General features: G+C 60.8%; 104 protein-coding genes, 1 tRNA gene and 2 pseudogenes (1 of these 107 running past the window's edge). 62 read left to right on the top strand and 45 right to left on the bottom strand.

Annotated features, from left to right (window positions below):
• The coding region (locus HALKA_RS21055; protein WP_018258675.1) for an IS1/IS1595 family N-terminal zinc-binding domain-containing protein at positions 1–200 on the bottom strand (200 nt) is incomplete at its 3' end.
• A gap of 56 nt (positions 201–256) precedes the next feature.
• Positions 257–1,861, bottom strand: a pseudogene (pglX, locus tag HALKA_RS19600) (BREX-5 system adenine-specific DNA-methyltransferase PglX); the annotation flags it as partial.
• A gap of 123 nt (positions 1,862–1,984) precedes the next feature.
• On the opposite strand from pglX, the gene HALKA_RS0114505 reads away from it, so the two are divergent.
• Positions 1,985–2,464: a hypothetical protein gene (locus HALKA_RS0114505; protein ID WP_018258677.1), complete on the top strand. Its 480-nt coding sequence runs from the start codon at positions 1,985–1,987 to the stop codon at positions 2,462–2,464.
• 42 nt (positions 2,465–2,506) lie between these two features.
• Here HALKA_RS0114505 and HALKA_RS0114510 read toward each other — a convergent pair whose 3' ends face one another.
• The 3 genes from HALKA_RS0114510 to HALKA_RS21480 form a co-directional block, all read right to left on the bottom strand.
• Positions 2,507–3,139, bottom strand: a complete 633-nt coding sequence (locus HALKA_RS0114510; protein WP_018258678.1) for an SLATT domain-containing protein — start codon at positions 3,137–3,139, stop codon at positions 2,507–2,509.
• A 13-nt stretch (positions 3,140–3,152) separates the two neighbouring features.
• A complete protein-coding gene (locus tag HALKA_RS0114515; protein WP_211206025.1) occupies positions 3,153–3,647 on the bottom strand; it encodes a hypothetical protein in 495 nt (164 codons plus the stop codon).
• A 155-nt stretch (positions 3,648–3,802) separates the two neighbouring features.
• On the bottom strand, positions 3,803–4,372 hold the full coding sequence (locus tag HALKA_RS21480) for an SMODS domain-containing nucleotidyltransferase (RefSeq protein WP_211206026.1): 570 nt from the start codon (positions 4,370–4,372) through the stop codon (positions 3,803–3,805).
• Positions 4,373–4,580: 208 nt separating this feature from the next.
• On the opposite strand from HALKA_RS21480, the gene HALKA_RS0114530 reads away from it, so the two are divergent.
• Positions 4,581–4,781 (top strand): ribbon-helix-helix domain-containing protein, encoded by a 201-nt coding sequence (locus tag HALKA_RS0114530; RefSeq protein ID WP_018256768.1) that lies wholly within the window; start codon positions 4,581–4,583, stop codon positions 4,779–4,781.
• Between the two features lie 92 nt (positions 4,782–4,873).
• On the opposite strand, the gene HALKA_RS0114535 is transcribed toward HALKA_RS0114530, so the two are convergent.
• Positions 4,874–5,515, bottom strand: coding sequence for a hypothetical protein (locus HALKA_RS0114535; protein WP_018258681.1), 642 nt, complete (start codon positions 5,513–5,515; stop codon positions 4,874–4,876).
• A 276-nt stretch (positions 5,516–5,791) separates the two neighbouring features.
• Between HALKA_RS0114535 and HALKA_RS0114540 the strand changes: the two genes are divergently transcribed.
• Positions 5,792–6,676, top strand: coding sequence for an HFX_2341 family transcriptional regulator domain-containing protein (locus tag HALKA_RS0114540; protein ID WP_018258682.1), 885 nt, complete (start codon positions 5,792–5,794; stop codon positions 6,674–6,676).
• A 36-nt stretch (positions 6,677–6,712) separates the two neighbouring features.
• Here HALKA_RS0114540 and HALKA_RS19605 read toward each other — a convergent pair whose 3' ends face one another.
• From HALKA_RS19605 to HALKA_RS0114555, 3 genes are all read right to left on the bottom strand, one after another.
• Positions 6,713–7,360: a hypothetical protein gene (locus HALKA_RS19605; protein WP_245545398.1), complete on the bottom strand. Its 648-nt coding sequence runs from the start codon at positions 7,358–7,360 to the stop codon at positions 6,713–6,715.
• Positions 7,361–7,802: 442 nt separating this feature from the next.
• Complete coding sequence (locus HALKA_RS0114550) at positions 7,803–8,765, bottom strand: hypothetical protein (RefSeq protein WP_018258685.1); 963 nt, start codon at positions 8,763–8,765, stop codon at positions 7,803–7,805.
• Positions 8,766–8,859: 94 nt separating this feature from the next.
• Positions 8,860–11,835: a hypothetical protein gene (locus HALKA_RS0114555; RefSeq protein WP_245545399.1), complete on the bottom strand. Its 2,976-nt coding sequence runs from the start codon at positions 11,833–11,835 to the stop codon at positions 8,860–8,862.
• 90 nt (positions 11,836–11,925) lie between these two features.
• On the opposite strand from HALKA_RS0114555, the gene HALKA_RS21970 reads away from it, so the two are divergent.
• Positions 11,926–12,408 carry a hypothetical protein gene (locus tag HALKA_RS21970; protein WP_245545400.1) on the top strand — a complete coding sequence of 161 codons (483 nt, stop codon included), beginning with the start codon at positions 11,926–11,928 and terminating at the stop codon, positions 12,406–12,408.
• Between the two features lie 281 nt (positions 12,409–12,689).
• Here the strand turns inward: HALKA_RS21970 and HALKA_RS0114560 are convergent, their stop codons facing one another.
• The 7 genes from HALKA_RS0114560 to HALKA_RS0114595 all read right to left on the bottom strand — a co-directional run bounded on the left by HALKA_RS0114560 (position 12,690) and on the right by HALKA_RS0114595 (position 27,585).
• On the bottom strand, positions 12,690–13,310 hold the full coding sequence (locus HALKA_RS0114560) for a BREX protein BrxB domain-containing protein (protein WP_018258687.1): 621 nt from the start codon (positions 13,308–13,310) through the stop codon (positions 12,690–12,692).
• Complete coding sequence (locus HALKA_RS0114565; protein ID WP_018258688.1) at positions 13,307–17,053, bottom strand: hypothetical protein; 3,747 nt, start codon at positions 17,051–17,053, stop codon at positions 13,307–13,309. The genes HALKA_RS0114560 and HALKA_RS0114565 overlap by 4 nt, the downstream gene beginning before the upstream one ends.
• On the bottom strand, positions 17,053–17,892 hold the full coding sequence (locus tag HALKA_RS0114570; protein WP_026190332.1) for a BrxA family protein: 840 nt from the start codon (positions 17,890–17,892) through the stop codon (positions 17,053–17,055). The genes HALKA_RS0114565 and HALKA_RS0114570 overlap by 1 nt, the downstream gene beginning before the upstream one ends.
• Before the next feature lie 1,058 nt (positions 17,893–18,950).
• Complete coding sequence (locus HALKA_RS21065; protein WP_155119412.1) at positions 18,951–20,405, bottom strand: hypothetical protein; 1,455 nt, start codon at positions 20,403–20,405, stop codon at positions 18,951–18,953.
• Positions 20,402–21,691 (bottom strand): hypothetical protein, encoded by a 1,290-nt coding sequence (locus HALKA_RS21070; RefSeq protein ID WP_155119413.1) that lies wholly within the window; start codon positions 21,689–21,691, stop codon positions 20,402–20,404. Before HALKA_RS21070 ends, HALKA_RS21065 begins: the two co-directional genes overlap by 4 nt.
• Positions 21,692–22,123: 432 nt before the next feature.
• Positions 22,124–25,003, bottom strand: coding sequence for a UvrD-helicase domain-containing protein (locus tag HALKA_RS0114590; protein ID WP_018258692.1), 2,880 nt, complete (start codon positions 25,001–25,003; stop codon positions 22,124–22,126).
• Positions 25,000–27,585 carry a PD-(D/E)XK nuclease family protein gene (locus HALKA_RS0114595; RefSeq protein WP_018258693.1) on the bottom strand — a complete coding sequence of 862 codons (2,586 nt, stop codon included), beginning with the start codon at positions 27,583–27,585 and terminating at the stop codon, positions 25,000–25,002. Before HALKA_RS0114595 ends, HALKA_RS0114590 begins: the two co-directional genes overlap by 4 nt.
• A gap of 269 nt (positions 27,586–27,854) precedes the next feature.
• On the opposite strand from HALKA_RS0114595, the gene HALKA_RS0114600 reads away from it, so the two are divergent.
• From HALKA_RS0114600 to HALKA_RS21085, 12 genes are all read left to right on the top strand, one after another.
• Entirely contained in the window at positions 27,855–28,055 is a 201-nt protein-coding gene (locus HALKA_RS0114600; protein WP_018256768.1) for a ribbon-helix-helix domain-containing protein, read from the top strand.
• Between the two features lie 193 nt (positions 28,056–28,248).
• Complete coding sequence (locus tag HALKA_RS0114605) at positions 28,249–29,082, top strand: hypothetical protein (RefSeq protein WP_018258694.1); 834 nt, start codon at positions 28,249–28,251, stop codon at positions 29,080–29,082.
• A gap of 476 nt (positions 29,083–29,558) precedes the next feature.
• Complete coding sequence (locus tag HALKA_RS21075; protein ID WP_020493631.1) at positions 29,559–32,354, top strand: PD-(D/E)XK nuclease family protein; 2,796 nt, start codon at positions 29,559–29,561, stop codon at positions 32,352–32,354.
• On the top strand, positions 32,347–33,924 hold the full coding sequence (locus HALKA_RS0114615) for a DEAD/DEAH box helicase (RefSeq protein WP_020493632.1): 1,578 nt from the start codon (positions 32,347–32,349) through the stop codon (positions 33,922–33,924). Before HALKA_RS21075 ends, HALKA_RS0114615 begins: the two co-directional genes overlap by 8 nt.
• Positions 33,925–33,928: 4 nt before the next feature.
• Positions 33,929–34,612: a DNA modification methylase gene (locus tag HALKA_RS0114620; protein ID WP_018258695.1), complete on the top strand. Its 684-nt coding sequence runs from the start codon at positions 33,929–33,931 to the stop codon at positions 34,610–34,612.
• A 451-nt stretch (positions 34,613–35,063) separates the two neighbouring features.
• Positions 35,064–35,813 (top strand): 3'-5' exonuclease family protein, encoded by a 750-nt coding sequence (locus HALKA_RS19610; RefSeq protein WP_018258696.1) that lies wholly within the window; start codon positions 35,064–35,066, stop codon positions 35,811–35,813.
• Positions 35,810–38,065, top strand: coding sequence for a DEAD/DEAH box helicase (locus tag HALKA_RS0114630; protein ID WP_018258697.1), 2,256 nt, complete (start codon positions 35,810–35,812; stop codon positions 38,063–38,065). The genes HALKA_RS19610 and HALKA_RS0114630 overlap by 4 nt, the downstream gene beginning before the upstream one ends.
• Before the next feature lie 72 nt (positions 38,066–38,137).
• Positions 38,138–38,593, top strand: coding sequence for a hypothetical protein (locus HALKA_RS21080; protein WP_155119415.1), 456 nt, complete (start codon positions 38,138–38,140; stop codon positions 38,591–38,593).
• Positions 38,544–39,689 (top strand): ISH3 family transposase, encoded by a 1,146-nt coding sequence (locus tag HALKA_RS0114640; RefSeq protein ID WP_018258699.1) that lies wholly within the window; start codon positions 38,544–38,546, stop codon positions 39,687–39,689. Before HALKA_RS21080 ends, HALKA_RS0114640 begins: the two co-directional genes overlap by 50 nt.
• A 498-nt stretch (positions 39,690–40,187) precedes the next feature.
• Positions 40,188–40,871, top strand: a complete 684-nt coding sequence (locus tag HALKA_RS0114645) for a hypothetical protein (RefSeq protein WP_155119416.1) — start codon at positions 40,188–40,190, stop codon at positions 40,869–40,871.
• A gap of 836 nt (positions 40,872–41,707) precedes the next feature.
• Positions 41,708–42,591, top strand: a protein-coding gene (locus HALKA_RS20445) for an IS1595 family transposase (protein ID WP_155119417.1) whose coding sequence is annotated in 2 segments (ribosomal slippage) — positions 41,708–42,170 and positions 42,170–42,591 — 885 coding nt in all. Because the reading frame shifts where the segments join, the coding sequence is not laid out codon by codon here.
• 30 nt (positions 42,592–42,621) lie between these two features.
• Positions 42,622–43,644: a site-specific integrase gene (locus HALKA_RS21085; RefSeq protein ID WP_155119418.1), complete on the top strand. Its 1,023-nt coding sequence runs from the start codon at positions 42,622–42,624 to the stop codon at positions 43,642–43,644.
• Positions 43,645–43,811: 167 nt separating this feature from the next.
• On the opposite strand, the gene HALKA_RS0114665 is transcribed toward HALKA_RS21085, so the two are convergent.
• Positions 43,812–44,807, bottom strand: coding sequence for a tyrosine-type recombinase/integrase (locus HALKA_RS0114665; protein ID WP_018258702.1), 996 nt, complete (start codon positions 44,805–44,807; stop codon positions 43,812–43,814).
• A gap of 332 nt (positions 44,808–45,139) precedes the next feature.
• Here HALKA_RS0114665 and HALKA_RS0114670 point away from each other — a divergent pair, with 332 nt between their 5' ends.
• Complete coding sequence (locus HALKA_RS0114670; RefSeq protein WP_018258703.1) at positions 45,140–45,703, top strand: hypothetical protein; 564 nt, start codon at positions 45,140–45,142, stop codon at positions 45,701–45,703.
• Positions 45,704–45,739: 36 nt separating this feature from the next.
• Here the strand turns inward: HALKA_RS0114670 and HALKA_RS0114675 are convergent, their stop codons facing one another.
• Entirely contained in the window at positions 45,740–46,102 is a 363-nt protein-coding gene (locus tag HALKA_RS0114675; protein ID WP_015762886.1) for a hypothetical protein, read from the bottom strand.
• A gap of 111 nt (positions 46,103–46,213) precedes the next feature.
• Between HALKA_RS0114675 and HALKA_RS0114680 the strand changes: the two genes are divergently transcribed.
• From HALKA_RS0114680 to HALKA_RS0114710, 7 genes are all read left to right on the top strand, one after another.
• Positions 46,214–46,999, top strand: a complete 786-nt coding sequence (locus HALKA_RS0114680) for a sulfite exporter TauE/SafE family protein (RefSeq protein WP_018258704.1) — start codon at positions 46,214–46,216, stop codon at positions 46,997–46,999.
• A gap of 80 nt (positions 47,000–47,079) precedes the next feature.
• Positions 47,080–48,219 carry a thiamine ABC transporter substrate-binding protein gene (locus HALKA_RS0114685; protein WP_018258705.1) on the top strand — a complete coding sequence of 380 codons (1,140 nt, stop codon included), beginning with the start codon at positions 47,080–47,082 and terminating at the stop codon, positions 48,217–48,219.
• A gap of 1 nt (position 48,220) precedes the next feature.
• On the top strand, positions 48,221–49,918 hold the full coding sequence (locus tag HALKA_RS0114690) for an ABC transporter permease (protein ID WP_018258706.1): 1,698 nt from the start codon (positions 48,221–48,223) through the stop codon (positions 49,916–49,918).
• Positions 49,915–50,973 (top strand): ABC transporter ATP-binding protein, encoded by a 1,059-nt coding sequence (locus HALKA_RS0114695; protein ID WP_044956549.1) that lies wholly within the window; start codon positions 49,915–49,917, stop codon positions 50,971–50,973. The genes HALKA_RS0114690 and HALKA_RS0114695 overlap by 4 nt, the downstream gene beginning before the upstream one ends.
• A gap of 136 nt (positions 50,974–51,109) precedes the next feature.
• Complete coding sequence (locus HALKA_RS0114700; protein ID WP_018258708.1) at positions 51,110–52,117, top strand: AIR synthase family protein; 1,008 nt, start codon at positions 51,110–51,112, stop codon at positions 52,115–52,117.
• Positions 52,118–52,269: 152 nt separating this feature from the next.
• Positions 52,270–52,521 (top strand): DUF7996 family protein, encoded by a 252-nt coding sequence (locus HALKA_RS0114705; RefSeq protein WP_018258709.1) that lies wholly within the window; start codon positions 52,270–52,272, stop codon positions 52,519–52,521.
• A gap of 54 nt (positions 52,522–52,575) precedes the next feature.
• Entirely contained in the window at positions 52,576–53,886 is a 1,311-nt protein-coding gene (locus tag HALKA_RS0114710) for a glycoside hydrolase family 68 protein (RefSeq protein WP_018258710.1), read from the top strand.
• Positions 53,887–54,054: 168 nt separating this feature from the next.
• Here HALKA_RS0114710 and HALKA_RS0114715 read toward each other — a convergent pair whose 3' ends face one another.
• Positions 54,055–56,172, bottom strand: a complete 2,118-nt coding sequence (locus HALKA_RS0114715; protein WP_018258711.1) for a glycoside hydrolase family 32 protein — start codon at positions 56,170–56,172, stop codon at positions 54,055–54,057.
• Between the two features lie 97 nt (positions 56,173–56,269).
• Here HALKA_RS0114715 and HALKA_RS21665 point away from each other — a divergent pair, with 97 nt between their 5' ends.
• Positions 56,270–56,416, top strand: a complete 147-nt coding sequence (locus tag HALKA_RS21665; RefSeq protein WP_018258712.1) for a hypothetical protein — start codon at positions 56,270–56,272, stop codon at positions 56,414–56,416.
• On the opposite strand, the gene HALKA_RS0114725 is transcribed toward HALKA_RS21665, so the two are convergent.
• Together HALKA_RS0114725 and HALKA_RS0114730 are read right to left on the bottom strand one after the other, a co-directional pair.
• The gene (locus tag HALKA_RS0114725) at positions 56,413–57,522 is read right to left on the bottom strand and encodes an actin-like salactin (RefSeq protein WP_018258713.1); all 1,110 of its coding nucleotides are present in this window, start codon (positions 57,520–57,522) and stop codon (positions 56,413–56,415) included. The two genes, HALKA_RS21665 and HALKA_RS0114725, sit on opposite strands and share 4 nt — an antisense overlap.
• 190 nt (positions 57,523–57,712) lie before the next feature.
• On the bottom strand, positions 57,713–58,201 hold the full coding sequence (locus HALKA_RS0114730) for a FlaD/FlaE family flagellar protein (protein ID WP_018258714.1): 489 nt from the start codon (positions 58,199–58,201) through the stop codon (positions 57,713–57,715).
• A gap of 173 nt (positions 58,202–58,374) precedes the next feature.
• Between HALKA_RS0114730 and HALKA_RS0114735 the strand changes: the two genes are divergently transcribed.
• The 7 genes from HALKA_RS0114735 (at position 58,375) to artA (ending at position 67,462) form a co-directional block, all read left to right on the top strand.
• On the top strand, positions 58,375–59,286 hold the full coding sequence (locus tag HALKA_RS0114735; protein ID WP_018258715.1) for a ParA family protein: 912 nt from the start codon (positions 58,375–58,377) through the stop codon (positions 59,284–59,286).
• On the top strand, positions 59,283–60,563 hold the full coding sequence (locus HALKA_RS0114740) for a chemotaxis protein CheW (protein ID WP_018258716.1): 1,281 nt from the start codon (positions 59,283–59,285) through the stop codon (positions 60,561–60,563). Before HALKA_RS0114735 ends, HALKA_RS0114740 begins: the two co-directional genes overlap by 4 nt.
• Positions 60,564–60,695: 132 nt before the next feature.
• Positions 60,696–61,802 (top strand): OBG GTPase family GTP-binding protein, encoded by a 1,107-nt coding sequence (locus HALKA_RS0114745; protein WP_018258717.1) that lies wholly within the window; start codon positions 60,696–60,698, stop codon positions 61,800–61,802.
• Between the two features lie 3 nt (positions 61,803–61,805).
• Positions 61,806–62,240 (top strand): TIGR04206 family protein, encoded by a 435-nt coding sequence (locus tag HALKA_RS19615; RefSeq protein WP_018258718.1) that lies wholly within the window; start codon positions 61,806–61,808, stop codon positions 62,238–62,240.
• Positions 62,241–62,284: 44 nt separating this feature from the next.
• Complete coding sequence (locus tag HALKA_RS0114755) at positions 62,285–63,037, top strand: VOC family protein (RefSeq protein ID WP_018258719.1); 753 nt, start codon at positions 62,285–62,287, stop codon at positions 63,035–63,037.
• A gap of 405 nt (positions 63,038–63,442) precedes the next feature.
• Complete coding sequence (locus HALKA_RS0114760; RefSeq protein ID WP_080505826.1) at positions 63,443–66,361, top strand: DUF7282 domain-containing protein; 2,919 nt, start codon at positions 63,443–63,445, stop codon at positions 66,359–66,361.
• A gap of 126 nt (positions 66,362–66,487) precedes the next feature.
• A complete protein-coding gene (gene artA, locus HALKA_RS0114765) occupies positions 66,488–67,462 on the top strand; it encodes an archaeosortase A (protein WP_018258721.1) in 975 nt (324 codons plus the stop codon).
• Here the strand turns inward: artA and dph5 are convergent.
• On the bottom strand, positions 67,459–68,235 hold the full coding sequence (dph5, locus tag HALKA_RS0114770) for a diphthine synthase (protein ID WP_018258722.1): 777 nt from the start codon (positions 68,233–68,235) through the stop codon (positions 67,459–67,461). The genes artA and dph5 overlap by 4 nt on opposite strands.
• A gap of 75 nt (positions 68,236–68,310) precedes the next feature.
• Between dph5 and HALKA_RS0114775 the strand changes: the two genes are divergently transcribed.
• The 4 genes from HALKA_RS0114775 to HALKA_RS0114790 all read left to right on the top strand — a co-directional run bounded on the left by HALKA_RS0114775 (position 68,311) and on the right by HALKA_RS0114790 (position 72,366).
• A complete protein-coding gene (locus HALKA_RS0114775) occupies positions 68,311–69,312 on the top strand; it encodes a class I SAM-dependent methyltransferase (protein WP_018258723.1) in 1,002 nt (333 codons plus the stop codon).
• Between the two features lie 75 nt (positions 69,313–69,387).
• Positions 69,388–69,461, top strand: a tRNA-Thr gene (locus HALKA_RS0114780).
• 69 nt (positions 69,462–69,530) lie between these two features.
• Positions 69,531–70,109 (top strand): hypothetical protein, encoded by a 579-nt coding sequence (locus HALKA_RS0114785; RefSeq protein WP_245545402.1) that lies wholly within the window; start codon positions 69,531–69,533, stop codon positions 70,107–70,109.
• Between the two features lie 211 nt (positions 70,110–70,320).
• The gene (locus HALKA_RS0114790; RefSeq protein ID WP_018258725.1) at positions 70,321–72,366 is read left to right on the top strand and encodes a minichromosome maintenance protein MCM; all 2,046 of its coding nucleotides are present in this window, start codon (positions 70,321–70,323) and stop codon (positions 72,364–72,366) included.
• A 110-nt stretch (positions 72,367–72,476) separates the two neighbouring features.
• Here HALKA_RS0114790 and HALKA_RS21090 read toward each other — a convergent pair whose 3' ends face one another.
• Entirely contained in the window at positions 72,477–72,803 is a 327-nt protein-coding gene (locus tag HALKA_RS21090; protein WP_044956551.1) for a hypothetical protein, read from the bottom strand.
• Between the two features lie 5 nt (positions 72,804–72,808).
• A complete protein-coding gene (locus tag HALKA_RS0114800) occupies positions 72,809–73,468 on the bottom strand; it encodes a winged helix-turn-helix transcriptional regulator (protein WP_018258727.1) in 660 nt (219 codons plus the stop codon).
• 478 nt (positions 73,469–73,946) lie between these two features.
• Here HALKA_RS0114800 and HALKA_RS21095 point away from each other — a divergent pair, with 478 nt between their 5' ends.
• Positions 73,947–74,399 (top strand): hypothetical protein, encoded by a 453-nt coding sequence (locus tag HALKA_RS21095; RefSeq protein WP_155119419.1) that lies wholly within the window; start codon positions 73,947–73,949, stop codon positions 74,397–74,399.
• A gap of 174 nt (positions 74,400–74,573) precedes the next feature.
• Positions 74,574–75,173, top strand: coding sequence for a site-specific integrase (locus HALKA_RS0114810; RefSeq protein WP_018258729.1), 600 nt, complete (start codon positions 74,574–74,576; stop codon positions 75,171–75,173).
• 616 nt (positions 75,174–75,789) lie between these two features.
• Here HALKA_RS0114810 and HALKA_RS0114820 read toward each other — a convergent pair.
• Positions 75,790–76,515, bottom strand: coding sequence for a M48 family metallopeptidase (locus HALKA_RS0114820; RefSeq protein ID WP_026190334.1), 726 nt, complete (start codon positions 76,513–76,515; stop codon positions 75,790–75,792).
• On the bottom strand, positions 76,508–79,483 hold the full coding sequence (locus HALKA_RS0114825; protein ID WP_018258731.1) for a type I restriction endonuclease subunit R: 2,976 nt from the start codon (positions 79,481–79,483) through the stop codon (positions 76,508–76,510). The genes HALKA_RS0114820 and HALKA_RS0114825 overlap by 8 nt, the downstream gene beginning before the upstream one ends.
• Before the next feature lie 177 nt (positions 79,484–79,660).
• Between HALKA_RS0114825 and HALKA_RS0114830 the strand changes: the two genes are divergently transcribed.
• Complete coding sequence (locus HALKA_RS0114830) at positions 79,661–79,960, top strand: hypothetical protein (protein WP_018258732.1); 300 nt, start codon at positions 79,661–79,663, stop codon at positions 79,958–79,960.
• 203 nt (positions 79,961–80,163) lie between these two features.
• Entirely contained in the window at positions 80,164–80,913 is a 750-nt protein-coding gene (locus tag HALKA_RS0114835) for a S8/S53 family peptidase (RefSeq protein ID WP_018258733.1), read from the top strand.
• Between the two features lie 68 nt (positions 80,914–80,981).
• On the opposite strand, the gene HALKA_RS20450 is transcribed toward HALKA_RS0114835, so the two are convergent.
• From HALKA_RS20450 to HALKA_RS21670, 3 genes are all read right to left on the bottom strand, one after another.
• Complete coding sequence (locus tag HALKA_RS20450; RefSeq protein WP_080505828.1) at positions 80,982–82,310, bottom strand: restriction endonuclease subunit S; 1,329 nt, start codon at positions 82,308–82,310, stop codon at positions 80,982–80,984.
• The gene (locus HALKA_RS0114845) at positions 82,303–83,802 is read right to left on the bottom strand and encodes a type I restriction-modification system subunit M (RefSeq protein WP_018258735.1); all 1,500 of its coding nucleotides are present in this window, start codon (positions 83,800–83,802) and stop codon (positions 82,303–82,305) included. The genes HALKA_RS20450 and HALKA_RS0114845 overlap by 8 nt, the downstream gene beginning before the upstream one ends.
• A gap of 92 nt (positions 83,803–83,894) precedes the next feature.
• On the bottom strand, positions 83,895–84,263 hold the full coding sequence (locus tag HALKA_RS21670; protein WP_211206027.1) for a hypothetical protein: 369 nt from the start codon (positions 84,261–84,263) through the stop codon (positions 83,895–83,897).
• A gap of 199 nt (positions 84,264–84,462) precedes the next feature.
• Here HALKA_RS21670 and HALKA_RS0114855 point away from each other — a divergent pair, with 199 nt between their 5' ends.
• Together HALKA_RS0114855 and HALKA_RS0114865 are read left to right on the top strand one after the other, a co-directional pair.
• Positions 84,463–84,843 carry a hypothetical protein gene (locus HALKA_RS0114855; RefSeq protein ID WP_018258737.1) on the top strand — a complete coding sequence of 127 codons (381 nt, stop codon included), beginning with the start codon at positions 84,463–84,465 and terminating at the stop codon, positions 84,841–84,843.
• A gap of 606 nt (positions 84,844–85,449) precedes the next feature.
• Positions 85,450–85,638 carry a hypothetical protein gene (locus HALKA_RS0114865; protein WP_018258739.1) on the top strand — a complete coding sequence of 63 codons (189 nt, stop codon included), beginning with the start codon at positions 85,450–85,452 and terminating at the stop codon, positions 85,636–85,638.
• A gap of 12 nt (positions 85,639–85,650) precedes the next feature.
• Here HALKA_RS0114865 and HALKA_RS0114870 read toward each other — a convergent pair whose 3' ends face one another.
• Positions 85,651–86,898, bottom strand: a complete 1,248-nt coding sequence (locus HALKA_RS0114870) for a site-specific integrase (protein ID WP_018258740.1) — start codon at positions 86,896–86,898, stop codon at positions 85,651–85,653.
• 330 nt (positions 86,899–87,228) lie between these two features.
• Here HALKA_RS0114870 and HALKA_RS0114875 point away from each other — a divergent pair, with 330 nt between their 5' ends.
• A complete protein-coding gene (locus tag HALKA_RS0114875) occupies positions 87,229–88,434 on the top strand; it encodes an NAD(P)/FAD-dependent oxidoreductase (protein WP_018258741.1) in 1,206 nt (401 codons plus the stop codon).
• 19 nt (positions 88,435–88,453) lie between these two features.
• On the opposite strand, the gene HALKA_RS0114880 is transcribed toward HALKA_RS0114875, so the two are convergent.
• The 3 genes from HALKA_RS0114880 to HALKA_RS0114890 all read right to left on the bottom strand — a co-directional run bounded on the left by HALKA_RS0114880 (position 88,454) and on the right by HALKA_RS0114890 (position 90,380).
• Positions 88,454–89,092 (bottom strand): PGF-CTERM sorting domain-containing protein, encoded by a 639-nt coding sequence (locus HALKA_RS0114880; protein ID WP_018258742.1) that lies wholly within the window; start codon positions 89,090–89,092, stop codon positions 88,454–88,456.
• A gap of 131 nt (positions 89,093–89,223) precedes the next feature.
• Positions 89,224–89,466 carry a DUF7385 family protein gene (locus HALKA_RS0114885; RefSeq protein ID WP_018258743.1) on the bottom strand — a complete coding sequence of 81 codons (243 nt, stop codon included), beginning with the start codon at positions 89,464–89,466 and terminating at the stop codon, positions 89,224–89,226.
• A gap of 41 nt (positions 89,467–89,507) precedes the next feature.
• The gene (locus tag HALKA_RS0114890) at positions 89,508–90,380 is read right to left on the bottom strand and encodes a cytochrome c oxidase subunit 3 (RefSeq protein ID WP_018258744.1); all 873 of its coding nucleotides are present in this window, start codon (positions 90,378–90,380) and stop codon (positions 89,508–89,510) included.
• A 120-nt stretch (positions 90,381–90,500) separates the two neighbouring features.
• Here HALKA_RS0114890 and HALKA_RS0114895 point away from each other — a divergent pair, with 120 nt between their 5' ends.
• The 3 genes from HALKA_RS0114895 to HALKA_RS0114905 are packed head-to-tail and all read left to right on the top strand — an operon-like array spanning position 90,501 to position 92,461.
• Complete coding sequence (locus HALKA_RS0114895; protein WP_018258745.1) at positions 90,501–91,865, top strand: hypothetical protein; 1,365 nt, start codon at positions 90,501–90,503, stop codon at positions 91,863–91,865.
• Positions 91,862–92,119 (top strand): DUF7410 domain-containing protein, encoded by a 258-nt coding sequence (locus HALKA_RS0114900; protein ID WP_018258746.1) that lies wholly within the window; start codon positions 91,862–91,864, stop codon positions 92,117–92,119. The genes HALKA_RS0114895 and HALKA_RS0114900 overlap by 4 nt, the downstream gene beginning before the upstream one ends.
• Positions 92,120–92,176: 57 nt before the next feature.
• Positions 92,177–92,461 carry a DNA-directed RNA polymerase subunit L gene (locus HALKA_RS0114905; RefSeq protein WP_018258747.1) on the top strand — a complete coding sequence of 95 codons (285 nt, stop codon included), beginning with the start codon at positions 92,177–92,179 and terminating at the stop codon, positions 92,459–92,461.
• A gap of 92 nt (positions 92,462–92,553) precedes the next feature.
• Here HALKA_RS0114905 and HALKA_RS0114910 read toward each other — a convergent pair whose 3' ends face one another.
• From HALKA_RS0114910 to hisF, 3 genes are all read right to left on the bottom strand, one after another.
• A complete protein-coding gene (locus HALKA_RS0114910) occupies positions 92,554–93,375 on the bottom strand; it encodes a toprim domain-containing protein (RefSeq protein ID WP_018258748.1) in 822 nt (273 codons plus the stop codon).
• Between the two features lie 83 nt (positions 93,376–93,458).
• Complete coding sequence (locus HALKA_RS0114915; protein ID WP_018258749.1) at positions 93,459–94,295, bottom strand: hypothetical protein; 837 nt, start codon at positions 94,293–94,295, stop codon at positions 93,459–93,461.
• 82 nt (positions 94,296–94,377) lie between these two features.
• The gene (gene hisF, locus HALKA_RS0114920; protein ID WP_018258750.1) at positions 94,378–95,193 is read right to left on the bottom strand and encodes an imidazole glycerol phosphate synthase subunit HisF; all 816 of its coding nucleotides are present in this window, start codon (positions 95,191–95,193) and stop codon (positions 94,378–94,380) included.
• A 103-nt stretch (positions 95,194–95,296) separates the two neighbouring features.
• Between hisF and HALKA_RS0114925 the strand changes: the two genes are divergently transcribed.
• Positions 95,297–95,497 carry a DUF7550 family protein gene (locus tag HALKA_RS0114925; RefSeq protein WP_015762920.1) on the top strand — a complete coding sequence of 67 codons (201 nt, stop codon included), beginning with the start codon at positions 95,297–95,299 and terminating at the stop codon, positions 95,495–95,497.
• Positions 95,498–95,539: 42 nt separating this feature from the next.
• Here HALKA_RS0114925 and purL read toward each other — a convergent pair whose 3' ends face one another.
• Positions 95,540–97,726 (bottom strand): phosphoribosylformylglycinamidine synthase subunit PurL, encoded by a 2,187-nt coding sequence (gene purL, locus HALKA_RS0114930; protein ID WP_018258751.1) that lies wholly within the window; start codon positions 97,724–97,726, stop codon positions 95,540–95,542.
• A 162-nt stretch (positions 97,727–97,888) separates the two neighbouring features.
• Here purL and HALKA_RS0114935 point away from each other — a divergent pair, with 162 nt between their 5' ends.
• The gene (locus HALKA_RS0114935) at positions 97,889–99,049 is read left to right on the top strand and encodes a multicopper oxidase domain-containing protein (protein ID WP_018258752.1); all 1,161 of its coding nucleotides are present in this window, start codon (positions 97,889–97,891) and stop codon (positions 99,047–99,049) included.
• A 145-nt stretch (positions 99,050–99,194) separates the two neighbouring features.
• Positions 99,195–100,100 (top strand): DUF4097 family beta strand repeat-containing protein, encoded by a 906-nt coding sequence (locus HALKA_RS0114940; RefSeq protein ID WP_018258753.1) that lies wholly within the window; start codon positions 99,195–99,197, stop codon positions 100,098–100,100.
• A 106-nt stretch (positions 100,101–100,206) separates the two neighbouring features.
• On the opposite strand, the gene HALKA_RS19630 is transcribed toward HALKA_RS0114940, so the two are convergent.
• The gene (locus tag HALKA_RS19630; RefSeq protein ID WP_018258754.1) at positions 100,207–101,979 is read right to left on the bottom strand and encodes a cbb3-type cytochrome c oxidase subunit I; all 1,773 of its coding nucleotides are present in this window, start codon (positions 101,977–101,979) and stop codon (positions 100,207–100,209) included.
• Positions 101,980–102,073: 94 nt separating this feature from the next.
• Positions 102,074–102,646: a DUF7998 family protein gene (locus HALKA_RS0114950; protein ID WP_018258755.1), complete on the bottom strand. Its 573-nt coding sequence runs from the start codon at positions 102,644–102,646 to the stop codon at positions 102,074–102,076.
• Between the two features lie 88 nt (positions 102,647–102,734).
• Between HALKA_RS0114950 and HALKA_RS0114955 the strand changes: the two genes are divergently transcribed.
• The 3 genes from HALKA_RS0114955 (at position 102,735) to HALKA_RS0114965 (ending at position 103,705) form a co-directional block, all read left to right on the top strand.
• On the top strand, positions 102,735–103,109 hold the full coding sequence (locus HALKA_RS0114955; protein ID WP_026190335.1) for a cupin domain-containing protein: 375 nt from the start codon (positions 102,735–102,737) through the stop codon (positions 103,107–103,109).
• Between the two features lie 66 nt (positions 103,110–103,175).
• Positions 103,176–103,409, top strand: coding sequence for a DUF2249 domain-containing protein (locus HALKA_RS0114960; protein ID WP_026190336.1), 234 nt, complete (start codon positions 103,176–103,178; stop codon positions 103,407–103,409).
• Positions 103,406–103,705, top strand: coding sequence for a cupin domain-containing protein (locus HALKA_RS0114965; protein ID WP_018258758.1), 300 nt, complete (start codon positions 103,406–103,408; stop codon positions 103,703–103,705). Before HALKA_RS0114960 ends, HALKA_RS0114965 begins: the two co-directional genes overlap by 4 nt.
• A 137-nt stretch (positions 103,706–103,842) precedes the next feature.
• Here the strand turns inward: HALKA_RS0114965 and HALKA_RS0114970 are convergent, their stop codons facing one another.
• Positions 103,843–104,142, bottom strand: coding sequence for a glutamyl-tRNA reductase (locus HALKA_RS0114970; RefSeq protein ID WP_018258759.1), 300 nt, complete (start codon positions 104,140–104,142; stop codon positions 103,843–103,845).
• Entirely contained in the window at positions 104,139–104,399 is a 261-nt protein-coding gene (locus tag HALKA_RS0114975; RefSeq protein ID WP_018258760.1) for a DUF2249 domain-containing protein, read from the bottom strand. Before HALKA_RS0114975 ends, HALKA_RS0114970 begins: the two co-directional genes overlap by 4 nt.
• A gap of 88 nt (positions 104,400–104,487) precedes the next feature.
• Here HALKA_RS0114975 and HALKA_RS0114980 point away from each other — a divergent pair, with 88 nt between their 5' ends.
• Entirely contained in the window at positions 104,488–105,792 is a 1,305-nt protein-coding gene (locus HALKA_RS0114980) for a hypothetical protein (protein WP_026190337.1), read from the top strand.
• A gap of 26 nt (positions 105,793–105,818) precedes the next feature.
• Here HALKA_RS0114980 and HALKA_RS0114985 read toward each other — a convergent pair whose 3' ends face one another.
• Together HALKA_RS0114985 and HALKA_RS0114990 are read right to left on the bottom strand one after the other, a co-directional pair.
• Positions 105,819–106,151 carry a DUF7521 family protein gene (locus HALKA_RS0114985; RefSeq protein WP_018258762.1) on the bottom strand — a complete coding sequence of 111 codons (333 nt, stop codon included), beginning with the start codon at positions 106,149–106,151 and terminating at the stop codon, positions 105,819–105,821.
• On the bottom strand, positions 106,148–106,525 hold the full coding sequence (locus tag HALKA_RS0114990) for a winged helix-turn-helix domain-containing protein (RefSeq protein WP_018258763.1): 378 nt from the start codon (positions 106,523–106,525) through the stop codon (positions 106,148–106,150). The genes HALKA_RS0114985 and HALKA_RS0114990 overlap by 4 nt, the downstream gene beginning before the upstream one ends.
• Positions 106,526–106,711: 186 nt before the next feature.
• On the opposite strand from HALKA_RS0114990, the gene HALKA_RS0114995 reads away from it, so the two are divergent.
• On the top strand, positions 106,712–109,000 hold the full coding sequence (locus HALKA_RS0114995) for a nitric-oxide reductase large subunit (protein WP_018258764.1): 2,289 nt from the start codon (positions 106,712–106,714) through the stop codon (positions 108,998–109,000).
• Positions 109,001–109,125: 125 nt separating this feature from the next.
• Complete coding sequence (locus HALKA_RS0115000; protein ID WP_018258765.1) at positions 109,126–109,899, top strand: TraB/GumN family protein; 774 nt, start codon at positions 109,126–109,128, stop codon at positions 109,897–109,899.
• 79 nt (positions 109,900–109,978) lie between these two features.
• Here the strand turns inward: HALKA_RS0115000 and HALKA_RS0115005 are convergent, their stop codons facing one another.
• Entirely contained in the window at positions 109,979–110,221 is a 243-nt protein-coding gene (locus tag HALKA_RS0115005) for a DUF8593 domain-containing protein (RefSeq protein WP_026190338.1), read from the bottom strand.
• Between the two features lie 258 nt (positions 110,222–110,479).
• Between HALKA_RS0115005 and HALKA_RS0115010 the strand changes: the two genes are divergently transcribed.
• From HALKA_RS0115010 to HALKA_RS0115025, 4 genes are all read left to right on the top strand, one after another.
• Positions 110,480–110,749, top strand: coding sequence for an Htur_1727 family rSAM-partnered candidate RiPP (locus HALKA_RS0115010; protein ID WP_018258767.1), 270 nt, complete (start codon positions 110,480–110,482; stop codon positions 110,747–110,749).
• Complete coding sequence (locus HALKA_RS0115015; RefSeq protein WP_018258768.1) at positions 110,746–111,963, top strand: TIGR04347 family pseudo-SAM/SPASM protein; 1,218 nt, start codon at positions 110,746–110,748, stop codon at positions 111,961–111,963. Before HALKA_RS0115010 ends, HALKA_RS0115015 begins: the two co-directional genes overlap by 4 nt.
• Before the next feature lie 79 nt (positions 111,964–112,042).
• The gene (locus tag HALKA_RS0115020; protein WP_018258769.1) at positions 112,043–112,729 is read left to right on the top strand and encodes a PHP domain-containing protein; all 687 of its coding nucleotides are present in this window, start codon (positions 112,043–112,045) and stop codon (positions 112,727–112,729) included.
• On the top strand, positions 112,729–113,826 hold the full coding sequence (locus HALKA_RS0115025) for an asparagine synthase C-terminal domain-containing protein (RefSeq protein WP_026190339.1): 1,098 nt from the start codon (positions 112,729–112,731) through the stop codon (positions 113,824–113,826). Before HALKA_RS0115020 ends, HALKA_RS0115025 begins: the two co-directional genes overlap by 1 nt.
• A gap of 2 nt (positions 113,827–113,828) precedes the next feature.
• On the opposite strand, the gene HALKA_RS0115030 is transcribed toward HALKA_RS0115025, so the two are convergent.
• Positions 113,829–114,167: a DUF5658 family protein gene (locus tag HALKA_RS0115030; protein ID WP_018258771.1), complete on the bottom strand. Its 339-nt coding sequence runs from the start codon at positions 114,165–114,167 to the stop codon at positions 113,829–113,831.
• A 51-nt stretch (positions 114,168–114,218) separates the two neighbouring features.
• On the opposite strand from HALKA_RS0115030, the pseudogene HALKA_RS20455 reads away from it, so the two are divergent.
• From HALKA_RS20455 to HALKA_RS0115040, 3 genes and pseudogenes are all read left to right on the top strand, one after another.
• Positions 114,219–114,617 (top strand): annotated as a pseudogene (locus tag HALKA_RS20455) (RNA-guided endonuclease InsQ/TnpB family protein); the annotation flags it as partial.
• 40 nt (positions 114,618–114,657) lie between these two features.
• Positions 114,658–114,816, top strand: a complete 159-nt coding sequence (locus tag HALKA_RS21485; RefSeq protein WP_018258772.1) for a hypothetical protein — start codon at positions 114,658–114,660, stop codon at positions 114,814–114,816.
• Between the two features lie 289 nt (positions 114,817–115,105).
• A protein-coding gene (locus HALKA_RS0115040; RefSeq protein ID WP_018258773.1) for a hypothetical protein crosses the window boundary here: on the top strand, positions 115,106–115,343 show its 5' portion. The gene runs 29 nt beyond the window's last position; 238 of the gene's 267 nt are visible here — the first part of the coding sequence; it begins with the start codon at positions 115,106–115,108; its stop codon lies off the right edge, out of view.

Below are 115,343 nucleotides of genomic sequence, written 5' to 3' on the forward strand. Positions count from 1 at the left end.
GTCTTTGTGAGGTCGTTGAAGTAGGTTTCGCAGGATTTGCACCAGTACTGCTGAGCGTCCTTACCGGTCGTTCCTCGGTCGACAACCGCGTCACTCTCGCAGTGAACACACGTCACCGTCTCGCCGAACCGGGCGAGACGGAGACGCTCGAAGCATCGCTCACGCGGTGGAAGGAACACTTGAGCTGACTGCTCGTCCATCGTTGGCTGCTACTGAGTCGCCAGCAGAATTGATGTTACGATCTATCGAGATGAGCGACATACGATTCCACGACGTCTGGCATACGACCTTGCGCACCATACGGCGGATTCATCAGCGCCACGTCGTAGTCCTGCGCCAGGATGTCCAGCAGGCGCACGAAGCTCCGGAGATCCTGCGCGAGGAACGAGTCGCCATTCCGGTGCTCCTCTACGGCCTCACGCAAACTGTGTAGCACCTGTCCGAGCGTATGGCTCTCGCGGGGGTCGTCGCCGAGGGTCAACTGCGTACCGCCGACATCGGCGTCGTCCTCGAAGATGTCGCCAAGCGTCCCACGCACGTCGAGGAGACTCCCAAGGCTGTGGACCTCCTCGAACGCGTCGAGGATACGCCGCAGCGCCTGCTCGACATCCTCGTCGTCGCCGGCGACTTCCTCGAACACCTCCTCGACACCGTCGATCTCGGCGACCGTCGCGTCGGCGCATACGATCCCGACCTCGGGCATGTCGAAGCCACTCGCACCGTCTGCCTCGGCACGAGTTCGTCCCTTCAGGTAGAGATTGAACGCTGCGAGCTGACAAGCCCGCATATCGAGGTCGACGCCGTAGAGGTTGTGCCGGAGAATTTCCCGCGGAATCTCCTCGTCAGGCAGGTCGGTCTCGGCACGCCAGATGCGCTCCAGCACGTCGAATGCGTACAGCAGAAAGTGGCCACTCCCACAGGCGGGGTCGATGACGCGAAGTTCTTCCGGGTGATCGAAGTCGGTGGGCTCACCTTCCTCTTCGGAGGGAACGAGATAGGTACAGAAGTCGGCGATGTCTGGCGATTCGTCGGGTGAGAGTGGTCGGTTTTTCCGCTCGTCCGGAGTGAATCCGTCTTGGGCCTCGACGACGTCCTGTAACTCGCCGGTGTGCTCGAGGTAGAGCTTCCCGAGCGAGTTGTCGGTGAGCATCCGGACGACCCAATGAGGCGTGTAGAACTGGTTCGCCGGCGGGACGTCCTCAGGCTCGAGTCCTTCGCGGTCGCCCTTGCGACGCAGGTCGTCGAGCAGTTTGACGTTGTAGTATTCGTAGACCCACCCGAGCACGTCGTCGGCCCGCCAGACCTCGTCGGGGACCGAGTCGAGCATCCCGCAGAGTTCCTCGAAGGTGTCGTCGTCGGGGTCGATCAGGCTGTACGCAGACGAGCGATCGAAGAGTATCTCGATCTCCTCGGCGAGGTCGTCGCAGGCATTGTGATAGGCCTCGAGAATCGCCTCGTCTTCCAGTAGGAATTCCTCGTGGACGAGCGTCTCAGCGGCGGGCGTCAGGCCATTGTCTTTGAAGACGGTGACCTCCTCGTCGATGAAGCCCCGCACTTCCATGCAGCGTAGCGCGGCCAGACGATTGACGATGGTGTAACCCACGCCGGTCACGTACTGCTCAAACGCCTCAGACCATGAATCGTCGTCGACGGCCTCGATCTCGATCGCCTCCACGAGCTGCTGGGTGTCCTCGTCCAGCGAGCCGACATCTTCGGGCTCGTCGTCGATTCCTTTCTGCGTGAGCTGGAACTCGACGTTGTCCTCGACGCGCTCGCGCATCTCGGTGACAACATCCTCCAGGTGCTCACGCTCTTCCTTGTCCAATTGAGCCTTCCGCTGAGAGAGAGAGTCGCTTGCCATAGGAGGTAATATGTATGCTATGTCTGAATCACACGAGCGTCTTTAATGTTGCCGATGATGGAAGTCGCGACGAGTGCTCACTGATGGTCTGAAGTTTATTTGAGTAGAAACAGTACCCAGCTTATGGGCTGGATTGATGTCTTGCGGACATGGGCACCGATTATCCAGGCAGGTGCTATTGTTGGTGCAGTAGGGACGGTCTGGTTGACTTACCGGCAGGTCAAGCTTCGAAAAGAGCAAGCAACAACCCAGTTCGAAGATGAGCTCTCACGGGAGTATCGCGAGCTAGCTCGAGAACTGCCAGTAAAGGCACTCTTAGGAGACGAATTAACTGAAGATGAGTTCGAGAACCAATTTTCAAACCTCTACTACTATATCGATCTCTCGAACGAGCAGGTCTTCCTGCGGTTTGAGGAGCGGGTCAGTAAAGAGACATGGGACGACTGGCAAGACGGCATAGAATCAAACCTAAATCGACCTGCGTTTCAGATGGCGTGGGACGAGATCAAGGAACGATCTGATACGTTCCAGGAGCTTCGGCGGTTAGAGCGGAATGATTTCGAGACTGATCCAGCTGAATGGGATCAAATCAACCCTGAGTGAATTGCAGGTTTTGTTCCGCTATGGAAAATTACTGCCCGATAATCACTGATCGTCTTCTAACTCGGCTTCGTCAGCCAGTCGGTCAGCAACTTCATCGTCAGAGAGACAGTGGCTCGGTCCGGGTGGATACACCTGAGCCTCACCAGTGAGGCGCTCCTTGGCCTTCTCAGTGGTGTCCACCTCGTCGTAAATCGACTCATCAAGCTTCTCGTACCATCTACTGGTTACTTCCGGCATGTCCTCGTTCAAGTTCCTCCGACGTTCGGCCAAGTCTTCGTAGCGGGATTCCATCTGATCAAGACTGATGTCCTTCTTAGCGAGTTCTAGCTTGATGAAGTCGCGTAGGTCATCGAACAGCCGCTGGTACGCATGTGCGGCCCGATAGTAGTTCTCAGCTTTGTCACCGGGATCAGCCATTCGTCTGTAACCGGAAATGATGGCAGTAGTGATAGCGAGCCCAATTAAGATGAACTGGGGCGTCGAATCCCATATGAGAGCGATTGTTAGCAGTCCTGCAACACCGAAGACGAACCAATCGAGAAGCCGATCCACCTTCGAGTACCAATCGGCACCGACATAGTACGCCTTGAAAGTCCACAGAACACTGTCTGCTTCATTAGCAACGCGTTCACGTAGGCGTTCGTGCGCCTCGTAGTCGAAATCCTCGTCAGTCATAGGGACCGAAATCTCACTTGAAATCGTCGCCGTAGACTTCCCGGTAGTTCTCTTTCGCCTCTTGCGTCTTACCTTCTTTTTTGAGGCGCTCAGCCTCCTCGATCTTCTCACTGGCACGGTACGCTTTTTTTGCCGCCTGCTTCTTCTCCTTCGAGCTCATACCCTTGTCAACGCGTTCCTGATAAACAGGTTCTCGCGTTTCGTCGTTGACGTACTGCGGGAGATTCCGGAAGAAGTTGCTCATGTGCTCATGAGTAGAGGCACTAGCGGGAGCGTCATTCTGGAAATATTTGTACGCCATCATCACCATGTGGTAGGAGTTCACCGGTTTTCCGTTCTCCTCATTCCACTTCTTCGCGGAGACAGCGACCCGCTGGAGATTGCCCCCGTTATTCTCGTTAACGGCATTATACATCGACTGGAATTTCCGGGGGTTCGTACCCACCCAAGATTGCCCGCCATAGGTGTCGGGGATCGCGTAGCCGTTATTCGGGTCGTCAGCGCTCATCGGTTGGATGGGAATTTCCATCCCCCCGACGGTTACGGGGTCAGTCGGACTCTCGGGGTTGTGAGTATCGGGCCTTGTTTAGACGCAGTACAAATCGGCTCTTGCGGCGTATGCTCCGCGAACAGATCGACACGATGAGGCACTCAGGACAGATTTTAGATCAACCGCAACGGCCCGTGACTCGCCGGTTGAGGAGCGTCTAAACACGGCCGAGTATCGTTATAACGGAACGCTGGGGTGACCTCTACGGTGAAGTCACTGAACTTCACCGCCACCACGTTCCGGTCGATGCGAACCTCCTGGTTAGGATATTTTCGCTTCAACCGTCTTTTGACAGCACGAAGCGCGTTCTGTGGACCGTTACGAGAGGTGGCCCATTGACCATGCTCGTCCGCATCAAGGACGACCAGCACATCGACATCGCAGTCCTCGTCGAGTGGTCCGGTCATCGTCCCTTGCATCACTGAACCGTAGATATGATCTTCTTCAATCGACAGACCCTCGTCCTTCAGGTTGTCAACGACGTTTTCACGTCGCTCCTGCATGTCTTTGGCCTGTTTGTCGGTTATTTGGGCATCCTCGGCGTATTCTTGGTGTGATTCCTCGATTTCACGTTCCGCATCCCTTGATGAATCACCACCGTCAGAATCATCTGAGTCGGCTGGTGACCGATTACCTCCGCCACCACCCTGCTGGTACTCTCCGACAGTTCGACTGTTACCCATGAGCCACCACCTCGCCGGGGGTTGGGGAGAATGACCCCAACGTCGTTTGCCCAACCCCAAGGACGGTCTCCTCTATGTCATGTCTCCACTGGAGGTACTGGGATTGTGCAGTATTCATAGAGGGTGTCATAGAACGGTTCTCATGGTTTCGTTGACTTCCTCAAAACGCTGTACACTTGGTGCACGCCATTTTTAGTGGGTTATAGATATGGGCAAAGAGAAATTCGGCGTTGCTGTTGACGAAGAGATCGTACAAGAAGTGGACGAATTAGTTGCTGAGTGTGACGATCTCGGAGCCAGCCGCTCCGAGATCGTCGAGGCCATCCTCACAGCGTTCGTTCAATCCGAGTCAAATCACGCTGAACGAGTGAGAGAAATCATAATTCGGAAACGAAAAGGGATACTCTAAACATTTCAACGCACCGTGCACCAAGTGCACGGCTTTCTAAGCTAGTAACGCTCTATAATAATCACAATCTCGACCATAGTGTGTGAAGACTTCTATGACACCCTCTTCATAGGTAAGTCTCGCAGTTCGGATTTTCTGATCCACCGTTGACCGGCAGCGGCAACAACTTCCGGCGGCATCTTGGCTAGGCCGTCTTTCGCTTGGAGCCCGATGAGTAGCACCCCGTCGACACCAAGTTCGTTGACGACCTCTCGGACATCCTCGTTGAGCTTGTTGATACCGTTCCCCATTTTCCCCCCGAAGTATTGGGCGCCGTAGTAGGCGCAGTACGGTACATCAAGCTCCCGAAGCGTTTCGTAACAGATTGCTCGCTCTTCAGTGGTGTATCCCTTAATAAGCGGGATAATCTGGATAGACGTGGTTCGAAGTTTGTCATGCATCCAGCGGGTCCCGTCCATCATTTTTTTGATGTTCGATTTGCGCTGGGATTTCTCCATATCCCCGTAAACTGGATAGTCCGTGGGGATGTGAAAGTCTGAACCAAAAGCCTGTACGGCGTTTCGTTCCCGACTCCACCGGAGTTCTTTGAGCTCGTCGTCGTGGATGATACCACCAGTGATGGTCGAGAATCGTTCGGGGAAGTACGCAGTCCGCACTTCGCCACGGTGGCGCAGCAGTGTCTCTACGTCGGTTATTTTCATCATGACGGTATCCTTACCGGGGAGACCGTCCATGAATTTCTCGTGGGCCCGCTGTGGTTGAACGCGACGAATAAGGCCTCTCGGCCATTCTGCGCTCCCTCGGGATCCCTGGTGGTTTTCGTTGGGGATCATTCTTGGATTTGCACCCTGAGGTGCTGATTGACAATAGTTACTACGTCACACGGGAAGATAAACGCTTCGCTACCCAAGGTGGTCTACAAACAAAATAAATTCTTAGAGATAGCGGTTGGAAACCTATTTATTTAGAAGCGACCACGACAAAGGACGTTGCAAGAGGTACTACGTAGCATGGGAAAATCCGTTCATCTCATTCCAGTTGGTTTCGACTTTCAGCGACTTGTTCAACCAATCAGCCAGGGGACACTCGAAGCAGACGAGGTTTATTTATTGAAATCCTCCCGGGAATCAAGTGATGAGGAAGCCCAGAAACTCGCTGAGAGGATGGTCGAACGGCTGGAAGAGACGTTTGGAACGATACTCGGAAAGAAAGTAGAGCGGCTTTCTGTTGGGAATATCTTCAAATTTGAAGATGCGTATCCGATGGCGTACGAGATGATTCAGGATCAAGTAGAACAAGGCAATGAGGTCTGGGTCAATATTTCTTCAATGCCGCGTACCGTTGCCTTTGCCTTCGCCAGTGCTGCGAACTCACTCATTGTTGAACAACCGGAACTACGCGAGAGCGTACACACCTATTACGTATCTCCCGAGGAGTACCTTGTCACTCAGATGATTAAGGAACTACGGACTGAACGTGAGTTCCTCCAGAACCTGGACGTCAAAGATTCCGAAGTGAAGGAACGCCAGCAGCGTATTAGTGATTTAATTGATGAGATCGACCAAAGTGGCGTCACAAAAGGCGCCAAGAAAATGAACGGGGGTCTGCACGTGGAATTCCCAACAGTTCCTTCCGCTGATTTACACGATTTTGAGAAGACTGTCCTACACTTCCTGTACGAGGTCGGCACAGTCGAATCAACAACTGAACTAGCCAGAGAACTCGCTGCTGAGCTAGACGAGAAGGTAGACGGCGACTCCTTCAAGAGCAAGGTCCAGTACAACGTCCAGAAGCTCCAAGAGAAAGGATTCGTTGATCGAACTCGGGTCGGAAATCGGACGGAAACAGCGCTTGGAACAATGGGCGAACTCTGGGTAGAAACCCATCCTAAATGAACCGTAATCTGCTAAGACAGCACGAAACGTCAGCCATCACTCCTCTAACTCAGTCGTGTAACTTGGGTTATCTCGAAGCGTCGACAACGAGACGTACCGGTGACCCTGCACGAAGGCGACCGTACGGTTCGAATCACTCGCTGTTTTGTCGTTCTGGACAGGCCGCTCCAGGTTGAGGTCCGGTTTGAGGAACAGCACCTTCTGCGTGTCACCATACCGCTCCGACTCGTTTTCGCGCATCTTCTCGACTGCCTGAAGTAGCGACTGCTCTTGAGACCGAGAGAGCTTGGGGTGATCACGAATGGTGCCTTCGTCCAGCGTGATGCTCTCGGCCGCTCCTGTAACCTTGGGGACCTCGGGTTTGATCTCGCCGTCCTTGTAGAACGCGAGATGGGAGACAGGCTTGAACGACCGGTTGGGCTGGCAGAAGTAGTGGTCGTAGGTGTGGTACTCGTCCCACGCCCGTCGTGTGCCCACGACGAGGACGCGGTCCTCCTTCCCGCTCACGAGGTTCTCGTCGTAAATGAACCGCATAAGCTCGCGCAGCAGGAATGCCTCGCGCTCCGTCGGGACGTACATACTCGCCTCGGCACTCCCAACGTCTCGCCCCAGCACAGATTCGAGTATCCCGACAAGCGTATCGAAGTTCGCCCAGACGAGGCGTTCGTCGTCGATGGTCTGCACTGCGTCGGGAACTCGCTCGTCGGGCGTGAGCACGATTAACCGCTGGAGGTCTGACGGGTCCTGGTCGAGGGCCTTGAGATGGTCCTCGAGCTGGCTTCGCCGGACGGCGTTTCGTCTCGTCTTGGTTTCGAACCAGAGGGCTATCGACCCACGAATGGCCGCATCCGGACGGACTCGACGCCGGTTACCTGGTTGTCGAAAGCGACGAGTGACAGGTCAGATTCGTCGACGAGCGCTTCAAGGATGTCTTCCCCCACGACTGTTGACGTGTTCGAGAACTGCGAGCAGAGTTGACGTGACGCGATTTTCTCCCCGCATATACGTGGAGAATAGTGGGTTCGTCATGCTGGCCAATTATTCGTAAGCATTACAAAGTCGTTTCCTCGACAAGTTTGGAATATCCCCGGTGGAATCGGAACGAACTGTGTGCGACCGAAGCCGATCACTCATCGAACTTGAGACTAGGAGTCTCGAACCCGACGTTCACCGCCCTGCGCATGTTCATCTTCGAGGACTCTTCCCTGTCAAGCAGATTGGAGACGGGGGTGTCTCCATCCGCCTGGAAGGTTCGTGGGTGGAGGTAGAGTCTCCCTTTGCCGATTGTTGTGAGTAGATGGTCGAAAATCACTTCTTCCTGGTAGATTATTTCTACGTCGTCCTGCAAGTGATTCCTTATGAGGCCGTCAATACCCCTTGCCCTGGAGTTAGGAGGGAGTTCAAGGGTCCGGTTAGGGCCGTAGGTGTACACCTCGGCCGTCATGACCCCTGTCTGACCATCGGTCAGACTCGATATTTCCGACATTTCTGAATTAGAAAATTGGGCCATCGATTCAGGAGGCTCAATGTCACCCAGTTGCTCGATGTGTGTGAGGGTGTCGGGTCCAGTGGCAAAGGAAACGTTCTCTCCGGGGACCTTGATGTGGACCCGTAGCTTCAGGTCGGTAGCTGGACCTCTGCCGATATTCCTCAGCTTATAAGCCACAAAAGCATCGTATGTTTCAGCCCCGACAACCTCAAGGAGAGGCTGATGTTCCTTCTCCATCAGCTTCTGCTGTTGATCCATAATTTCCGTTTGACGGTCTTGGATGTCCCCAAGCTCGTCCTGTAGCTCACGCTCTTCTCGAAGCTCGGCAACCTGATTTTCCTGGGTTTCAGCCATATCTTTGTAGACCGTGAAGAGAGCAAATGTGAGTACAATTGAGGACCATATCCCGGTGAGCCGTAGCTGGTTGCCGGTATTCATGGGTGTGAGCCCCGGTACGTGTGACGGGAGAACCACGACCCCCATATAAAATATCCCGACAGCAACTACAATTCCAGTAAAGCGACTTACTATCCAGTAGTGAGCACTCATTTCCCCCTCGGTCCAGCTCTCAGGGAGGTGATTTTCCTCAATTCTCAGCATTATTGACGACCCAAATGTATCGCTGACAGAAATCACTCAGGTTGTGCAAATTAAACCCCGCCCCAGAAAGTAACAGGAAGAGTCGTTTTTCAGTTCATTTCTCAACTAGTACGATACTTCCTTCGTCCAAACCGTCAAGTCGCTCTTTGAAAGCCCGGCTCCGCTCCAATACTGTTTTTGACTCCGACAGTAATTCGTTCACCCGTTCTTCACTTGGTCGCTCGTCTTCATCAACGATTGCGGTCACGTCATCGGTCACCGTGGCGTTCGGAAGCTCCTGGTGTAGCTCTTCAGCGACCGTCTGAAGTTCGGCCCACACATCGTCGTCAGCATCAGGCGGTTTTGGGTCCTTGGCACGCTCGATGAGCTGGCGAACACGCCGTTTCGTGGGCGGCCGCGAAGAGGCGAGTGCCGTCTCGACGGCGTCGGTCGTCGGCGACTCCGGATGCCCCTCACGCAGCTCTCTGCCTGTGTCCTGTAACTGCGACCAGAGACTCGCACCACCAGCGTCGTCGAAGAGTTCGCGAACCTGATCGTACGTCTCGGCCTGCTGGACGACCGCCGAGTCAACGACGTCACCCTCCGAAACGTCCTCACCGTCCCAGGCTGTCTCGAACAGCGTCTCAAGGCTGTCAAAGACGATGTCGCCGAACTCGTCGGTCGTGGCCTCGAGGATCCCATGAACGTCGTCCTTGTTCGCTCGAAGCCAGGCGCTCAGGTCTTCGCACACGGCGGCTGGGTCGGACGCGGTGGTGGTTTCTCCCGTGACACGGCGATACTGTTCAGCGACCGTATCGACACGATGGTCCTCGGCGTCCTGAAGCCGGGACTCGACCGTCGCGACGCTTGGGACAGTAGCGCTCTCAGCCGTCGCCCGCATACTTTCGGTAATCGGCGCGCTCGGATCGAGCGACGTCATCGTGTCTAGTCCGTCGCTGAAGCGTTCCCAGAGCGTCGTCCCGTCTTCCTCGACCCCAAAGAGTTCCCAAGCGTCCGCGAAAGCTTCGGCCTCCTCGAGCACCGTCTCGAGGTCGTCTTCGCTTCCCAGGTCGGACGTCGAGAGTTCCGCACCGCCGAGGGCCGGCTCGAGGGTTTCCTCGAAGGAGTCGAGCCTGACGTTGAACTCACGGTTCGCTCTCTTCAACGTGCGCTTGACAGTTACACTGTTCTCGTCGACCCACTGACCCAGTTCGCTCAGCCACTCGTCCGGCCCGTCGCCTGTCGGCTCTTCTCCGAGAACGGTCGTAACAAGTTCCTTCACCGTCTTCGGGTCGATCACTTCGACCCCGAAGCGAACCTGGATCGACCTCAACCCGCCTTTCGTCCGTACTTGTCGACCGATTGCGGCAGGGTCAGTTACGTACTCAGTGTCCTGCTTAAGCGCGACCGACTCGTTCGATGTCGCGAGTGTGATGAGGAGCGCCGCGATCGACTCCTGCGGCATCCCACGGTAGTCGCCGTTCGCTGTCTGTGTCTGCTGGAGGAGTGTCTCGACGTCGACCGACTTCTGTGACTCGTACCTGTCGATGAACTCGCGACACCACCCAGTGTCGGCAAGCTCAGCGCTGGTGGTGTCGACGCCGAGCATCGCGGCGTCCGCATCCGAAAGCGGCCACTCACCGCTTCCCCGGAAGAACTGCGCCATCGCACTCGCGTCGTCGACTTCGACGAGCGGCCGCGAAAGCGTCTTTCGAGAGGAGCCGAACACGGTGTCGACCTGATCGGCGACGACCTCTTCGAGCACACTGGAACGCGAACCTCGGTGCTCGTGAACCGTGTACACTGAAGCGTCCTCCAGGATCTCGGTCACCGACGATTCGAGACGGCGTTTGTCTGCACGGTGCTCGCGCTCGAGTTCCTCGTGGGACTCAGTCTCTTCGTCCAGCACTTGGCCCATGCCGATGACGTTCCGAATCCGCTCGAGCATCGTCTCGGGCACGTCGATGGTGATAAGGACGTGTTCGCCACCATCGCGACAGTCGTTGACATCCTGCCACGTCTCGACTTGCTCGGAGACTGTGTCAGGGTTGTCAGCCAGCATGCGAACGCGAAGGGCGTCGTACTCGGGCGACGGTGCCCGGTCGACCGGTTCGAGGATGGAGTAGTCGTAGCGAAGTGGAACGAGGCGCTCGTCGCCGACATCGACCTCGTGACGGCTACCGTCGCTGCGGAAGAAGTCGTCATTCTCCCGAAGCCGCGTCTCCAGCCATGCAGACAGTTGGTGTGGGGAAATCTTCGCGGCCTTGTCCTGCGCCCGGCTGAGGATGCTCTCCTGTTCTTCAGAGACGAGCGTGTACACCTCGTCGCCCTCGTCGTTCGTCTCAGTGAGGACTTTCTGCTTATCGACGAGCGTCTCCAGGCCGGACTCGGTACGCTCGACGACGTCGTCGACGGATGTCGTGACGTCGTCGACCATCAGTCGCCCGAGGTTCTCGGGTGTCGAGGGGACAGTAGGCGTCTGGTTCAGGAGATAGATCCCCTTGGCGAGGCGCACCTCCCAGGCGTCCTCGTCGCCGTCGAACGTCGGCACCAACGTGTTGTCGATCATTTCTTGGACCCACAGCGGAAGGTAGGTCGTCTCCTCGACCAGCAGATCGAACAGAACGTCCCACGTGACGAGCGAGCCTTCCTCCTTCGACGCCCACCCGAACTTGGTGAACAGCGACCTGACCAAGACAAGCAGCGCGCGACCCTGAATGTACTCCCGATCGGTTGACCGGCCCTGCGTGATGAGTTCCTGCATCACTGTCCGCAAGAGCGATAAGTCGTACTCCCGGAACGGGTAGGACTCGATGGGGTTTGGATCCGCGCTCGTCACCGACGAGTAAGCGTCGAGCGAGAGGTCAGACAGCGACGCCACCAGCGACTTGACACGCGAGCTCCCGTCGTCTGACTTCTGGAGCCACCGCTTCCGGACGATGATCTCGGTGTCAGCGCCCTCGAGAGGGACCTGTTGATGCGTCCAGTGGTCTTCAGGTGGTTCGCCGATGAGGTTCTCGCGCGTCGCCGGGAGCGAATACTGCCCGGTCGTGACGACGACGGGGTTCGGTCCGCGCTGGAGCGCCTCCATCGTTTCTTCGAACTCTCGGTACCGATGCGTGCTGTCGCCGACGAACAGCGCCACCTCGTCGAGGCCGAGTAGCAACTCGGTTCGCTTGTTGTGTCCCTCGTTCAGGGCGTCAGTCGCCGCCTCGACGCGCGATACGAGGCCGTCAGGACCGAACGCCTCGGGCTCGATGTCATCTTCCGCGGTTTCGATGGACGCTTTCACGCCCGAACGACTATCGAGATCAGTCCCGTTCGTCTCGGACATTGCAGGGAGCGCGTCGTAGAGCCAGCTACGGAGAGACGCACGTTCGTTGAGGACATCGTCGAACGTCTTCCCGTCGTGTTCGAACTCTTGGAGCGCCTCCCAGACGCCGTCGTTCTCCATGTCGAGCGTCCATGCCCACTCGAGCAGCCAGTTCGGGTCGGTCGGATAGCCGAGTTCGCGCCCGATCGCCTCGAAGATGAGGAACGGAAGTGGGGGCTCCTTCGACGCGTCGCGATCGAGGAGGTTGAGGAAGACTGGTTCAAGCCGGTCGATGTGGGACTTGGTGATGGATCGCTGGAGTTCGTCGAACCCCGGCCACTGCTCGGCTAATCGGTCACCGAGATATGCGAACTCGGACTCGTCGTCGGCGACCAGACCGACGAGCTTTAGCAGATGGGTCTTCCCCGACCCGAACGTCGCGTGGATGTAGAGGAACCGCGCAGCCTCACGGGGATGCGTCTGGATCGTGTCGCCGAGTTCCCCCAACACCCGTTCGGCACTGTCTGTTTCGTAGAACTCCCTGACGTCGGTCTCGGCCCGTTCGCGGGCGTTGACCTTCTGTACTTCTTCGAGTTGTCGAGTTGGATCGCTGTGGAAGAGATCGCCGATAGTCATTGGAGATGCACCCCTTGAATCTGGCCGTCGATCTGGTGTGCCGGGTAGTAGTGTCGCGATTCGCCACCAAAGAAGCTCAACTTCCCGCCGACGACGTCTCCTGGGAACGGGATGCCGATGGTGGACTTCACGTTCCGGCGGTCGAGTTCATCGAGCAGTTCTGATGCACGCGTAAACGGATACAGACTGCCGAGGTTGAGCAGGAGAACGACGTGACTCTGGGTCTCTAGTTGGTCTTCGCTGAGTTCGTGTTCGATCATCTGTTGGACGAGCTCTTCGGCGAGCTGGTCCTGCATCGTCTCCTCAATACGCTCACCTGCCGAGGCATCACCCTCGAGATCGACCAACGGCTCACCGAGGTCGACGAGGAGTTTGTACACGTCAGTCTGGGGAAGGAGTTCGTCGAGCCAGATCGGCTGGACAGTAACCTCGTCGGGAATCTCTGGTTGCTCCATTCGGCCGCCGGCCCACGCTTCGAGACGGTCTGCGATTCGGTGTTCAACCGACGGGTCGACAGCCGCGATGACGAACGGGTTTCGAATCCCGTGCTGGCCTTGTGCGAACGTACGCAGCTTCTCTTTGAAGTCACGGTACGGCGACGAACTACCCTGGCTCATCGAATGATCACCCCCGCATCGGTCTCTTCGATCTCAAGCTCTTGATGTTCAACGAGTCGCTCCAGTCGACGATCCAGTTTCTGCCGATCGTCGGGCACAACCCCGATCTGGTCGACGTCGTCGGGTGTTCGATCACCGACGATCGACGACAGTTGGTCGAGACGTGCATCTAGCTTCGTCGGGTCGTATTCGACGGCTCGTGCAAGCGGTGCCAACTGCGCCACGTCCTCGGTCGCTTCGACGATCTCGTCTGCGTCTGCATCTTGAGAGAGAGTCGCGATAGCGTCCTCGATCGTTCCGTACCACTGCTGGAGATGGCGCATCGGCGTGATGTACTCCCTCTCGAAGGCAATGTGGACGCCTGCTGGAAGGTCGGTGGCCGGAAGTACCCAAGGATGCTCTTCGACTCGGTTGACCAGTTCGCGGAGACCACGCTCATTGACGAACGCTTCCCACGATTGCTCGAGGTCGGGAACGACGTCGTGATCCAGTTCGCCGAAGAACGCACTCCAGCCGTCGGTCGTCCACCACTCGCCGTCGAACGACGACACTGCGGACGATCGAGATTCGATCGAAGATTGGGCATCCTCGTCAACCCAGTCGAACTGGCTGTTTCCGATCGTCAGCACTGCGTCCAGCTGTTGGAGCGTCGAAAGACGTCGGTTCCAGACGTCGATGACCTCCTCAACCCATTCTTGTGCCTCATTCGTCTCGTCGATTACGTCTTCGATACCGTCGTCTTGGGATTTAACGATCGAGAGCCGATCGTCCACAGCGTCGATCCGGACAGACAGTTCGTCGACGAACATCTCGAGTAACGCAGTGACTTCCTCGGTTCGGATGTCGGTATCGACGACCAAGGAGACGTCCTCTCGAAGTCCAGTGAGTTTCGAGCGAATTTGCTGGTTGCCTTCCTGGAGGTTGATGAGGCCATCTGCAACTGTATCGGTCGTCTCTTTGAACCCACCCTCTTCGAGAAGCTTTCCGAGCGGCTTCCGAGGAAGGAGTTTCAGTCGTGTCGTCGAGAGGCTGTCGAGGTCAAGAACGGCCTCATCGGCCAGCGTGTTGCCGTCCTCGTCGACAGGTAGTAGCCTCCCTTCCCGACAGAAGCCCCAGATGATCGCGCAGAGTGCCGGCCGAGCCTCTTCATAGAACGGTTTCTTATCGACGATACCGTCGAGAACCGTATTCATATTGAGCCCCTCGTCGCGATCTTTCAGTTGTCGACCGGTGAGGGACATGACGTTCCGCTGGATCGTCTGTTTCCCTTGCCCTCCATTCTGGTTCGACGAGGGTACCTGAATCGTTCGCGCCCACGCTGGGAGTGGCGAATCACTGTCGAGTTCGCACAACTCGCGAAGTCGACTCTCGTCCACCTGGAGCATCATCGGATGGAAGTCGTCGGGATACGTGACGTCGACCGCGACCTGAACCGCTTTCGAGAGGCCGCCAATATCGGTCCGGTCTTTCACAGTATATGACCCGCTCATCATCGCACTGGTCAGCTTACTCCGCACGGCGCTCCCACGCTGTTCGAGATCACGCTCCACCGCTGGTGGTGCATCGCGTGACGCAATTGCGTCCCGAAGCGCCCACCACTCGATCAGACGCTTTCGTAAGTCCTGAAGCCCGTCCGTGTCGATCTCCCAGTAGAGCGTGTCCTCATCGGTTTGACCGGGCTCTGTGTCCGGACGAACGCCCTGAATAGCGACATCAACATCCAGTCCGCCTTCAGCTTCGATACTTGTCTCGAATGCCGTCCCATCGAACTGGAAGTGGTACGAAACCGGGTACTCGTCACCGGCCTCACTGTACGGGACTGATTCGGGGAGAGACAGGTCCTGAGTGAGACGCTCCCAGAGGTGTTCGTCCAGCGTCTCGACGATCTGGTCCCAGTCAGGGTCTGCCTCGTTTTCTTCGGTCTCGTTGTAGATTAGCCGCTCTTCCTGTGTCGCGAACCGATAACGAGGGCCGCTTTCATCCTGCATCGGCCGGATGAATTTCTGTAGTCGATCGAGTGATTCCTCGACGCGATTGGTCGTGCTAATCCACGATTGGCCGTTCAGATCGTCCATTACGGCGACCGCGATGTTCCCCTCGTTCAGGGGAACGATTTCGTGGACGTGCTGGAGCAGGAGGACCGCCTTTGCGACATCGAGGTCGAATTCCTGAACCTCGCTCTCCTCGTCGGCTACCTCGTCTGCGATGCCGGTCGTCTCCTCTGCACCCTCGACCACCCGCATGTCTTGTGGGAGGATCTCACGAAGTTCAGGCTCGATCAGCTCGAAGAAGTCGACTAGCGAGACGATCTGGTCTTTCTCGCTTTCCTCGACCCAATCTTTCAGTAACCCGTGCATGAGCGCAAGGATGGCCCGTGCAGTTCCCGAGAAGATAGACTTCGCGGGGTCGTTCGCCTCCCGCCGGAGGTTGAATAGAATTTCCAGAAACAGTGGCGCGTGATACGGGAGGAATGGGTAGAACTCGACAAGTTCTTTTTTATCGATCGCATCAAGTGGCGGCTTCGTATTCTGCTTAATCTCGTTGTAAACGAGCGACTCGGACGGTTTCACACTGGCATTATCGAGGATTCCACGAACTGCGTCTTCCCCGGTGTCTGATTTCTGGAAGAGTCGTCGTTTGGCGATGTCACCGACGTGCTTGCTCGGTAGCTGATAGCGATGTGGGAACCGATCTTTGACGATACTGAAATCGGCGCCATGCGCCGCGAATTTCGGTTGAACGTCTTCGATTTTCGCCTGCGCGGTTGCGACAAGCTGAATGTCACCATTACCAATGTCGTCGACGTTCTCTGCAAGCGTCTGAAGCTCAGTGAGACGTTCGAAATCGGTTCCGATAAAGAGACTCACTTCGTCCAGCAGGAGAACGAGCTTAACCGATTCTTCGAGCTCCTCTTCACGGGCTTTTCGGAGCGATTCGAGGCGGGTCACGACTTCTTCGGGGTCAATGTCCGAGGGCTGGAGGTCAGTATAGCCATCGGGCGTGCCAGTCACTTCCTCGAACAGACTTGGAAGGACTACGTCGGAGAGCCCGCTGTACCTCTGGATGTCGGTCCAGAGTTCTGCTTCCTCCCATTCGTACTGCCCCGACCTCGGGGTTACTCCCTCGATGACTGATGATGCTCGGTCCTGCCGTTCAGACCAAGCATCGGTCGTTTGGTACCAGTCTTCGAAGTAGGCGACGTCGAGTTGGGAAGATAGCCCGGTGGAGACATCGTCATCGACACCCGTGAGGATCGGGTTCTGGTGGGCGTGTCGAAGAACGATCTCACTGAAACTTCGTTGCTTCTGTCCTTGGTACTTTAGCAGGTTCACCGAGACGGGTATGACGTGATAGTCGGAATGAATGCGTTCCCAACGGTCGCGTAATTCGTTGAGGTTGGTCTCCGCCGGCGTATCCGGAACGAGATCAGTCCAGACCTCATCGTAACGACTCCGGAGCCACTGGGTATCCATCAGGCCATCGAGGACCGTCAGCAGGTGGCTCTTCCCGCTGCCGTAGTAGCCGTAAAGCCAATAGTTCGACCCTGTCCGCATATCCTCTGTCTCGTCGAGCAGGCGGTTGACGAAGTCTTCGAAGAAGCGCTGGGAATCCTCCGTAACGTGGTAAGACTCGATTGCCTGTCTCCTGTGCCGGTTACCCTCTGCTGACTGGTCTTCGCGATCGATACGTACTGATTCCTCGAAATCTTCAGGCAGGTCTTCGAACCAAGTTGGGTCAGTCATCACTCAGCACCCTCTCCTGAGATCCATGCGTATGGTTCGTCAGTAGGCCGCAACTGTAGGCTTCCGTGGAGTTCGACAAACTCCCAGGCGTCGGTTTTAGCCACCCGGTCGTAGAGTTCGTCCCATCGGTCGCTCGGCTGGAACAGATACTGAAGACCGATCGGGGACTCAAACCACTCGTCCCCACCTTCTTTGTACGAGTAATCTATCGCGACGAGGAGTGGTGTCTCTCCAAGTGATGGTGAGTTACCGACGACTACTTGCTGATCCTCAAGCACGCCAATCTCACGCATGACTGAGCGGAACCCCTCACACCAACGTTCTGTGGTGGAATCAGCATAGTCGAAATCGGATCCATCAGCGTATTTAAAACCGTTGAGGGCGGAAGTAAGCGTCTTGTTCGAGAAGTCGAAAGAGTTGGAAGTGCCTGCTAAAATTCGCTGTACGTATTCGTGGATGACATAGCGGACGAGCGCGTCGTCGGCGACGAGATACGGGTAGAGAACTTGTGCTTGGTCTCGCGGCGTTGAGCAAGCATCCAACACCGTAGGCAGGTCACGCGGGTTAGGAAGGCTGGCGGGAGCGTTTCTGAAGCGTGATGAGAGAACACGGTAGATTTTCTGCGAGCTTCCACGTGTGCTGCGGTTGGCACGGCGTTCCTCAAACCATATCTCTTTGACCTGGTTCCAGTTCCCGTGTTCTTTGTATATCTGAGCGATCTCTTCGGCTCGCTCAACGAGAAGACCACACATGGTCAAGTCCATGTTTACTTCGTCGTGGGAAAATCGATTAGAGAGCGACGGCAGTTGCGTAACTCCACCGTCAGGGATAGTGTTCATATTCTCTTAAAATCAGTCAACCTACTTTACTATTTGTCATCCGCAAATAGAGTAGCCAGTTAGTGAAAGTTGAGAGTTCTTCTTGAATTCACGGCATGTGGTGGAACTGTTCGGTGGTTTGAGAGTGGTCATAGTTCAAAATAGGTATTAAAGGCCGTGTTTAGACGCTCCTCAACCGGCGAGTCACGGGCCGTTGCGGTTGATCTAAAACCTGTCCTGAGTGCCTCATCGTGTCGATCTGTTCGCGGAGCATACGCCGCAAGAGCCGATTTGTACTGCGTCTAAACAAGGCCGTATTAAATAGAATTGATAAATAGTGTAATTCAATTGTCCGTCGTAGACAATTGAACTCAGTAACGCCTCCTCTAGCAAACACTTGGCAAAAATAATACCAATCTACCTACCGGACCTTCTCACGTGCTACCGCAAAATAAAGAAAAAGATCCAGAATGGTGTCCTAATTGTAAAGAGAAATCAGCCCGAGTTACTTGGTCTGACGACAAAGACTGGTCGCTCACGGCTACCTTTGCTGACTTGGACGATGGGGAGAGTATTTCGATGAGGCGGTACTGTCGACAGTGTGGCTGGAACGAGAAACGTTGTTTTACTGCCACTATTGTTGAAAACGGTACTGAGAAAGAAAATTAGTCAGATAGTCTCTCTATTGAGAACAAATTCGACCAGTGGACCGAATTCGTTGTTTGAAAACATAGTCCCAGCAAGACCCCTGAAAGATCGTCGAGCGGGGAATCACTCAGCGATTAAGTCCACTGGGCCTTGTTTAGACGCAGTACAAATCGGCTCTTGCGGCGTATGCTCCGCGAACAGATCGACACAATGAGGCACTCAGGACAGATTTTAGACAACCGCTACGGTCCGTGACTCGCCGATCGAGGAGCGTCTAAACACGGCCAGTCCACTGTGTTTCGATTGTCTACAGCAGACAATCGATTTTCACTATACTCGATTGTACCCCTCTAATTACCGGTTTGTTATTGTTCCTGAGACTGTAGAAGTCGTTAGCTGATGACAAGGCTAAGCAAGTGTATCGTCTGATTCTAGAAGTTAGGCATGTCGCTGAAGTACCGTTCGTACACGCTTTCTATCTCATTTGACGAGTTGAGCGCATCTGTTAGTAATCTATTCACTACCTCTTTTGTGACTATCAACAATCGAGGACGCGTCAGGTATTGATTTATATACTCCTCCTCCCCTCGACCGACATTGCGTATCTCTTTATCTAAGCCCCGCTTCTTGAATTCATCAGGGTCGAATAGAGCATAAATAATGCTTCTGAAATCACCTCGTATTAGCTCAAGTTCGTTCGAGACTGTTGCTGCCAAGTAAGCCGACATAATCATAGCGAGAGCATCGGCGGTGAGAATAACCAAGTGTGTATCTTTGTCATAGAATACATCCATTTTGTCGAAGAACTCAATCTCTGCTTGTCCTTTGAATTCTAGTATCAAGAACGTGTGGGCAACTCTGTCTACCTCTATCTTCTCACGTTCGGCACGTTCTAAATATTCATTATGTTTTCCACGTGCTTCTTCTTTCCCGAAATTTGCATAGTTTCCTGATTTCGCATCAACAACACCCAAGATCGACGCGGGACGGTCACCCGCAGCGAGTTGAGGAATCCAATACAAATTGTCCGGCAAACTCTGTCCACTACTGTCTTCACCACCTTCTCCAGGATAGGTTGAAAATAGATGTGAGAAGGCGAGCTCTGAGATCGTCTCCAAACGGTCCCCTCCAGAAAGTTTCCCGGCTTTCCTAAGTAGCCGCATATGATTCAACTCTGTGAGGATATATCGGGGGTTAATATTCACCTGATGGACGAGTTCTGCATCATCCTCGTCATATCGAGAGCTTATGAATTCCTGTTCAATATCCTGAATTGACCGGGCAGTGTTCGCCATTGTTTGAAGGTGGTCAGTCATCTCATGTAGCCCACTAATTGGAGCAGCGTACACTAAACTACCCGTAGACAGTAAAGACGCGAGGTCAAGCAAATCCTCCAAACGATCTTCTGGCGTTATCAAGAGAGTTGGTTGCTCTAACTGTAAAGCCGTCGCGTAGACCTCCATCATCTCACGGTCAAATTCACTAGGCGCGACTGGCAACACCACGCGAAGACCTGACTCGGTAAAGGCCGTAACTTGTCGTGGTAGATTCCTGTTATAATTTTTTATTTTCTCGTTCAGGTGAGAGATAATATCCTCTAAAATTGAGTCGAAATTGAGATCGTAAAAAGTGAAATCAGATGATTCTACAGTAAATTCGTGCGGATTTGGTTCGCGCCTACACTGCATTGTAACTTCGCCGTCCTCACGGCGTTTCCGCGTACAGGACTTTCGACAGCCAGGACGCTGACATCGGTTGGGGAGGCTTTCTGTACCAGTCACGTAGTCGCTTCCCTGAAGTTCCGCAGGAACTTCACCGAGTTCAAACCGCCCAGCGTCACTTTCAGAAATCGCCGTATCCAGCGCCTCTGCAAGATCCTCGTTCATATTGATGTGGGATACCCGAAGAAGTGTTTTAATGCGATTTGTGATTCGCTTCCTAGTCGGGAACCGTCAACTGGTTGTGGCCCCGTTGTCCGAGCCGTTACGTGTCGGCCATCAATGTTCATTACTAACGCAAGACTTTCTTCGTCAGCACGCTGCAAGAATCGAAGGAAGCTAGTTTCAATATCAACCCTATCGAAAACTTCGTCAAGATTTGTTCGACCAATCAGGCGAAATTCTTCTGTTTCTAGATTAGGATCGTCTTCAATCTCAGACCCCGAGAGTTCAATGTTGTCGAGTTTCGTTTTTATAGCATCTTTTCGGGACTCACTATAATCAGTATTTTCGACTGCCTTTTTCGCCTCTTCAGATCGGTCACGAATCAGTTCAGTCACTTGTTCGATCGGCTCATCATCAGTCGAGATCGACTCGGCCGCTTCCTCGTGCAGTTCCTCTGCTTCAACAACCGCTTCTCGTTCTAAAGAACTCGTGACGTTTTCAACGTTGAATATAGTGTCGAACAAAACGTCTAATACTCGATTCCAGCCCAGCGAGTAGTCTTCTGTAAAAATAATTTTCGTGCCGTCGTCACCAACCTGTAATAACAAGCGAATGTCTTTCACCTCACGGTATCGAATTTCGGTCAGTGAAGGATTAGTCGGGATTTCGTCGTTGCTCTCGTCCTGCCGGAATGAAAATGTGTTCCTCTCAGTTACTCCCGCCCCCTTTTCACTAAAAATATGGAGTGATACCGCAGATTCTCCCGCAAGTTCTGGCCTCACAAGCACTGCTTTCGATTGTTTCTCACGGTTGTTCCACGTCTTGTGAAAATCCACAATACGAGAATCTAAATTCGTCAAGTTCAGCGATTGGTTGATTGTCCACGTTCGCTTGAGTTCGTTCTGCCGAACGCGTGCAGCGACGATAATCTCAGTTAATGACTCACTCAGACCCAATTCATGAATCAAAATAGCTAATTCATACAAGGAGTCCGGATCTCGTAGATCCTCATCGGGTTCGTAATTCTCGTTCAGATAAGCTGCGGTATGTACACGGTCTATGCTTTCCCGGCTAAGCGTGTCTCTGGTCTCCAACCACTCGCGTGCTCCTTTCGGGATGTTCCCTGCGACAATGCGTCTCCAGCCATCTGAGCTGTATTCTGTCGGGTCCCGATCTTCATTCTGTTCACCAAAGTGGTTGAAAACCCGGCAGAGAATGCCTGCATCTCGCTGTTCAAGCACATGGTAAATTTCAGAATCTTCGATTTCGGAAACGGCTGGCGCTCCCATTTCGTATAGGGGTGTCTACACAAGCATATAAATTTCTGGGTGGGTAGAAAGGTAGTGTTCAGATTAGAATTGAAGGATGAGGCTGGACGATTTTCAGCTGGTCTATAGCAGAAATCGCCCGCTTCATCCGTGATAGCGACTGCTTCGAGTTAGAATTTATGGAGTGAGAGGCAGAGGTGTTCGAACAAACCTATCGGACGGTCTTCGAAACGGAGCCAGCGGGCGAGTTCCCCGGCCCACTCCGGCCCAAGGGACAGTGACTAATTATGAACGTCAATCAGTGCGGGTCCTAATCCCGGAAACAGCCCCAAGCACCTCGATAGCGGTGTCTTCAGCAAGATCAGATGGAAGGAGATTTCGGCCGATATGATGAGACCTTCGCCTTTTGATCTTAACTACTGCCTTCTACCAGATTCGACTTTTGATAGCCCGTTACCGGTCTGCATTCTGTTTGGTCGTTTGTGTTGGCGTCTCAGCTTCTGTAACGAGACGCTGTATTTCATCAATAGAGAGTTGCTCGACATCTTGACGAACCCCGGATTCCGTGTAGAAGATGCTGGCTGTAATCTTGTGATCGGGATAGACCTCGCGAGCAACGTGGTAGTAGACGCTTAACTGCTTTCGATACTCACCTTCGCCGTGGCGACCACGGTCGGTCTTGTAGTCAATAATTTCCACGTGGTCAGACGTCACGTGCACGAGATCGACGATTCCCGAAATCGTAACACGTTCGCTGTCGACCGTGAGCGGCAGATATGCGTCTTCCTCAACTAGCAACTCTCCGTCAAGATCGTCGATGAACTGCATAACATTCTCTTCGTCGTCATTCCGTGGCTCCACGTTCTCACCAAGCGCATACGCCTCGGCGAAGTCGTGCACCTGAGTCCCGAACTCAGTCCCACGACCGCCCTCAACGTCTTCGAAGACATCGTCGCGCATGAGCGTGTGCGGTGTGTGTCCTTTCGGGCCCTCTTGGACGGGCATTTCGACCTGTAGTGTGGTCTGCTCAGTTTCTTCTCGATCTATCTCGGCCAATTCGGACGTGACCGACTCGACGTCGACTGGGAGTTCCTCAATGAAGGTGTTCGGGTCCTCGCCAGCAGTGAAGACGACGTGACTCTCGGCTCGTGTGATGGCGACGTAGAGGAGGCGCCGCTCCTCGTCGTAATTATGGGGGAGACACTTCCCAAGGACGTCAGCCTGCCAGTTGTCGTAGATATGGGGTAGCCCGTGTGCTTCCTCAGAATATACTTTCCGCTGCCGTAGGCCAACAGGGTCGTCGTAGGTGATCACGCCACCGCCACCACCACCAGGCGGGAACCGACCACTGTTCATGTTCGCGAGGATAACGATGGGGTACTCGAGGCCCTTTGTGGCGTGAATCGTCTGGACCGTCACCGAGTTTGTCCCAGCACTGGCGTGGACCTCGTGGGTACTCCCCGATTCAATAGCCCGTTCGATGAACCGGATGAGGTCGCCGCGCGTCTGCGTCGTGGCGTTGTGAACTGACTGGAGCGTGTGCAGGACGACGTCAGCGGTTGGGCCGTCGTAGCCGTAGCGAGCGAACACTCGCTGTGCGACGCCGCCGAGCGTCTCCAGCTCGCGAAGCTCCTCGCGGAACGCCACCATGTTCTCGGGATACACCCTACGCTCGAGGATGGCGTCCACCTCGTCAAGCGTGTAGCCCGCTCGCTCGAGGACGACCGCCCAGCCCCGGTCGATGTCGTCTTCGAGAATGCGTAGCCAGGCGAGCAGGAGCTTCGCTTGGTCAGTCCGGAAGAGCTCGATCCCGCCCTCGTATGCCATCGGGAGGCCGTACTCTTCGGCGGTCCCGAGCAACTCACGGCCGAAATCACGAGTCCGCGTCATCACCGCGATGTCGCCGTACTTCGGCGGCCGCGGGTTGCCGTCCTCGTCTTCAACGCGGTAGTCATCGTTCCCGACAATCTCCTGGATTTTTGCCAGTACGGCTTCCTGCTCCTCGTCGCTCTGGATGGCCTCGATGGTGGTGTTCTCGTGGTCAGCGTTCGACTCGAGTGAGACAATGCGGTCGTCCACCGCAGCGATGTCGACGTCGTCGCGGTTCGCCGCCGGAACCCGCAGGCCGTGCTCTGAGAAGCCGAGTATCTCTTGGGTGGAGCGGTAGTTCTCGACAAGTTCGATGGTGGTGACTGGCGTAGTCGGGAACGAGACTCGCTCGTGATCGGTGTTCAGTTGTCCGACGAACCGGTCCAGCCGATCCTCGAACTCGACGATGTTGTCGACGTCGGCGTACTGGAAGCTGTAGATGCTCTGCTTCCAGTCGCCGACGACGCAGATGTTGTTCGTGCCCGCGAGCAGGAGTGCGAGTTTGAACTGAATTTCGCTGGAGTCCTGGAACTCGTCGATCATCACATACTCGAAGGCAACCTCGTCGCGCAACTCGTGGTTCTCACAGAGGAGGACATACGCGAACAGCTGGAGCATCCCGAAGTTCAGGTAGTTCCGCCGGAGCGCGAACTCGAGATACTCGTGATAGACGTCGTGAACGAACTGCTTCAGCTCCTCACGATCCTCCTCGAAGACACGCCGTGCGAGCTCGTCTGGGACTTGCTTGCCGCTACCCCTGATGTCCGACTTCTCTGGTGCGTCCGGAAGGTAGCACTTGCTCCGGCCGTAGCGACCGAGTTTCGACCGCAGAACTGACTGCTTACTCCCGCCGTTGCGCGGTTCGTTCAGCTCGTCGAACTGCCGTTTGAACGCCGCGAAATCCCCGTCGAGATGTCGCTCGCCGTCACGGTACCACCCCTCAGCGTCCGGGAATACGCCTTTGGCCGCCAGCTGGTTGACGAGGTCGAGTAACCCGGTCGGCTCGGAGAGTGCACGGAAGAAATCGTCGTATTCGGGATGATCATCGCTGAACCGATCGATGAATTCGCCGAACAGTGCCTCCTCAACGAGTTCGTCTTCGATGATACGCGTCGAGCCTGTGATGCGATCGTCGATGCCGAGGTGCGTTGGCGCAGCGTGGCCGTGCTCTTCGAGGACATCGTGGCACAGCGAGTGGAACGTCTGAATTGGGGCATCAGCCAGCTCGCGCATCCCGTAGTGGCAGTTCCCGACGATACGTTCCTTCATCTCGGCTGCCGCGTTGTTCGTGAACGTCACCAGTAGGACGTCGTCCGGTTCGACGTCGGGTTGGGAGACGATGTTTGCGTGGCGGCGTGTCACGGTGAACGTCTTCCCCGTCCCGGCGCCGGCGTCGACGAGGTGGAGGCCGTCGGTGCTGTCAATGAGTTCCTGCTGCTGGTCGTTCGGTTCGAGGTCAGTCATTGGTCCTCCTCTAGGAGCAGATCACGGTTGTCCACGTAGCGGTAGTTCGGTTCGCCGCCGGGTCCCTCAATCGGGAAGCGTTCCTCGCCGGCGCGCCGGCGGTTCAGTTCGTCCAGGCGGTCATCGACAAACGCCTCGAACGCGTCGAGATCGTCCTCGAAGAAGATCTGCCCCCGAACGCGTGTCAGTTGCCGCATCGCTTGCTTACAGCCCTGCTCGACGTATTTGTAGTCGCCTACGCACTCTTTCATCCGCGCAGTCAATGCCCGCCCGAATTCCGAGTCGATGAGTTCGTCGCTGTCGGTCGTGTCCGGCAGGTCAGTTTCGGCGAACACGTTGGCATAGTCCTCGTACTCGACCTGGGAGAGCGTCTTCTGGCACTTGTTCGAGCCATCCGCGACCAGTTCGTCGAAGAACGCCTCAGAACGAGCGTACTCCTCGAACGTGACTGGATAGTACGAGACAGTCGTCAGCGTGTCGTCGAGGTCAGCCTCGCCGGCGACGACGTCATCGAGCGTCTCCAAGAAGTGGAAGAACGTGAACTCGAGTTCCTGGTCGGGGTACTGGGAGCGCCAGTGTGTGAGGTACAGCAGCGCCTGGAAGTTCGGTGAATCGCTGGGCGGGTCGAGCGCCGAGTTCTCGACGATCTGGGACGCGCTCTTTCGACTCCCGCTCTTGTGGTCGACAAGTCGCGACGGCGAGTGAACCAAGTCGATCTTGCCCTTGAGACCGAGGTCGTTGTTCTCGAACCACCGTTCGGTGAGTGGCGAGTCGGCAGGTCGGTCGAAGAGTTCAGCGAAGACGTTGGTGCGCCAGTCGCTCGTGGCGGTGAGGAACTCGCCGTCGACCGGCCTGTTTTCCTCGAAGAACGCAACGATGGTCTCCAGGCCTGCGCGATACTTCGTGCGACGCGTTGCCTCGTCGACCGACCGGACGAACGGCCGCGTCTCGTCGAGAACGTACTCGACAATATCGTCGAGGACGTCCTCATCAACGAAGTCAGGATGGTTGACGTAGAACTCGGCGAAGTCATGGAAGAGGTTCCCCTCCCGGAAGTAGTCCTTGTCCGGGCTGTCGACGAGTCGGCCGAAGAAATGGTCGCGCGGCGAGTTGACGTAGGTACCCAGGCTGGACTGGCTGATCGTCGAGACCTCGGTGGTGGTGGCATCGACAGATACCTTCTCGAAACCCTCGCCGGTTCGGTCGAACTGTCGGGTATGGGTCTGCGAGGTGAGGTCGCTGAAGCGCTCGAACTCCTCGTCGAGCAGTTCCTCGAAGTAGAGACACGGTGTCACCGGCGACCCGCCTTTCGCGTCCTGGACGAGGTAGTATTGGGTGGCCCCACTCTGGAGGAGGAGCTGGAACTGCTGGATATTGCGGGTGTACTGGGCGTCACGGTCGACCCACGGCCGTCGCGGGGCTGAATGAGTCCAGTCCTCATCCAGGCCCAGGTAGAAGACGACCGAACGGTCGACGTAGGCAGCTGACTTCGCATCAGCCAATAGCACGCCCTCGTTCTCGCGATCGACAGGGACCTCGTAGCTCTGGAGATAGAACGCGAGCTGATCGACAGCAGATTCGGTCGCGAGCGTGTCAGCGATGCCGAGCGTCTCGAGCTCGTCACGGAACGCATCGAGCTGGCAGCTGGTGCGGTCCTCGAACCGGCTGAGCGCCTCGCTGAACGTACGGCTCGAAATGCGCTCGCAGAAATCGACGACCCAGTCGAGTTCGGGTTCGTCGAGTTCGTAGAGGCGCTTCTCGTCGTGTTCGACGTCGATCGAGATGTCTAGGCGTGCGAGGAGCGGCCGTATCTCGCCGACGCGAGTGTTGGTGCCCCCGTGTGCAGCTCGAAGCAGCTGGACGAACGTCCGGTGGTCTGGATCGTCGATGAATCCGGGACCACCGTAGAACGGGATGTCGGCCGCTTCTAGTGCCGACTCGATGAGCGCCGAAAACTCGCTTCCCTGGTCGAGTACCATGGCGACGTCGTCGGCGTTCTCCTGTGTGACGGCATCGACGACGGTGTCGACAATGGCTGTCGAAGAGTCAAAAATATGGAACGGCGGCCGGTCGAACTCCTGGTCGTCGAACGTGTCGTACGTATCGTACTCGTCGGGGAGGATCGAGCGTTCCAGTTGAGTCAACTGGTCGTAGCCGACGACCGCGACGTCCTGGTCGTCGTCGATGCGATACTCGGTGAGTTGACTCGACGTCGTATCGAGGTCGGCGATGTACTCGACCGCCTGACGCGTGGCGTCGTCCACGTAGGCGTCGTAGTCGAGAATTGCGTCGAGGTGTCCGTGGTGTTCCCAGCACTGGAGGATGTTCCCGATAGCATAGACGCCACGCTTCCAGTTGAGGTCGGTCTCCTCGACGAGTTTGAGAAAGGCGATTCGATCCTCGGCTTCTTCTCGCCGTCCTGCTGCGAGACGGCGGGGAGTTATCGCGAACGAACCGAGATGTGGCCGGTCGAGGCGACGGTTCAACGCGCTGGCCAGCGGCGCGTCTGGGACGACAACGAGGTCGTACCCGGCAACTTCCTCGTAGAGGTCGTCAATCGGCTTGGCCCGAGGAAATGACACGACAAAAAGAACCGGCTGTCAACTAATAAAGGTTCATAGAGGAACGAAGTCGTACTCAGTTCTCAGGTTTCTTCGGCAGACTCGTCGATTTCGTTCAATCATCGTTGTCGGCCGGAAACTATCCGACTCGGAACTCCTCTGAATACTACCATTCATCAGGTCTTACACTAACAGTAACTAGAGGGTGTCATAGAACGGTTCTCATGGTTTCGTTGACTTCCTCAAAACGCTGTACACTTGGTGCACGCCATTTTTAGTGGGTTATAGATATGGGCAAAGAGAAATTCGGCGTTGCTGTTGACGAAGAGATCGTACAAGAAGTGGACGAATTAGTTGCTGAGTGTGACGATCTCGGAGCCAGCCGCTCCGAGATCGTCGAGGCCATCCTCACAGCGTTCGTTCAATCCGAGTCAAATCACGCTGAACGAGTGAGAGAAATCATAATTCGGAAACGAAAAGGGATACTCTAAACATTTCAACGCACCGTGCACTAAGTGCACGGCTTTCTAAGCTAGTAACGCTCTATAATAATCACAATCTCGACCATAGTGTGTGAAGACTTCTATGACACCCTCGTAACTACGGAATTGTTGTACAGTACGCCAACTCGAAAGACCATAGAAAAATAGCACTTTTGTTGTGCGGTTTTCTACATATGCGGATATGGCATCGGATGACTACACGGCTGACGATGACTACACGGCTGACGACATCAAGCAGTACATGCGCAACCGACTTGCAAGCACAGGTGCAGAAGACTCACTCTTTGAGTTTACGTTCCAACAGAACTGCCGAGATGCTCTGGCCGATGAGGAGATTGACCCAGCATCTGGTCGTGGCCTACTATTGACCTTTACTGCTATCGCCGGTGGATGGCAGGTCTCTGCTGGCCGACAGCTTGTTGGGAGCAGCCTGGATTCACTAAATCTACCAGACGACTTTGACCGCATCACTGCAGCTGATCTTGACCCCGTTCAGGTCGAGGGATATGGCGGACACTCCCACCGTCACGCCAACGGAGCCCACCCGGAATACGCATTGAACTCCTTGTCAGAACTCACGGTAGCAGGGGAATCGGTTGGATCAATGCGTGAGATCTTTGAGCGATTGGAAGCCACACCTGATCCGTTCGACCGAGCAATGTCAACATTTACTAATGTCAAGACGTTCGGTGGTCTCTCAGCGTTCGACTTTCTTGATGTTGCGGTCCGGGTCAACAATCGAACCACGATTACTCCGGATGAACTCCACGTAGCACACGTTGATCGAAATGGTCCCCAAGCGACGTTGGAACGGACGCTGGCAAACGAGGTTAGTGATGAGGCTTCGGTCCAATCTGGAGCTGGACAGTCACTCCTCGACGAGTTTGTTAACTTTGCCGAGGACGAACTTGGACTGTCACACACAGATGCGATATTTGATGTTGAAAGCTGTCTGTGTACCTACCACGGAGAACTTGAGGACAAGGGGCCGGACTGGCGGGGCAATTGTACCTAAGTTAGTTGTAGCTAGACGACAGATTCTAAATCGGGATTCTCAACGTTTGCTGGGTTTGAAACGAGACTACACCCAACAAGACGCCTTAACGCCCGCAAGTCTTACTGACCTGCTCTGGCTCAATCACATTTACTGTTCTTGGGCCGTGTTTAGACGCTCCTCAACCGGCGAGTCACGGGCCGTTGCGGTTGATCTAAAACCTGTCCTGAGTGCCTCATCGTGTCGATCTGTTCGCGGAGCATACGCCGCAAGAGCCGATTTGTACTGCGTCTAAACAAGGCCCTGTTCTTGCCAAGATAGAGTGGCGAATAGAACGGAACATCTGTACTGAATGTAACCTCGAAGTCTTGCCCGAGTCATTACCAGTTGGTAGATATATCACGATCGCCTGCCCTAAGTCGTTCACCTCTAGTCGTCTATTATTATGTTCGGTTCGTAACGAGGTTTTAAGTTACAATCGTCTGAAACAACTCCCTATGGCTGAACGAGAGCCGATTAACGCTTCTAATATTGGTCTCTGGGTGGGGTTCGAGGAATGCCCGCGCTACCTCAAGCAATCGATGGGTCCAGACGACGGTGCAGAGGAGGAATTAGGCGTGTTCCTCTCAGAGGCCGGGAATCAATTCGAGGAAGACGTTCTTGATGGCTTACGAGAAGAAGCTGCAGCGTTCATCAATGCAGAAGACCGAGAGGAGTGGAATCTCCCAAACGAGTTTTCGGACGTTCTTCCAGTAGTACAGCAGAATATCGCCGATATAGCAGAGAATGCGATGGGCAGAGAGGGCCCGACGCTGGTCTATCAACCATCTCTCTGGGGCCGTATCGATGCGTGGCCAATCAAGGGCCAAGCCGACCTCATCGCATTCTGGCCTGAGGACGGCCAGCTCAACACATACATCCTGGAGATTAAGTCCTCAACCGAGGACCAGCCGTATCATCAGATCCAGGCAGCCATTTACAGCCTCTTGCTTCGGCGACACCTCCAAGTCAGTGGATTCAACCCGAATATCGATGCTGGAATCGTCCACCGCGAGTCCGATGAGTTCCATGGAGACGACCCTGAATCGTTCCCCGCTGTCCCCGACCTCAGTGTCGTTGAAGGGGACGTTCGTCGGATGCTCCGAGAGGACGGTAAAGCGGACCAAATTGCTAGTGAGGACTCCGTTAACTACCGCCTGAGCGGCAAATGCAACTATTGCCTCTATAGCGAGAACTGCTTCAGCCACGCTATCGAATCCCGGAACCTTGCTCTACTTGGACTCACCGAAGGTGAGCAACGGGTGCTCAACAACCACGACATTGAGAACATCACGCAACTTGCTCGTCTTAAAGAGGTGCCTGACAGCCCTCAGCCCGACAACTACCGGGAGCTGACGTCACGGGACGAGGAGAAGGTCCAAGACTTGTTGGACGAACCAGTGATTGGGGACAGTCTTGACGAGATCGTGCAGCGGGCACAGGCCGTCCTCGGCGGTATTATCGACGACAGCCGGGAAGACAAACACCCAGAAGCCGCTACGCAGCCCTGGATACGGCCATTACAGGGGTCAGGAAAAGGAACTCTCCCGGAGGACGACCCTACACCCGGCCAGCAACAATATATGAACTATCAAGGCGAGGAGCTGATTCGCTGCTATATCTATGTCCGTGAGGACTACATGCGCGACAATATCGCCATGCTTGCGGGGCGAGTCGCACGCACGAACTCACCCATCAACTCACTATCATTTTCAGCGGTCACTGACAGCCTCCCAGACGACACTGAAGAACAAATACAGGTGGAGGGAGAGTTGTTGGCTGATTTCTTCGAGCAACTGTTCCAGGCAGTCGACGCCATATCAAGCGGGGATCAGGAGGCTACAATTCATTTGTATTTCTTCTCTCGGATGGAGCGAGATGCATTAGTAGATGGTGTGAAACGACACATTGGGGAGTGGGATGCCGAGAGTTTCGGTGCGATCCGCGACCTACTCGGTCTACGTCAGGCTATCGACCAGCCAATGGTTTCGATCCTGCAGGACGAACTCCAAGACCGCTTCTCCCTGCAGTACACGTCCACCGGCTTGCTCCCAATTTTGGACCAAGCATATAACGATGACTGTCGCTGTGGGTGCGGCGACGAAATCCCGTACTTCGAGACGGACCAGTGGACCGTCGAGCGCGAGGACAACACCGAGGTCAACCTGTGGAGTGTCTTCAACAGGAATTTCTTCAACTACCGCGTAACGTACCGGCGGGACGAAGACGGGGAGATGGTGATCGACCCGCATGTTGACGACGAGGACGGCTGGTATCCGGCTCGCGCCCGTTTCGACGACCAACTGCCCTTAGAGTACATCTGGGCCGCGCTCGGAAAACTCGACACTAATTGGGCGAACTCGGACCGACAGGAGTGGGAAATTCACGCTTATAAATGGCATGATGCCCAAGAACGTGAGACTCGTATCACACCAGAGGATATCGGTCTATTAGGCGAGAAGGTCTGCCAAGCGCTCGAACATCTTGAGCACAGTCTCTCATACTACCACAACCCGTTCATGGGGAAGTCACCGATTTCACTCCCCGATATTCCGAACTTCGATTTGGGACAGTCGACTCTCCAGCAAGCATCCCAGGACTACGTCGACCTTGAACACTTCTCAGACCGTCAGGACTCCCTTCGGCACTACGCAAAATCACCCCGTGAGCGTGTTAGGACTGGGAAGTCAGCGATTGTGAAGGTTGAGCGGACTGAAACGCGGGGTGACGATCAAATCGTACACGGGAGTCTGGTCTACGACGGTCGAGAATTTGCTAATGAAAACCGTGTTGCGAACTCGTGCCGACTGAAAGGATCTGAGGGAACTACATCTGGGTCTCGTCGGGTGGCAAACGCTGTCGAATGGGATTACGATGACGGCATCCACCGGAATGAACTTGAGAGTCCGCGCCAGATAGAGCGCGGAGTCCCGGTTGAAGTAGCTGACATTAACATCCCCGACAGGGAGATAGAACTCCATCTAAGCGATTTCCACAACGGCTTCTTTGTTGGGAACAATCCCGACGCTGACTTTGACTACATCCGGAACCACCGCACATGGACCTCGGACCCAGCTGAAGCCCGTGACAGCAACTACGATGTCTACTTCGGGGTGGGAGATAAGTTCATTCTCGACCCTCAGACAGATGACTGGACGGCCGAACACGGCACCTCTGTTTTCGACCACTTGGAGGACAATCCAGGACCATTCTATCAGACTGTGGCCGGACTTCTGGAGGGCGAATATGAGTAGTCTCAATCTCTTCCCGCGAGAAACTGCTGAGGAGTTCCTCGCCTGGCTCGAAGAGAGTGAATTGTACACGCCGAACGACGAGCAGAAACAGTTCATTCGGCGGTATAAGGACCGCATTGCGGTATTACAGGGACCGCCCGGAACTGGAAAGACAATGACATTATCGTACGCGTTGCTTGCCCGAGCGTACGCGCTCCTTGAGTCGCAAAACCGGATGCGTGGGATGCTCGTTGCACCCTCGAACAGGGCGGTAAATGCTGCACTGCAAGAAGTCGACGAAAGCCTCCATTACTGGAATCAGCATGCCGACGACACAGATATGTCGAGTTCACTCGACAATCTGCGCCTCATCCGCGCACTCGGGCGGGATATTGACGTTGACGAAGATCTCTACCGCGAAACGGACTTCGTTAACTACCATACGGACGATCTCAACCAAATACGGCAAGATCTGACGACCCAGACTAGCCTCGGCGCATTCACCGGTGCTGCGAACGGTGTGTTAGTCTTCGCAACTACCTCTGGCGGATACAAATTCGTCGACGAAGTGTGGGACAGCGGCACTGAGAGTTGTTTCGACCTCTTGGCAATCGACGAGGCGTCGATGGTTCCGACCCCGGACATGCTCATCCCAGGGGCGTCGACTGAACCAAACGCACAAGTGTTGATATCTGGGGACCAACGCCAGATGCCACCTGTTCAAACCCACGACTGGGACCGTGAAGACCGCCGTATCGTTGAGGAAGTTGCACCTCATCTGAGTTCAATGGACTTCTTCCGCCTGTTCAGCTATCAGGACGGGTTTGGAATGGATGAATCGCCCGAAGAGGTCAAGGTTCCATCATTCCAGGACATCCCTATCGACAAGCTCGCAGTAACGTATCGATGCCATCGTGTTGTCGCTGAATTCCTCCGGCGCTTGATTTATGTCCAGGATCGCATAGATTACCGTTCGGGCCGAGAGTACACCCTGAACGTACGCTCGGCAGAACGGGGTGGCGTCAGGCGAGTGATGAACCCGAAGTACCCGCTCGTCCTCATCGTCCACGATGAGCGCGACTCCCAGCAAAGCAATCCGTACGAAGTTGGGATAGTAGACTCACTCGTTCAAACGGTTGACCCGGATGAAGACGTAGGGGTAGTGACTCCGCACAACGCGCAGCGTGGCCGTCTGCGCGGAGCCCTCCGAAACTACGATAACGCGGACGTAGACACCGTTGAACGGTTCCAAGGTGGAGAGCGCGATATGATTGTGGTGTCTGGCACGGTTTCGGACCCTGACTATGTGCGTCGTGAGGCGGATTTCATTCTGAGCCCGAATCGCCTGAACGTAGCGATGAGCCGTATGCGGAAGAAACTCGTATTGGTCGTTCCTCGTTCTCTCATCGATTTCGTGCCTTCTGATTCCGATCAGTATGAGGCGGCTCGGGTTTGGAAACGGATGTACAGTATTGCACAAGAGGAGGCCGACCAGGCTCCGTGGACGGGGACTATTAGCGAGTTCGCCGGTGAAGTGCCACAGATGGCGCCCGATAAAAAGTTAAAAGTATTCACCGTGAGCGACATCTAAATAGATGACGAACGGCGAAGTGGATGACGAGCTAACCCTATCTGCCTATAGAGCCGATAGTAGCGAGCTCTTCCCTCGTATTCTCGATTTACACGTTGAGGACGGCGCACGCATTGCGGATGTTACACACGGTACTGGCGTCTTCTGGCAGGATATCGATCTCGAAGAAAGGGATATGAGGCTTGTTACGTCCGATATCACGGCGAAGACGGACGATCTCTCTATGGTTGCCGATTGTCGTGCGCTTCCACTGCAGGGTAATAGTCTGGACTGTATGATTCTCGATCCACCGTACGCTGAAGGCTTCTACCGCCGCAACAAGGACCACATGGCGGGACACGGCTCACACAAGTCATTCAGGGATACCTATAGCGGTGCGAGAGAATACGAAGGTGCAGGAACGTATCACAGCGCTGTCTTGCACACCTACTTTGAGGGGGGAAAGGAAGCAAAGCGGGTGCTGCGTGACGATGGCGTGCTAATTATCAAGATAATGGACGAGGTGAGTTCTAACACGCAGGAACTCGCGCACATCCAGGTTACAAACTACTACGAACGGGAATTGGACTTCTACACTCGTGATTTGTTTATTCAGGTCAGAAAAGAACGGCCGACTGTTGTCGGGATGAAGAACCAGATTCATGCTCGTAAAAACCATTCCTATTTCTTAGTCTACGACATGCCCTGAGCCGGTAACAGGTGGGGCTTGTAACACTCGGCATTCACCGAGATAGAGTTGAATGAGCTGGCCCGTAATTTCATGTTGATTCTCGGGTTTCGTTCAGTTGAGCCCCAGACAGAGGCGAGGCCCATACGCAGTCCGCATATTTCCTACGGATTCGAGGCTGCTCAAACTGCTGTCTGAAACACCGAAACAGGAACTAGGAATGACGAAATCCAGGGAATATCGTCGACGGTCATGACCAGGTATTGATAGTTTCCAACAGATTCCATCTACTTAGAACACTTCGACGACGGGGTGTCTCTACTATCTCTCATAAGGTTGTAACTAGGTTCTGTCTCGCGGTTTAGGTATTCTAACTACGAGGGGATCGGTTGTACTTTTAAAAAGGTGATAGGCTGCTACCCCGGTTTCAGAGAGACATCATTTATATGGATGGTAGTGTCATTGAGTATCAATGGGTCTCTTAGCGATCGACATCGAGACTGCCAGTCCCTTTGAGGAGCCCTCCCCTGGTGATAACGACACGCGATACTACGAATGGGTCGTGACCTCTGTCGCTTATCAGGACAACAGTCAGGCAGAGCCGGAAACAGACGTACTCTTCCGGCGCGGCGGGTGGGACGCCGAATTCACCGCCGACATGATTGACCAGCTCCTAGAGTGGTGTGACGAGCGGAAGATCGACCGTGTAGCAACTTACAACGGCGTGTGGTTCGACCTCAAGCACATCGGCACTTGGGCGAAACAACTAGAAGAGAACGGGTTACGTGAAGATGTCTACTCTGCACTTTGCGGTCTCTTTGAGGGGCATGTTGACCTCGCCTTAGCAGCCGCTGACCAATACTCCGACGAGCTGTGGGAAGACCAAGAGGTACTGCCTGACTGGAAGGCCTACCAGTTAGCGGGCATAGATAACGATAGCGTCTGGTACGACGACTATGGCTTCGATGCCGCATACTTCGAGGCGCTCGGCATAGAAGACAACCACGTGAAATGTGAACACGTGGGGCAGGTCTTAGGAGAGCGATACGTCGATGGCATCATCCACGGTCTCGAAGAGACAAGCACTCACCGCGAACTCGAACAGCTACTTCGTGATTACGCCGAGAGTGACGTAACTGATCTATTCCGGCTCCACGATCATCTCGGTGGTGGTGACTTGAAAAACGGCTATCACTACCCCATGGAGTCGATCATCGAATGAGCGGCCTCGACGACCTCCAACCAGAAGACGCGAGTCTTGTGGAGTCCATTATGGACTCCCACGGGTTTGATTCGTTGAAGAAGACCCAGGAGCTGGCTTTCGAAGACGGAATTCTGGAGACAGGAAATCATCTCTTGGTGGCGGAAACGGGGAACGGGAAAACCCTATGCGCGGAAGCCGTCGCAAAAAAGCGACTTGAGCAGGGTAACCGCGTCGCGTATCTGGTTCCTTCTCGTCAGCTCGTTCGAGCGAAGAAGGAATCGATCCAAGAGTGGGCCGAGGATGAATACACGGTCTGGTCTGGTGCGCAAGCATACCAGTCAGCAGATGTAGTTGTCGCTACGTTCGACTCGTTTTATAGGGCAATTCTCCAGAACCGGGGGAATGCCCGGAATCTTGACCTGGCTATTCTTGATGATTTCCACGAAATCTACGGCGGCTTTCGTGGACCCGAGATTGAGAAGGCAATCGCGGCGTCGATGTACGAAGGCATCGAACTTTTTGCTCTCAGTGCGACTCTTGGGAATCCCGATGAGCTTGCGGAATGGATGGATGCTGACCTGACGGTTAGCCCTGAAGGAAGACAGATTCCGATTCGCGAGCACGTGGAACCGGTTCAGCGCCAAAATAAGGGCGAAGCTATTGTCGACTTACTACGGCGCGAGCAAGACAAAGGCCCCTTCCTCGTGTTCAACTACGCGAAGCCTTGGACACAGTCACGAGCGGAGTCTGTTGCTCAAACAAGACTCTTTACCGGGCTTTCAGACCGGGACTTCCACGCTGAGCTACGGGACAAAATTGACGGCGAGATGACCGACACGCTGCGTGATCTCGCGAGGATGATGTCACGAGGCGTCGCGTTCCATCACGCTGACCTTCCGAACGATGTCAAGCACTGGGTCGAGGATCTGTATGAAGACGGTGAGCTCGGCTGCCTGTTCGCCACCACCACCATCGCGTACGGGTTCGATGCGCCCGTTCAATCTGTCGTCGTTGCCGACATCACTCGTGGTCCCCACTACGTAGGCGTCTACGAGTACGTCCAATGGATCGGTAGAGCCGCTCGTCCAGGATATGGGTACGACGAAGGATTCGCTTTCACGCTCACCGACGCTCCCGAAGAGACGAAGGAACGATTCTTCGAGCCCCACCGTGTTCTTGAGGACGTCACGACCCACATTGAGATAGACATCGCATTCCAGTGGCTCCTATTGGAGTTGATTGCAACCGGTTGGGACACCCCCCACGAAATTGAGGCCTTCATCAAGGAGATGCTCTACTGGCAACAGATGGAACAAATCGGGGCGTGGGGGCGCCAGAGAACTAACCGGGATCAGCGATTGAATGACCGGCTGCGCGAAACGGCAGACTGGTTAGAGGAGCACGAATTCATCATCGAGAAGGACACCGCACGGCAGTTCGAGCCTACAGCTCTCGGTGACGGTTCAGTGGAATTTGCCTTTAACTCGTTTGTGAGCGCACCCCTGAGCAGTCTGAGAACGTTTTATGATTGGCTCGAAGAGGCCTCGCACGATGAAATCACCCCTCTCTACCTAATTGACCGGGTGGCACGCCAGTTCGACAGAACCGTTAACGCGTCAGAGTCCGCAGTCAAGTCAGAACTCAGTGGCCTCCTACAAGAGCACGATCTTCCGGTTGATGAGGCTGGAATCACCGCTGGTGTCGTCTACTGGTTCTGGATGTCGAACTTCGATAACACTCAGATAGAGAACCGTACCGGCATCGATCCAACGTACCTTCCCAGTACCGCGCGGAAACTGTCCGATGTAATTGACGCTACGAAATATCTGATGGATGCGTCTCCTAATGCAAGGAAACCAGATTGGTTCGATACTCTCGTCTTCCGGGTCGAGCGAGGGGTTCGTAGCGAAGAGGTACCCTTCGTCGAGAATATTCGTGGGTTAGGCCGATACCGAGTCAGGCGGCTACGACGCTACGTCGAAGGGAGTGACGTCGTCGGCATGGGGGAGTTAGAGGGGGAAACGCTTTGGGAGCTGCTGCAAGAACTGTACGACGGTATCGGCGACTCCACTCAGTTCGAAGACGTTCTCAAGGGGAACGTCACCGGTATTGGTCCAGCGACGGCTAAGCGGGTTCGAGAATTCCTCGAAAATGTAGAGATTAGCGATGAATTCGGTCAGAAGGATGACTGGGGAACAGTACGTCCCTCCTCTGAGCGACCAGAGGAGAGCGATGGGTTCAGCCATGCTACTCGGCTTGATGACTTCTGAGCAATAACTAACCTGTACTTAGCGAATCTCCCAACTCAAGTTTGAAGGGTCATTCGCCTAATCTGTCCGCGTATGACTGAGGATGTCCCGGATCTTAACCCCGGGGCCTTGGAATCATTCATCGAAGCATACCTGCAACTTGACAGCCGGGTCCAACAGCCGGACGGTCTGTATTCCGTCCTCTCGGGCTCGCGCGAACAGCAGTACCAGGACAGCCTTCGGTACTTTCTGGACCCCCAGAAACCCCATGGATTCCACGAGACACTGTTGGAAGCCCTTCTTCGGTGTCTCGGCATGCACCACAACAATCTCCGAGGTCAGCACGTCGAACTCGAAACCGAGGTGCAGATCGCCGACGCTGATTCAGATGGCCGTATCTATCTAGTCATCTGTGGAGGCAGCGCGCTTAGCGATCACCCACGCTGGGCAGTCTCAGTCGATCACATCGGGTTAGAGGAAGTGTCTGCTTGGATGCGGTGTGAAGCCTACCCAAGCAGACAGCGAGATAGAGGAAGAGCACCTGCTTAATTTTGTCGTTAACAGCCTCGACGAGGAGCTTGCGTTAGATCTCGGCGAAGACGTTGAGGTCACGACGGAGACGTTGTACGAGGTCCTCGCCGGCGCCAGCGCCGGCGGGACCTCGATCAACCACGTCTGCGAAACGACTGACGACTCGCCGCACGCCAATACCGTCCGTGGATATCTCACCGATCAGTTCGACCTTGACTCTGTTGAGGCGGTCGGAGACACGCTCCTGCAACGGGATGCTCTTGAAACACTGCCGGATCGATCGGTGGAGGTCGTCGCCGACCTCCACCTCGATCCCTACTACGGCGACGAAGATGAGACAGAGGCGTTGTACTCGTCTCAAGCGAAACGCGGAACAACGACGTTTCACGCCTATGCAACGCTCTATGCGCGGGTACGCAACAAACGGTACACGCTGGCGGTTCGCCAGCTGGTCGCTGGCGACACCACCAGCGATGTCCTCGCCGAGTTTCTCGAACTCCTCGACGGCCTTGACCTCGGCGTCAAGGCCGTCTACCTGGATCGCGGATTCTACAATAGCACCTGTCTCAGCCTGCTGTACGCGCACAACTACGCTTTCGCCATGCCGATTGTCAAGTGGGGTGAGACGATTCAGAACGAACTTAGCAGCGGCTGGAGCCGCGAGATCGAACACGATCTCGCCGGCACGGTGACGTTCCCTTTGTTCATCGACTGCGTATACCAGCAAGGACGATACGACGAACACGGGGTGGCGCGTCACGGCTACGCCGCTGACGCGCCGTTTATCGACACACCACGAGATGCACGAGAGCACTACAGCAAGCGCTTCGGCATCGAATCGAGCTACCGATTAGCCAAGCAAAGCCTCGCGTTCACCAGTTCTCAGGACGCTGGTCTGCGACTGGTGATGTTTGTAGTGAGCCTCCTGCTCCAGAACAGCTGGCGGTATCTCCACTGGATGTACGTGGCGGCGCCCCGCCGAGGGGGGCGCCGCCTCTGGCAGTGGTCATTCACGGAATTCTGTGAGATGGTGCTGCGAGCAGCCTGGACAGCGCTCGGTGTGNGCAGGACAGTTCCAGCAAACCAACCACTCGACGACCGGTTCTTCCGGTAGCTGTCCGCCGATCAGGACAGTGGTCGTGAGTGGCAACACCGTCGCGTCGGCGGCGATTTGCCGCCGACAGCGACTCCGAATTACCGAGACTCTCCGTCTGTGTCATTTTGAGAACTAACTACGCATCGAAAACGCAGATTCACGCTCTAATGGAGCGATTAGAGAGTTCTTGATGTGATCGACTGAGTCTTCCTCGAACTGAAGGTCGGCGCCACAGAAGGGCAGGGCCAGACACCGACCTACGCCGAGGCCGACCGGTGGAACTTCAGTTGGTTCAGCTCTAACAAGATAGCCGTTGACCGACTGGATGACACCACCTACGTCTACCTCAAGCGCGACACCGCTAATGACGCGACTGCAGATTGCTTCCAATCGGTAGCTTGGAAAGACATCGTCGAGACGTTCGACCGCCAGCTCCAGGGAGCATTATTTGACTATCCAAACCGGAGCGTCGTGCAATTCACCGATTTCATACAGTCACTCAAGGAGACCGAACACATGGACGCACCATTCAACGAGACCGAGCTCAGTGAGCGGCTCAACCTCTACTTCGAGTACAGCGACCTCATCGAGCAAGTCGAAAAGGCGAACAGCCAGTTTGAGAGCGATTTCGAGGACCTCAGTGAATACCTTCGATCCAACTGGGAGGATAGACTCCGTGAATCGTACGATTTCGAGGAGTCTCAGTGGCTCGCATCACCGTCCAGCAACGCGAAGTGGCAGGGCTTGCTCCCGGCCTATTGGGATCAGGACCCACTCAACAGTGACAGTACGATACGACTCTACTTCCGGCACTCGCCGACGACTGATTGTCTCCGGAACCGTACCCTGAGATTCAGATTGCGGCTCCCGCCACAGCGACACGTCCACACGACTCCCCAAGGCGACGGTCAGTCATTCAACGATGTGTTCACTTCCCTGGCGACTACTGAGTATGCAGACCGACTCGACGACGCGCTAGAGGGAATAGACGTCGATGAGATGCGCCTGGGAAGTGCATCTGCACTCTTCTCGAAGGAATACCCGCTCGATCCTCAGAACCTGGCCGGGTCGTATCTTGAGCAAATAGACTCTGCTTCCAGCATGAACCAATTGGTTGGCGGAACCCAGAGCGGAGTATCTTGCCTGATTACGTTGATGTCCGGCACTCGCGGTATTTCAGTGACGACGACGAGTAGGTAGGGTGTATTGAGAATGAGGCAGTGAAGGTATCAGATAACAGTTCTCACACCCTACTGGTTCCGTTGTTAATCGTGAGACTGAAACCACCAGCTGAAACTTAATATCGATGAAATTGTTAGTTTCGTAGTTCTTGATTCTCACTCGGTTACATATGTAGACACAACACGTCGATTCCGTCGTTAAACGCAAGACTAGACCGCATCGACAAGATAAAACTCCGGACAGAACTGATAATTCTGTCGTTCTATTCAACAGGCCCTGCTTGCTCGTAGCATCTTATTTTATTACTCTATCGAATATCCCTTGGAGGCCTGAAACTCGGCTGATGGAGTCGGTGAGGAGCGACTGCCCACTTTGGGCTTACCCTTAAGTCAAACCAGTGAAGAAGCATCGAATCGAAAATGGCACGAAACAAAAGGCAACCACATAGACTAAGACTAAGTCACCAGGGGCTATCGACATCTAAAACGGCCAGTTGGTCCCCACGCTGGACAGAGAATAAATAGAATGTCGTCCGAACTCGAACCGATTACTCCCGAGCGGGCGAAGGCTCTCTACCTTGACGAATATGAAGAGGACAAAAGCTACGATTCTGTACGAAAGACTCGCAGCGTTCTCAAAACGTTCATCAGATGGACCGATCAAGCAGGCATAGAGAATCTGAATGCGGTCGGTGGGCGTCAACTCCAAGAGATGAAAATATGGTGGAAAGAGGAGTCAGATGCCAACAAGGTCAGTCTCAACGGATACCTAGCGGTCGTTCGGGTATTTTTAGACTTCGCTCATCTCGATAGATCGTAACATCAATTCTGCTGGCGACTCAGTAGCAGCCAACGATGGACGAGCAGTCAGCTCAAGTGTTCCTTCCACCGCGTGAGCGATGCTTCGAGCGTCTCCGTCTCGCCCGGTTCGGCGAGACGGTGACGTGTGTTCACTGCGAGAGTGACGCGGTTGTCGACCGAGGAACGACCGGTAAGGACGCTCAGCAGTACTGGTGCAAATCCTGCGAAACCTACTTCAACGACCTCACAAAGACGATCTTCGGCCAGCATCGCTTCGATCTCGAAGAGATGTTCTATATCGTCAAGGAGATGCGATCTGAGCCGACCGCTCAGATCGCTCGTGACCTNGATCGAGACTACGAGGCTGTTCTCAACTACGTTCACAAAGTGCAGGAAGTGAGTGATAATATCGACGAATTCGACCTCTACGACGTGTGCGAAGCTGACGAGGTCTACGTCACGGCTGGTGAGAGGGGACTCGAAGATGAGGATGGGAGTCCGCGCGAGCGCGGACTCTCAAAAAGGGGCGCGGAACCTTCGAATCAGACAAACCGCCAGTGTTGACACTCGTCCGTCGGAGCGACGGACGAGTGCGATTTCTCGTCTGTAAGGATCTGCAAGAGGCCGACGAGGACATCTCTGAGTACGGCGACGGAAGCGTCATCCTCTGTACCGACGGCTACACGATCTATGAGGATATCGAGGAGACGGAGGGGGTGGACGGCCATCTGGCCGTCACCCACTCCGACACCTACGTCATCGGTGACGCCCACACAAATACCTGCGAGAACCGCCACAGCTTCCTTCGCCAGTGGCTGGCGAAGTTCAGAGGCATCTCGAAGCATCATCTCCAAAAATACCTCGGATTTCTCGCACTGAAACTCAACTCACCGGACGACTGGTTCAAGAAACTGCTGTGTTACAATGTATCGGGATGAGCGTTAGACTTTTGTGAGAGGATCGAGGCAGTGTCAGAGAATACACCGGATAGAATACCTCAAGCCTCTATCGACGACGACGAGGATGTTTGTGAACGGAAGCCCTCCGACGAACAGGTCGAAAAAATCAGTGCGTATTTCGAGACCTACGACCGAGCATCTCGCAGCCATATTGAGTTTTTGCTGATGAAAGAGTTGACTCTCCGCCTCGGAGCAATTCGGGCCATAGACGAGGAAGATTATGATTCAGAACAGCAGAAAATTGAGCTTCACCATCGACCGGAGGAAGAGTACGAAAGAAAAGGAACGCCGTTGAAGAATCAGTCTGATGGGGAACGGCACGTTAATCTTCCAGGTAATCTCTGTGAATTGATCGATGAGTATCTAGACCACCCCGAGCGAAATGGCGAGGGGACAGATAAGTTCGATCGAGAACCCCTGTTACGGAATCGAAACGGTGGTCGTCCATCAACTACGACAATTCGCCGAGACCTGTACAAGGTGACGCGACCCTGCGCGCACTCGAATGAATGCTCTCTTAATCGGGACATCAGTGAGTGTGAGGCGACAAAAGACTCGATCGCCTCAGCGTGCCCGATAAACTACAGCCCGCATCCGATCCGCCGTTGGTCGATCGAGGATCACCTCGACGATGGCGTGCCGAGGGAAGACCTCGCTGATCGTGCAGATGTTTCAGTTCCGGTTCTAGACAAACACTATGACCAGCGTAAGCCGGAACGGAAGCGTCTGCGAAGACAAGAAACGTTGGCGGCCACGCGAGAAGGATACGAATCGCCGGATTCTGAGTCACAGATGAGTCTCTCGCAGTTCGAAAATGGTCCCAACGCGGTGGCACACCCGGCAGCATTAGCACTTCAAATTGGCACCGAAATCGGCGCGTGGCTTCCAGACCGACTCAGACATGAGCTGAGCGAACTCAGTCCCAGAGAGGGCATCTCAACCCCTGACGTCCGCACGGCCGCACAGGGTATCGTCACGTACAGTCTGATGGTCTGCCTAGTCGCTCTCAATCTCGTTTTGCTGGGGAGCTGATGATAAAGACACTCCCTTGGAATGATTCAAGCGCGGTCTGAGAACGACGGAATCAAAGGGGTGTAACTATTGACAGTGGCTCTAGGTTAGTGATGAGAAACGAAAAACAAGAGTTGGGATAGAGATCGGTGTAGATTTTACGAGGTCACGACGGTGGTTTAGAGCACTTAGACGTTATCCAAGAACGATCTTCGCTGTTCGACTTTCACTTCCTCGGTTCGCTTGTCGTAGTGTTGGTCCAGAACTTTCCGACTGACGTTCATTCGGTCGCTCACGATTTCTGGGGGAACATCTTCGGTGAGGTAGTAGGTGATTGAACCCCGCCTGACTGCATGAGGACTAACTGCGTCGCCGCACTTCGCCTTGCCGTCCCTGCAATCATCGCAAGGTTCATCCCTAAAACAGGGCGCAGTCACTCGGTAAACATGTCCACGGATCGTCCCTCGAGACATACGGCCCTCCGTCGTCGTCAAGAGGGGACGGCGATCATACTCATCAGTCTGCTCGTGACGCACGTTGTTCAGGTAGTCCTCGAGTAGGCGAGCGAGCTCAGAGGTGATCGCGACCAACCGCTCTCCTGCCTCGCCGTTTTTGAGGTTCGTGTCTTGATGCGGTCGATGCTCTAGCTGAAGGTACTCTTCTTCTAGGTCGACATCGTCGACGTCGAGCGAGTGAGCACCCCCGACCCGCATGCCGGTCTCCCAGAGTAATGCCATTATGACGTGCTTCTCGCTGCCGTAGTTGTACTTCGAGAGATATTCGAGGATTATTTCCGCAGTGTCCGCATCAAGAGTCTCGTCACGCTGACGCTCTTCCGGGGAGACACGAGGAATCATGATTTTGTCGTAGAGGTCAGATGGCACGGCTTCGATCGAGGCAGCCCATTTGAGGAAGACCCGAAGTGTCGACATCTGTGCTTTGACCGTGAGCGGGCAGAGGTCTCCGTCCTCCTTCCGCCAGAGACGGTATTGCTGGAGATGCCGACCTGTGAGGTCGTTCAGATTGTCAATCCCCTCGATACCGCACCAGCGGACGAAATGGTTCGTCCGGTAACGGTGATTCTGGACGGTCGCTTCAGTACAATTGGTCTTTTTGTGATCGAGGAACAGTTCTTGCGCGTCAGCCGGGCTTATCGGTTGGAGGTCGTCTCGGTGTGTGGTCATAGTTGGCATGGAAGCCCCAGAGACGTTCCATACCTCCCGTCATCGCAGGGGAAGACTTCGTACGTAGGTCGTGAGAGTCCCGCCCCAACCCATTTTTGACGACACCACACCGCGAGCGCAGCGAGCGGTCCATGTCATCAAAACTGTTGACAAGGATTCGAACCCTATCAGTCGCGCGCAGCGAAGCGAGCACGTCTGATTCGGGTTCGAATCCGCCCCAACCCATTCTACGACGAGCGAACGCGAGGAGTGAATCGACCCGCCCGATTCACGTTTCGGCGGTCCACTTGCCCGTCCCCAACACGTAATCCGCTGGCGGTCGCGTAGCTGGTATGAGCGACGATCCACTGCACGAACGGATGGCCCGCTACGAGCAACTCGCCAGAGAGGCCAGGGAGCGTGCCAGCGAACGCGACGCCGTCGGCGACGAGGTGGGCGACCGACTCGCCGACGCGATCGCCGAGGCGGTCGACGAGGCGGGTGTCTCCGTCGGGGCCGTCGATCGCTCGCGGGACGGTCACCACTACCGGTTCACGGCGCGACTCGACCGCGCGGCGCTGGTCGCGGCCCTGACCGACGCCTTGCCGGCCGGGTTCGTCGTCTCGCACGTCAACGACGACGGATCGCTGAGCATCGAGTGGACGGGCTCGGATCGGACGCCGTCGAAGCGCGAACACGGGGCAGTGTTGAAAGCGATCGTCGCCGAGGCGACCGAGACAGACGCCGACGGACTCATCGAGTCGGTCCCGTCTCGGACGGCCGTCCTCGACCGGGCCGAACAACTGGGGATCGACCGGGAGGACGCCGCCGATCGGCTTAGTCGGCTGGCGACGCTCGACGTGGTCGATATCGCCGACGGCCGGGTCTACCCGGACACGAACTTCTCGCGGTACTGAGCGGCAGGTGATCGACGCTCCCGGCGGCTCAGCGTGTCACTCGCTGAGATCGACCGTGCCTTTCGAGTCCCAGATCTCCATCATCAGCTGGGCGAAGGTGGCCGTCCGGACGGGGTAGCCGTCGGCGTTGGTCGCGTCGACGGGCTTGCTGGCGAGCTTCTCGACGATCGTCTCGTTGTAGTCCATGTCCGCGAGCGTCTCGCGCACGTCGAAGGTGAACGTCCCGTCGTCGTCGGTCGTGAGCCACGCGGCGGCCTGTGCCTTCTCGCTGTACTCGATCGTGTACGTCTCACCGCCGACGAGGTCGTAGATGTCGTCGAGGCGTCCGATTTCGAGATCGTCGTCGCCGACCTCGACGAACAGCGTGTCGTCGTCGATGCGGGTGTCGTACCGCTCCATACCCGTACTCGGACGGTGGGACTCAAAAGACGTGGTGCTTTCCGGCGAGGTCGTGTGTCGCTCGCGAGATCTGCCCCCACTGTCTTATCCCTCTGTCGCGAACTGACGACCGTGTCGATCGCACTGACGCCCACGACGGTCGCGGTGTTCGTCGGCGTCGTCCTGATCGCCGGGGCGGTCAACGGCCTCGCCGGCTTCGGGTTCGCACTCGTCGGGACGATGGCACTGGCGACCGTGGTCGAACCGACGACGGCGGTCGTGTTCATGATCGTGCCGATTCTGGCGGCGAACGCCTCGCTCGCTCGGGAACTGTCGGTCGGGGACGTACGCAGCTGTGGTCGCCGGTTCGGTCCGCTGCTGGCCGCGGCCCTGGTCGGCACCGTCGTCGGGCTGGCCGCGGTCGACCGACTCCCCGCGGCCCCTCTCAGGCTCGGGCTCGGTGTGGTGACGCTTGGCTTCGTCGCGACGGCCCAGCGAGCGGTGCCGATTCCGGGGTTCGACCGGCTGAAAGCGGGCTGTTTCGTCGAGACGCCACTGGCGATGGTCGCTATCGGCGGCGTCTCCGGCGTCCTCTTTGGCGGGACCAACGTCGGCGTCCAGCTGATCGCCTATCTGCGGAGCCGCGATCTCTCACACGAGCTGTTCGTCGGCGTCGCCGCGATGATCTTCCTGGGTCTGAACGCGGTGCGGGTCGGCGCAGCCGGGGCGCTCGGACTGTATCCCGACCTCACGACGGTGGCCCTCTCCGTCGCGGCCGCGGTGCCGGCGGTCGCAGGCGTCGCCGTCGGCCGGCGGCTTCGAGTGAGGATTCCAGAGCGGGCCCGTCGTCGCTTCGTCCTCGGGCTGCTTGCCGTCGTCGGCGTCCGGCTCGTGGCCGGCGGGCTCGGACTCGCCTGATCGCGCAGTCCTGTCGACTCTCTCACCCCTCGCCGGCGAGAGCGTGCGGTTCAAGTATTCCTCGGTGTAACAACTGGGAAATGAGACGACGGAGCTTCCTCACGCGAACCGGAGCCGGCCTCGCAGGCCTGACCGCGCTGTCGGGCTGTACCGGTGACGGCGGCGACGGGACCGAGTCGGCGAGTACCGAGAGCGCGACCGACACCGAGAGCGTGACCGACGAGGGAACGACGACCGGAACGGTCGAAGAACTGAGCGGGACGCTGTCGGTCGCGACCTACTCGTCGTTCGTCGGCGAAGACACGGCCGGCAACTGGCTCAAATCCGAGTTCGAGTCCGAGCACCCGGACGTGACCGTCGAGTTCGAGACGCCCGAGAACGGGCTCAACCGGTACATCCAGCGCAAGTCCGAGGGCGCGCCGATCGACGCCGATCTGTTCGTCGGGCTCAACACGGGGGAACTCGTCCGGGCCGACGAGCAACTCGACGAGACGCTGTTCGCGACCGCCAGTGACCGCATCGAAGGGGCGGACACGGTCAAGCCAGAGCTCCAGTTCGATCCCGACGGACGGGTCGTTCCCTACGACACCGGGTACATCAGCCTCGTCTACGACGAGGGCGAGGTCGACGCGCCGGGCACCTTCGACGCCCTGCTCGAACCCGCCTACGAGGACGCGCTGATCGCCCAGAACGCCCAGCAGTCCGATCCCGGTCGCGCGTTCCTGCTGTGGACGATCTACAACAAAGACCCGGACGGCTATCTGGACTACTGGGAGGGGCTGGTCGACAACGGCGTCACGATCCTCTCGGACTGGGAGCCGGCGTACAACGCCTACTCGGACGAGGAGGCCCCGATGGTCGTCTCGTACTCGACCGATCAGGTGTTCTACCACGGCGAGGGCGTCGACATGTCGCGCCACCAGATCGGCTTCCTGAACGATCAGGGCTACGCCAACCCCGAGGGGATGGCCCAGTTCGCCGACAGCGACGACGCCGAACTGGCCCGGGCGTTCGCCTCGTTCGCACTGACAGCGCCGGCCCAGCGCGAGATCGCCACGCGAAACGTCCAGTTCCCGGCCGTCGAGGGCGTCGACCCCGGCGGCGACTTCGGCGAGTACGCGCTGGAGCCCCCCGAGCCGGTCACCTTCACCTACGACGAGCTGTCGGACAACGTGAGCGGCTGGATCGACGAGTGGGCCCGACAGATCGCGAGCAACTAGGATGGACGCCCGGGTCGACAGACTCGCGCTGCCGGTGGGGGTCATCGCGACGCTGGCGACGCTGCTGGTCGTGTTCTACTACCCCGTCGGGAGCGTCCTCGTCGGCGCGGTCCGTGCCGGCGGGCAGCTCTCGCTGGTACCGCTGAGGGCCGTCCTCGGCGACCCGTTCTACGCGGATCTGTTCGGCTTTACCGCGTACCAGGCGCTGCTGTCGACGGTCGCCAGCGTCCTCGTCGGACTGCCGGGCGCGTACCTGCTGGCTCGCTTCGAGTTTCCCGGCCGGCGCTTCCTGCGCTCGGTGACGATTCTCCCCTTCGTCCTGCCGTCGATCATGGTCGCGGTGGGCTTTCTGGCGATGTTCGGCCGCACCGGGCTGTTCAACGATCTGCTCGCCGTCGTCGGGCTCGGCCCGGTCGAACTCACCTTCACGCTGGAGATCATCGTGCTGGCCCACGCCTTCTACAACGCGCCGCTGGTGACGCGACTGGTGACGGCCGCCTGGGAGTCGGTCGACGCGCGACGCGTCGAGACCGCCCGGACGCTGGGCGCGTCACCGCTCGTGGCGTTTCGCGACGTGGTCGCCCCGCAGTTGCTCCCGGCGCTGCTGACCGCCGCGGTGCTCACCTTCCTCTTTACGTTCATGTCGTTCCCGATCGTGCTGGCGCTGGGCGGGCTCGAATTCGCGACCGTCGAAGTGTGGCTGTTCGCCCGCGTTCGGGACCTCGCGCTGACCGAGGCGGCGACGCTCGGGGCCATCGAAACGGCGCTGTCGCTGGGACTGATCTACGTCTACCTCCGGTTCGAGGCGATGCAACTCCGGGCGGGCGGGGGCTCTCGTTCGATCGGTCGCGAGCCGTTACTGGCCGGCTGGCGCTCGCTGCTCGATCCGCGCCGGCTCGCGCTCCTGTGTTACGGCGGCGTCGTTCTGGTCCTGTTCGTCGGGCCGCTGGCGAGCCTGGTCGTCGAGAGCGTCACGACGCCCGAGGGACAGTTCACGACCGACTACTATGCCTTCCTGCTGGCTCAGCAGGCTTCGGCTGCGACCGGGACGGTCCAGCCCGTACCGGCGATCACGAACTCGCTGCTGTTTGCGGCCGGCGCGCTCGTGCTCGCCCTCCCGATGGGCGTCGTCGTCTCGGTGGTCGCCGCCCGCGAGACGCGGGGCTCGCGGGTCGCCGAGGCGCTGCTGACGGCACCGCTCGCGGTCAGCGGGATCGTCCTCGGTCTGGGGATGCTCCGGACGCTCGTGTTCGGGACGGAGCTGTTCGGCCACCGGCTGACGGTCACCGGTCCGGTCGCGATCGTCGCCGCCCACGCCGTCGCGGGCTACCCCTTCGTCACCCGGACGGTGACGCCGGCACTGCGTGCCATCGACGACCGACTCGTCGACGCCGCCCGTTCGCTGGGCGCGAGCCGGACGACGGCTCTCCTCGACGTGGAACTGCCGCTGATCGCCGCCGCGCTCGTGGCCGGGGCGGCCTTCGCCGTCGCCATCAGCATCGGCGAGTTCGACACGACGGTGTTGCTCGCCGAGGGCGTCGACAGCGCGACGATGCCGGTGGCGCTGGAACGGTACACCGGGAACCGATCGCTGGGGCCGAACCTCGGACCGGCGACGGCGATGGGGACGGTGTTGCTCGCGGTGACGACCGTCAGCTTCGTGGTGATCGATCGCGTGGGCGGGCGGTGGGAACGATGACGACACCGGGCGTCGAAATCGAGGGGCTGACTGTCGGCTACGACGACGTGACCGCGCTGGACGACGTGTCGCTGTCGGTCACAGACGGCGAGTTCTTCACGCTCGTCGGCCCCTCGGGCTGTGGGAAGACGACGACGCTGCGCTCGATCGCCGGCCTGGAGTCGCCCGATCGCGGGACCGTCTCGATCGGCGGCCGGGGCGTGACGGGCGAGCCGCCCGAGGACCGCGAGACGGGGATCGTCTTCCAGAACTACGCGCTCTTTCCCCACATGAGCGTCCGCGAGAACGTCGCGTACGGGCTCCAGTTTCGCGACAGTCCCGCCCGCGACGACGACGAGCGGGTGACGGAACTGCTGGAACTCGTCGAGGTCGCCGACCTCGCCGACCGCGACCCCGACCAGCTGTCCGGTGGCCAGCAACAGCGGGTCGCGCTGGCGCGCGCGCTCGCGCCCGAGCCGGCGGTGCTCCTGCTGGACGAACCCCTCTCGGCGCTGGACGCACAGCTGCGCCAGCGCCTGCGCGTCCAAATAAAGCGGATCCAGTCGGAGCTGGGGATCACCACCGTCTACGTCACCCACGACCAGGCCGAGGCGCTGGCGATCAGCGACCGCGTGGCGGTGATGCGCGAGGGCCGCGTCGAGCAGGTCGCGACGCCGGAGACGGTGTATCGCGAGCCGGCGACGCGGTTCGTCGCGGAGTTCGTCGGTGACAACAACGTCTTCGACGGCGTCGTCGCGCCGGACGGGATGCGGGCGACTGTCGGCGACGCTGCCATCGCGCTCCCGGCCGACAGTGACCGCGACCGCGGCGAGTCCGTCGCCGTCGCCGTTCGGCCCGAAGCGATCACCGTCGGCCGGGACGGTTCGGACACGGCGGCCACGGAGCGGACGGTGTTCCTGCGGGCGACGGTCGAGACGGTGGAGTTCCTCGGTGACGCCTACCGAGTCCACTGCGAGTGGCAGGGCCGGACGCTCGTCGTCAAGACTGACGCCGACGAACCGCCCGCGGGCGAGGTGGCGCTCCGCGTCGACCCGGCGGACGTGCGCGCCCTCTGATACGGATTATTGTAGCGATTTACCGGTGATCGTCTACCCCGTGGCGACGATCACCGGTACGCAACTACAATAAACCGTATGAGGCCAGGGGAGACGGATGGCTGGCTCTTTACCTCCCCGCCACCAACGCCGCTTCATGACAGATCTGGGCAAGATCGACGCCTCGTTCTTCGACGAGACGATCTATCCGAACCTCGGCGCGTCGCGGGCCGACGTGACCGTCGGGCCGCGCCACGGCGTCGACTTCGGGGTCCTCGACGTGGGCGGGCAGGCGGTCGTGATCGCGACCGATCCGGTCTCTCTGCTGCCGGAGCTCGGGCTCGAACGCGCCGGCCGGTTCGCTCTGGAGATCGTCCTGACCGATGTCGCCGTCTCGGGTGTCCCGCCGACCCACCTGGCGATGAGTCTCACGCTCCCGCCGTCCTGGAGCGACGACGACCTCGCGACGGTGTGGCGGGCGATCAGCGACCACGCCGAGCGCCTGGGCGTGAGCATCGTCTCGGGTCACACCGCGCGCTACCCCGGCATCGACAGCTCGTGGGTCGGGGGTGCGACGGTGCTGGGCGTCGGCGACCACGACGACGTCGTCCGCCCCGACGGTGCGATGCCCGGCGACCGGCTCGTCGTGACGACCGGGCCGGCGGCCGAGGTGACGGGCCTGCTCTCGACGCTGTTTCCCGAGCGGCTGGGCGTCGACGCCGAAACCGTCGCGATCGCACAGGAGCGCGTCGACGACATCGCGGCCGTGGCCGACGCGCGGACGGCCTTCGCGGCCGGCGGCGTCACGGCGATGCACGACGCCACCGAGGGGGGCGTCGTCGGGGGGCTGGCCGAGATGGCGAGCGGAGCCGGTGTCCGCTTCGAGGTCGACAGCGACCGGATGCCGGTCCGGCCCGGCGTCGAGCGGGTGTGTGACGCCCTCGACGTGGATCCGTGGATGGTGACGAGCGCGGGAACGCTGTTGCTGACCGTCGAGCCGGGGGCCGCGGACGACGTGGTCGAGGCGTTGCGCGATCGCGGGACCCCGGCAGCGACCGTCGGCGAGGTCGTGGCCGGCGAGGGCGTCGTTCGCGACGGGGAGCGCGTCCACCCGCCCGACGGCGATCCCTCGTGGGACGCGTTCGACCGACTAAGCGGGGCCTGATACGGTTTACTGTAGTTGCGTACCGGTGATCGTCGCCACGGAGTAGACGATCACCGGTAAATCGCTACAATAATCCGTATGAGATACGGCCGGCAGTACGACCCCGCCGACGAGTTCGGCACGCATTTACTCGCGGGGTCCCTTGTGTGGGTATGGTAGCGGACACGAGCGGTCATCGGAACAAGATCGCCTTCGGCCTCGCGTTCGCGACGGTCGTGATCGTTCCCGGGCTGGCGAACTACGCGCTCTCCGGGATCGGACTGGACACCCTCGGTAGCGTCGTCTGGGCGATCGGCTACGGGCTCGGTGCGATCGCGATGTGGTCGATCTGGATCAGGCCACTGGAGCTGGCCGGGCCCGACGGCGTCGACCCCTCGGAGACCGGCGAGGAGCGCGTCGACTGAATCAGATACAACGGTCGTAGTAACTCTTTTCAGCCAGTCGGCCACACGTGCAGTATGAGCAAGGACAGTCCTGAGCCCGCCGTTCCGGGCCACGGCGCGCGCTCGGGGTGGTCGCGCGAACAGGCGAGTCGCATCTACCGGACCGACGACACGACGGCACCGATCGTCTACCCGCCCGAGACCGACCAGGCACCCGACGTTCACGTCTGGGACACCTGGCTGTTGCGCGAGCGCGACGGCACGGTCGCCACCGTCGACGGCTACCGTGTCGCGTTCTCGCTGACTGCGCCGGCCGACCTGTTGCCGGGCAAGCGCCACGACGTGGCGACGATCCGGTACTTCTACTCGGCCGACGGCCGGACGTGGCAGCCCGGTGGCGTCGTCTTCGAGGAGCCGCTGGGCCAGCGCACCTGGGCGGGATCAGCGTTGCACGACGACGGCGACATCTACCTCTTCTACACCGCGGCCGGGGAGCGCGGGGCCGACGAACTCACCTACACCCAGCGCATCGCCGCCGCGTCCGGGGGGACACCGCGGACCGACGGCGAGTTCGCCATCGAGGGGCCCTGGACCCACCACGAACTGCTCCGCCCGGACGGCGACCGCTACGAGCGCCAGGACCAGTCTCGCGGCATGACCTACACCTTCCGAGATCCGTGGCTCTTCGAGGACCCCGCGACCGGCGAGACGCACCTCCTGTTCGAGGCCAACACGCCGGTGCCGGCGGCGAGCGACGCCTGCGGCGGCGACCCGGATCTACAGTCGTTCAACGGCAGCGTCGGCCTCGCGCACTCGCCGACGGGTGACCCCCTCTCCTGGGAGCTGTGTGACCCGCTGCTGGACTCGGTCTGTGTCAACCAGGAACTCGAACGTCCCCACGTCGTCCCCCGGGACGGCCGCTACTACCTCTTCGTCTCCAGCCACGACCACACCTTCGCGCCGGGGCTCGACGGCTACGACGCGCTGTATGGCTTCGTCGCCGACTCCCTGCGTGGCGACTACGCCCCGCTCAACGACTCCGGACTGGTCGTGACCAACCCCGCGAACGCCCCCTTCCAGGCGTACTCGTGGATGGCGTTCCCGCACCGGGAGGAAGTGCTGGTCCAGAGCTTCTTCAACTACTACGACTTCGAGGCCGACTCGATGGATCGGGTCGCAGACCTGCCCGAGTCCGAGCAGCTGCGACGCTTCGGCGGAACGCTCGCGCCGACGCTGCGCCTCCGGGTCGAGGGGACCCACACGGAGATCCTCGGGACGCTCGATCACTGGCAGGTCCCGCTGCCCGACGAGGACCTGCCGCCGACTGACCGAGAGTACTTCGCGGGCGAGGGCGGCGACGGCGGATCGTACTATAGTAGCCATTGAAAATCAATGCACACCCGATCGCACGACGGCAGTGCGATCGGTGTGTAAATCGTTTCAATTGTTACTATACCGCTAGCGCTGCTGCGCGCGGGGTCGCCGGAGTAGACGGTACCACGCCGCGTGCAGACGACTCCCCGAGTACGTCTCGATCGACGCCGGTAACGGGTGCTACCAGATCGACGCCAGCTCCCAGGCTTCGACTGTCGGCAGTCGGGCGCGGCCGCCGACGGCCGCGAGGTCGACGCCGGTCGCGTCGTCGCCGGTCGGGTAGACGCGGCTCGTCAGGCAGTGGCGCTCGTTGGCGAACAGTTCGACGACCGACCCGTCGACGAACACGCGCAGGTCCAGGGGCTCGTCGTACGGTGTGACGGGCACGTGCTGACTGTCGCTCGTCGCGCGCGGGTCCCTGCTGGAGCGACTGCGGTCGACTTCGAGCACGTCGTCTCTCGTGTATCGCAGCGTCGTGCGCTCGTTCTCTGCCGCCGTCCCGAGCAGCGTCACCTCGACGGCGTCGGCGTCGACCAGCGAGAGGCGGGTGGCGAGTTCGAACGAGCGTCCGTCGGTGTCCAGCCGGATCGACTCGCCGTCGTCGAGCGTGACGCCCTCGCGGGACTCGCAGTCGCCACGGAGCTCGGTCAGTTCCCGGGCCGGTCGCTGCCGGAGGCGGCCGTCGTCCCCGAGGGACAGCTCCCGCGGGAGCGATATCGTCCCCGACCAGCCGGCGTCCCACTGGGCGCTCACGTCGCGCGCCTCGGGGACCCATCCCCAGGTGAGCAGGCGGCCGTCGTCGGCCCGTAGCGACTGCGGGGCGTAGTAGTCGCCGCGGTCCAGCGTCCCGCGTCGCTCCGGCTCGAAGGTCGCGCCGTCGAACTGGCCGAGGAAGTAGACCACGTCCTCGTAGTTCGAGACGTGCAACAGCTGCTTCTCCCCGAGGTCGAGTAGCTCCGGGCACTCCCAGACGGTCTCCTGTGGCGTGTCGCGGTCCCCCGAAAGGATCGGGCCACGGTACTCCCACTCACGGAGGTCCGGGGATTCGTACAACAGGACGACGCCGCCACCGTCGGCCAGTCCGGCTCCGATCAGCTGGTACCAGGTCTCGCCCTCCTGCCAGACGCAGTGGTCTCGGAACTCCCCGTTCCACTCCTCGGTCGAGAGCAGGTCCGGCTCCGTCGGGGGCGCTTCGATGATCGGATTGTCCGTCGCTTTCTCCCAGCGCCGCAGGGAGGGGTCGTCCGCCGTCGCGAGACAGGGCAGCTGGTCGCGGCCGCGCCCACCCGTGTACACGAGCGTCGCCGTGCCGTCGTCGTCGACCGCACAGCCCGACCAGCAGCCGTCGCGGTCGGGACCGTCCGGCGAGGGCGCGAGCGCGACGGGTTCGTCCTCCCAGTGGAGGAGGTCGTCGCTGACCGCGTGGCCCCAGTGGATCGTGTCGTGGTACGGGCCGCCGGGATTGTACTGGTAGAAGACGTGGTAGCGACCGTTCCACTGGACGACGCCGTTGGGGTCGTTGAGCCAGTTGGCGGGCGTCGAGAGGTGAAACTGCGGGCGGTGTGGATCGTCCTCGAAGCGATCGCGCAGAGCGGCGATCTCGTCGCCGGTCCGTGGTCGTTCGGGGATCGCGCTGTCGGCGGCGTTCGTCAGGACCGCACGGGCGAACCTGTCGCGCTGGTCGTGATCGCCGCCCTCGGCCGCGAAGACGAGGCCGTCACCGAGGCCGACGACGGAGCCATCACCCAGCGACCAGCCTGCGACGGTCACGAGGCCGGGCACGTCGTGGTCGGCGCTGACAGTGCTCGCCAGCACCTCGCCACGTTCCGGGAGGATCGAATCGTAGCGCGCGAGCGTCGCGTCGGTGCCGCCTCTGGTGAGCGGCCGGCGCGTGGCCAGTGGCTCGAACAGGGGGTGGTCGTCGTAGGCCGCCTTGATCAGCGGACCGGTCGGGCCGCCGTCTGGGTCCGGCCCGACCGCGTCGGGGGCGACGGAGTCGATGCCGAGATCGCTCACCGCGGTCAGCGCCGCCAGCGAGAGGACGAGCCCGCCGCCCGAGCGGACGAACGCTCGGAGGACGCCGCCGAGGTCGGTAGTCGATCCCAGTTCCGGGGGCTCGTCGGCGTGCCACCAGCAGGTGTCGAACGCCGCCAGCGAGCGGTCGCCGTCAACGAGATCGCTCACGGCCACGAGCGTCAGGTCCAACCCCGCCGTCTCGGCCCACTCGTCGGCCGCGGCCTGCTCTACGGACCGCCCGCCGTCGTGGAGCGACGCGATACGCACTGCCGTATCAGTCATAAGCGAACAAAGACGAGCACAATCAAAAACGTCCCGCTCTCCGAATGACGGCCGTCTGACTGAGCTTTAGGTGCAGTTCTCCCCAACAACGAGTCGAATGTTCGACCGTCGTGACACTGACTGTCAAACGGAGTCGCCGATAGTTCGCATCGATCCGACGGCCTTCGAGACGCTGTCGCTGTCGAGACCGGCGGATTCACCGTCGATCGTCCGGTGGTTCGACACGCTGGCGGGCGGCTCCTAGGCGTTCTCGCCGAGGCGCTCCGCGATCCGCTGGGCACCGATCGTCGGGGCGATGTCGGGCTGATCGGCGGCGATGGCCTCGATCTCGCGGTTCAGCTCCTCGCTGAGTCGGCGCTCGAACTCCTCGACGATCCCCGGGATGCAGGCCATGCCGCCCGTGAGGACGATCGGCCGGTCCAGCGCCAGCTGGTACACCTTCATGTAATCGTTGGCCAGCTCCGGGAGGAACGTGTTGGCGACTTCCTCGACCGCGTCGTCCAGGTACTCGTCGACGGCGTCCATCACCGAGCGTTCGATCGTGAACTCGTGAGAGCCCCCGCCGGGCTGTTGAATGATGTCCGTGAAGGGCTCGAAGTCGACGAAGTCGGCGTGTTCCTCCTTGTACTCGCGGGCCGTCTGGGTGTCGATGTTGACCCGCCCCTGGGTCTCTTCCTCGACGTAGTTCGCGATCATCCGGTCGACCTCGTTGCCGGTCACGGCTCCGGTCGTGAACGGCGCGAGCTGTTCACCGCGCCGGTAGGCCGACGCTTCGAGGTTCGTCGATCCCATGTTGACCGCCAGGAAGATCTCGTCGATGGCTTCCAGATCGTCGCCGAAGGCCGGAATCGCACCACAGAGGGACTCGGGGTAGCTCTCGACGAGACGCTTGCCGATCGAACTGCCCTCGATGACCGAGCTGAGGTTCTCCAGGCCCTGTGGGTTGTCGATCGTCGGAATCGCGTAGACCACGGCGCTGTACTCGGGGAGGTCGTTCTGGTCGATCAACGCCTGGAAGAACGTCTCGGTCAGCTCCGCCCGGTCCTCGTCTTCCGGCAGTCCCGACCGGAGCATGAACTGGACGCGGTCGGGGTACTCCGCGGCCGCCTCCTCGCCGTAGAGGACCTTCTCCTCGCCGGTCAGTGCGTCCTCGTAGGTCGCGAGACAGGTCAGGGTCCTGATGATCTCGTCCTCGGTGCCACGGGCTCCGGGGACGGAGATGACGGTTCGGGTGCTGCCGAGCTTCACGCCGATGGGCACTGCCGCCTCGGCGTCGCCGGCCGGTGATTCCTCGTCGACTGACTCCGACTGGTCGCCCGTCGAGGCGTCGTCTGCCGCGTCGTCACTCATGTGCCAGTGATTTTGCCGCGTCCGATATATATCCCCCGACCGAACTAACAGAGCTGATAATCGAACTGCCAGCAAGCGCGCCGCTCGACCATCGTCCGCGCGACCGGTTCATACGGATTATTGTGGCGATTTACCGGTGATCGTCGCCACGGAGTAGACGATCACCGGTACGCAACTACAATAAACCGTATCAGGCCATCGAGTGGAGCTTCGCGACGTAGACGAGACTCAGCATGTGATCGTCCACGTCGAGGCTGGCACCGTCGTTGGTCCCCGACTCGTCGATGCCACGGAGGTAGTCCGACAGCGACGACTGGACGCCGTCGGTGATCCAGTCGATGTCCTCGTAGTAGTCGAGTGCCTCCTCGGCTCCCTGATACCCCGAGTGCATCAGGAGGAACTCCAGCCACTCGAAGACGACGAACTCGGCCGCGTAGTTCTCGGGCAACGCCGCCAGATACGGCTTCTCCGTGCCGTCCGAGCCGAGGAAGGGCAGCAGCTCGCGGTAGAGACCGGCACGGAACGAATCGCCCGCGGGAGCGTCGCCGCCCTCGTCCATCGCCATTCCCAGCTCGGCCGGATCGAGCGTCTCCTCGTCGCCCATCCCGTTGCCCGGCCGCTGTTGCTTTGCCATCTTCCGTAACTCGTCGAGATCGTAGTCGCGCGGATTGATGGTCATGATACCACCCTGTTTCCCCTGCAACGTGTTAAATCTTGCACACAGTCAGACGACCGTCTGACACGCTGAACGACTCGTTCTCTCGCGCCCCCTCGCTAGCTCCCAGTCCAGTCGTTGATAATCGGGAGCGTATTTTTATATTCGGCTAGCGACGAGACCCTGGTACTTCGACGATGAGTCGCCAATCTGGGTCCACTGTAGCGCGCCTGTGTGTGACGAACGCCAAAGGCGGCACCGGGAAGACGACGGTCGCCGTCAACGTGGCCGGCGCGCTCAACGAACGCGGCCGTGACGTGCTGTTCGTCGACCTCGACCCTCAGGGCAACGCCACGGAGGCACTGGGGCTGGTCGAGAGCTACGACGCCCAGCCACCGACGCTGTTCGACGTGCTGACGAGCGCCGACCAGCGCTCGTCGATCGCGGATCTGATCGTGGACCACGACGAGATGGACGTGGTCCCGAGCAACATCGACATGCTCCAGGTCGAACACGAACTGACTATCGCCGACCTCGTGGCGCGGGTCCAACACGACGACTCGATCGACATCGACCCCGAGACGCTGAGTGACCTCTCGCTGAACGTCACGCCCGACTCCGTCTCGGGCGCGCACGCACTCGACGTACTCGACGAGGCACTCGCCGTGGTCGAAGACGACTACGACTACGTCGTCATCGACTCGCCGCCCTTCTACGGGAAACTCACAGACGCCGGTATCTACGCGTCTCGAAACATCCTCGTCCCGGCGCTGACCGAGGCGTCCTCGGAGCGGGCCATCGAACTCCTGATCGACCAGATGGCCGCTCTGGAGGGCCAGACCGGCATCACCGTCAACACGCTCGGCGTGGTCGCCAACCGGGTCGAGAAGACGAACGAAGACGAGACGATGCTGTCGTGGCTCGGCGAGGTGTTCGAGGAGTTCCCCATCTGGGAGGTCCGCAAGCGCGTCGCGCTCCAGCGGGCCTTCACAGCCGGCAGTTCTATCTTCCAGTACGAGGAATCCGTGGACATGGAATCGGTCTTTCTCGACGTTGCGACGGAACTGGACAGACAGTTCGGCCTGCTGGACGAGGAGGTGCCGGCATGAGCGACGACGACGAGCGCATGGACCGCGCCAAACGGATCCGCCGGATGCGCGAAGGCCAGCGGTCCGGCGACGACGCCGACGACTTCGGGGAGGCAGACGCAGACGACGCGGAGGCCGACGACGTAGCGACGGACGCAGCCGACGAGCCGGAAGCGCCGACCGACGACGAGTCGGAAACAACTGAAGCAGCCGACGAGCCGGAAGCGACTGCAGAGTCGTCTGACGCTGTGTCCGAGGCAGACGCAGACGACACAGAAGCCGACGACGCAGCGACGGACGCAGCCGACGAACCGGCAGCGCCGACCAACGACCCGGCAGCGACGGACGAGGCGTCACCGCCGGAGACGGAAGCCGACGACGCGGTGACGGAGCCGGAGGCCGACACGGCCGCCGAGACGGACGAACCGAGCGAACGAACGCACGCGACCCCACAGAACGAGGCGGCCCAGCAGCCGGCACGGGCGGACGGAGCCTCCCAGGGGACGGACGACACACAGACGAGCGACGACAGTATGAACGAGGGCACTTCGGCGAGCGACCCGGAGGAATCGAACACGACCGACGAGGGGTCACCCGACCCCGAGGCAATCGCACAGCGGGCCGCACAGGCGGCGGCCAGTGTCTCGGGCGGCGGGACTGAGACCCAGTCGCCCCAGGCTGGCGGGGGCGAACCGACGCCGGCAGAGACTGCCGCTGCGGTCCAGGAGGCCAGCGGCGTCGAACTCCCCGACCAGGAACAGATCGACGCCGCGCTGGCGGCGTCCGACGAGTCGACCGCGGACGCCGCGAGCACGGACACCGCACCGTCGGCGGTCGAGTCGGAGAACACGACGACCGAGGAGTCGACGCGCGTCCTGGAGTTTGCGCTCGGCGACGAGCACTACTGCATCGACATCTCGCTGGTCGAGGAGATCGTCAAACGCGACACGATCACGCGCGTGCCAAACACCGACGAGTACATCGAGGGCGTGGTCGACCTGCGGGGCCAGATCACGACGATCCTCGATCCGAAGGCGCTGCTCGACATCGACGCCGAGGGCCAGGAGTCCCTGATGATCGTCTTCGACCCCGAAGCGTTCGACGACCAGGGCGCGATCGGCTGGATCGTCGACGAGGTCAGGCAGGTCGCTCCCGTCGTGGAGTCCGAGATCAACGAGCCCCCGGTCAACGAAGAGTACATTCGGGGCGTCGTCGACCGCGACGACGGGTTCGTCATCTGGACGAAACCCGAAGTGGCGATCAAGCTCGCGACCGCCGAGGAGACCGACGACGGGTAGCCCCGGTCCTCTGTCTCGTCGGTACACTACTACCGGCCGGAACGCTGCGTCTCGCTTCTCGACCGTGGGTGGGGACACTGCGCGAGAGTATGAGGAAAGCCTTATTCGGAACCGAGGGCGGATATACTGTTGATGGGGCTCGAAGAGGAGATCCGCGAGATCGAAGAGGAAATCGCCAGCACGCCCTACAACAAGTCCACAGAGGCTCATATCGGCCGGCTCAAGTCCAAGCTCGCGGAGAAAAAGGAGAAGCTCGAACAGCAAGACTCCTCGGGCGGTGGCGGCGGCTACGCCGTCGAGAAACACGGCGACGCCACCGTCGCGCTCGTTGGCTTCCCGAGCGTCGGGAAGTCGACGCTGTTGAACGCCCTCACGAACGCCGAGAGCGAAACGGGTTCCTACGAGTTTACGACGCTCGACGTGAACCCCGGCATGCTCCAGTACCGCGGGGCCAACATTCAGATGCTGGACGTGCCCGGACTGATCGAGGGTGCGGCCGCCGGCAAGGGCGACGGCCAGGCCGTGCTGTCGGTCGTCCGGACCGCGGACCTGATCGTGTTCGTCCTGTCGGTGTTCGAGATCGACCAGTACCAGCGTCTCAGCGACGAACTGTACAAGAACAAGGTCCGCGTCGACCGATCGCTGCCGCGGGTCTCGATCCGGCGCAAGGCCAAGGACGGGCTCTCGATCAACGCCAGCGTCGACCTCGATCTCGACGAGGAGACGATCAAGGGCGTCCTCCGCGAGCACGGCCACGTGAACGCGAACGTCACGATCGGCGAGCAGGTCGACATCGACCGGCTCATCGACGGCGTGATGGACAACCGCGTCTACGTCCCCTCCGCCGTCGTCGTCAACAAGGCGGACCTCATCGAACCCGACTACAAGGAGACCGTCGACGCGCAACTGCGCGAGTACGACGTCGACCCCGACGACGCCGTGTTCATCAGCGCCGTCGAAGAGCGCGGCCTCGATGCGCTCCGCGAGCGGATCTGGGAGGAACTCGGACTCATCCGGATCTACATGGACAAGCCCGGTCGGGGCATCGACAGGGACGAGCCGCTGATCCTCCGGCGGGGCCAGACCGTCGAAGACGCCTGCGAGAAGCTCGGCGGCGACTTCGAGGAGCGCTTCCGCTTCGCTCGCGTGAGCGGCCCGAGCGCCATGCACGAGGAACAACAGGTCGGCCAGGACCACGAACTCGAAGACGAGGACGTGCTGCGGATTCTCACGGAGTGACGGATGGACCGACGCCTCGGCGCGATCTGTCTGCTGGCAGCCCTCCCGTGGTCCGTGGCCGTGGCCGGGACCGTCACGTTCGTGTTCCCCTTCGCGCTGGTCGACCCCAACACCGGCGCGATCACCACCATCGACGCCTACTACCTCCGCCAGACGACAGTGCTCCCGCCCTTCTTGCAGGCGTGGGGGATCGGTGTCGTGCTCTATCTCGGTGCCGTCGCCAGCGCCCTCGCCGGGCGTGTGCTGGGCCGCGAGGACCGCCGCGTGACCGACGGACTGCTCTTGCTCGCCGGACTGACCCAGCTGTCGCTCGCACACGGCTTCGCTCGCCAGCCCGGCCGCTTCGCGATCCCGCTGGGGACGGTGTTCTGTGTCGCCGTCGTCTGGTGGTTCGACTGGTCGACGGTCCGCGCCGGTGTCGGGCTGTCATCGGAGTGACTGCTGGCACTAGGCTTTTCGGCTCGCACCCTCTTCGTTCGCACATGGGACTGACCCTCGACCACACGATGATTCGCGTCGAAGATCTCGACGAATCGCTCGACTGGTACACCACACACCTCGGCTACGAGGAGAAGGGTCGCTGGGAGGCCGAGACGTTCACCAACGTCTTCCTCGGTCCCGAGGACGTACACGAGGACGGTGCCCTGCTGGAACTCACGTACAACCACGACGGGCGCACGTACGAGCTGGGCGACGCGTGGGGTCACATCGCGGTCCGCGTCGCGGACGTGACCGAGGCCTACCACGAGCTGATGGACGAGGGCGTCGAAGACTACCGCCCGCCCGAAGAAAACCCCGGCTACGCCTTCGTGAAAGACCCCGACGGCCACGAGATCGAGATCGTCGAACGCGACCACGGGGCGCGCTACAGCCTCGATCACACGATGGTCCGCGTCGAGGACGCCGACGCCGCGATCGGCTGGTACGCCCGCAAGCTGGGCTTCGAGCCCGCCGGGCGCTGGGAGGCCGACAGCTTCGCGAACTACTTCCTGGCCGACCCCGACGCCGCCCAGGAGGCGATGACCGTCGAACTCACGTACAACTACGACGGGCGCACGTACGAGCTGGGCGACGCGTGGGGCCACATCGCCGCCCGCGCCGACGACCTCGAAGACGCGTGGGCGTCGCTGATGGTTCGCGAAGCCGAGGAGTACCGCGACCCCGAGTCCTGTGACTACAACTACGCCTTCACGAAGGACGCCGACGGCCACGAAGTCGAGATCGTCACGTCGTAGCCGGCGACGCGAACGGGCCACTCTCTGCTGGTGCTTCTTCTCGATCGTCGCCGCTGGACGACTGTGCCGTCCGAGCGATAGCGATCAGGCACACGCTCGCGAGCGCACACGTGGTCCTACATCGGCGTCTCGGACACCTCCCCGCTGGCCGAGAGGGACCGACTAACTGACGCCGTCGCCAGTACAGCAATTCCGCCGATATCGGCCGCGACAGGCCGTGTGTATGTGTGTCACCCTCGCATAACTGACCACAAAGCATTTATAACACCCGACTAACGTTTTGACTGTACCCCTACCCATGGTGTCAGTAACGAGTATCCCGGTTCGGTCTGTACGCGGTTCGCGACAAGAGCCGCGTCCGACAGGGAGAAAGCTGCTGGCTCCGACTGCAACAGACAACAAACTATGACAGGAACTAACGATAAGGTTCGCAGCCTGTTCCTCTCTGCGCTGATGGTCATGTCCGTCGTCGCGATGGGCACAGCTTTCACTGCAGGAGCAGTTGCGGACACTAGCGGAAATGCCACCACTGAAAACGTGGATCTGTCCAACACAGATCTCGATATCACTGGGGCAGACGAACAGACTCAGACAATTAGCTTTGACGCATATCTCGAAGACGGTGACGACACCGAAACGGTCACCATCGATACAAGTGGTGCCGAGGACGCCGACCTCACGCTCAACGATGCGGAAGTCGTGACCGGCACCGGCATCGCGACCGTCTCCGAGGAAGACGATGACGAAGTCGTCGTTGACCTCGACAGTTCCGGATCCGTTTCCGGAACAACTGTCGAGGTCGAACTCGACTGGGATGTTACCGATGCTTCGAGCAGGGCTCGTGTGACGCACGAACTCGAGGCAACCGGTGACCAGGACGGCCCGTACACGGCTGACCTGCCATACCGAGTCCTCGGCGAGTCGTCTGTCACCATCGACACTACTAACGGTGTCGTCGGTGGGGACTCCTTCTTCCGCGGAGAGAACGTCCGGTTCGAAACTGGTGGTACGAACGTAGAAATCATCATCTACGACCGCGACACGGACGAAACCGACAATCGAGCTGGGGGAGTCGAAACTCTCAACAGTGGCGACCTGTCCTCCGACATCGTGTGGGACTCCGGCAGTTCTGAACTGAACACTGGCGAGTCCTACGTTGTTGCTATCGGCGGTTCCAACGTTCAGGATCCCCTCCGTGTCAGAAGTCTCGGCCTTGGTGCCGAGGCGGACAGTGAGTCGATCACCACCGAGGACGAAATCGCGGCCAGCGTTAACTCGTCCGCACCTGGTGACACTATCGACTACCGACTCCTCGACGATGACGGCGATGTCGTTACGGACGACGACGACACCGACATCGAGGACTCGACGACTCTCGACGGTACCGGAGACGCTGACATCGAGCTCCCGGCCGCCACGGATTCCGACTACGGCACGGGTAACTACTCGATCGAAGTCGAACACGGTCCTACCGGTATCACTACCGAGACCGACTCCATCGAGATCACGGAAGCCGGTGACGGCGACGTCTCCTTCGCTGGAAACGGCGTCTTCACCGACGAAGCCGGTGACATCGCGAACGTCACGGTCGAGATGACCAACACCGACGAAGCGACGGTCACCATCGGTACCGAAGAACAGGGTTACTACATCGTCTACCAGGTCACCGACGAGAGTGGTGACGGTCAGGTTTCCCTCGAATTCAACAGCTACACCGCAGGCCGCGCATCTCAGGAGAACGTCGTCGACGTCGCGAACGGTGACGACGAGATCGACTTCATCACCCAGGATGGCGACTTCACCGACACCGGCGAGGATGTCGGCACCGACACCCTCGACCCGACGGAATACGAGATGAATGCCACCGTCGGCCACGTCGAGATGGGCACTGACGCCTACGCCGACTCCGACGCACTCGGCACGCTCTCGCTGCAGCCGCGCTCGACCGACGGCATGCAGTCGTGGGTCACGCCGAAGGGCACTGACCTCGACGACCTCAGCGACGATGTGGGTAACATCTACGACGAGATCGGTTCGTCGATCACCGAGTCCGGTGAGGTTGCCTACGACGACGAGGACGATGACGGCGACACTATCCTCCTCCAGCTCGAGGCTGGTGGTCTCGAAGGTGCTGTGGACAACGCAGGTGGTCTCGAGACCTTCATCGGGAACAACGAGGGCAACGCTGACGACGAAGCGATCGACCTCACGATCGAGCAGACCAACGAGGATGCCAACCGCAGCCCGAAGGAGCTCGACCTCGTGAACGACGACGCGATCTCGGTCATCGAAGACCCCGAGAACAACTCGTACTTCGTCGCAGTCGAAACGTCGAACCTCGAACAGCCCGCCCGCGACCTCGCGGAGGGTGACAACTTCGAGGCGACGTTCACCATCGAACAGGATAACGTCCTCAACTCGCTCGACGATGACGAGTCCGAAGAGGTCTCCAGCGAGTTCACGCTCGTCGAACCGAGCACCGAACTCGTCACGAACACTGAAGACGACCTCATCCTGATCGAGTCTGCGTCTAGTCAGACCGTCTCCGGTCAGACTAACTACGCGCCTGGCACCGACCTGACGGTTCGGGTCCAGTCCAGCGACAACGCGAGTCCGTTCCAGACTCGACCCGAGGCAACCGTCCAGACGGACGGTACCTTCACGACGGACGGCGCTGACTTCAGCGACGTCTCGCCCGGGACCAACCTGACGCTGCAGACGCGTCGCGGTGGCTCCCCGGTCGGTGACGAGTACGACGGTCGCATCGGCGAAGTCCCGACTGCCTCCGTCAGCATCAGCAACCAGACCACCGACGGCTCCACCGTGACGGTCGACTCGGTTACGACCGAGAACGGTGGCTTCGTCGCGATCCACCTCAACAACGCCAGCGGTGAGGTCATCGGCAACTCCGAGTACCTCGACTCTGGCACCCAGCAGGACGTCGAGATCAGCCTCGACTCCGCTCTGGACGAGAACGCGACGGTCGTCGCGATGCCCCACCAGGACACCAACGACAACGAAGAGTACAACTTCGGCGATGGTGACGGTGCGGACGGTCCGTACACCGAGAACGGCTCGGCAGTGACCGACAGCGCGACGGTCACGATCCAGACCACCGAGGACACGGACACGCCGACGGACACGCCGGAAGACACGCCGACCGACACGGCGACGCCTGACGAAGGCGAAGACACGCCGGAAGACACGTCGACTGACGACGGCGGTGACGAGACCACCACCGGCGACGGTGCTGGCTTCGGCGCAGTCGTCGCACTCGTCGGCCTCCTCGCTGCTGCGCTGCTCGCAACGCGGCGCAACAACTGAGGACACTAACTAACCGGACTTCGTCCGGTCCCTGATTCGCGATTTTTCTTCGGCCGCCAGCCCGTGAGTGCCGACAGCGGGCACAACGGCAAAGCATATACCCGCGATTGCGTAACGTAGCAATATATGGTCGGTGCCGCCCCGCTTACGTCGGCCGTTGGCGATCCGCTCGCCGTTGCACGACCGCTCTCGTGGCTGCTCGTGATCAGCTTTCTCGCGACGGGCGTCCTCGCTGCCCACACGGACGCACGCGAGCGAGCACGTCAGCTCGGCGCTCTCACGTGGGGCGTCTTCGGGCTCTTCTGGCTCGTCCTGGTACCCCACTTCGTCCTCGTCCAGAAGAGCATCGTCGAGGGGATCGGCAGTATCGCTGCCGTCCCCCTGTCGCTGTACGTCGGCTATCTCCTCTGGAACGGTCGCGACTCGCTGTTCACTCTCTCGAAGGCGATCGGGTACATGGGGCTGCTCTATCTGCCCTTCACCTACCTCCCGCTGCTGGAGTCGAACCCGCTTCGCAAGTGGATGATCGAGGTCGTCGCCGCACAGACGGGGACGCTCCTCTCGCTGATCGGCGTCGAGCCCGAACTCGTGAGAGGGACCAGCGTCCTGAGCGAGGTCCCGTCCGCGGACTACGGCTATCTGAGCACGTTCTACTTCCCGGGCAACGAGCGGCCGATCACGTACACGATCATCGTCGCTTGTACGGGCGTGGGGAGCATCTCTATCCTCGCTGGTGCGATCCTCGCGGTCGAGGCCCCGCTGAGCCGGAAGGCCCGTGCGCTGGCGCTCTCAGTGCCGGTGATCTACGGTCTGAATCTGGTCCGGAACGTGTTCATCGCGACGATGTTCGGCCAGCAGCGAATGCAGTGGTTCGTCGGTCCGATCACCGGCCTGTTTGGAACGGCCGACGAGCAGATGGTGTCGTACTACATCGCCGACCGCCTGCTCGCGCAGTTCGGTTCGGTGATCGCGCTCGTGGGCATCACGTGGCTGGTGGTGAAGGTGCTGCCGGAGATCCTCTCGCTCGTCGACGACGTGGCGTATCTCGTGACCGGGACGGAGTACGACCTTCGAGAGGAACTGACGGCCGAGCGTGACTAGCCGGCAAGCGGCGCGTCGGCGAGCGTCGTGAGGGCGTCCCGTTCCATCTCGTGGAGGTCGGCGGGGACGACCAGGAGGTGCAGCGGGCCGCCGTAGTCCCCGTCGGCGAGCGCGTCGAGACTGTCTGCTTCGACGACTGGGTTCGCGCTGCCCGCCCGTGCGACGACGACGCCGAGCGCGTCGAGGTGGTCCGCGAGCAGCCCGGCGGCGTGATCCGCGGTCATGAACTCCTGTTCGCCCTCCCAGTGGGGGTCGTCGACTTTGATGTCCAGGTAGATCAGCGTGTGAAGGCCTCGCTCTCGGTTGGCCGTGATCGTCTCGACGACGCTGTCGGGGACGCCGTCACTACCGTGGGCGTCTCCGAAGGGGAGCGTCGTCGCCTTCCCGAAGCGGTAGTTCTGGAGCCCGGTCAGTGAACTCGCGGCCGTCTGTGCGGTCGTTCCGTGGATCACCCGCGTGTGGATGCCACGCTCCTCGGCCCGCAGGCGGAGGTCGACGTGTGTCGTCGAGACCATCGTATCGCCTGCCGTCACGAAGGCGACGTCACCGTCTTCGGCGGCAGCGAGGAGTTCGTCGGGGGTCTGCTCGACGGCCGCGCGATCGAGCACTTCGATGTCGATGTCGTGGTAGTACTCCAGTTTCTGGATCGTCGTGCCGATCAGTTTGCTCGTGTAGAACTCAGCGTAGATATCGGTCGCAGTCTGGAGGGCCTCCTTGCCCTCGACCGTGATCGAGCGCTCGTCGTAGAGTCCGAGACCGACGAATGTGAGCATACGCTGTGTCGACGACGCCGGCCAATAAAGGGCGCGAAGCGTCAGGCTTACCGCCCACGGGTGGCCAGTGGCGGTATGGGCGTTCCCTGCGTGCGTGTCGACCGCGAAGCCGGCGAGGAGAGCCGACAGCGCCTCGCGGACGCCGATCTGGTCGCAGAGGGCTACGACATCGTGGTCGACGAGGCGACGATCTACATCCCGGTCACGGACCCGACGGCGGTCCCGGACGATCTCGACGTGGTCGAGTACGACGCGCCGGTCCGCGAGTCCCAGACGATGCCGGCCGACCGGCTCGACTTCGAGCCCAGCTACGAGCGGATCGGCGAGGTGATCGTCGTCGACGAGGACGACCCGGAGCGTGCGCGAGTGATCGCCGACGCGATCGTCGCGTCCGATCTCCCGGTCCGGACCGTCCTCAACCGCGCCTCGAAGGTCAAAGGAGAGACTCGCGTCCGCGACTGGGACGTACTGGCCCAGCCCGACGACGAACCGGACCGGCCGGCCACCGAGGTGGTCCACCGCGAGTACGGCTGTGAGTTCCTGGTAGACCTCGACGCGGTGTATTTCTCCCCTCGTCTGGCGACCGAGCGCCACCGCGTCGTCGAGCAGGTGGACGCGGACGAGCGCGCGCTCGACATGTTCGCTGGCGTCGGTCCGTTCGTGGTGCCCCTCGCACAGCGCGGTGCGACGGCCGTCGGCGTCGACGTCAACCCGACCGCGATCGAGTACCTCCGCGAGAACGCCCGACGGAACGGCGTCGCCGACCGCGTGACGGCTATCGAAGGCGACGTACGCGCGGTGGCTCCCGACTACGAGGACTGGGCCGATCGGCTCGTCATGAACCTCCCGCACAGCGCCGACGAGTTCCTCGACGCCGCCGAGACGATCGCTGCCAACGACTGCGTGCTCCACTACTACGACATCCAGCACGAAGACGATCCGTACGGACCCGGCGAGCGGGCGATCCGGGCCGCCTTCGAACCCGACTACGACGTGACCGTCGAGACCCGCCACACGGTCCGCTCGTATGCTCCCCACGAGCACAACGTCGTGCTGGACGTTCGCGTCTCTCGGTGACTGTGACTCGGTGTCCCATAATCGCCCGACTTCGGAACCCTTATGATCGTCTTGGGCATCGTACCGTATGCCCGCGCCGGTGTAGCTCAGACTGGCAGAGCGAATCCTTCGTAAGGATTAGGCCGAGGGTTCAAATCCCTCCACCGGCTTCCCCTTCTCGGTTTACATGCCGGAATGACTATCCCCCGTAGCCGGGGGTCTCTCGCGGGGTGGTCGGCGTGAGTGATCCCGATCCCCCAGACCGTGGCGACGGAGCTGATTCTCCCGACGCGAACCCTGGGGACCAGAGCCTCGAAACCACCGTGCAGGAGCTGTCTGCACGGATGGATGCGCTCTCGAAGCAGGTCTCGGGACTCCGCGAGGAACTGCATGATGAGCGAGAGCAACGCGCGGAGCTAGAGGACGAGCTGGAAGCGCGCGACGAACGGATCCACGAACTCGAAGCGGAAGTCGCGCGCCTCGATGCGCGCACCGACATCCTGGAAGTCGTCGAGAACGCCGACAAGATGTCCGGCAAGCAGCGCGCGGTCACGCTGGTCCAGCACCTTCACCGCGCGGCGAAAGCGCGTGAGCGGCGCGACGAGCCGCCTGCAGCGACTGTCGACCGAGACGAAGCGGAGGAAGCCCTGCACTTCCCGGACATCGACCGGACGACGATCTACCGAGACATGGAACGCGCCGCCCGTCTGATCGACGGGAAGGCACTCAGGTACGAGAACGGAGAGCTTCGCCTCGATCTCGACGCCGGAGCGCTCCCCCGCAAGTACACGGCTGACGAGGAGGGAGAGAATCTGTGAAGTCCTCACAACAGCCTCGATGGGGGAAGCCCCCGCCGAGATGGTCCGGTTTCAGCGAAACCGTCTAAACCCTTAGAATTTGCAGGGTAGGACGGATCTGTAAACAACTGTCGGATAGCCGTTAGTACGCTCGCAATCCGCTCGCACCGCTCGCTCATCACACCAACCAACAGCCTGCGCGGCTGTTGTGAAGACTTCACAGAAACACACGATGCCCGAAAACCACGAACTCATCGACGACCTGATAGCATTCTTCCGGGACTACTACTCGGAGGAGATCGGACAGCTCGCTCAACACTACCCACGCGAACAGAAGTCCCTCTACGTCGACTACGACGACCTGTACCGGTTCGACTCCGACATCGCCGACGACGTTCGGGACCATCCCCAGCAGCTACAGGAGTACCTGGAGGAAGCGCTCGCACTGTACGATCTTCCGGTCGCCGTCGATCTCGACGGCGCGCACGTCCGACTGTACAACCTCCCCGAGACGGATGTCTTCGACGTGTCCGAAGTCTCTCGATACGAGAACATCGGCCAGTTGCTGGATATCCGCGGGCAGGTACAGAAGGTGTCAGACGTGAAGCCCCGACTCACCGAAGCGACGTGGGAGTGCCAACGCTGTGGCAGTCAAACGACGATCCCGCAGGCTGGCGACACGCTACAGGAACCCCACGAGTGCCAGGGGTGTGAGCGGCAAGGACCGTTCACACTCAACGCCGGGGCGAGCAGCTGGATCGACCACCAGTACGCTCGACTTCAGCAGCCACCTGAACGGACGCGGGGCGGCGATGGACAGAGCGTCGACGTTCACCTGGAAGACGACCTGATCGAAGGCTTCGACGCGGGCGACAGGGTGGTCCTGACCGGTGTACTGGACATTGAGGAACCGGACACCGAGCAGGGTCTCGATTTCGATACGAACCTCGACGCGCGGGCAGTGGTGAAAGAGGAGAGCGACTACGACGATGTCGACGTAGACGAGCACCGCGACGAGATCGAAGCTATCGCGAGCGGCGAGCGCAGTGATCCGTACCAGCTCCTGATCGACTCGATCAACCCGAAACACCGGGGGGACGAACACGTCAAGCTCGCCGTCGCACTGCAGCTCTTCGGCGGCTGGGCACACGAGTATCCCGACGGAAGCCGCGACCGCGGCGATTGGCACATGCTCCTCCTCGGAGATCCCGGCTGTGGCAAGTCCACTTTCCTCCGCTACGTCGACCAGATCGCGCCGCGATCGACCTACGCCTCGGGAAAGGGTGCGACGGCGGCAGGTATGACTGCCGCAGCGGTCGCTGACGACTTCGGAGACACCGAGTGGGGACTGGAAGCCGGTGCGCTGGTACTTGCCGATGGCGGGATCGCCTGCGTCGACGAGATAGACAAGATGCAGTCCGACGCGGTGTCCTCGATGCACGATGCCCTGGAGAGCCAGCAGGTCCACGTCAACAAAGCCGGGATCAACGCCACGCTGAACGCTCGCACGTCGCTACTGGCGGCGGGGAATCCGAAGAACGGCCGCTTCGAGCGCTACCGACCGAAGGGCGAGCAGATCGACATGGGACCGACGCTGCTCTCGCGGTTCGACCTGATGTTCATGGTGTCCGACCAGCCTGATCGGGAAGACGACGCGGAAGTCGTCGAGCACATGGTCCAGAGTCGGCAGGCAGCGGGTCGGCACACTCGCGGGGAAGAGCTTAGTGAGGAGGAACAGAAGCGGGTCGAACCAGCGATCGATCGGTCGGTGATGCGGGCCTACGTTGCACACGCCAAGCAGACCTGCCGTCCGATCATCGAGGACGACGAAGTTGCGGAGCGGCTCAAGCAGTTCTTCGTCGAGTTCCGGGCGAGTGCTGGAGAGCAAGACGACGACTCACCGATTCCGCTGACGTTCCGGAAGGTCGAGGCGATCCAGCGGCTAGCCGAGTCGAGTGCGCGGGTTCGGATTTCGGACACTGTGGAGATCGAAGACGTGGAGCGAGCGATCAAGCTGGTAACGAAGTCGATGAAGCAGGTCGGATATGATCCAGAGGAGGGTGAGTTCGATGCGGACATCATTGAGACAGGGCAGTCTAAGAACCAAGCAAAACGCCGAGAGAGGATTCTCTCTCTCATCGAAAGTTCTAGCGGAATTACTGCTGAGGAATTAGCTGAGACAGCGAATTTAGATACAGATACATTAGAACACGACATCATAAAAATGAGAGACGAGGGCAGAATATACGAGATGAATGGCATAATTAGAATCGCATAAGGAAGAGTACTATAGTATATATCTGAGTTTCAAACAACGAAAGTTAGAAGTAGAACTTGATCTGGCCGATTGTAGACACAACTAATAATACGGCATATTTGAGTGCCCTATTAGTCGTCGAGATATTTATCGGGGGCGTGATCCTCAATGTAATTATCCAGAAGATTACGCAGTCTGATGGCGCTATCCCAGTTCATCATCACTTCTGTTTCTAGTCGATATCCGACAGCGTTTGGGGCATCCTCTTCTTCAAGTTCTATTCCAGTTTCCTTGGCACTCCAAAATCCTAATTGGATCGTGTCCTCATCTTCTTCCTCCATTCTGAGGAGTGTTCCACGTGCAAAGACACGCTGAAAGTTTGGTTCATAGGTAGTGAGTGCAGGAGATTCTTCATCAGCTACGTGAATTTCCGTTCCAGATTCTTTTTCGTAGGCCATCTAGATCACCGAGTGGCTGCACCAGCTTCGACACGCTGGAATTTGCTATTTTCGAAGTCGTTCTCCACATCAGATTCCCCGGGGGAAGTGCTTTGCCAGTCTGTGTCAGACTCAACTGGAGTATTGTGCTCCCACTCGTCCACACTACTGGCTTGGATAGGTTCGACTTCGGGTATAGTGGAGCTTCGTTCCAGATTTGTATTCTGGTATTTGGATTTGGCAGGCCCCGCAACGGAAGCACCTTTCGGGGTAATACGGATGGTGTCGTCAGTGCACTGGATCCAACCTGATTCTTCGATCTCGTCTAATGTGTCGTCGTACTTTTCCAAGATATCGGCATGGAGGTCTTTGGATATCGTACTATCGTCTCCTTCCTCTATTTGTGCATGGTGGATAATATATATTACCAGTTGGAGATCCTTCTCCTGTTTTAGATTGTCCAGATTGTCCCCGATAGCGTTCACGATAACGCCATCGCTGTTTACATTGATATCTGGGGATATTCTGTTGATCTTTTCCAGTGCTTGGACATACTTTTTTGTAGTAGCCCAAGAGAGCCCGGTTTTCTCGGCGAGTTTGTTAGTCGAGATGGATTCGCCTTGGTGGTAATTGAGTGCCCAGGCTAAGCGTTCGATAGCCTCGGTGGGCTCCGTGCGAGTGCTCATTCTCATTACAATGAGAGGGGAGGGAAGACATAAGTCTTTTCGTGGAATGAGAAGCCTACTCTCCCGTATAGTTTATTAGACGGCTGTTACTAACAGTTGATGTGTCCTGGGATGAGTCTAGTGTACTGGAAGCTGGTGAAACCGTTGGATTCGGTGGCACTCTTTGGATACTCTACTTAGCAGTGAATTCTGATGTGGGGATTGGCAAGACCTCAAATTACCACACTGAAGAGGGTTCAGTCCGTTCATACGCTAAACAAGATCTTGGGCTAGATGATCCCGGAATACCAACTCTGAAGGAAGGATACGGAGGGCCTTGTTTAGACGCAGTACAAATCGGCTCTTGCGGCGTATGCTCCGCGAACAGATCGACACAATGAGGCACTCAGGACAGATTTTAGACAACCGCTACGGTCCGTGACTCGCCGATCGAGGAGCGTCTAAACACGGCCGATACGGAGCAATATCACGACGAAATGTGACGGATTCTGTGGGCCATACAGATGTTATAAATGACAAAGATAAGACCGGCAAGATCCTTCGTCTAACATCTCTCGGAAAAAATCTCATGAAAGTCCTCAACACTAACGAGGACATTCAAGCTGAGCTCAAGAGGTCAATTGATGCGGAGTTTGACACACCAACAAAGCCGTGGTGGCCTGGAGAAGGACCGGAGCCAACGTTTCCCGTGAAAATTCAAACTTTTGCAGATAAGGACGTTCGTGGGGCTTCTGAGGTATCGATTAATACGATCGCATCATTTGAATGCTTCCGTTGTGAGGCAACAGTCGAACACAAATATTGGGTCAAGCTATCAAGCGGAGATATAGCAGTCAGTGAATGGGGTCGATCAATTACCGCTGATTGCTCATGCGGTCAAACATACGAACATCAGGTAGCTGATCCACGTACAGAACCAACCCCTGATTGAATGCACTCATTCTGTGGTTAGTTATTGTGAGAGAGTGATCACGGTCTTTGTCGAGAACCAGATCATCAGAGTTCATCAAGAACTACGACACGGTACCCGCTATAGCGGCCTGATTCGGCCCAGTCCGGGCCAAACGGTGGTTTATGATGTCGCACTTGTCATTGAGAACTATCCATGCGAATCGAGCGCAACGAGAACCACCATTCGTATCGCTGCTGGCTCACGCCGGACGAGTACAAGACCCTCAAGCAGAGCGCGGGGAGCTACCGCGACTCCCTGATCATCCAGCTCGGCGGTGAAGTCGGACTCCGCTCCTTCGAGATCCCGCAGATTCATCCAGAGCACATCAAGCACGTCGACGGCCACGCTCGGCTTCGCGTTCCCAAGGGAAAAGACACCGAAGGGAGCGGTGGGAAGCCCCGCGATGCCTACCTTCCAGAGCAGGTCGAGAGTGAACTCCTCCGCTACGCCAACGTCGAGGACATCGATCGCGACGAGCCGATCATTGACCTGAGCGAGCGCTCTGTGCAGCGCCGGGTCAAGGCGACTGCCGAACGAGTTGCAGAGGAGTCTGGAGGTACCGACTGGCAGAAGGTGTCGAGTCACGATCTCCGACGCTACTACGCCCAGACGTTGCTGGTACGCGAGCGGATGAATCCGCGCGTGGTGATGGAAGTCGGTGGGTGGTCGTCGTTCTCCGCGGTGGAACCATATTTGAATGCACCCACCGCTGAAGTGGTGAATCGAGAATTCGAGGAATCGAGGCTAGCATAGCTCGGATTCCGACGGGTACAGCGAGCAGGGGCAGAAGGGTGCTTCAGGGGGCGCTTCGATCTTGTCGACCAAAAACGAGCAGTAGAGCAGTGTCAAGCAGCGCTCAAGCACCAGTATCGGGGGCAGATTTCTGCCCCTTTCACCGCTGCTCGTTCGCCCCGTCTCGACGACGAGCAAAAGCAGGGGAGCGAGCACCCTCAAGCAGCGCTCAAGCAGCAGTACGAGCAGCTGCGAAAGCACCCCCTGAACGGTGGTCGTTCCCGCTCGATCTGAACCGAAGGGGCAAGACCAACCAGAAAGGGGGTGCTCAAGCGGTGGTTTGCCCCTGTCGAGAGGGTGGTCTCGGTGGTCGGTATCGAAGAGCAGCGAGAACAGGGGAGCGAGCGCCCTCAAGCAGCGCAAACCTTTGCTTGAGCGAGCGGTGAGATGCGGGTGGTAGCAGCAATATTCCCTGCTTCCCAGTAGCACCGGGATCGAAGACCAGCACGAACAGGGGAAAGAGGGCGCTCAAGCAGCGCAGAACAGGCAGTACTACCAGCGGCGAAAAGCGTGCTTGAGCGGTGGTCGTGGCTGGTCGTTGGAGACTGGCAAAGGACGACCAACTCTGAAGGGGGGTTCAGAGATCGTCTTCGGAAAAGATCAGCTCCACGCTGTTGGCATTGAGCCAGTCGGCCCACTGCTGATAGTCGGGGAGTTCGCTCTCGACGAGACGCCAGAATTGGTCGTTGTGATTGGCCTCCTTCAGGTGGGCCAGTTCGTGAACGACGACGTAATCAAGCGCTTCGAGTGGGGCCATAATCAGCCGCCAGTTGAAGCTCAGGACGCCATTTGTCGAGCAACTCCCCCAGCGGGTGCGCTGATTGCGTAGCTCTATCCGGTCGTAGCCCAGGTCCATCGAGTCGGCGAAGGAATCCGCTCGTTCGGTGAGGAACTCTCTTGCTCGGGTTCGATAGAAGTTTTCGAGCACCTGCCGGAGTGACGACTGGTCGATTGCACTCCGTCGGAGGCGGATCTCGTCCTCACTCACCTGGTGGGCAGGGCGTGGTTCGACGACGATCTCGTGGTCCTCGCCCAGATACGGGAAGGTCTCGCCGGGCGCAAACACTCGGTCGGGTGCTCGTTCCCGGAATGAGTCGTACTTGCGCTTCTTCGAAAGCACCCAGTTCAGATTGTCGCTAAGGATCTCGTCAGGAGATTCTTCGGAGTCTTCCGGGAGAATCACCTGTACGCCCTGAATGTCGATGTCGATACGGGGTTCGGTGGCGTCCTCGCTCCGGCGAACCTCGTACTCAAGGGGTCGACCGGCGAGCACTGTCTCTCGTTGCTGTTTCGACTTAGACATAGTTCTGGACGAGATAGCGCCGGAGGGCGTCCATGAAGCGCTCGTCTTTCGCCAGCTCGGGGCGTGTGTGCTCTTTCAGCAGCACGTCCAGCAGCAGTGTGTCGATCTGCTGGACCGTGGTCTGATTCGTCTCCCAGCCTGGATAACTGCGATCGACGCGCTCGTCGAACTCGGTGACGATGTCGGCGGCTATCGTCTCGGCCTCCTCTGGCGAGTCGACAGCGTCGGGCATCTCGTCCGTGAGGTGGGTGTAGATCGCGAACTCGGCCCGTGCTTTGGCCTGCTCGCCGGCCTCTTCGTCGACGGCCAGCACCTGCTCCTCGACCGCTTTCAGTGCCTCGACGGCTTCGGGATCGCTGCGGTCGCCCTGCTCCCACTCCTCGACGATCTCGGTGACACGCTCACTGAGGCGTTTGTACTTGGGATTCTGGCCGGTCTTGGGCTGGAGGTGGTCGCGAGTCGCGTGGGCGACGTTCGTGGCGGCCGTCGCCGGGTCCATGTCCTCGATGGCTTCGAGGTGCTCCTTCCCGAGTTCGTACACCGGAAAGTCCCGCTTGATCTCGCCAACGTCGACGTGCTCTTCGATGATCTCCTTGGTCTTCTCCCGCATCGCGTCCTCGGGCCGGTCCGAGCGGTTGTGATGGCGCTGGAAGGCCGTGTAGACTCGTGCGAGCCACTGATAGTCGTCCTGAATCCCCTCTTTGATGAGTCGGGCGTCCGGTGAGATGGATTCGTAGAGGTTCTGCAGGCGGCGGAAGCCTTCTTTGAAGTCGCCTTTCTCCGGGTGGGTGCTCACCCTGGCGAGACACTGGTCGATCGTCTCTTGAGAGTCGTCCATCGGGATGTCCTCGAAGATATCGAGAACGAAGTCGAGCTGTGTCTCCAGTTCGGCGAAGAGTTCGGCCTTGTCTCGGGCGGCGTACTCCTTGGTGTCGGTATCGTAGTCGAGCGCTTCGTCGATGTTCTCGAAGACGCCCTGGAAGTCGACGATCTCGCCGTTCTCCTTGCCCTCGGCCACCCGGTTCGTCCGGGCGATCGCCTGCATGAGGGTGTGGTTCTTGAGGTTCCGGTCGAGGTACATCGTCTTCATGTTGGGAGCGTCGAAGCCGGTCAGCAGCATGTTGTGGACCACGAGGAGCTTCGGCTCGTCTTCGTCCTTGAATCGCTTGACGATCTGGTCGCGCTCCTCGTTCTCGGTGTGGAACTGCTGGACGAGGTCACTGTCGTCGCCGGTCGCGGTGTACAGCACTTCGATCGCGTCTTCGCCGAGACGCTCGATCAGGCGTTCGCCGTACATCGCGGCGGATTTGCGGCTGGGAGTGACGACTATTCCCTTCCAGCCGTTCTTGTCGACGCCCTCGAAGTGGTCGTCGATCTCCTCGACGATCCGGTCGACGCGGGGCGAGAGTTCGGCCAGGTCGCGGCTGGTGATGTTGTTTCGGATGAACTCCCGTTTGTCGTCGGTCGAGAGGCCGGCGAACTGCTGTTCGAACTCCTCGTCGAGACCGGCCTCGTCGACGTTCCACTCCATCTGATGGCGCAGCGTGAAGTAGACCGGCAGGATCAGGCCATCCTCGATGCCCTCTTTGACAGAGTAGCGATGCAGGTACTCTTCTCCCTCGGGTGAGAACTCGTCGAAGGTGTTGCGGTCGGTCTCGTCCTCCCCTTCACGGACTGGCGTCCCGGTGAATCCGAAGTGGAAGTTCTTCGGGAGCGCCGCCTTGAGACGGCTGCTCAGGTCCTTCTCCATGAAGCGGTGGGCCTCGTCGGACATCACCACCACCTCGTCGTTGCCCTGACTGTCTGGCTCCACGTCCTGGAACTTCTGGATGGTCGTCAGCACGACTTCGCTGCGGCCCTGCTCGATCAGCTCCTGCAGGTGGTCGATGCTCTCGGCGACGACGGACTGCTCGAAGCCGATATTCGAGAGGGTGTCCCGCATCTGGCTGGCGAGCTTGTCCGTGTCGACGATGATGAACACCTGCGGCGTCGCGAGCAGGTCCCGCGAGAGCAGATTCTGGGCGGCGTACAGCATCGTGAAGGACTTGCCCGACCCCTGGGTGTGCCAGATCAGCCCGCGGTCGAGCGTACCTCCCTCGGGATCGGCGGACGGTTCGCCCTCGGCGACGCGGTCGAGGATCTCGTTGACGGCGTAGTACTGCATGTACCGCGGGACGATCTTGGCGTCGCCGCCGGCCCGCCGGTCGTAGAACACGAAGCGCTTCAGCATGTCCAGCAGCGTCGCGGGGTTGCACAGCGCCTGCACCGCCTGGCGCATCTCGTTGTCGGACTGGAACTCCTCGGGTGCGTCGGCCCACTTCATGTAGAACTGCGTCGGCGCGCCGACGGCCCCGTAGCGCAGCGCGGTCGTGTCGGCGGCGACGTTGAACAGCCCCGGCACGAACAGGCGCGGCACGTCGTCCTCGTAGTTGTGCAGGTCGCTGATGGCGTCGTAGTAGTCGTTGTCCTGCGCGAGGCTCTTGAGTTCCATCGTCACGAGCGGAATCCCGTTGACGAAGAGATTCACGTCCGGGCGGATGGTGGTTCCCCGCGAGACCGAGAACTGATTGACCGCGTGGAAGCGATTACGCTCCAGATTCTCGAAGTCGATCAGATCGACGTAGACGTACTCGGTCGAGCTGTCGGCCTGCTCGACCTGAAACTGCTTGCCCCTGGTGAGGAGCCTGTAGAATTCGCGATTGCCAGCCACGAGGTCGTCCGTATCGAGATCGCGCCGGAGTGTGCTGACGAGGCGGTCGACGTTGTCCTCAGTCACGGCGTCGTTGAGGTTGATGGCCTGCTCGGCCAGCAGGCCCCAGTACACCACGTCGGCGCTGGAGCGGCTGTATCGCTCGTCGAGGACGCTCGCGCCCTGGCTGCCGTCGAGACCGTGGGTCTCCCAGCCCAGTTCATCCAGCCACGACAACAGCGACTTCTCGACGCCCTGCTCCGACGGGAGGCTACTCATTACTCGATCATGTATGTGGGGCGGGATGTTTCTAACGGTGGGATCAGTCGACCACATTCACCCCGCGGCCGGGATTCTTACCGATGCAGTTCCACAGTCGAAACGAAGACGAGTATCGTCCAGCCTCAGACGCTATCGCCTAGATTTAAGATACAGAAACCAGACATGGGAAACAGTATGCCAGAGTACATCGACGCGGGTGTCGCGGAACTGCGGGACAGCGAGAGCGACGACGAGGTCACGCTCCTGGTCGGTGTCTCGGGCGATCGCGACGAGTTCGCCACTCGCGTCGAGGAGTGCGCTGGGACGGTCACGGCTCAGATCGGTCAGGCGACGCTGCGCGTCACCGCACCCGAGTCGGCCGTCGACGCGCTCTGTGAACTCGACGGGCTGAAGTCAATCGAGATCGAGCGCGACGACGTACGGACGCTGAGCGAGGGAAACGGGCACTCCCGGCAGCGTTTGACTCGGTCATAGACCTTCGAAAGTTCGTTTTCGAGTCGTATGCACTCACGCTCGATATCCCACAGTCGTCGCACAGAGGGCAGTCCGTTCGCCTCGGAATCGTCGATTCTCTGCTGGAACCAGCTGACACGACAGGGTTCGATATCGACCGTCAGAAGAACTACGTCGAAAGCGATGAATCGGACACGACGAACCACGGCGGCGATGTCTTCGAGTTGGCGCAGTACTTCGCGCCTGATGCCGTCTACAACCTGTATCGCGTGGTCGCTGCCGATGGCACCGCGAAACGCGGGAATCTCGTGCAGGCGATCGCGGACGCGAGCCGTCACGATGTCGATATTCTGAACCTCTCCGTCGGTGTCTATCACGCCGAAGAACCGCACGGCGATTGTGGTGGACACTGTCGCGTGGCCGACGAGGCACGGCTGGCGATCGAAGACGGGACGGCGGTCGTCGCCGCGACGGGCAACAGAGAATCAGATGATTCGCTGGCGGTCCATTGCCCGTCGAGACTGGACGCAGCGATCGGCGTCGGTGGGTTCGTCGCCCGCTGTCGCCACGACGTACTCGACACGTCGGACGCGGGTCAGTACTGGATCAGGGACAACGACGTGGATGGCCCCTATTGTGGACAGCGGGGCTGTGGATCAGGAGAGCGCTGTGACGAGCACCGATACGAATACCCGTGGCGCGGCAACGTCTCCTTCCACAACGCCGTCCCGGACGTGCTCGCGCCCGTCCACCACCCCGTCGACGGTGCAGACAGCCCAATTCTCCAGAGCGGCACGAGCTTCGGGACGCCGGTCGTCTCGGGTGTGGTAGCTGCAATCAGCAGCGACTGCCCGGACGACATTGGACCGAATGAGTTGGCGACTGCCGTCAGACTCAGCGGTTCCGACATCGACGAAGGGGAAATACCGAAATTCAGCGGTGAGCGAACGCGGGCGATGCTTGGATCGGAGTAGATGGCGGACAGTGTCAGTAGTCCAGCCACGACAACAGCGACTTCTCGACGCTCTGCTCCGACGGACGGCTACCCATGCTTCGCTATTTCATTAAGCACAGATATGTTAGTGTCGGTGGTTCTGACTGTCCCGGAGAGCAGGTCTTGCATGAGGCCCTGTTTGAGGCGCTTTAGTTGGTTCTTGTACTCCCGCTCTTGTTCTATAGTATAATCGACTTCCCGTAATGCATTAGAGATATCACTCTGTTCTTCTGGACTTGGAACGGGGATGTCGAGTGTCGTTAAGTGGCTATTTGACAGGCCTGGAATAGCAGATCCTTCTGCGAGAGATTCGAGGAAGTTTTGTTTTGTCTTCACAAAGTAGAAGAGGTATAACGGTTGTAGATTATCCTTTGGTCGAAGTGCTTTAAGTTGTCTACTGATACAAGCGCGTTGATTTGCGTAGGTAGATTTCCCACACCCAGATCCTTTGACTGTGACCAGTGTATCTTGTGGTTCACAGAACTTGGTTGGTTCATTCGTGTATTTCGTCACGGTGAAACCAAACTCATCAAAATCTTCTGGTCCGGTAAGATACGGCGTCAATGAGCTATCATCTGATACTAAGTCAGATTTAACATGAGCACCAGAGATGAGGTCAACATGGCTCTTTATCTTTTTTACCTCCCAAGGCTCTGGTATTTTACCCGCTCTCGTCTCTTTTAGGTTGGTGTGATCATAATAACCGGTAGTGAACAACTCTTGCAGGAGCCCTTTTTTTACCCTATTTATTTGTATTATGATCTCTTCTGTTTTCTGGATCGCCTGATCGACGTTGTAGAGCATGCTGGCGATCTGGCGCTGTTCTTCGAGTGGCGGGATTGGGATTTCGACTGTTTGAACGACGCTTTTGCTCACTTCGTCGAAGGTGCTACCCGACCCGAGGCTGTCAAGGTATGCCGCCGTCGCCAGCATTCGATAGTGGAGATACCAAGGATTGACTCCCTGACTAGGAACCAGATTCTTGAAGCCCTGATTGGTCGCTATTTCGACCGTGTTCACAGCACACTCTCCAATCGTTGCCCGTGAGGTCATCAACACCGAATAGGGCGGGAGAAGATGTGTCGAGGCAGATTCGAGACCTTCCTCGGTGAGGGTATCCTCTGTTTCGTTGATCGTATTTCCTGAGAGTCCCGTGATGTCGGTCGGTGTCGCCCACTTGATTTTTCCGTCCCAGTAGTCCTCATTATCTGTTGTTGGCGTACTCCCTCCAACGACTTCAGCTACGTCAGCGATTTCTTCAATCTCCCATTCTGGTGGCAGACAACCAAATCGGGGATGTGTCTTATTCTCTTGGTTGCCCGACTCTGGTTCCTCTCTGTCCGTAAACTCATCTAGTGTCGCGTCCTGCTCACTCATATTGTAGCGCCTCCATGTGCTCGGTCATTCGACTTTCAATCTCCTCGCGTTCAGCCTGCAACTCCCGAAGCTCCCCGAGTTCCTCGCTCACGTCGATGTCCTCTTCTGGCTCCGTCGTGTCGACGTACAGCGCGATATTCAGATTGAAGTCGTTCTCCTCGATCTCGTCCAGCCCGACCGTCCGACTGACGCGCTCCTCTGTCGTCCAGTCGTCGAAGTTCTCGACGATGTGGTCCAGCCCGTCGTCGGTCAGTTCGTTCTGGTTCGAGAGTTCCCGATAGAAGTCCTCGTCGGCGGCGTGGATGAACTGCACTTCGCCCTCGCGCTCGGCGGGCTTGTCGGTGTTCAACACCAGAATGGCCGACGGAATGCTGTTGTTCTGGAAGAGGTTCTCGGGCAGGCCGACGATGGCCTCGACCATGTCGTTCTCCAGCATGGGCTTACGATACCGCTGCTCGTGCTTGCGGAAGAGCACGCCGTGGGGGATGACGATGGCGGCCTTGCCACCGGACTCGTCGCCGCGGTCGGGGTCCTTCAGTTGCTCGGCGATGTGCATGATGAAGGCGTAGTCGCCCCGGTCGGCGCGGGGGAGCTTGTTGTGCCAGTCGAAGCGCCCGTACTGGTCGTCTTGCAGGTCGCTCTTGGCCCAGTCGGCGGAGAAGGGGAAGTTGGCGAGGACGCGGTCGAAGCGCTCCAGTTCGTCGCCGTCGGTGAAGGCCGGACTGGCGAGGGAGTCGCCGCGCTCGATCTCGCCGTTGAGCGTGTGCAGCGAGAGGTTCATCCGACCGATGGCGGCGATGTCGGGATTGATCTCCTGGCCGGTGAAGCGGAGCTTCGACGGATCGCCGCCCTGCTCCTCGCGGTAGTACTTCGCGGCCTCGGTGAGCATCCCGCCGGAGCCGGAAGTCGGGTCGTGGAAAGTCATCCCGTCCTCGAAGTCGTCGACGAGGCGGACACAGAGCTGGACGATGTGGGGCGGCGTGAAGAACTGCCCGCCGGACTTGCCCTCCTCCTCAGCGAAGTGGCGCACGAGGTCCATGTAGGCCTCGCCGAGCATGTCCGGCGGCACGCTGTCCCGGTCGAGGTCGTGGGTGCTGAGGTGCTCGACGAGCTTGATGAGGCGATCGTCGGTGAGGCCGTCGGCCTCCATGAAGTTCGCGTTGAAGACACCCTCCAGTTCGGGGTTCTCCTGTGTCAGTTCGGTGAAGGCGTCGTCGATGGCCTGATCGACCTTCTCGCTTGTTTCGCGCAGGTCGCCCCAGCGGTGGCCCTCGGGGACGACGGGCACCTCGTAGAGGTTCTTGTTGTCGGCGAAGTCCTCGCCGTACTCCTCGACGATCTCGGCCCGTTCCTGCTCGTACTCGTCGGAGATGGCTTTGTAGAACACCAGCGGGAGGATGTACTCCTTGTAGTCCGTCGGGTCGACGGCGTCCCGGATGATGTCGGCGCATTTGAAAAGATGAGAGTCCAGCTCGTCCAGCGTAATCGACATAGAGTACGCATACGCTGTGGTGGTCTTATTTCCAGCGGTCGGTTCGAGTGGCGAGCGCTAATCAGTAGCTCACAGCAAACAGCTGACTGTGGCTATTCCTCTGTCCAGAAGTTCAACTCACTGGGTGCTTCTTCAGCCCACCAAATAGGAGTCCTCTGCTTGAGTTCCTCTTCAGTCAGTCCATGCTCGTCGTCGTCGGTGTTCATCGCGTGCTGAATCGCAGTCGAGACTTGGACGAACGGGGAACCACAGATAGGACAATAGAAAATCGGACCGACTGCCTCGTACAGTTCAGTGAGAAGGTCTTGGTTGTGTTGCTCAAGCACCTGAAGATCTTCGGGCAGTTCGTCCTTCAGTCGGCGACGAACGCGGGACGTGGCCTGATACTTTCGAGTGGCTCCTTCTTCGCCAGCGATCTGTCTGCGTTCTTTCTCGGTCAGGAGAGCCCGCTGCTTTGCCATTATCGAATAGCCTCGCTCTTCCATTGTAGAAGTACCTAAGCAGCCCTGCACCCAATAACATTAGGAAATGTCCAAACATATCGATATATCCTAACCTTCAAGTTGGATACTCACTACAGTATAGACTGAGAACACCGGTCCATCGCGCAAAAACGGGTGCTTGGAACACCCGGACCGGGTTCTCGGAGACCAAGAACCCATGACGAAAGACGACCCATCGACGCAAGAAGGCACCGACTCAGAGAGTGGCGCAGACGACCCAGCAATCCATTCTGACGTTCTCGCGGCCAAACTCTCAGCACTGGCGACGATCGAGGACACGCCGCCCGAGTCGCTCACTGAAGCGGAAGCGGCGGAGATCGTCACCGAGCACGTCGAGCCGGCCCGGCGCGCGCTCGTCAAACCCGACCACGACCGTACCGAGGCGCTTGAGGAACTACAATCGGCGCTCGTACGACTCCAGACGGCGCTGTTCGGTGAGGAATCCGAAACGGACAGCGATGGGAACGAGCCACGAGCAACCGTCGAGGTACCGGTGCCCAGAGATGTTGCCCGCGCAGCAAGCGCGGGCCAGCGGTAGATAGCGGCGTAGTCTCCCCAAGATAACATAGAGGATACGATACTTCCACAGACTACAACTGTATGATACACAAGAAAAGCACTGCTGTACCGCAGTACCTTCGTAGGTTAATTAATTATTTATTTGCTTGTCAACAGGTTTCAAGTATGATCTCCCGGAATATCTGCACTGTACACTCGGAGGCAACACGACAACGATGACTCTCAACAGTTGGAAAGTGCGAACGGCAGGCCGGTTCAAGCTCACCAGGCTTCGGCCCGCCGTTCTGAAACGATTGGACCGGGAAGCGGTCTTCCCACTCTTAGTTACTAGCGCTAGATACTTAGACCTTCGGGATAATGGCTTCCTGGTCCGGTTTCGCCAGCCTTACCGGCGTTTCATCGGATCATGGATTCACAGCACGATGGACTAGCGACTGATAGTATCGTCATCGAAGGACGCCGCCATACCGGGGGTGAGCGGGATGATTGAGCGCTTCGGCCACGACAAGCTCCGTCTGGTCGAGTGTCCCGTCTGTGGTACCGACCTGCGTAACAAGCGCGTCTCGCATCATATCGCGTCCCACCGACCGAGTGAGTTCGGACTGTCGCCGCAGGGGGTGATCCAATGACGGCGAAAAGCGCTGACGGAGACCAGTTCGTTCAGGAGAACAAGGACACCCTCGTCCGCATCCTCAAGCACGGAGACGACGAGTTCGTCCGTGCTCTCGCACTGAGTGCGCTCGTTCGGTACGGGAACGAGCCGATGCTGCACGACGTGGAAAGCGAAATTGAGCGCGCCAAGGAGGAGGTGTAGCCGGTGTCCGTTTCAGCTCTCGCCAACACTGGCGAACTCCCGCGCTTCGCGGAGGAGTTCGGGATTGTCGTCGGCGAGTTCGACGAACCGCTCGACGCGCTCGATGTCGTCGAGCAGCTCGGGATCGTCGCGAGCGATACGGAGCAGCTCGGTCCGTGTCTCCCGCTGGTCTTCTTCCAGTTCTTCGACCGCCGCGGCGTCCAGGGCTTGATGGCACCAGACACAGGTGGGTTCGTCCCGCGGTGTCTCCTTCCCACAGCGAGGGCACGCGACCGGTGCGATCGGATCGGACTCGTCTTCCTCAACGTCGACGCCGTGGGCCTTCGCGATGGCCCGGTCGTTGGCGTCCCCGAAGACAGCCACGTAACGCGAAGCAACGTCCGAGCCTCGATCCCATCCGTGGTGGTCCTCGATGTGTGCCTGGTTCACGCCGTCAGAGGCGAGATAGGAGGCAGAGGATTTGCGCATCTGGGTGAAGGTCACGTCGGTGTGAGTGATGTCGGCCTTTCGTGCGTGCTTCTTGAGGATCTTCAGCTTCATCTGGTAGCTGATATCCTCCGGCTTGTTCAGCTTCGACCAGAGCGGTGCGTCCGGCTGTTCCGGAGCGGGATGAACGTTGAGCCACTGCTTGAGATACGGGCAGGCAGTGGTCAGGGTGATCGATCGTTCTCCCTTCTTCCCGTCGACGGAGATGCGCAGGCCGTACTTGTGGTCGGAAACGTCTCCAATGGTCAAGTTTCGAATCTCCCCACTCCGAGCGCCGGAGTCCCACGCGACGGAGATGAGTGCTTTGTCTCGGGCGTGGCGGCACTCGTCGAGCATCGGTTGGATATGCTGCTCCCAATCGAGCATTTTTGCGGGGTTCGGCATTGGGTTGTAGTCCTTCGACGTGGATGCGGACACCCACTCGATGGTCTCGGGGATGTCATCCCCATCAGTGACGTGCTTCCCGAACATCCTGAGTGCGACGCGATAGTCTCGGTTCGTCTCCTGATTGTCGTAGTTATCGTGAATCCAGCGGACGATATCTTCGGTATGCTGGCGATCGCTGACTGTTTCGGCGAGATCACCGACTTCCTCAGCGATGCGAACGCAATGTCTGAGCAGCTTGATTCTTCGATGCTTTCCGTACTGGCTTCCGAGCAAGGCGAGCCGATTGTCGAAGGTTCTGAGGGCATCGCGGTCCTCGGCACTCAGTTCCTCGCTTTCGGTGATTCGGTTCTGCAGGTTCTCCAGGTCCCGGTCCACGTTGGGCGTCATCTACATGGGTGGTTGTCATGTGGGATTGTAAACCACCAGTTGACAGCCCTCCACCGGCTTTCTGCGAGGAACGAAGGTGACGAGCGGTAGCTAACGTGGGATTTGAATCAGGGAAGAGCCGTGCTCCGACCGTGGTTCAAAATTCTTCCACCGGCTTGCTATCGCGATCGATACCGAGGAGCGTTGGCCAGTCCACGTCTCGGCGTGGACATCGCCTCGACTCTGAACGGGTGATCGTCTGGCAGCGTGGCTCCCAGGCTCGGGCCTGTCGCCTCGCCGTGGCACTCGACCGCAACCTACTACCCGACTTGTGCCCCAGTGTGAGTCGAGATGGAGTCGTACGATATCGTCGTCGCAGGCGGTGGGCCGGCGGGGTTGCAGTTCGCCCGGTCGGTCGTCGGGCGCTCGGACTACTCGGTCGCGGTGCTCGAAGCAAACGACGAACTGGCGGACAACGACAAGTCCACCGGAGGGACCTTCCACCAGGTCGTCGAGGGCTTTGGCGTGCCCGACGAGGTCGTCATGTCCGAGTCGGCTACGGTCCAGTTCGAGGGGCCAAGCGCCCGGGCGACTCTCGACATCCCCAATTACGTCCTCGATTTCCCGGCCTTGCTCGAATTTCTCGGCGCGGACGCGGCCGCCGACGGGGCCGATATCCACACGGGGGTTCGCGTTCGAGAACCGATCGTCGAGGGTGGTACCGTCGTCGGCGTCCGCGGGACCCGCGACGGCGAGTCGGTGACCTACCGGGCCGATCTGGTCGTCGACGCGACGGGACCGGCGGGGACGCTGACGACCCGACTCGACATGTGGGACCGCGAGGCGGCCCAGCGCGGGATCGGCAAGGAGTACGAGGTGACCGGCCGGTACGACCTGTCGTCGATGCTGTTCCGGTTCGACCACGAGTACGCGCCGGGCGGGTACGCGTGGGTGTTTCCGGGCGGTGACGACGTGTTCAAAGTCGGCGTCTGCTGGATCGACGACTTCTACGCGCGTCATAGCCCGCCGGACGACGGGGCGATCGACGACTACGTCGAGCGGTGGGCTCGCAGCGATCCTCGGTGGGAGGTCGACGACGTGCAGGCCGTCCACGCCGGACAGGCGATCTCCGACAACTCGATCAACCGCCGCGCGACCGACGGGCTGGTCGCCGTGGGCGACAGCGTCTCAAGCATCAACCCTCTGTTCGGTGAGGGAATTCGATCGGGCATGGAGTCGGCCGAGATGGCGGCCGAGGTCGCGACGCGGGCCCTCACCGCCGGTGACGTGTCTCGGTCGTTCCTGTCGGCCTACGAGCGCCGCTGGAACCGCGAGAAGGGATCGAACTGGAAGCGCCAGCGCATCGCTGGTGAGTTGCTCTACGACTTCGACGCGGCCCAGCAGGACCGTTTCGTCGCCAACAGCGGCCGCCTCTCGGAGGCACAGCTCGATCGCCTCCAGCGGTACGAGCTGACGCTGCCGGATCTGCTCTCGCTGTATCCGTTCCGGCTCGACGACGTTCGGAAAGCACCGACGCTGCTGCGACACCTGTGGTGAGTGTCGCGGTCGTCGATCGCTACGCCCGTCGTCCGAGCAGTCCCACTGCGAGGGCGACGGCCACGAGCGCGCCGACGGCACCGAAGCCGGGGCCGGAGCCGGAGTCGGGGACCGGGCTCTGTGCGCGGATCGGCGATTCGATCGCCTCGTCGCTGTCGTAGCGCCACGTCGCCGTCGCGCCCTCGACCGTGTCGGCGTTACTGTCGGTGACGTTGGTCGGCATCGTGACCGTGTAGGTCAGCGCGTAGCCGCTCTGGGAACCCAACTGCCCGCTGTTCTGGACGAACGAGCGATCGACGAAGGAGACGTTGCCCGCTTCGACGGTCGTCTCGACGCCGCTGCTCGGGCCGGGATTCCACGACGACAGCCGAAGATCGACCGTCACGTTGCCGTCGTCGGCGAGGCTCTGGTTGTACGACACCGACTCCGCGCGGCTCTCGTTGACCCCGCGGAGCAGGTACCGCTCGACCGAGCCGTATCCCTCGTCTTCGGCCGTCGACTGGAGACGCTCGTAGGTCGAGGGGGGCATCTCGATCGTCGTCTCGTAGGACTCGACCGTGCCGTCGCCGTCGACGGTCGCGTCGACGGCAACGTCGGCACAGCCGCTCAACACCAGGAGGACACCGACTGCGAGTGTCGCGAGCGATCTTCGATTCATGCTCTGGCCTCAGTGCCGCCCGGTAAATGCTTTCTCCAATAGCGTCTCCGTTTGTCTCCGTTCTCCGGAGTCGTCGCGGTACGGCCGTGACAACGGGCCGGAACGGGAGCACGGCCGGGTAGTCGCCAGTCTCAGTGAGTCAACAGGAGGAGTCGCTCGTCGGTCCGGACGAGACAGATCGGGCTGTCGGGGTTGCCGAAGGTGTTCTCGCGACGCCGAGAGACGAACAGCTTCTCGAAGGACTCACCACAGGCCGGACAGGCAAATCCCGCACGGTTTTCGAGTGCCATCGTCTCCCGGTCCTCTTTGAGGAGCTTGAGTCCGTGGCGATAGTCGTGGACGTCGAAGCCGTCGCTCACGTCGAGTTCGTCCATACGGGTAGCTGGTGAGAATCTTGCTTGAAACTACCGGCGGCTCAGATCGACAGCTCCGCGCCCACGTACAGCACGACGACGAGGAAGATCCAGACCACGTCGACGAAGTGCCAGTACATCGACACCGTCGAGACCGACGTGTGTCGCTCTGCAGAGTACTGGCCGTAGACCGCTCGGACGAAGACGATGCCCAGCAGGACGGCACCCATCGTGACGTGGAGTCCGTGGAGCCCGGTCAGCCCGTAGAACGCGGAGGCGTAGGCCCCTCCCGCGATGGTGAACCCTTCGCCGACGATGAACTCGTAGTACTCGTAGGTCTGTCCGGCGATGAAGATCACGCCGAGCAGGAGCGTCAGCCCGAGCCACCGGACGAAGCTCTGCCGGTCACCGTCGAGGAGTTTGGCGTGTGCGTAGTGCAGCGTCAGGGAACTGATCACGAGGATGATCGTGTTGGCGATGACGAGATTACCGAACACGTTTCCGCCGTGGGGGAGCAGTTCGGCCGACCAGACGTTCGCTCCGCGGACGAAGAAGTAGTAGACGAAGCCGGCACCGAAGGTGGCGACCTCGGTGCCCAGAAACAGCAGCATCGCGAACCGAAGCGTCCCGCCGGAGTGGTGATCTGTCCCACGCTCCCAGAAGTTGGCGACGAAGGCGTGGTAGAGCCAGCCATAGAGACCGGCCAGGAAGATCCCGACGGTGGCGACGGTCGTCCCGGCAGCGATCAGCTCGGAGACGACGGGATTCTCTGCCTGTGAGAGGACGAACAGGCCGGCGGCGACGTAGATGCCGGCAGCGCCGATGGCGGTGATGAAGGGCCACCAGCTGGCCTCCCCGAACCCGCGGGGCCAGTCCTCGACGGCGGGGAGGTGGTGGTCCCCGTGCTCCTCTGACGTGTCTTCGGCTACGGTCATACGCGTTTCTTTCGAGTGGACCATCAAAAGCGCTTCCAACTCCGTGCGCTTCGCACGCGTAGCTGGCCGGTCGGGCGCGAATCGATGCCTTCTCCCTCACCGAGCCGGAACGGTCGAACAATGCTCCGGCGTCGCGTCGTCGCAGTCGTCGCGCTTGCAGTGCTCGCGGTCGGCCGCGCCGCCGCCCACGGGGGCAGTCTGGCCCAAGACATCCGCGAGCCGCTGACGATTCCGACGTGGTTGTTCCTCTCGACGGGCGGGGCGGCGGTCGGCGCTTCGTTCCTGCTCGCCAGCTTCGTCACCGATCGGGAACTGATCGACGCGATTCACGACTGGCGTCGTGCGGTCGCGGTCCCGGCGCGTCGCGCCGCCGTGGCCTCGCTGCGGGTGCTCGGGATCGCTGGCGTCGTCCTCGTCGTGGTCGTCGGTTACCTCGGACCGACGGATGCGAGTTCGAACGCCGCGATCTTGCTGGTCTGGGTCGGCTGGTGGGCGGGGCTGTCGATGAGCGCGTATCTGGTGGGCAACAGCTGGCCCGCACTCAATCCGTGGCGGACGGTCGCCGAACTGGTGCCCTCGCTCGACCTGCGGTATCCCGACCGGTTCGGCGCGTGGCCCAGCGTCGTCGGTCTGCTGGCGCTGGTCTATCTGGAGGTCGTCAGTCCGCTGGCCGAGAACGCGTCGCTGCTCGCGACCACGGTGTTGGCGTACTCCGCCGTGACGCTCGCTGGCGCGGTGGCGTTCGGGCCGTCGACGTGGTTCGGGCAGGTCGACCCGCCGGCTCGCGTGTTCCGCTACTACGGCCGCGTCGCCCCGCTCTCGTCCGACGGCGACGGGCTGACGCTGCGCCTTCCGGGGATGGCGCTGTCCGAGCGTCGGCTGGTCGACGGCCGCGACGAGGTCGCGTTCGTCCTCGCTCTGCTGTGGGTGACGACTTTCGACGGGTTCGTCTCGACGCCCGCCTGGCGCGGGCTGGCGGGGCCGTTCGTCGGGCTCGGGATTCCGCCGCTGGGCGTCTACCTGCTCGCTCTCCTGCTGGGCTTCGGGCTGTTCTGGTCTCTGTACCTGCTCGCGGCCCGCCTCTCTCGTTCGACTGCAGAGACCTTCCTGACGCCCGCTGCGCTGGCCGCGCGATTCGCGCCGCCGTTGCTCGCGATCGTCGCCGGCTACCACTTCGCTCACTACCTCGACTACTTCCTCGGACTCGCTCCCTCACTGCTCCAGACGCTTGCCGCGCCGCTGACGGCCCGGAGCACCGTTCTGGTGCTCTCGATACCGGGGTGGTTCGGCGGCGTCGCGATGGCCAGTATCATCGTCGGCCACCTGCTGGCGATCTGGGTGGCCCACGCGGCGGCCTACGACCTGTTTCCCGGTCGCTTGCAGGCGATCCGGTCGCAGTATCCGTTCATCGCCGTCATGGTCGTCTACACCATGACGAGCCTCTGGGTCATCTCCCAGCCAGATATCCCACTCCCCTACCTATGAACGAGGACTACCACGTTCCCACGTCAGCCCCGGTGTACGAGTGTGCGTACTGCGGTCGCCCGTTCGCCTGCGAGCGGTTCCGGGCGCTCCACCGCGGTCTCGAACACGCGAGCGACCTCGACGACGACGAGGTCGAACGGTTCCGCGACGCCTACCGCGAGGAAGCGGAGTCGATCGGCATGTTCCGACTGAAGGCGCTTGCGGCGCTGGTGCTCGTGTACTTCGGACTGCTGATGATCTACGCGACACTGTAGCGGCCGCGGAAACCTCGAAGCGAAGCTTTCATGCGCGCGAACGGAATACGGACGGGCATGGATCTGCGCGTCATCGAGAAAGAGGAGACGATGCTCTCGATCGAGATTGCCGGCGAGGACCACACGTTCATGAACGTCCTGAAGGGGGCGCTGCTGGAGACCGACGGCGTCACGGCGGCGACCTACGACATGAACCCCGAACAGTCCGGCGGCCAGACCGACCCCGTGCTGACGGTCAAGACCGACGTCGACGTGAACGCGCTGGACGCGCTCGAAGCCGGTGCGGACCGCGTCATGGAGAAAGCAGACGACTTCGACGCGGCCTTCGACGCCGCGGCCTGATACGGACGGTTGTAGGCGTTTACCCAGCCGACCCCACGACGGCGTGCGGTCGATCTGGTAAAGACCTACAACGTTCCGTATGACGCGCCTGGCTAGCAGACGGCGACGGTGACGAACACGCGGCCGTCCGGTCCGACGTGTACGTCGACGCCGATCGACTCCTGTGTGGCGATCAGGGCTTCGTCGTTTCCGTCCCAGCTATCGAGCAGTGCCTCGGCCAGCGACGCGTCGCTGTCGAACGCGTCGACCGCCGTTTCCGCGGCGATGTACCGGTCAGTGACGGGATCGTCACAGTAATCGCGCACGCTGTTGCGCTCTTCTTGACTGAGCTGTCGTCCGTCGCCCGCCACGCTCTGGACGGTGCGCTTGTTGACGTAGGCGGTGTACCACTCCAGATCCGTGTCGTTGGTCAGCGGGCCGACGCCGGCCGCGTCACGGCGCTCGTTCAGCTGCTCGACGTAGGCGGTTTCGACGGCCGCGATCGATCGGTCGCCGATCTGCTGGCCCTCGCCGGCCACGTCGTCGGGCACCGGTGGCCGACCCATTCCGGGGAGCGTGACGACGCCCGCGTACGCGAGGACGAGCGTGATCCCCAGAACGGCGGCGACGGCGTAGCCGACGACGTACCGCGGTTCGAGCACGTCGCGATAGGAGGTCCCGCCCAGCTCGTCGAGGTCGTCCCAGTCCGGCTGGCGCTGTTCGAGGTCGACGTTGCCACAGCGCTTGCAGGGCGGGGAGTTTTTGGTGTGCTGGCGGCCACACTCCGTACAGACCCAGACCGGATCGGTCGGTCCGTCGGTCTCGGCCGTCGGGACCTGTTCGACGGCCCGCTCGAACGTGTTGTGCCCGCAGTTGTCACACGGTGGATCGTTCTCTTCGTGTGGTTTGCCACACCAGGTACACCGCCACTCCATTGGCGGATACTCGGGGACTCGAACGCAAAAGCGTGCTGGTGGTTCGTCGTGGATGCGGCCGCCTGCTGCTGCTGGCCCGGTGCTTAGAACGCGCCCCCGTCACAGACGAAGACGGTCACGAAGATCCGCTCGTCCGGTGCGACGTGGATGTCGACACCGATCGAGTCGTATCGCTCTTCGAGCAACTCGTTTGGGTCCCCCAAAGTGAATATCTGGAGTCCCCGAGCGACAGCAGATTCGTTCTGCTCGTCGAAGTTCTCGACCGTTTCCGACGATGTCGCGTGGGGTGCGAACGTAATCTCCGAGTTGCAGTTCGGATCGTGTTGATTGACGGCGTCACGTGGTGTCGGGTCGTCGGCGTCACCGTACTCGGAGCGAACCCATTGTTTGTTGTACGCCGCTGCGGCGTCGTCCAGTGCCGCACCGCTGCTGACTGCTGATGCGTCTTCGGCTGTCCGACGGTCGTTGAGTTCCTCGACGTACGCGTCTTCGACGCTATCGAGCGAGAGGTTGCCGTAGCTTTCGGCGTGGCCTGGTGCGTCCGGCGATCCGACGAACGGAACGGTGATCAGTCCCGTCACACCCAGAGCGAGCGAGCCAACGAGGACGGCGACGAGGAGGTAGCCGGCAGCGTACTTCGGCTCCAGTACGTCCACGAAGCTCGTCCCGCCCAGGTCGTCGAGTTCGTCGTACTGCGGTTGGCGTTTCTCCAGTTGGGCGTTCCCGCAGCGACTGCACGGCGGCGAGTGCTTCTGGTGCTCGCGATCACACTCGGTACAGGCCCAGACCGGACCGTGATCCTGGCCGTCGCTCTCGTTGAGTTGTTCGATCGCGCGCTCGAACTTGTGGTGGCCACACTCGTCACACGGTGGATCGTCCGCGTCGTGAGGCTTCCCACACCAGGTACACCGCCACTCCATTATCATTACGAACCAAGTAGCCAACAAAAAATGTGTCGAACTTCGCTACGAAACGGAGTGATCGTCGAGAATCGCTGGAACGCTACAAACGCACCGGCACGCCCATCTCGTCGAGGCGCTGCTTGGTCTCTGCGATGGAGTACTCGTCGAAGTGGAAGATCGAGGCCGCGAGTCCGGCGTCGGCACCGGCCTCCTCGAAGACCTCGTACATGTCTTCGGGACCGCCACAGCCAGAGGAGGCGATCACGGGCGTGGAGACGGCGTCACAGACGGCGCTGGTCAGCGGGATGTCGTAGCCGTCCTTGGTGCCGTCGGCGTCGATCGAGTTGACGAACAGCTCGCCCGCGCCGCGCTGCTCGGCCTCGATGGCCCACTCGACCACGTCGAGGCCGGTGCCCTCGCGGCCGCCCTTGACGGTACACTCGAACCAGCAGGACTCGCCGTCGACGTCCGCGTAGTGTTCGCCTTGCTCGTCGAAGCGTCGCCGCGCGTCGACCGAGATGACGATACACTGGCTGCCAAACGCCGCCGCGCCCTCTCCGATCAGTTCCGGTCGCGCGATCGCACCGGAGTTGATCGAGACCTTGTCCGCGCCGGCCCGCAGCGTCTCTTTGATGTCCTCTCGGGTGCGGATTCCGCCGCCGACCGTCAGGGGGATGAACACCTCGTCTGCGACCTGCGAGACGGTGTCGAGCATCGTCTCGCGGCCCTCGGCGCTGGCGGTGATATCGAGAAAGACGAACTCGTCGGCTCCGGACTCGTTGTACTTTTTGGCCATCTCGACGGGGTCGCCGGTGTAGGCCAGGTCCTCGAAGTTGACGCCGGTGTAGACGGCGGCGTCGCCGTCCTCGTCTAAGTCCACGTCGATACAGGGGATGATCCGCTTCGTGAGAGTCATTTACTACCCGTCCGTTCGTCGCTCCGGGCTTTGTCGGTTTCGGCTGGCGCATCTGAGACGCGATTCCGACAGGAATAGGTACCACCGCGGGGAACGGCCTGGCATGAGCGACGACCACGGGCACGACGAGGACCGTCCCGACTACGACCCAGAGCACGTCGAACTGCCAGCGCGCGAACCGCCGCTGCGCGAGACCGCACCCCAGAGTGAGTTCACGACCGGACAGGTCGGTCGCGGGGCCGCCGTCGCCGCCGTCGGTCTGCTGCTGACGTTCGGGCTGGCGCTGGCGCTGGTGCCGATCTGATCGGTCGTTATCCGTCCGTCGAATCGCTCGAAAAACCGCGTTCTACTCCAGTTCGTTCGTGATCGTCGAGCGCAGTCCGGCGATCTCGTCGGCGTCGTAGGAGAGCGATTCGCCGGTGACCGTCAGGTCCAGCGCGCCCGAGTCGTCGGCCGCCCCGAGGTCGTAGACGGGCGCGACGCCGTCGAAGGCCTCGCGCACCGCGCGGGCGTCCGTCGTCTCGATCACCACGCGGCCCGGCTGCTCGCCGAAGAGCAGTTCGGCCACACTGCCCTTGTTCGGTGCGTCGACCTCGACGCTCGCGCCGGCATCTTCGTGGACCATCTCCGCCAGTCCGACGGCGAGGCCGCCGTGGCTCAGGTCGTGGGTCGCGAGCGTCGCGTCCTCGTCGGCCACGTCGGCGAGCGTCTCGATGAAGGCGTCGGGGGCGTCCAGCAGCGTCGGGAACCGATCCGTGCCGCCGAACTGCGTGAGGTACTCCGAGCCGCCGAGTCGCGGTTCGGCGTCGCCTTCGAGCGCGCGAGCACCGACGAGGAGGAGTTCGCCCTCGCCCGACAGCGACATCGGGGGTGCCTCGTAGCCGTCCTTGGTGCCGACCGCTGCCAGCGTCGGCGTCGGCGGGATCGGGCCGGCCACCGAGTCGTTGTACAGCGAGACGTTGCCACCGACGACGGGGATGTCGAGCGTCGAGCACATGTCGGCGAGCCCGTCGACGATCCCCTTGAACGCGCCGTAGACCTCGGGCTTCTCGGGGTTGCCGCCGTTGAGACAGTCGACCGCCGCTAGCGGCGTCGTCCCCTTGGCGGCGAGGTTGGTGGCGTTCTCCAGCGCGACGGCGCGTGCGCCCTCGTAGGGTGCCGTGTCAGTCCAGTTGGGATCTGCACCGGCCGTGTAGGCCAGCCCGACGCCGGTCTCACCGTCGTCGCTCGCCGCCGCGCCGGCTTCGCGGACGGCAAGTACCGCCGCGTCGTCGCCCGGCGGAGTCGCCGTCCGGACCTGCACTTCGTGGTCGTACTGGCGGTACACCCAGCGCTTCGAGGCGGTGTTGGGGCTGGCGACGACCGACTCGAACGCGTCGTCGAGGGCGACGCCGTCTGGGAGATCGCGCTCTGGCTGTGTCGGCTCCTCGAACGGGAGGTCGTTGAACGGCGCGCCCTCGCCGAGGAACTCGGCGTCGCAGTCGACGACCGTCTCGCCATCGAACGTGCAGACGTAGTCGCCCGTGTCGGTGACCTCACCGATGACGGAGGCACCGAGGTCGAAACGGTCCGCGATCTCTCGCACGCGGTCGACGTTCTCGGGCGCGACCTCGTAGCACATCCGCTCCTGGCTCTCGGCGAGCAGATACTCCATGGCGTTCATGTTGGGCTCGCGCTCGTGGACTTCGGTGAGCTCGATCTCCGCACCCAAGCCGCCCTTGGCGACCAGTTCGGAGCTCGCACCGCCGAGGCCGGCCGCGCCGAGGTCGCGGGCCGACTCGATCAGCCCCTCGTCGATGAGCTGTTCGTTGGCCTCGATCAGCAGCTTCTCGGTGTACGGGTCGCCGACCTGCACTGCGGGACGGTCCTCCGTCTCGGCGTCCTCTGCGAGGTCTTCGCTGGCGAAAGAGGCTCCGCCGAGACCGTCGCGACCGGTGGAGTTGCCCACCAGGACGAGCTTGTTGCCCGGCTGCTGTGCGACCGCAGTGATCATCCGCTCTTCGTCGACCAGACCGATACAGGAGACGTTGACCAGCGGGTTGCCCTCGTAGCCGTCGTGGAAGGCCGCGCTCCCGGTGACGGTCGGGACGCCGATACAGTTGCCGTAGTGGCTGATCCCCTCGACGACGCCTTCGAGCAGGTATCGCGAGTGCTCGCGGTCGAAGTCGCCGAAGTACAGCGAGTCCGCCAGCGCGATGGGGTAGGCACCCATCGACAGCGTGTCCCGCACGATCCCGCCGACGCCGGTCGCTGCACCGTCGAACGGGTCGACGTAGGATGGGTGGTTGTGGCTCTCGATCCCCATCGTGATGTACGTGCCGTCGCAGTCGGGCAGTTCCACGACGGCGGCGTCGTCGCCCGGACCGACGACGACCTGATCGCCCTCGGAGTCGAACGCGCCCAGCAGTGGTCGCGACGATCGGTACGCACAGTGCTCGCTCCAGAGGTTCTCGAAGAGGGCCGCCTCGGCCTGGGTCGGTTCTCGGCCGAGCTCCTCGACCACGAGATCGTGGTCAGCATCGGAGAGGCTCATTACCTCCCCGTGGCTTCCGGCCAGCTAAATCGCTTTCCATGCGCGCCCGCCGCGCCGCAATCCGTCGACGAATACCGCCGGCCCCTGCATACTCGGGGAGTTTCCATCTGGTGGGAATCCCCGCGGCGGGCTATAAGGGAGTCTTACCTACGACAAAGTGTAATGACTGATCGCATCGGAGCCCCCGGAACGAGTATGAGTCGCCGAGAGTTCGTCGCTGCAACGGGCCTGAGCGGTTCGCTGGCGCTCGCCGGCTGTCAGGCACCCACGTCGTCCTCGAAGGTCTCGACGACGAGCGAAACGGCGACGGAGACCTCGATGGCGAGTCAGTCCGAGTCGCTGCCGACGACGTCGCCGCCGGAGATCGTCAACGTCGACGAGCAGGGCGGCGAGGTCACGATTTCGACCGTCGCCTCGAAGCACATGGTTCACCCCGAGGAGACGATGGGCGGCCCGGTCGAACTGCCGAAGGTGTGGGCGTTCAAGGCCGACGACGGCGATCCCAGCGTCCCAGGTCCGATCCTCCGGACGACCGAGGGTGAAGACATGACGGTGACGCTCGACAACACCGACGCCAACATGCCCCACACGCTGCACTTCCACGGCGTCAAGAAGACCTGGGAGAACGACGGCGTGCCGACGACGACGGGCATCACGGTCAACCCCGGCGAGAAGCACACCTACGAGATCCCGGCCAACGTCCCCGGGACGCACCTCTATCACTGCCACTACCAGACCCAGCGTCACATCGACATGGGGATGTACGGCATCTTCCGCGTCGACCCGAAGGGGTACGAGGAGGCCGACCAGGAGCTGTTCATGACGCTGAAAGACTGGGACTCGACCCTGAACAAGCAGATGGCCGGCATGGACGCCACCTACAGCCCGCGGGACCGCGACCCCGACGTGTTCACGATCAACGGCAAGAGCGCGCCACGGACGCTCCACCCCGAAGACGGCTCGCCGGTCATCGTCTCGCAGGGCGACACGGTCCGCATCCACCTCACCAACAACGGCTACATGAGCCACCCGATGCACACGCACAACCACCGCTTCCGCGTGGTCGAGAAAGACGGGTCGGAGGTCCCCGAGGCCGCGCAGTACGAACAGGACGTGATCAACGTCGCTCCCGCGGAGCGAAAGGCCATCGAGTTCGACGCCGACGCCGACCCCGGCGTCTACCTCATGCACTGCCACAAGGTCAGCCACGCGATGAACGGCAACACCTACCCCGGCGGAATGGTCGGCGGCATCGTCTACGAGGAGGCGATGGACTCGGACATCTTCGCCGAGCTGATGGACTACGCCGGCTACGAAGGCTAACCGCCGGCAACGACGGGCAGCACGCGGATCGCAGTCTGCGTTCGGACACGCGGCGTCGCTGTCGGTCTGGCTCATCGACGGGCACACTTTCGCATTCTGAAGCTGTGGTGGGTGGATTATACTGCTAGCACCGGAACCACCAGGTATGGATTGGTCTCACTCGAACTCGGACGACGTATCGAACACGCCGACTCGACGCCACTTCCTCGCTACTGGCGCTGCCGGCGCGGCGGCGGCGCTCGCGGGCTGTACGATCTCCGGACAACCGGAGCGCGAAACGACGGACGTGGAGTACAGTGTCGGAGGCGTCGATGCAGTAGCTATCGACGGCGACGACGGCGAGACGACCGTCGAGCCCTGGGACGGGGACGAAGTCCGGATTCGGGCGACGAAGTACGCTATCGGCGGGACGGAGTTGAGCGACGTACAGGTCACCAGAAACGTCGACGACGGACGACTCTCGGTCGGCGTGAAGGACACGACAGGTGTCGCGATCGGCACCGTCGGGGGCGGACTCGAATCGCTCACGGTCGAGGTGCCGTCCGGCGTCCGAGTCGGGGAGCTCACAATCGACGACGGCGACGCGACCATCGGCGACGTGGCCGGAGACCTCGCGCTCTCGGTCGACGACGGCACCGCCGAGGTCGGCCCGCTCGACGGCGGTGTTCAGATCGACGCGGACGACGGCGACATCGAAGTCGGTGCGGTCGACAGCGTCGCGGGGAAGGTCGACGACGGCGGCATCTCGGCGACCGAGGCGACAACGATCGGCGACGTCGAGGCCGACGACGGCGACCTCGACCTCGCCGTCGCGAACGTCGACGGCCCGGCGACCGTCAGCGCCGACGACGGTGACGTGACGCTCCGACTCTCTCCGTCCCTGGATCTCTCGGTTACCGCCCGCAGCGACAACGGGACGGTCACGGTCTCGGACGGCGTGCTAGACGAGGTCGAGAGCGGCGAGGAGGGGACGCGCGGACAAATCGGTGCGGGAACCGATCAGCTGACAGTCGAGGTCGACGACGGCTCGGTCACGCTCGAAGCGCTGTAACGCGTCGGCCGCGACGAACCCGTCTCATACGGGCGGTTGTAGGAATGTACCGGTGATCGTCGCCACGGAGTAGACGATCACCGGTAAGCAACTACAATAAACCGTATTAGTCGCCGTCGTCGGACCGCAACTCCGACGAGGCTCCGCTCACTTCGCTCTCGGAGCCGCCGTCGGTCAGCGCGGGCAGTCGCTCGGACGCGAACCACTCGAACTCGCGGGCTCGCATGCCGTCGCGGTCGAGGTTCCACGGGTCGTTGCTGGTCACTCGCGGCCCTTCGAGCCACGAGGTGACGACGTTCCAGAGGAAGAGGAGCTGGCCGACGACGAGCAGGACGACGCCCAGCGTCGCGATCTGGTGGAGCAGCGTGAACAGGTCGATCGGACCGACGGCCACGTCGTAGGTCGCGTACCGCCGGGGCATCCCGGCGTAGCCCAGCAGGATCATCGGGAAGAAGGTGATGTTGGTCCCGATCATCGTGAGCCAGAAGTGGGCTTTGGCGAGCGTGCGCTGGTACCAGCGGCCGGTGTAGATAGGGAACCAGTAGTAGATCCCGGCGAACACCGCGAAGGCGATCCCGCCCATGATGACGTAGTGGAAGTGGGCGACGACCTGGTATGTGTCGTGCAACAGGAGGTCGACGGGGATCGCCGCCTCGAAGACGCCGGTCACCCCGCCGATGACGAAGTTGGCGATGAAGCCGACACAGAAGAGAAACGGTGCGGTCAGCCGCAGGCGGCCGTTCCACATCGTCGCCATCCAGTTGAACGTCTTGACCGCGCTGGGGATCGCGATCGAGATCGTGATCGCCATGAACGCGCCCCGCAGCCGCGGGTCCATCCCGGTCGCGAACATGTGGTGTGCCCAGACGCCAAAGGAGAGGACCCCCAGCGCCAGCGTCGAGTAGACGACGAACTTGAAGCCGAACAGCTTCCGACCGCAAAACTTCGGGAGGATGTAGCTGATCAGCCCCATCGGCGGGAGCACGAGGATGTACACCTCGGGGTGGCCGAAGAACCAGAACAGGTGTTGCCACAACAGCGTCCCGCCGCCGTCGCCGATCGCGAAGAAGGTCGTCCCCAGGTTGCGATCGAGCAGCAACATTACGAGGGCGCTGCCCAGCAGGGGGAACGCAAAGAGGATCTGGCCGGACTGGACCAGCACCGTCCAGCTGAAGATGTCGAGGTTGGCCCAGTCGATGTCCTCACCCTGTTCGGTGAAGATGGTCGCGATGAAGTTGATCGCACCCATCGTCGCGGAGACGCCGGTCAGGTGCAGCCCCAGGATCATCAGGTCGATCGCGGGGCTTGGCTGATCCAGCGACAGCGGCGTGTAAATCGTCCAGGCCGTCTGTGCGGGTGCGATGCCGGGGATGAAGAAGCCGGCCCAGATCAGGACCGCCCCGAAGGGCAACAGCCAGAACGCGATCGCGTTGATCCGCGGGAACGCCATGTCGTCGGCCCCGATCAACAGCGGGACGAAGTAGTTCGAGAACGCGGCCAGGATCGGCGTCCCGAACAGGAACAGCATTGTGATCCCGTGGCTGGTCAGGAGCGCGTTGTACATCGCCGGCTGGAGGACGTTCGAGGTTGGGGTGACCAGCTCGAACCGCATCAACACGACTGCCACGCCGCCCCAGGCGAAGGCCAGCACGGCGAAGGTCCCGTAGAGCAGTCCGATGTCTTTGTGGTCGACCGTCGTGAGCCAGCGAGTCAGTCCGCCGGGCTTCTCGCCGTGGTGTGCCGTCTCGTCGACCGTCCCGCCACCGCCGCCGACGGCCGGCGTGTACGAGCGCCAGTTCTCCAGCCTCGTTACGACCGCGGCCGCACCGGCCACCAGTGCGACCATCACTGTCGTCAGGACGAGCTGCGTTGCTGCCATTGGGGGCCGGTTTCGCCGCTCGCTACGTCGGCGTTACTCCGAACACGTTCGTGCGAGCCTTGACGGTCGTTCGCACACCTCACTGTCGCGCCACCTAGAACGGGGTGTCGAACCCGCCCTCGTCGACAACGTCGTCGGCCGCCGTGGCGTCGCCCGCGTCGATATCGGAGGGGATCTCGCCGGCCTCTCGGAACACCGTTTCGAGTTCCCGTAGCTTCGCGTTGATCGTCGCACTCTGGTGGTGCATCGGATCGACCCGGACCCGCACGAGGTCGTACTCGTGGGACTCGCGACAGCCGTTCCAGGCCCGGAACGCGCCGACGGTCAGCGTGTCGCTCTGTGGACAGAACTCGGTCGTCGGGGCGAACTCCGCCCGGAGGACGCGCTCGCCGTCCGTCTCGGTCTCGCGGGCGTACCGAAAGCCCGAATCGGGATGTCGCCGGTCGAGGTTCAGCCGCGCGAGGTTGTAGCCGAAGGTCATGTCGATGACGCCGCGACGCTCGAAGAGCGTCCGCGTCGCCCGGTGGAAGGCGGCGTGTTCGCGGCCGGTCAGGACCGCGCCGTCGAGGAACGGTCCCGGTTCCGGGAGGTGTTCGGGGGCGAACTCGTCGTAGTCGTCGTACTCGGGGCCCTCACCGTCGCGAGCGAATCCGGAGAGGAGACTCATACGTCAGCGTTGGGCCGCCAGCCCGCTGTGGTTGCTGGCGAACACGTTCGGGCAAACCCAGACCGCGGTCCCGGCCGATCTATCGTTCGTGACCGCAACGTCGATCGACGCCGAACGACGCTACGACGACGCACAGTTCTCCGCACAGACGATCCACGAGACCGAGCGCCAGAAGGTCGTCCTGGGATACTTCGAGCCGGGACAGTTCATCCCCGTCCACGCGCCCGACAGCGACGTGGCGATCACGGTCGTGTCGGGGTCGGGCGTGATCCGCGACGGCGAGAGCGACCACGCGGCCGAGCCCGGGAGCGTCGCCGTCGTGCCCGCAGGGACGGAACGCGGGGTGAAAGCCGACGACGGCGAGCGACTGGAGGCGACGCTCGTCACCGCGCCGCCGCCGACCGACGCCGAACACGAGCCGGTGCGTCGGGGCCTCCAGACGGGGCAGTTCGACCCGGACTGATATCGCCGCTCTGGCCGAACACGTTCGGCCAAAGTCCCTCCCGCTCGTGGCCACTACCGTCGACCGATGCCAGCCGAAACACTCGATCTGCGCGAGGTACCGCCGCCACAGCGCCACCCCATGATCCACGAGGCGTTCCAGACCCTCGACAGCGGCGAGGCCCTGGAGATCGTCAACGACCACGAACCGAAGCCGCTGTTCTACGAGTTCCAGGCGGAGGTCGAGGCCTTCGACGCGGCGGGGTACTCCTGTGAGGAGCGCGACGACGGCAACTACGTCGCCCGGCTCCCGAAAGCATGAGCGACACCGAACTGGTCTCGCTGGACGACCTCGACGACGGCCGGGCGACGCTGTTCGAGCACGAACCCCACACTGTCCGGCTCAGCCTCGCGGCCGACGAGGGCGTCCCGGTCCACCAACATCCCGACCGCCAGATCGTCTTTCACCAGCTCTCGGGGGAGCTGGATCTCCACCTCGGTGACGAGGTCGTGTCACTGACGGCCGGCGACGTGGTCCGGTTCGACGGCGACCAGGACATCGCTCCCCGGGCCCGGACCGACAGCGAGGCGCTGTTGATCCTCGCGTCTTCGGCCTGAACCTCGGTTCGACCGTCCCCGGCCTCACCCCTCCAGTTCTCGCCGCGAACGCACTCATACGGACGGTTGTAGGCGTTTACCCAGTCGACCGCACGACGGCGTGCGATCGATCTGGTAAAGACCTACAACTTTCCGTATCACCGACTGCCAGAGAACAGCTTCAGGGCGGCCGCCAGCGTCTCGTCGTCGCCGTCGCCCGCGGCCCGTTCGAGTTGCGCTTCCGGGACTGCCAGGAGCCGTTCGACGAGGCGGTCGCCGAGTCGCTCCACGGCGTCGCGCTCGCGTTCCGACAGCTCCAGCTCCGACAGCGCTCGCTCGACCTGGCGGTCGCGGACGGACTCGCCGCGCTCTCTGATCCGGTCGATCGCCGCGTTCTCCGCCGACCGGGTGGCGTCGCCCCCGGGTTCGCGGTCCGGCTCGGTCAGGTAGTCGGTCATGCCTTCCAGATCGTCGTCGCGGTCACGTCGTCGCCCTCGACGGTGTCGTAGGCGAAGCCGCGGTCGTCGAGTTTCGGGTACAGGAACTCCGGCGCGCGATCGTTGAACTGGACGACGACCTCGTCGTCGTCGATCTCTGCCAGGGTTTCGAGGGTGGTTTGCAGTGGCTTCGGCGGGCCCAGCGAACGTACGTCGAGTTCGCGGATCGGTGCGTCGTCGGGTGCGTCGGTCGTCTGCAGGGCCTCGGTCGCGTCCATGCGTGAACAGACGGCTGCTCCCGAAGCAACCGTTGTCCCGAACGTGTTCGGCCACACCGACAGCACGCTGGCGGACGAACGGACGGGTATGAGCGTCATTCCGGCCGCCATCGACGAGTCGAGCGGTCCGCCGACTGCGATCCCGCTCGCCCACTTCCTCGTGGCACTGGCGTACCTGGTCGCGGGAGTGGCGACTGCCGCGGTGACGACCGGCTGGGCGGGGCAGGTCGCTCACGTCCACCTGTTCGTCGCGGGCTGGATCTGTCTGACCATCCTCGGGGCGATGACGCAGTTCGTCCCGGTCTGGTCGGGCGTCTCCCTGCACTCCAGACGGCTGGCGGTCCTCCAGTTGCCCCTCGCGGGGCTCGGGTTCGCCGGCCTGGCCGCTGGCTTCCTCACGGGCGCGCTCGGGCTGCTCCCGATCGCTGGCGTGCTCGCGGTCGCCGGTGTCTGGCTCTTCGCCTACAATCTCGCCCGGACGCTCGCCGGGGCCCGTCCCTTCGATGCCACGGAGTCACACTTCGTCGTCGCCGTCGGCTGGTTCGTGGTCGTGCCCACGCTGGGGATGGTGCTGGCGGTCGACTTCGCCGCGAGCGCGCTCCCCGCTGTAGGCCTCACCCACGCGACCGTCCGCTCGGCCCACGCGACGGCGGCGATCTTCGGTGCCGTGCTCACGACGGTGCTCGGGGCGCTCTACCAGCTGGCGACGATGTTCACCCAGACCGAACTCGGTCCGATCGAGCGGCGCTTCCAGCGGATCGAAACGTTCGCGTACCCCGTCGGCGTGGCGGCGCTCGTCGCGGGCCGGCTGTTCGGCGTCGCACCGATCGCCCGCGCTGGCGGGGTGGTCGTCGCCCTCTCAGTGCTGGGCATCGCCGTCGTCGTCGCCAACAGGCTCCGCCAGACCCGCGTCGAGTGGACGCCGATGCTCACCCGCTACGGACTCGCGGCAGCGGGGCTGGGCGCGTGGGCGGTCGCGGCACTGGTCGGCTGGTCGCGGAACGCGCTCGGGACGGCCGTCACCTTCGGCGGCCCGGCGACGGGCCCGCTGTTACTGGCCGGCGGTCTGGCCTTCGTCGTCCTCGGAACGCTGTACCACATCGTTCCGTTTCTCGTGTGGGTCGACCGCTACAGCGATCAGGTCGGCCTCGAACCGGTGCCGATGGTCGACGACCTCTATCTCGACCGGCTGGCGGTCGTCGACGGCGTCGCCTACACCGCCGGGATCGCGCTGGTCGTCCTCGGTTCGGTCGCTCCCGACCTCCTCCCGTCGCCCGCGATCACTGCGGGCTGGGGACTGGCGGCCCTGGGCGCACTCGCCTTCGCGGCGAACCTGCTGCTGGTCGTCGTCGAACACGGCGACTACTCCGTCGGGACCCTCGTCAGCGCGTGAACGGTTCGCTCACGCCAACTGCGAGGTCAGTCGACGTACAGCGAGTAGAGGATGATGGCGAAGGCGACCGTCGTCAGGAGGCTCTGGACGAAGACACTGACCACGAGCCAGTCCTGGAAGCCGCTCTCGGGGAGCCACGCGAGACGAGCCAGGATCCTGGGGACGAAGATGTCGATCACGCCCCCGATCAACGCCCCAAATGTCATTATCCCGAACCCCCACGAGAGGGCCTGTAACTCTCTGGCGCTCGTTCGCTGGTAGGCCCGATAGGAGTAGTACGTAATCAGCCCACCGAGGATGAGCGTGAGCGTCTTCGTCGCGACGATACCGACCTGTGAACTGGGGACATGTGGGCTCATGTTTCTTTTCTGACCTCCGACCAGAGGTTTTCGAGGCGTTCGTCCGGCGTCCGAGGCCGGTGAGAGATCTCGACTTCGAACGTCCGGTCGTCGTCCAGCGAGATGACGACGTCTTCGAAGCTGATCGCGTAGCGGCTGGCGTGTTGTCCGTCGGGACGCACCTCGACGCCCTCGTGGAGCAGCGACGCCTCCGTCAGCAGTTCGAGCTTCCGGTAGGTCGTCGATAGCGGTACGCCGCTTTCCTCCGCGATCTCGCTGGCTGTCATCGGTTCTTCCAGGACGCTGACAATCGCCCGACAGTCCTCGTCGTCCAGCGCGTCGAGCACGTCCTCTAGCGCCGGCGACAACTCGTCTTCGAACGGGTCCCGGACCATCCGTGACAGAATCTCACCTGTGGAGGGGTAAAACAGCACCGACACGGACTGACGAGTTCGGCCGTCATACTGCGGCTCTTGTCGGTATCGCCGCCGCCCGCGCCGACGGTGAACATGTTCGCCCCGTCGCCCGGTGCTGAGAACCCGACGCGGATTGATGTAGGGAGTCGGCCAATCGCCACCTGTATGCAAGTACAACGTGCGACGATCGCGAAGATCATCGCGGTGGTCTTCGTGTTCAATCTGATCGTCATGGGCGGTGGTGCCTGGCTCGCGTACCAGTCGGCACCGCCGATTCCCGACGAAGTCGTCGGACCCGACGGCGACACGATCGTGACCGGACAGGAGATCAGAGACGGCAAGAAGGCGTTCCAGAAGGACGGGCTGATGAACCACGGCTCGATCCTGGGCAACGGTGCGTACTACGGGCAGGACTACACTGCGGACACGCTGGACCTGAAGGTCCAGCACATGCGGGACTACTACGCCCAGAAGCGCCACGACAGCGCGTACGAGGCCCTCGAAAGCGACGAGCAGGCCGCCGTCGCCGACGTGGTCGAGCGGGACCTCGACGGCGAGTACGGCGGGGGCCCGATCGAGTACTCCGCGGCGGAGGCCTACGCCCACGAGCAGGTCCGCCAGGAGTACGTCGAACGCTACCACGAGGGCGACCACGAGCGCGGCGTGCCCGTCGACATGATCGACAGCGAGGAGGCGGCCCGCCAGTTCGCGGACTTCGCGCTGTGGACGGCGTGGTTCTCCCACACCGACCGACCGGACGGCGACCACTCCTACACGAACGACTGGCCCTTCCAGCCCGGTGCCGGTAACGACGCGACGGCGGCGGCGATGACCTGGAGCGTCATCGCGATGGTCCTGCTGGTCGCTGGGGCCGGCTTCGGCGTCTGGCTGTACAAGTCGATCTCGCTCCCCGAACCGTCCGCGAAGGGAATTTCCGTCCCCGAACCCGGCGACGTGAAGGTGTTCCCCAGCCAGCGGGCCGCCTTGCGATTCGTGCCGGTCGCCGCCGGGCTCTTCCTGGCACAGGTGTTACTGGGGGGATTACTGGCGCACTTCTACATCGAGCGAGCCGGCTTCTTCGGCGTCGAAGAGATATTCGGCGTCCACATCCTCCAGCTCCTCCCCTTCGCCATCGCCAAGACCTGGCACATCGATCTGGGGATCCTCTGGATCGCCGCGACGTGGCTCGGGGCCGGACTGTTCCTCCCGCCGCTGCTGACGGGCCACGAGCCGGATCGCCAGTCGACGTACGTCAACGGGCTGTTGGCGGCGATCGTCGTGGTCGTCGTCGGCGGTCTCGGCGGGATCTGGCTCGGCTCCAAGGGGTACATCGACGGCGGCCTCTGGTGGATCCTGGGCAACGAGGGCCTGGAGTACCTCGAAGTCGGGAAGCTCTGGCAGTTCGGCATCCTCGCGGGCTTTCTCATCTGGGCCGTCCTCTCGGTTCGGGGCCTGAAGCCGCTGCTCGATAGGGAACCCAGCTACGGGCTCGCACACATGATCCTCTATGCCGGCGGCTCCATCGCCCTCCTGTTTACCGCGGGCTTTCTCTTTACCCCGGACACCAACATCGCCGTCACGGAGTTCTGGCGCTGGTGGGTCGTCCACATGTGGGTCGAAGGGGCCTTCGAGTTCTTCATCGTCGCCATCATCGGGCTGACGCTGGTGTCGATGAACCTCCTGAAGCGCCGCAGCGCCGAGAAGGCGGTCATGCTCCAGGCGCTGCTGGTGATGTCGACCGGCGTCATCGGCGTCTCCCATCACTACTGGTGGATCGGGATGCCCGACATCTGGGTACCCATCGGGAGCGTCTTTTCGACGCTGGAGCTGATCCCGCTGGTGTTCATCCTCTACGAGGCACTGAGCCAGTACCGCGCTATGACCGGGGCCGGCGAGAGCTTCCCCTACCGGCTCCCGTTCATGTTCATCATCGCCAGCGGCGTCTGGAACTTCGTCGGCGCTGGGGTGCTGGGCTTTTTCATCAACCTTCCGTTGATCAACTACTACGAGCACGGCACCTACCTCACCGTCGGTCACGCCCACGCCGCGATGTTCGGGGCCTTCGGCTTCCTCGCGCTGGGGATGGTCACGTACATGCTCCAGATCGCCATCGAACCCGACCGCTGGGACGGCACCTGGCTTCGCTACGCCTTCTGGTGCTGGAACGTCGGGCTGGCGCTGATGGTGTTCGTCTCCGTGCTGCCGGTCGGCTTCCTCCAGCTGGAGGCGATCTTCACCGGGAGCTACGCGGCCGGCCGGAGCCTACCGTTCTACAACCAGCCGCTCGTCCAGACCCTCTTCTGGGCCCGTCTGCCCGGCGACACGCTGATGGTCCTGGGGACGGTCATCTACGCGGCCGACATCGTCCGCAAGCGATTCGTCCTCCGAGAGACTGCGGAGGACCCGGACGTCGACGACGTCGCCGTCGCGAAAGGCGTCCTCGACGACGACTAACCGCGCGCTGCCGCCGCTCTTTCGCGCGCCCGGCAGGGTTTCGCACGCCGCCTCGGTACGATCTCTCTACTGACAGGATAAGCAAGGGTTAAACCGGTCGAAAGCATACGGATGCTAACCCTTCGATGACCACCGACGATCTCGGGGCCGTTCCCGAGTCGCCCGACGCACTGCTTGCCGACCCCCGCATTCGTACCGATCACTTCCGTCTCCTCGAAGATCCGGACGGAGCCGTCCTCCTGATCGGCGTCGTCCACGACCACCCTGCCAGCGTCTACCGTGTCGACAGCGCGATCCGGGCGCTCGATCCCGACACGGTCGCGGTCGAACTCCCGCCGCTCGCGCTTCCCCTGTTCGAAGCGGGCGGCGAGGGAGAGATGAGCGCTGCACTCGCCGCGACCGACGCCGATAGCGCGGCGATCGACGCTCACGGCCCCCGGTTCCTGGCGGCGCTGGTCGACGAGATCCGCGACCGCTCGCCCGACCGTGAGACGCTCGGTCGAATCGCCTCCAACGCGATCACAGTCGGCCGGCAGGCACTGTCCTGTCGTCTCGCGAGCGTCTTCGGTCGCGATCGGTTCCCGACGCCGCTGGCCGACGGGGGGATCGACCTCGACGTCGAGCGGCCGGGCGATCCCGCGACCGTCGCCGAACACGAACGCCGACACCTCTCGCGGAGCTTCTCGGTCCTGCGAGCCTTCGAGCGCCCGGCGGCCGACGAGATCGCCGACGCCGCTCGCGAGCGCACGATGGCGCGGGCGTTGGCCGGAACCGACGGGACCGCAGTCGCCGTCGTCGGCTTCGAACACCTCGACGGGATCGTCGCGGAACTGCGGGATCGCGGAGCCACGTCGCTGTCCGTCGACGCCGGGACTCTGTGCGAGTACGCGGAAAAATAGCGGTCCGGAACACGACCGGGAGGGCAGTAGCAGCGTCACCGGCTACTGCGATGGGGGGTTCACTGGGATCCGAGTGTAATCAGGGATTGCGCTTGATATGCACCTCGTCGTCCGATATCTGGGACACTTCCGAGTGATTGAGCTCGTACACGTCTTCGCTGTCCGATGTCCAGCCCAGTTTGCTCCGGATGCTCTGGTTCAGTGAGGACTCGGGCTTGACGTGTGCGTTGCTCCCTTTGATGTCTTCGATCGTACCGACCATATCGCCGTCGGCTGTCAGTACGTTCTTGCCTCTGTCTTCGGCCATGAAGTCTCGTGGCATGGTAAACCGCCGTCCCGGGGTCGCCGGGCGGCAACCGTTGAGTGACACCAGCCCGCATTAAGTATAAATTCGTTATTTTCCCAGCTCTCCTCTCGATATCTGTCCCTTTTCGCCGCTCCGCTGACCGTCTCATACCGCCGATCCTACCGATCGTAGGATCGGCTTTTCGCCGTCCGTCTCCCGAACCGGTGCGTCCCCGTTCCCAGCCGGTGGGAACGCGGTCCCCCGGTTTTGTGGGTCAGAGCGTAACCGTCGGGTATGCCAGACGACCCCCTGTCAGTCACCGTCGACGAACCGCGGGACGCTGTCTCTCGGGAGTGGGAACTGTTCGTCCGCGAGCACGAGTCGGACCCGCTCACGCACGCGGGCAGCGTCAGCGCGCCGTCGGCCGACATCGCCCGCGAACAGGCTCGGCAGCTGTTCGACTGGAGCGCCGAGGCGCTGTGGCTCTGTCCCGCCGAGGCGGTCGAGCGGTGCCAGGCCGAGCGTGCCTCGGCCGTCGCCGCCACGGAGGTCGACGAGGCGTGATCTCCGTCAGCAAACTCCTCTGTGACCTCGACGCAGAGGGCGACGGGCTGCGCTACGACGCGGCCGAGGACTCTCGGAAAGAACAGATCCGCGACCGCAAGCAGCGCCGGCCGGTCGTCGTCTGGAACGTCACCAAGCAGTGCAACCTCTACTGTGACCACTGCTACGCCGCCGCCGACACCGAGGTCGCAGACGGCGAGCTGTCGACGGCCGAGGGGAAGGCGATGCTCGACGGGCTGGCCGACTACGGCGTCCCCGTCGTCCTCTTCTCGGGCGGCGAACCGCTCGTTCGGGACGACCTCGAAGAGCTGATCGCCTACGCCGACGACCTGGGCGTTCGTCCGGTGCTCTCGACCAACGGCACGCTCATCACCGAGGACCGGGCCCGCTCGCTCCGGGACGCCGGTCTGAAGTACGCCGGGGTCTCCGTCGACGGGCTCCCCGAGCGCAACGACGCCTTCCGCGGGAAAGAGGGCGCGTTCGACGCCGCCGTTCGAGGGATCCGCAACTCCCTGGACGCGGGCCTCAAGACCGGCCTGCGGTACACGATCACAGAACGCAACGCGCCGGACCTCACGGGCGTCGTCGACTTGCTCAGCGACAAAGGGCTCGATCGCTTCTGCTTCTATCACCTCGACTACGGCGGGCGGGGGACGGAGATCCTCGACACCGACCTGACGCCCGAACAGCGCCGCGACGCCGTCGAGACGGTCTGTGACATGACCCGGGACTACCACGAGCGCGGCGAGGAGATCGAGACGCTGCTGGTCGGCAACTACGCCGACGCCGCTTACATCGTCGAGTACGCGCGCGAACACTACGGCGAGGCCAAGGCCCGCACCGTCTACGAGTACCTCCGGACCAACGGCGGCGATCCCACGGGCGAACGGGTCGCCGACGTGGACTACCAGGGCAACGTCCATCTCACGCAGTTCTGGCAGAACTACTCGCTTGGCAACGTCCGGGACCGCTCCTTCGGCGCGATCTGGGAGGACGAGTCGAATCCCCTGCTCTCGGCGCTCCGGGACCGCGAGTCCCGCCTGACCGGGAAGTGCGCCGACTGTGCGTACAAGGCGGTCTGCCGCGGGGGCTCCCGCCTGCGCGCGCTGACCGTCGAGGACGACCTCTTCGCCCCCGATCCGCAGTGTTACCTCACCGACGAGGAGATCCAGACGCCACCGCCGACGCGACCCGACACGGGGACGGCGGACTGACAGCGAGACACCGTCGCGCGACGCGTGGCCGCTGGCCGCGACCGAGGCGCTTTTGCCGACCGCTACAGTACGTTCGCCCGTGCTAACGGTCGAGCTCCACTCCCACTCTGCGCTGTCCTACGACGGCCGCGATCCGGTCGAGCTCCTGCTCGAACAGGCCGAGGCAGTCGGTCTGGACGCGCTGGCCGTCACCGACCACGACGAGATCGACGCGAGCCTCGAAGCCGCCCGGCTCGCGCCCGAGTACGGACTGGTCGGCATTCCGGGGGCGGAGATCTCCAGCCAGGCCGGCCACGTCCTGGGGCTGGGCATCGAGGAGCTCGTCCCGGCCGGGCTCTCCTTTTCCGAGACGCTCGACCGCATCCACGAGCAGGGCGGCGTCGCCGTCGTCCCCCATCCCTTCCAGGAGTCTCGCAGCGGCGTCCTGGACAGGATCTCGAAAGACGAGCTGACGGCGGCCGACGCCATCGAGGTGTACAACTCCCGGCTGCTGACCGGGCGCTCGAACCGACAGGCCCACCAGTTCGCCAGTCGCCGCGGGCTGCCGATGACCGCCGGCAGCGACGCCCATATCAGCGAGATGGTCGGGCAGGCGGTGACACACGTCGACACCGACGAGCGAAGCGTCGAGGCGATTCTCGACGCCATCCGGGCGGGACAGACGACGGTCGAGGGCAAGCGCACGCCTTGGCACATCAGCTTCCGCCAGGCCGCTGGCGGGGCCAAGCGCCGGGTGAAGAACCGCTTCTCGCAGTTGATCGAATGATCCGGGGTGCCGACGCGTCGCTCGTCCGACGAGCGATCCGGGACCGGGACCCACTGCCGGGAACACGGGGGTTCGCCGGACGAGTGTCCGTCGAGGGCCGACCCACGCTCGTCAGAGACCTGCTCGGCCGAGTCCCGCTGTTCGCCGAGCGTGGGGCCGCCGATCCGACCGCCGACGGCGCGTGGGCGTTCGACCCGACGGCGCTCGACGACCCGGTGTCGGTGCCCGCGGGCCACTGTCGGACGGCCGACGAGGACGACGCTCGCTGGACGCTCCCCGAGGGCGACCGGAGCGACGACGACACCGCGGTCGCTGCCGTCCGGCGGGCGATTCGGACCGCGACCGACGCCGTCGACACGGCGTCGACCGCCGTCGCCTTCTCGGGCGGCGTCGACTCCGCGCTCCTGGCCGCACGACTCGACGCGCCGCTGTACGTCGCCGGCTTCGAGGGAAGCCACGACATCGAAGCGGCCCGCTCGGCCGCGGCGCTGCTGGATCGTGAGCTAACCGTCGTCGAATTCGATCACGCCGACCTCGAACGCGCCGTGCCCCGGATCGCTCGCGCGACCGGGCGGACCAACGCGATGGACGTACAGATCGCGCTCCCGCTTTTCCTGACCGCCGAGCGCGTCGCCGCCGACGGCTACGACCGTCTCGTCGTCGGCCAGGGTGCGGACGAGCTGTTCGGTGGCTACGCGAAGGTGGCAAACGCCCCGGACGATCACCGCATCGAGGCGGACACGGTCCGTGGCGCACAGCGGGAAGTGATCGCCACGCTGCCCGAGCAACTGGAGCGGGACGTGCTCGCACTGCGAGGGGCGGGCGTCGATCCGGTCGCACCGCTGCTTTCCGACGGCGTCGTCGAGATGGCGCTGGGACTGGTCGGCGACCAGCTCGTCCGCGGGGAGGACGACCGCAAGTGGGCGCTGCGCCGAGCCGCCAGCGAGTGGCTCCCCGACGAGATCGCGCGGCGGGACAAGAAAGCCGTCCAGTACGGCACGTACGCCGCCCGCGAACTCGACCGACTCGCACGTCGAGACGGCTTCAAGCGCCGGATGGACGACCACGTCACGAAGTACGTCGAGTCGCTGCTGTAGCGTCACGCACCCAGCAACGTCACGACGTTGACGACGACCGTCGCCACGGTGACCGCGGCGAACAGACCGAGAAAGATCGCCGCGTCGCGATCCGAGAGCAGCGCCCAGCCACCGACGAGCCACACCATCGCCGCGAACTTTACGAGCCACAGGCCCGGCAGTCCGAGTAGTTCGATCGCGGCCGCGACGACGGCGTTGCCCTCTCGTAGTCCTCGCTCTAGACCGACCATCGTCGTGAGGACATCAAGGACGGTTGCGACGAGAATCGCACTCCAGAGGGCCGCGTGGGTCCCTGTCATCTCACGCTCGCGGCGGACGGGCAGCAGTGACTCCTCGCTCACGCTCTCGCAAACGGGCTCGGCGGTCAAAAGTCACCCAGCAACTCAGTTTGGCGTGGTTTAGTCGAACTTCCCGGCAACTCCCGCAACCGAGCGTCGGCGGCATGGGGAACGTTCAAGCGGATGTTGGAATACAAGTGCGAACGCGAAGGCACGCATTTTGTCGCTGTTGACCCGAAAGACACGACGAAAGAGTGTGCGTCCTGTGGCGTGAAGACGGACAAGCCGTTGTGGGTTCGGGAACACTCCTGTCCGGCGTGTGGGTTTGAGACAGATAGAGACTCGAACGCGGCGATCAATATCCTCTCTCGCGGTCTGAGCCAGCTAGGAGTGGGACACTCCGAAGGAACGCCTGTGGAGACTGCGCTCACTGTGGATACACTTGTATCTGCAAAGCGCGTCTTAGAAGCAGGAAGCCCCACCCTCAAGGAGCCAGCGGTAGCTGGCGAGTAGGGTGGGGTAGTTCACATGGGAGTCACTACAACCGGGAGCCATGTTCCGGCAGGAACTCGGCGAGTGGATCGAGATCGAGTTCGGCGCGCGTGACGAGCGGCTGCTGGACGCCGAGCTGGAGGCGAAGCGCCTCGAACTGTTCGAACGCGAGCAGGCGATCGAGTACGAACTCGTCGGCGAGGAGATGGCCGAGCTATAGTAGCCATTGAAAATCAATGCACACCCGATCGCACGATAGCAGTGCGATCGGTGTGTAAATCGTTTCAATTGTTACTATAGAGGAACGGTTCGAGGAGACGCTTCGGGCGGGTGCCGACGCCGACGGCCACGAGCGGGAACGACACGAGGAGAGAGCCACACGGCTCAAGCAGAACTACGAGCAGCGAGCGGAAAGGCGCGACAGGCACGGGCGGCGACTCACCGCGACGCAGGTCGTCCGCGCGCTCCGTGCGGTCGAGGGCGAAGCGCCCCAGGCCGTACAGCGGCGAGTGAACCGGGCACAGGCGAACTGCGGCGTCGAGTTGCGCCGGGCCGACGAGTATCTCGCCGCCGTCGCAGACGCACTGGAGATCGACGATCGGTACCTCCCCGACTGGTCGCTCGACCCGGAGCCGATGCCGGGGCCGTTCGACGGGGACGACGGTCCGGCGTTCGATCCCGAACCGCTCGAACAGGCCGACGGCGAACCGACGCTCGATTTCGAAGCGGCCGACGACGAGTGGACGC

Source organism: Halomicrobium katesii DSM 19301 (assembly GCF_000379085.1).
In the GTDB taxonomy this organism is placed as follows: Archaea; Halobacteriota; Halobacteria; order Halobacteriales; family Haloarculaceae; genus Halomicrobium; species Halomicrobium katesii.

Coding starts and splice junctions, on each gene's coding strand:
- HALKA_RS0114590 (WP_018258692.1), bottom strand. CDS start 25,003: ATGACTGACCTCGAACCGAACGACCAGCAGCAGGAACTCATTGACAGC.
- HALKA_RS0114710 (WP_018258710.1), top strand. CDS start 52,576: ATGAGCAAGGACAGTCCTGAGCCCGCCGTTCCGGGCCACGGCGCGCGC.
- HALKA_RS0114925 (WP_015762920.1), top strand. CDS start 95,297: ATGAGCGACGACCACGGGCACGACGAGGACCGTCCCGACTACGACCCA.
- HALKA_RS0114905 (WP_018258747.1), top strand. CDS start 92,177: ATGGATCTGCGCGTCATCGAGAAAGAGGAGACGATGCTCTCGATCGAG.
- HALKA_RS0114675 (WP_015762886.1), bottom strand. CDS start 46,102: ATGGAGCGGTACGACACCCGCATCGACGACGACACGCTGTTCGTCGAG.
- HALKA_RS21670 (WP_211206027.1), bottom strand. CDS start 84,263: ATGGCAAAGCAGCGGGCTCTCCTGACCGAGAAAGAACGCAGACAGATC.
- HALKA_RS0114775 (WP_018258723.1), top strand. CDS start 68,311: ATGGGCGTTCCCTGCGTGCGTGTCGACCGCGAAGCCGGCGAGGAGAGC.
- artA (WP_018258721.1), top strand. CDS start 66,488: ATGGTCGGTGCCGCCCCGCTTACGTCGGCCGTTGGCGATCCGCTCGCC.
- HALKA_RS19630 (WP_018258754.1), bottom strand. CDS start 101,979: ATGGCAGCAACGCAGCTCGTCCTGACGACAGTGATGGTCGCACTGGTG.
- HALKA_RS21080 (WP_155119415.1), top strand. CDS start 38,138: ATGACTGAGGATGTCCCGGATCTTAACCCCGGGGCCTTGGAATCATTC.
- HALKA_RS0114515 (WP_211206025.1), bottom strand. CDS start 3,647: ATGAGCGCTGACGACCCGAATAACGGCTACGCGATCCCCGACACCTAT.
- HALKA_RS0114755 (WP_018258719.1), top strand. CDS start 62,285: ATGGGACTGACCCTCGACCACACGATGATTCGCGTCGAAGATCTCGAC.
- HALKA_RS0114960 (WP_026190336.1), top strand. CDS start 103,176: ATGCCAGCCGAAACACTCGATCTGCGCGAGGTACCGCCGCCACAGCGC.
- HALKA_RS0115010 (WP_018258767.1), top strand. CDS start 110,480: ATGCCAGACGACCCCCTGTCAGTCACCGTCGACGAACCGCGGGACGCT.
- HALKA_RS0114735 (WP_018258715.1), top strand. CDS start 58,375: ATGAGTCGCCAATCTGGGTCCACTGTAGCGCGCCTGTGTGTGACGAAC.
- HALKA_RS0114855 (WP_018258737.1), top strand. CDS start 84,463: ATGACGAAAGACGACCCATCGACGCAAGAAGGCACCGACTCAGAGAGT.
- HALKA_RS0114790 (WP_018258725.1), top strand. CDS start 70,321: ATGCCCGAAAACCACGAACTCATCGACGACCTGATAGCATTCTTCCGG.
- HALKA_RS0114605 (WP_018258694.1), top strand. CDS start 28,249: ATGGCATCGGATGACTACACGGCTGACGATGACTACACGGCTGACGAC.
- HALKA_RS0114530 (WP_018256768.1), top strand. CDS start 4,581: ATGGGCAAAGAGAAATTCGGCGTTGCTGTTGACGAAGAGATCGTACAA.
- HALKA_RS0114685 (WP_018258705.1), top strand. CDS start 47,080: ATGAGACGACGGAGCTTCCTCACGCGAACCGGAGCCGGCCTCGCAGGC.
- HALKA_RS0114870 (WP_018258740.1), bottom strand. CDS start 86,898: ATGACGCCCAACGTGGACCGGGACCTGGAGAACCTGCAGAACCGAATC.
- HALKA_RS0114810 (WP_018258729.1), top strand. CDS start 74,574: ATGCGAATCGAGCGCAACGAGAACCACCATTCGTATCGCTGCTGGCTC.
- HALKA_RS0115005 (WP_026190338.1), bottom strand. CDS start 110,221: ATGCCACGAGACTTCATGGCCGAAGACAGAGGCAAGAACGTACTGACA.
- HALKA_RS20450 (WP_080505828.1), bottom strand. CDS start 82,310: ATGAGTGAGCAGGACGCGACACTAGATGAGTTTACGGACAGAGAGGAA.
- HALKA_RS0114965 (WP_018258758.1), top strand. CDS start 103,406: ATGAGCGACACCGAACTGGTCTCGCTGGACGACCTCGACGACGGCCGG.
- HALKA_RS0114745 (WP_018258717.1), top strand. CDS start 60,696: ATGGGGCTCGAAGAGGAGATCCGCGAGATCGAAGAGGAAATCGCCAGC.
- HALKA_RS0114935 (WP_018258752.1), top strand. CDS start 97,889: ATGACTGATCGCATCGGAGCCCCCGGAACGAGTATGAGTCGCCGAGAG.
- HALKA_RS0114645 (WP_155119416.1), top strand. CDS start 40,188: ATGGACGCACCATTCAACGAGACCGAGCTCAGTGAGCGGCTCAACCTC.
- HALKA_RS0114510 (WP_018258678.1), bottom strand. CDS start 3,139: ATGACTGACGAGGATTTCGACTACGAGGCGCACGAACGCCTACGTGAA.
- HALKA_RS0114880 (WP_018258742.1), bottom strand. CDS start 89,092: ATGAATCGAAGATCGCTCGCGACACTCGCAGTCGGTGTCCTCCTGGTG.
- hisF (WP_018258750.1), bottom strand. CDS start 95,193: ATGACTCTCACGAAGCGGATCATCCCCTGTATCGACGTGGACTTAGAC.
- HALKA_RS21065 (WP_155119412.1), bottom strand. CDS start 20,405: ATGAACGAGGATCTTGCAGAGGCGCTGGATACGGCGATTTCTGAAAGT.
- HALKA_RS0114565 (WP_018258688.1), bottom strand. CDS start 17,053: ATGACTGACCCAACTTGGTTCGAAGACCTGCCTGAAGATTTCGAGGAA.
- HALKA_RS0114570 (WP_026190332.1), bottom strand. CDS start 17,892: ATGAACACTATCCCTGACGGTGGAGTTACGCAACTGCCGTCGCTCTCT.
- HALKA_RS19610 (WP_018258696.1), top strand. CDS start 35,064: ATGGGTCTCTTAGCGATCGACATCGAGACTGCCAGTCCCTTTGAGGAG.
- HALKA_RS0114830 (WP_018258732.1), top strand. CDS start 79,661: ATGCCAGAGTACATCGACGCGGGTGTCGCGGAACTGCGGGACAGCGAG.
- HALKA_RS0114705 (WP_018258709.1), top strand. CDS start 52,270: ATGGTAGCGGACACGAGCGGTCATCGGAACAAGATCGCCTTCGGCCTC.
- HALKA_RS0114900 (WP_018258746.1), top strand. CDS start 91,862: ATGAACGAGGACTACCACGTTCCCACGTCAGCCCCGGTGTACGAGTGT.
- HALKA_RS0114970 (WP_018258759.1), bottom strand. CDS start 104,142: ATGACCGACTACCTGACCGAGCCGGACCGCGAACCCGGGGGCGACGCC.
- HALKA_RS0114550 (WP_018258685.1), bottom strand. CDS start 8,765: ATGCTGAGAATTGAGGAAAATCACCTCCCTGAGAGCTGGACCGAGGGG.
- HALKA_RS0114885 (WP_018258743.1), bottom strand. CDS start 89,466: ATGGACGAACTCGACGTGAGCGACGGCTTCGACGTCCACGACTATCGC.
- HALKA_RS0114690 (WP_018258706.1), top strand. CDS start 48,221: ATGGACGCCCGGGTCGACAGACTCGCGCTGCCGGTGGGGGTCATCGCG.
- HALKA_RS0114540 (WP_018258682.1), top strand. CDS start 5,792: ATGGGAAAATCCGTTCATCTCATTCCAGTTGGTTTCGACTTTCAGCGA.
- dph5 (WP_018258722.1), bottom strand. CDS start 68,235: ATGCTCACATTCGTCGGTCTCGGACTCTACGACGAGCGCTCGATCACG.
- HALKA_RS0114715 (WP_018258711.1), bottom strand. CDS start 56,172: ATGACTGATACGGCAGTGCGTATCGCGTCGCTCCACGACGGCGGGCGG.
- HALKA_RS0114630 (WP_018258697.1), top strand. CDS start 35,810: ATGAGCGGCCTCGACGACCTCCAACCAGAAGACGCGAGTCTTGTGGAG.
- HALKA_RS0114670 (WP_018258703.1), top strand. CDS start 45,140: ATGAGCGACGATCCACTGCACGAACGGATGGCCCGCTACGAGCAACTC.
- HALKA_RS21070 (WP_155119413.1), bottom strand. CDS start 21,691: ATGGGAGCGCCAGCCGTTTCCGAAATCGAAGATTCTGAAATTTACCAT.
- HALKA_RS21480 (WP_211206026.1), bottom strand. CDS start 4,372: ATGGGTAACAGTCGAACTGTCGGAGAGTACCAGCAGGGTGGTGGCGGA.
- HALKA_RS0114555 (WP_245545399.1), bottom strand. CDS start 11,835: ATGGAGGCGCTCCAGCGCGGACCGAACCCCGTCGTCGTCACGACCGGG.
- HALKA_RS0114820 (WP_026190334.1), bottom strand. CDS start 76,515: ATGTCTAAGTCGAAACAGCAACGAGAGACAGTGCTCGCCGGTCGACCC.
- HALKA_RS0114890 (WP_018258744.1), bottom strand. CDS start 90,380: ATGACCGTAGCCGAAGACACGTCAGAGGAGCACGGGGACCACCACCTC.
- HALKA_RS0114950 (WP_018258755.1), bottom strand. CDS start 102,646: ATGAGTCTCCTCTCCGGATTCGCTCGCGACGGTGAGGGCCCCGAGTAC.
- HALKA_RS0114505 (WP_018258677.1), top strand. CDS start 1,985: ATGGGCTGGATTGATGTCTTGCGGACATGGGCACCGATTATCCAGGCA.
- HALKA_RS19615 (WP_018258718.1), top strand. CDS start 61,806: ATGGACCGACGCCTCGGCGCGATCTGTCTGCTGGCAGCCCTCCCGTGG.
- HALKA_RS0114895 (WP_018258745.1), top strand. CDS start 90,501: ATGCTCCGGCGTCGCGTCGTCGCAGTCGTCGCGCTTGCAGTGCTCGCG.
- HALKA_RS0114740 (WP_018258716.1), top strand. CDS start 59,283: ATGAGCGACGACGACGAGCGCATGGACCGCGCCAAACGGATCCGCCGG.
- HALKA_RS0114665 (WP_018258702.1), bottom strand. CDS start 44,807: ATGACCACACACCGAGACGACCTCCAACCGATAAGCCCGGCTGACGCG.
- HALKA_RS0114825 (WP_018258731.1), bottom strand. CDS start 79,483: ATGAGTAGCCTCCCGTCGGAGCAGGGCGTCGAGAAGTCGCTGTTGTCG.
- purL (WP_018258751.1), bottom strand. CDS start 97,726: ATGAGCCTCTCCGATGCTGACCACGATCTCGTGGTCGAGGAGCTCGGC.
- HALKA_RS0114560 (WP_018258687.1), bottom strand. CDS start 13,310: ATGAGCCAGGGTAGTTCGTCGCCGTACCGTGACTTCAAAGAGAAGCTG.
- HALKA_RS0114995 (WP_018258764.1), top strand. CDS start 106,712: ATGCAAGTACAACGTGCGACGATCGCGAAGATCATCGCGGTGGTCTTC.
- HALKA_RS0114700 (WP_018258708.1), top strand. CDS start 51,110: ATGACAGATCTGGGCAAGATCGACGCCTCGTTCTTCGACGAGACGATC.
- HALKA_RS0114975 (WP_018258760.1), bottom strand. CDS start 104,399: ATGGACGCGACCGAGGCCCTGCAGACGACCGACGCACCCGACGACGCA.
- HALKA_RS0114600 (WP_018256768.1), top strand. CDS start 27,855: ATGGGCAAAGAGAAATTCGGCGTTGCTGTTGACGAAGAGATCGTACAA.
- HALKA_RS21075 (WP_020493631.1), top strand. CDS start 29,559: ATGGCTGAACGAGAGCCGATTAACGCTTCTAATATTGGTCTCTGGGTG.
- HALKA_RS21665 (WP_018258712.1), top strand. CDS start 56,270: ATGTTCGACCGTCGTGACACTGACTGTCAAACGGAGTCGCCGATAGTT.
- HALKA_RS0114845 (WP_018258735.1), bottom strand. CDS start 83,802: ATGTCGATTACGCTGGACGAGCTGGACTCTCATCTTTTCAAATGCGCC.
- HALKA_RS21090 (WP_044956551.1), bottom strand. CDS start 72,803: ATGGCCTACGAAAAAGAATCTGGAACGGAAATTCACGTAGCTGATGAA.
- HALKA_RS0114875 (WP_018258741.1), top strand. CDS start 87,229: ATGGAGTCGTACGATATCGTCGTCGCAGGCGGTGGGCCGGCGGGGTTG.
- HALKA_RS0114535 (WP_018258681.1), bottom strand. CDS start 5,515: ATGGACGGTCTCCCCGGTAAGGATACCGTCATGATGAAAATAACCGAC.
- HALKA_RS0114980 (WP_026190337.1), top strand. CDS start 104,488: ATGAGCGTCATTCCGGCCGCCATCGACGAGTCGAGCGGTCCGCCGACT.
- HALKA_RS0114730 (WP_018258714.1), bottom strand. CDS start 58,201: ATGACCATCAATCCGCGCGACTACGATCTCGACGAGTTACGGAAGATG.
- HALKA_RS0115000 (WP_018258765.1), top strand. CDS start 109,126: ATGACCACCGACGATCTCGGGGCCGTTCCCGAGTCGCCCGACGCACTG.
- HALKA_RS0114990 (WP_018258763.1), bottom strand. CDS start 106,525: ATGGTCCGGGACCCGTTCGAAGACGAGTTGTCGCCGGCGCTAGAGGAC.
- HALKA_RS21485 (WP_018258772.1), top strand. CDS start 114,658: ATGTTCCGGCAGGAACTCGGCGAGTGGATCGAGATCGAGTTCGGCGCG.
- HALKA_RS0114940 (WP_018258753.1), top strand. CDS start 99,195: ATGGATTGGTCTCACTCGAACTCGGACGACGTATCGAACACGCCGACT.
- HALKA_RS0114910 (WP_018258748.1), bottom strand. CDS start 93,375: ATGGAGTGGCGGTGTACCTGGTGTGGCAAACCACACGAAGAGAACGAT.
- HALKA_RS0114615 (WP_020493632.1), top strand. CDS start 32,347: ATGAGTAGTCTCAATCTCTTCCCGCGAGAAACTGCTGAGGAGTTCCTC.
- HALKA_RS0114725 (WP_018258713.1), bottom strand. CDS start 57,522: ATGAGTGACGACGCGGCAGACGACGCCTCGACGGGCGACCAGTCGGAG.
- HALKA_RS0114760 (WP_080505826.1), top strand. CDS start 63,443: ATGACAGGAACTAACGATAAGGTTCGCAGCCTGTTCCTCTCTGCGCTG.
- HALKA_RS0114800 (WP_018258727.1), bottom strand. CDS start 73,468: ATGAGCACTCGCACGGAGCCCACCGAGGCTATCGAACGCTTAGCCTGG.
- HALKA_RS0114985 (WP_018258762.1), bottom strand. CDS start 106,151: ATGAGCCCACATGTCCCCAGTTCACAGGTCGGTATCGTCGCGACGAAG.
- HALKA_RS0114695 (WP_044956549.1), top strand. CDS start 49,915: ATGACGACACCGGGCGTCGAAATCGAGGGGCTGACTGTCGGCTACGAC.
- HALKA_RS0114915 (WP_018258749.1), bottom strand. CDS start 94,295: ATGGAGTGGCGGTGTACCTGGTGTGGGAAGCCTCACGACGCGGACGAT.
- HALKA_RS0114865 (WP_018258739.1), top strand. CDS start 85,450: ATGACGGCGAAAAGCGCTGACGGAGACCAGTTCGTTCAGGAGAACAAG.
- HALKA_RS0114620 (WP_018258695.1), top strand. CDS start 33,929: ATGACGAACGGCGAAGTGGATGACGAGCTAACCCTATCTGCCTATAGA.